Source organism: Azospirillum sp. (assembly GCF_035628975.1).
Taxonomy (GTDB): Bacteria; Pseudomonadota; Alphaproteobacteria; order Azospirillales; family Azospirillaceae; genus Azospirillum.
In genome coordinates this window covers 1-115,343 of the sequence record NZ_DASPIS010000138.1, presented here as the reverse complement: position 1 = coordinate 115,343, position 115,343 = coordinate 1, and the positions used below count along the sequence as shown (strand labels likewise).

95 protein-coding genes and 1 pseudogene (1 of these 96 running past the window's edge) are annotated in these 115,343 nt (G+C 68.6%); 33 read left to right on the top strand and 63 right to left on the bottom strand.

Going from position 1 to position 115,343, the window contains the following annotated elements; genetic code table 11:
- Nucleotides 1-502: the end of an iron ABC transporter permease gene (locus VD964_RS28660; protein WP_324871833.1), read on the top strand. The gene continues 1,172 nt to the left of window position 1, outside the view; only the last 502 of its 1,674 coding nucleotides appear in the window; its start codon lies off the left edge, out of view; its stop codon occupies nt 500-502.
- A gap of 6 nt (nt 503-508) precedes the next feature.
- Here the strand turns inward: VD964_RS28660 and VD964_RS28655 are convergent, their stop codons facing one another.
- A complete protein-coding gene (locus VD964_RS28655; protein WP_324871832.1) occupies nt 509-2,404 on the bottom strand; it encodes a potassium/proton antiporter in 1,896 nt (631 codons plus the stop codon).
- A gap of 119 nt (nt 2,405-2,523) precedes the next feature.
- Entirely contained in the window at nt 2,524-3,024 is a 501-nt protein-coding gene (locus VD964_RS28650; RefSeq protein ID WP_324871831.1) for an RT0821/Lpp0805 family surface protein, read from the bottom strand.
- Between the two features lie 163 nt (nt 3,025-3,187).
- On the opposite strand from VD964_RS28650, the gene VD964_RS28645 reads away from it, so the two are divergent.
- Nucleotides 3,188-3,370 (top strand): hypothetical protein, encoded by a 183-nt coding sequence (locus VD964_RS28645; RefSeq protein ID WP_063634311.1) that lies wholly within the window; start codon nt 3,188-3,190, stop codon nt 3,368-3,370.
- Between the two features lie 21 nt (nt 3,371-3,391).
- Here the strand turns inward: VD964_RS28645 and VD964_RS28640 are convergent, their stop codons facing one another.
- A complete protein-coding gene (locus VD964_RS28640; protein ID WP_324871830.1) occupies nt 3,392-4,435 on the bottom strand; it encodes a patatin-like phospholipase family protein in 1,044 nt (347 codons plus the stop codon).
- 173 nt (nt 4,436-4,608) lie between these two features.
- Between VD964_RS28640 and VD964_RS28635 the strand changes: the two genes are divergently transcribed.
- Nucleotides 4,609-6,396: an ABC transporter ATP-binding protein gene (locus VD964_RS28635; protein ID WP_324871829.1), complete on the top strand. Its 1,788-nt coding sequence runs from the start codon at nt 4,609-4,611 to the stop codon at nt 6,394-6,396.
- Nucleotides 6,397-6,574: 178 nt separating this feature from the next.
- Here the strand turns inward: VD964_RS28635 and VD964_RS28630 are convergent, their stop codons facing one another.
- The 3 genes from VD964_RS28630 to VD964_RS28620 all read right to left on the bottom strand — a co-directional run bounded on the left by VD964_RS28630 (nt 6,575) and on the right by VD964_RS28620 (nt 10,956).
- Entirely contained in the window at nt 6,575-7,663 is a 1,089-nt protein-coding gene (locus VD964_RS28630; RefSeq protein ID WP_324871827.1) for an ABC transporter ATP-binding protein, read from the bottom strand.
- Between the two features lies 1 nt (nt 7,664).
- Nucleotides 7,665-8,687: a Fe(3+) ABC transporter substrate-binding protein gene (locus VD964_RS28625; RefSeq protein WP_324871826.1), complete on the bottom strand. Its 1,023-nt coding sequence runs from the start codon at nt 8,685-8,687 to the stop codon at nt 7,665-7,667.
- 79 nt (nt 8,688-8,766) lie between these two features.
- Entirely contained in the window at nt 8,767-10,956 is a 2,190-nt protein-coding gene (locus VD964_RS28620) for a putative bifunctional diguanylate cyclase/phosphodiesterase (RefSeq protein ID WP_324871824.1), read from the bottom strand.
- 617 nt (nt 10,957-11,573) lie between these two features.
- Between VD964_RS28620 and VD964_RS28615 the strand changes: the two genes are divergently transcribed.
- Nucleotides 11,574-11,819: a hypothetical protein gene (locus tag VD964_RS28615; RefSeq protein WP_324871823.1), complete on the top strand. Its 246-nt coding sequence runs from the start codon at nt 11,574-11,576 to the stop codon at nt 11,817-11,819.
- Here the strand turns inward: VD964_RS28615 and VD964_RS28610 are convergent.
- Nucleotides 11,791-12,132 carry a YnfA family protein gene (locus VD964_RS28610; RefSeq protein ID WP_324871822.1) on the bottom strand — a complete coding sequence of 114 codons (342 nt, stop codon included), beginning with the start codon at nt 12,130-12,132 and terminating at the stop codon, nt 11,791-11,793. The genes VD964_RS28615 and VD964_RS28610 overlap by 29 nt on opposite strands.
- Before the next feature lie 228 nt (nt 12,133-12,360).
- On the opposite strand from VD964_RS28610, the gene VD964_RS28605 reads away from it, so the two are divergent.
- From VD964_RS28605 to trpE, 5 genes are all read left to right on the top strand, one after another.
- A complete protein-coding gene (locus tag VD964_RS28605) occupies nt 12,361-12,576 on the top strand; it encodes a hypothetical protein (RefSeq protein WP_324871821.1) in 216 nt (71 codons plus the stop codon).
- Nucleotides 12,577-12,598: 22 nt separating this feature from the next.
- The gene (locus VD964_RS28600) at nt 12,599-12,955 is read left to right on the top strand and encodes a hypothetical protein (protein ID WP_324871820.1); all 357 of its coding nucleotides are present in this window, start codon (nt 12,599-12,601) and stop codon (nt 12,953-12,955) included.
- 104 nt (nt 12,956-13,059) lie between these two features.
- Nucleotides 13,060-13,239: a CsbD family protein gene (locus tag VD964_RS28595; protein ID WP_149223359.1), complete on the top strand. Its 180-nt coding sequence runs from the start codon at nt 13,060-13,062 to the stop codon at nt 13,237-13,239.
- Nucleotides 13,240-13,437: 198 nt separating this feature from the next.
- On the top strand, nt 13,438-15,318 hold the full coding sequence (locus VD964_RS28590) for a peptidylprolyl isomerase (RefSeq protein ID WP_324871819.1): 1,881 nt from the start codon (nt 13,438-13,440) through the stop codon (nt 15,316-15,318).
- Between the two features lie 41 nt (nt 15,319-15,359).
- Nucleotides 15,360-16,871 carry an anthranilate synthase component I gene (gene trpE, locus VD964_RS28585; protein WP_324871818.1) on the top strand — a complete coding sequence of 504 codons (1,512 nt, stop codon included), beginning with the start codon at nt 15,360-15,362 and terminating at the stop codon, nt 16,869-16,871.
- Between the two features lie 405 nt (nt 16,872-17,276).
- Here the strand turns inward: trpE and VD964_RS28580 are convergent, their stop codons facing one another.
- The 22 genes from VD964_RS28580 to VD964_RS28475 form a co-directional block, all read right to left on the bottom strand.
- Nucleotides 17,277-20,402: an efflux RND transporter permease subunit gene (locus VD964_RS28580; protein WP_324871817.1), complete on the bottom strand. Its 3,126-nt coding sequence runs from the start codon at nt 20,400-20,402 to the stop codon at nt 17,277-17,279.
- A complete protein-coding gene (locus tag VD964_RS28575; protein ID WP_324871816.1) occupies nt 20,399-21,658 on the bottom strand; it encodes an efflux RND transporter periplasmic adaptor subunit in 1,260 nt (419 codons plus the stop codon). The genes VD964_RS28580 and VD964_RS28575 overlap by 4 nt, the downstream gene beginning before the upstream one ends.
- A 36-nt stretch (nt 21,659-21,694) precedes the next feature.
- Nucleotides 21,695-22,303, bottom strand: coding sequence for a TetR/AcrR family transcriptional regulator (locus VD964_RS28570; protein ID WP_310114146.1), 609 nt, complete (start codon nt 22,301-22,303; stop codon nt 21,695-21,697).
- Nucleotides 22,304-22,596: 293 nt separating this feature from the next.
- Nucleotides 22,597-24,219 (bottom strand): BON domain-containing protein, encoded by a 1,623-nt coding sequence (locus VD964_RS28565; protein ID WP_324871815.1) that lies wholly within the window; start codon nt 24,217-24,219, stop codon nt 22,597-22,599.
- Between the two features lie 280 nt (nt 24,220-24,499).
- Nucleotides 24,500-24,898, bottom strand: a complete 399-nt coding sequence (locus tag VD964_RS28560; protein WP_310114148.1) for a response regulator — start codon at nt 24,896-24,898, stop codon at nt 24,500-24,502.
- An 87-nt stretch (nt 24,899-24,985) separates the two neighbouring features.
- The gene (locus tag VD964_RS28555) at nt 24,986-25,324 is read right to left on the bottom strand and encodes an STAS domain-containing protein (protein WP_324871814.1); all 339 of its coding nucleotides are present in this window, start codon (nt 25,322-25,324) and stop codon (nt 24,986-24,988) included.
- Nucleotides 25,325-25,444: 120 nt separating this feature from the next.
- Nucleotides 25,445-27,598, bottom strand: coding sequence for a PP2C family protein-serine/threonine phosphatase (locus VD964_RS28550; RefSeq protein ID WP_324871813.1), 2,154 nt, complete (start codon nt 27,596-27,598; stop codon nt 25,445-25,447).
- A 9-nt stretch (nt 27,599-27,607) separates the two neighbouring features.
- Nucleotides 27,608-29,080 carry a hypothetical protein gene (locus VD964_RS28545; protein WP_324871811.1) on the bottom strand — a complete coding sequence of 491 codons (1,473 nt, stop codon included), beginning with the start codon at nt 29,078-29,080 and terminating at the stop codon, nt 27,608-27,610.
- Nucleotides 29,077-29,868: a hypothetical protein gene (locus VD964_RS28540; protein ID WP_324871810.1), complete on the bottom strand. Its 792-nt coding sequence runs from the start codon at nt 29,866-29,868 to the stop codon at nt 29,077-29,079. Before VD964_RS28540 ends, VD964_RS28545 begins: the two co-directional genes overlap by 4 nt.
- A 32-nt stretch (nt 29,869-29,900) precedes the next feature.
- Entirely contained in the window at nt 29,901-30,737 is an 837-nt protein-coding gene (locus tag VD964_RS28535; RefSeq protein WP_324871809.1) for a GNAT family N-acetyltransferase, read from the bottom strand.
- On the bottom strand, nt 30,734-31,807 hold the full coding sequence (locus tag VD964_RS28530) for an ABC transporter substrate-binding protein (RefSeq protein WP_324871808.1): 1,074 nt from the start codon (nt 31,805-31,807) through the stop codon (nt 30,734-30,736). Before VD964_RS28530 ends, VD964_RS28535 begins: the two co-directional genes overlap by 4 nt.
- 5 nt (nt 31,808-31,812) lie before the next feature.
- Nucleotides 31,813-33,978, bottom strand: a complete 2,166-nt coding sequence (locus VD964_RS28525; protein ID WP_324871807.1) for an MFS transporter — start codon at nt 33,976-33,978, stop codon at nt 31,813-31,815.
- Nucleotides 33,975-34,733 (bottom strand): hypothetical protein, encoded by a 759-nt coding sequence (locus tag VD964_RS28520; protein WP_324871806.1) that lies wholly within the window; start codon nt 34,731-34,733, stop codon nt 33,975-33,977. Before VD964_RS28520 ends, VD964_RS28525 begins: the two co-directional genes overlap by 4 nt.
- Nucleotides 34,734-34,763: 30 nt before the next feature.
- The gene (tssK, locus tag VD964_RS28515; RefSeq protein WP_324871805.1) at nt 34,764-36,098 is read right to left on the bottom strand and encodes a type VI secretion system baseplate subunit TssK; all 1,335 of its coding nucleotides are present in this window, start codon (nt 36,096-36,098) and stop codon (nt 34,764-34,766) included.
- Between the two features lie 55 nt (nt 36,099-36,153).
- Nucleotides 36,154-37,410, bottom strand: coding sequence for a type VI secretion system-associated FHA domain protein (locus tag VD964_RS28510; protein ID WP_324871804.1), 1,257 nt, complete (start codon nt 37,408-37,410; stop codon nt 36,154-36,156).
- Nucleotides 37,411-37,414: 4 nt separating this feature from the next.
- On the bottom strand, nt 37,415-38,002 hold the full coding sequence (locus VD964_RS28505; protein ID WP_324871803.1) for a DUF6931 family protein: 588 nt from the start codon (nt 38,000-38,002) through the stop codon (nt 37,415-37,417).
- A gap of 46 nt (nt 38,003-38,048) precedes the next feature.
- Nucleotides 38,049-40,169 carry a type VI secretion system Vgr family protein gene (locus VD964_RS28500; RefSeq protein ID WP_324871802.1) on the bottom strand — a complete coding sequence of 707 codons (2,121 nt, stop codon included), beginning with the start codon at nt 40,167-40,169 and terminating at the stop codon, nt 38,049-38,051.
- Between the two features lie 164 nt (nt 40,170-40,333).
- Complete coding sequence (locus tag VD964_RS28495) at nt 40,334-40,810, bottom strand: Hcp family type VI secretion system effector (protein ID WP_149223339.1); 477 nt, start codon at nt 40,808-40,810, stop codon at nt 40,334-40,336.
- Between the two features lie 151 nt (nt 40,811-40,961).
- Entirely contained in the window at nt 40,962-43,652 is a 2,691-nt protein-coding gene (tssH, locus tag VD964_RS28490) for a type VI secretion system ATPase TssH (protein ID WP_324871801.1), read from the bottom strand.
- A 189-nt stretch (nt 43,653-43,841) separates the two neighbouring features.
- On the bottom strand, nt 43,842-44,909 hold the full coding sequence (locus VD964_RS28485; protein WP_324871800.1) for a methyltransferase domain-containing protein: 1,068 nt from the start codon (nt 44,907-44,909) through the stop codon (nt 43,842-43,844).
- A 4-nt stretch (nt 44,910-44,913) separates the two neighbouring features.
- Nucleotides 44,914-45,297: a PAAR domain-containing protein gene (locus VD964_RS28480; protein ID WP_324871799.1), complete on the bottom strand. Its 384-nt coding sequence runs from the start codon at nt 45,295-45,297 to the stop codon at nt 44,914-44,916.
- 17 nt (nt 45,298-45,314) lie between these two features.
- Entirely contained in the window at nt 45,315-45,740 is a 426-nt protein-coding gene (locus VD964_RS28475) for a hypothetical protein (protein WP_324871798.1), read from the bottom strand.
- 152 nt (nt 45,741-45,892) lie between these two features.
- Here VD964_RS28475 and tssA point away from each other — a divergent pair, with 152 nt between their 5' ends.
- From tssA to VD964_RS28430, 9 genes are all read left to right on the top strand, one after another.
- Entirely contained in the window at nt 45,893-47,029 is a 1,137-nt protein-coding gene (tssA, locus tag VD964_RS28470; RefSeq protein ID WP_324871797.1) for a type VI secretion system protein TssA, read from the top strand.
- A 44-nt stretch (nt 47,030-47,073) separates the two neighbouring features.
- The gene (gene tssB / locus VD964_RS28465; protein WP_111065970.1) at nt 47,074-47,580 is read left to right on the top strand and encodes a type VI secretion system contractile sheath small subunit; all 507 of its coding nucleotides are present in this window, start codon (nt 47,074-47,076) and stop codon (nt 47,578-47,580) included.
- Nucleotides 47,581-47,584: 4 nt separating this feature from the next.
- Nucleotides 47,585-49,078, top strand: coding sequence for a type VI secretion system contractile sheath large subunit (gene tssC / locus VD964_RS28460; RefSeq protein ID WP_324871796.1), 1,494 nt, complete (start codon nt 47,585-47,587; stop codon nt 49,076-49,078).
- Between the two features lie 7 nt (nt 49,079-49,085).
- Entirely contained in the window at nt 49,086-50,636 is a 1,551-nt protein-coding gene (tssC, locus tag VD964_RS28455) for a type VI secretion system contractile sheath large subunit (RefSeq protein ID WP_324871795.1), read from the top strand.
- Nucleotides 50,637-50,686: 50 nt separating this feature from the next.
- Nucleotides 50,687-51,484, top strand: coding sequence for a type VI secretion system accessory protein TagJ (locus VD964_RS28450; protein ID WP_324871794.1), 798 nt, complete (start codon nt 50,687-50,689; stop codon nt 51,482-51,484).
- 153 nt (nt 51,485-51,637) lie between these two features.
- On the top strand, nt 51,638-52,114 hold the full coding sequence (tssE, locus tag VD964_RS28445; protein WP_324871793.1) for a type VI secretion system baseplate subunit TssE: 477 nt from the start codon (nt 51,638-51,640) through the stop codon (nt 52,112-52,114).
- Nucleotides 52,107-53,939 carry a type VI secretion system baseplate subunit TssF gene (gene tssF, locus VD964_RS28440; protein ID WP_149223329.1) on the top strand — a complete coding sequence of 611 codons (1,833 nt, stop codon included), beginning with the start codon at nt 52,107-52,109 and terminating at the stop codon, nt 53,937-53,939. The genes tssE and tssF overlap by 8 nt, the downstream gene beginning before the upstream one ends.
- Complete coding sequence (gene tssG / locus VD964_RS28435; protein WP_324871792.1) at nt 53,903-54,988, top strand: type VI secretion system baseplate subunit TssG; 1,086 nt, start codon at nt 53,903-53,905, stop codon at nt 54,986-54,988. The genes tssF and tssG overlap by 37 nt, the downstream gene beginning before the upstream one ends.
- Nucleotides 54,989-55,122: 134 nt before the next feature.
- Complete coding sequence (locus VD964_RS28430) at nt 55,123-56,661, top strand: class I SAM-dependent methyltransferase (RefSeq protein WP_324871790.1); 1,539 nt, start codon at nt 55,123-55,125, stop codon at nt 56,659-56,661.
- A 22-nt stretch (nt 56,662-56,683) separates the two neighbouring features.
- Here the strand turns inward: VD964_RS28430 and VD964_RS28425 are convergent, their stop codons facing one another.
- Complete coding sequence (locus VD964_RS28425) at nt 56,684-57,430, bottom strand: tetratricopeptide repeat protein (RefSeq protein ID WP_324871789.1); 747 nt, start codon at nt 57,428-57,430, stop codon at nt 56,684-56,686.
- Between the two features lie 243 nt (nt 57,431-57,673).
- Between VD964_RS28425 and tssJ the strand changes: the two genes are divergently transcribed.
- From tssJ to VD964_RS28395, 6 genes are all read left to right on the top strand, one after another.
- On the top strand, nt 57,674-58,378 hold the full coding sequence (tssJ, locus tag VD964_RS28420; protein WP_324871788.1) for a type VI secretion system lipoprotein TssJ: 705 nt from the start codon (nt 57,674-57,676) through the stop codon (nt 58,376-58,378).
- Nucleotides 58,375-59,901 (top strand): type IVB secretion system protein IcmH/DotU, encoded by a 1,527-nt coding sequence (icmH, locus tag VD964_RS28415; RefSeq protein ID WP_324871787.1) that lies wholly within the window; start codon nt 58,375-58,377, stop codon nt 59,899-59,901. The genes tssJ and icmH overlap by 4 nt, the downstream gene beginning before the upstream one ends.
- A 3-nt stretch (nt 59,902-59,904) precedes the next feature.
- Nucleotides 59,905-63,546, top strand: a complete 3,642-nt coding sequence (tssM, locus tag VD964_RS28410) for a type VI secretion system membrane subunit TssM (protein WP_324871785.1) — start codon at nt 59,905-59,907, stop codon at nt 63,544-63,546.
- Entirely contained in the window at nt 63,528-65,537 is a 2,010-nt protein-coding gene (locus VD964_RS28405; protein ID WP_324871784.1) for a serine/threonine-protein kinase, read from the top strand. The genes tssM and VD964_RS28405 overlap by 19 nt, the downstream gene beginning before the upstream one ends.
- 53 nt (nt 65,538-65,590) lie before the next feature.
- Complete coding sequence (locus VD964_RS28400) at nt 65,591-66,034, top strand: ATP-binding protein (RefSeq protein ID WP_324871783.1); 444 nt, start codon at nt 65,591-65,593, stop codon at nt 66,032-66,034.
- A gap of 369 nt (nt 66,035-66,403) precedes the next feature.
- Nucleotides 66,404-66,589 (top strand): hypothetical protein, encoded by a 186-nt coding sequence (locus tag VD964_RS28395; protein WP_143273396.1) that lies wholly within the window; start codon nt 66,404-66,406, stop codon nt 66,587-66,589.
- 24 nt (nt 66,590-66,613) lie between these two features.
- Here VD964_RS28395 and VD964_RS28390 read toward each other — a convergent pair whose 3' ends face one another.
- The 3 genes from VD964_RS28390 to VD964_RS28380 all read right to left on the bottom strand — a co-directional run bounded on the left by VD964_RS28390 (nt 66,614) and on the right by VD964_RS28380 (nt 71,375).
- Nucleotides 66,614-66,796: a hypothetical protein gene (locus VD964_RS28390; protein ID WP_324871782.1), complete on the bottom strand. Its 183-nt coding sequence runs from the start codon at nt 66,794-66,796 to the stop codon at nt 66,614-66,616.
- Nucleotides 66,797-66,867: 71 nt separating this feature from the next.
- Nucleotides 66,868-68,775, bottom strand: coding sequence for a response regulator (locus VD964_RS28385; protein WP_324871781.1), 1,908 nt, complete (start codon nt 68,773-68,775; stop codon nt 66,868-66,870).
- 8 nt (nt 68,776-68,783) lie between these two features.
- Nucleotides 68,784-71,375, bottom strand: a complete 2,592-nt coding sequence (locus VD964_RS28380) for a response regulator (RefSeq protein ID WP_324871780.1) — start codon at nt 71,373-71,375, stop codon at nt 68,784-68,786.
- A 319-nt stretch (nt 71,376-71,694) separates the two neighbouring features.
- On the opposite strand from VD964_RS28380, the gene VD964_RS28375 reads away from it, so the two are divergent.
- The gene (locus tag VD964_RS28375) at nt 71,695-72,012 is read left to right on the top strand and encodes a cupin domain-containing protein (protein WP_324871779.1); all 318 of its coding nucleotides are present in this window, start codon (nt 71,695-71,697) and stop codon (nt 72,010-72,012) included.
- A 37-nt stretch (nt 72,013-72,049) separates the two neighbouring features.
- Here VD964_RS28375 and VD964_RS28370 read toward each other — a convergent pair whose 3' ends face one another.
- Nucleotides 72,050-72,556 carry a hypothetical protein gene (locus tag VD964_RS28370; protein ID WP_324871778.1) on the bottom strand — a complete coding sequence of 169 codons (507 nt, stop codon included), beginning with the start codon at nt 72,554-72,556 and terminating at the stop codon, nt 72,050-72,052.
- Nucleotides 72,557-72,715: 159 nt separating this feature from the next.
- Entirely contained in the window at nt 72,716-73,138 is a 423-nt protein-coding gene (gene ndk / locus VD964_RS28365) for a nucleoside-diphosphate kinase (RefSeq protein ID WP_014197473.1), read from the bottom strand.
- 274 nt (nt 73,139-73,412) lie between these two features.
- Here ndk and VD964_RS28360 point away from each other — a divergent pair, with 274 nt between their 5' ends.
- On the top strand, nt 73,413-74,984 hold the full coding sequence (locus VD964_RS28360) for an MDR family MFS transporter (protein WP_324871777.1): 1,572 nt from the start codon (nt 73,413-73,415) through the stop codon (nt 74,982-74,984).
- A gap of 4 nt (nt 74,985-74,988) precedes the next feature.
- On the opposite strand, the gene VD964_RS28355 is transcribed toward VD964_RS28360, so the two are convergent.
- From VD964_RS28355 to VD964_RS28335, 5 genes are all read right to left on the bottom strand, one after another.
- A complete protein-coding gene (locus VD964_RS28355; RefSeq protein WP_324871776.1) occupies nt 74,989-76,101 on the bottom strand; it encodes an AI-2E family transporter in 1,113 nt (370 codons plus the stop codon).
- A gap of 257 nt (nt 76,102-76,358) precedes the next feature.
- Complete coding sequence (locus VD964_RS28350; RefSeq protein ID WP_324871775.1) at nt 76,359-77,789, bottom strand: sensor histidine kinase; 1,431 nt, start codon at nt 77,787-77,789, stop codon at nt 76,359-76,361.
- A gap of 169 nt (nt 77,790-77,958) precedes the next feature.
- A complete protein-coding gene (locus tag VD964_RS28345; protein WP_324871847.1) occupies nt 77,959-78,639 on the bottom strand; it encodes a response regulator transcription factor in 681 nt (226 codons plus the stop codon).
- Between the two features lie 89 nt (nt 78,640-78,728).
- Nucleotides 78,729-80,300 carry a DegQ family serine endoprotease gene (locus tag VD964_RS28340; protein WP_324871774.1) on the bottom strand — a complete coding sequence of 524 codons (1,572 nt, stop codon included), beginning with the start codon at nt 80,298-80,300 and terminating at the stop codon, nt 78,729-78,731.
- A gap of 115 nt (nt 80,301-80,415) precedes the next feature.
- Complete coding sequence (locus tag VD964_RS28335) at nt 80,416-80,835, bottom strand: secondary thiamine-phosphate synthase enzyme YjbQ (RefSeq protein ID WP_324871773.1); 420 nt, start codon at nt 80,833-80,835, stop codon at nt 80,416-80,418.
- A 123-nt stretch (nt 80,836-80,958) separates the two neighbouring features.
- On the opposite strand from VD964_RS28335, the gene VD964_RS28330 reads away from it, so the two are divergent.
- Complete coding sequence (locus VD964_RS28330; RefSeq protein ID WP_324871772.1) at nt 80,959-81,408, top strand: carbon monoxide dehydrogenase subunit G; 450 nt, start codon at nt 80,959-80,961, stop codon at nt 81,406-81,408.
- Between the two features lie 108 nt (nt 81,409-81,516).
- Entirely contained in the window at nt 81,517-82,128 is a 612-nt protein-coding gene (locus VD964_RS28325) for a nitrogen fixation protein NifQ (protein ID WP_324871771.1), read from the top strand.
- Nucleotides 82,129-82,134: 6 nt separating this feature from the next.
- Here the strand turns inward: VD964_RS28325 and VD964_RS28320 are convergent, their stop codons facing one another.
- The 13 genes from VD964_RS28320 to VD964_RS28260 form a co-directional block, all read right to left on the bottom strand.
- The gene (locus VD964_RS28320; RefSeq protein WP_324871770.1) at nt 82,135-82,404 is read right to left on the bottom strand and encodes a hypothetical protein; all 270 of its coding nucleotides are present in this window, start codon (nt 82,402-82,404) and stop codon (nt 82,135-82,137) included.
- Between the two features lie 71 nt (nt 82,405-82,475).
- Entirely contained in the window at nt 82,476-82,880 is a 405-nt protein-coding gene (locus tag VD964_RS28315; RefSeq protein WP_324871769.1) for a response regulator, read from the bottom strand.
- A gap of 136 nt (nt 82,881-83,016) precedes the next feature.
- Complete coding sequence (locus VD964_RS28310) at nt 83,017-84,417, bottom strand: response regulator (RefSeq protein ID WP_324871768.1); 1,401 nt, start codon at nt 84,415-84,417, stop codon at nt 83,017-83,019.
- Nucleotides 84,418-84,447: 30 nt separating this feature from the next.
- Nucleotides 84,448-85,866, bottom strand: coding sequence for a diguanylate cyclase (locus tag VD964_RS28305; RefSeq protein ID WP_324871767.1), 1,419 nt, complete (start codon nt 85,864-85,866; stop codon nt 84,448-84,450).
- A 12-nt stretch (nt 85,867-85,878) separates the two neighbouring features.
- Nucleotides 85,879-86,316: a response regulator gene (locus tag VD964_RS28300; RefSeq protein ID WP_014247336.1), complete on the bottom strand. Its 438-nt coding sequence runs from the start codon at nt 86,314-86,316 to the stop codon at nt 85,879-85,881.
- On the bottom strand, nt 86,316-87,962 hold the full coding sequence (locus VD964_RS28295; protein ID WP_324871766.1) for a sensor histidine kinase: 1,647 nt from the start codon (nt 87,960-87,962) through the stop codon (nt 86,316-86,318). Before VD964_RS28295 ends, VD964_RS28300 begins: the two co-directional genes overlap by 1 nt.
- Nucleotides 87,959-90,415 carry a PAS domain S-box protein gene (locus VD964_RS28290; protein WP_324871765.1) on the bottom strand — a complete coding sequence of 819 codons (2,457 nt, stop codon included), beginning with the start codon at nt 90,413-90,415 and terminating at the stop codon, nt 87,959-87,961. Before VD964_RS28290 ends, VD964_RS28295 begins: the two co-directional genes overlap by 4 nt.
- A gap of 200 nt (nt 90,416-90,615) precedes the next feature.
- Complete coding sequence (locus VD964_RS28285; protein ID WP_324871764.1) at nt 90,616-93,099, bottom strand: methyl-accepting chemotaxis protein; 2,484 nt, start codon at nt 93,097-93,099, stop codon at nt 90,616-90,618.
- A 478-nt stretch (nt 93,100-93,577) separates the two neighbouring features.
- Nucleotides 93,578-94,918 carry an acetyl-CoA carboxylase biotin carboxylase subunit gene (gene accC / locus VD964_RS28280; RefSeq protein WP_324871846.1) on the bottom strand — a complete coding sequence of 447 codons (1,341 nt, stop codon included), beginning with the start codon at nt 94,916-94,918 and terminating at the stop codon, nt 93,578-93,580.
- Between the two features lie 19 nt (nt 94,919-94,937).
- Nucleotides 94,938-95,390 (bottom strand): acetyl-CoA carboxylase biotin carboxyl carrier protein, encoded by a 453-nt coding sequence (accB, locus tag VD964_RS28275; protein WP_324871763.1) that lies wholly within the window; start codon nt 95,388-95,390, stop codon nt 94,938-94,940.
- A gap of 22 nt (nt 95,391-95,412) precedes the next feature.
- Nucleotides 95,413-95,862 carry a type II 3-dehydroquinate dehydratase gene (gene aroQ / locus VD964_RS28270; protein WP_014247329.1) on the bottom strand — a complete coding sequence of 150 codons (450 nt, stop codon included), beginning with the start codon at nt 95,860-95,862 and terminating at the stop codon, nt 95,413-95,415.
- Between the two features lie 154 nt (nt 95,863-96,016).
- Nucleotides 96,017-96,892: a substrate-binding periplasmic protein gene (locus VD964_RS28265; RefSeq protein WP_324871762.1), complete on the bottom strand. Its 876-nt coding sequence runs from the start codon at nt 96,890-96,892 to the stop codon at nt 96,017-96,019.
- Between the two features lie 105 nt (nt 96,893-96,997).
- On the bottom strand, nt 96,998-98,470 hold the full coding sequence (locus tag VD964_RS28260) for a dynamin family protein (RefSeq protein ID WP_324871760.1): 1,473 nt from the start codon (nt 98,468-98,470) through the stop codon (nt 96,998-97,000).
- A 225-nt stretch (nt 98,471-98,695) separates the two neighbouring features.
- Between VD964_RS28260 and VD964_RS28255 the strand changes: the two genes are divergently transcribed.
- Both VD964_RS28255 and VD964_RS28250 read left to right on the top strand, forming a co-directional pair.
- Nucleotides 98,696-99,364, top strand: coding sequence for a hypothetical protein (locus VD964_RS28255; protein ID WP_324871759.1), 669 nt, complete (start codon nt 98,696-98,698; stop codon nt 99,362-99,364).
- Between the two features lie 543 nt (nt 99,365-99,907).
- A pseudogene (locus tag VD964_RS28250) lies at nt 99,908-100,166 on the top strand (helix-turn-helix domain-containing protein); the annotation flags it as partial.
- Between the two features lie 609 nt (nt 100,167-100,775).
- Here VD964_RS28250 and VD964_RS28245 read toward each other — a convergent pair.
- Nucleotides 100,776-101,435, bottom strand: a complete 660-nt coding sequence (locus VD964_RS28245) for a DUF882 domain-containing protein (protein WP_324871758.1) — start codon at nt 101,433-101,435, stop codon at nt 100,776-100,778.
- A 380-nt stretch (nt 101,436-101,815) separates the two neighbouring features.
- Between VD964_RS28245 and VD964_RS28240 the strand changes: the two genes are divergently transcribed.
- A complete protein-coding gene (locus VD964_RS28240) occupies nt 101,816-103,141 on the top strand; it encodes a L,D-transpeptidase family protein (RefSeq protein WP_324871757.1) in 1,326 nt (441 codons plus the stop codon).
- A 30-nt stretch (nt 103,142-103,171) separates the two neighbouring features.
- Here the strand turns inward: VD964_RS28240 and VD964_RS28235 are convergent, their stop codons facing one another.
- Entirely contained in the window at nt 103,172-103,540 is a 369-nt protein-coding gene (locus VD964_RS28235) for a DUF2934 domain-containing protein (RefSeq protein WP_324871755.1), read from the bottom strand.
- Between the two features lie 267 nt (nt 103,541-103,807).
- Between VD964_RS28235 and VD964_RS28230 the strand changes: the two genes are divergently transcribed.
- Entirely contained in the window at nt 103,808-105,439 is a 1,632-nt protein-coding gene (locus tag VD964_RS28230) for a polysaccharide deacetylase family protein (protein WP_324871754.1), read from the top strand.
- Nucleotides 105,440-105,479: 40 nt separating this feature from the next.
- Here VD964_RS28230 and VD964_RS28225 read toward each other — a convergent pair whose 3' ends face one another.
- The 7 genes from VD964_RS28225 to VD964_RS28195 all read right to left on the bottom strand — a co-directional run bounded on the left by VD964_RS28225 (nt 105,480) and on the right by VD964_RS28195 (nt 113,564).
- Nucleotides 105,480-105,842 carry a hypothetical protein gene (locus tag VD964_RS28225; RefSeq protein ID WP_324871753.1) on the bottom strand — a complete coding sequence of 121 codons (363 nt, stop codon included), beginning with the start codon at nt 105,840-105,842 and terminating at the stop codon, nt 105,480-105,482.
- Between the two features lie 184 nt (nt 105,843-106,026).
- Nucleotides 106,027-106,263: a hypothetical protein gene (locus tag VD964_RS28220; RefSeq protein WP_324871752.1), complete on the bottom strand. Its 237-nt coding sequence runs from the start codon at nt 106,261-106,263 to the stop codon at nt 106,027-106,029.
- Between the two features lie 768 nt (nt 106,264-107,031).
- Nucleotides 107,032-109,068, bottom strand: coding sequence for an amylo-alpha-1,6-glucosidase (locus VD964_RS28215; protein WP_324871751.1), 2,037 nt, complete (start codon nt 109,066-109,068; stop codon nt 107,032-107,034).
- Nucleotides 109,061-111,082: a malto-oligosyltrehalose trehalohydrolase gene (gene treZ / locus VD964_RS28210; protein WP_324871750.1), complete on the bottom strand. Its 2,022-nt coding sequence runs from the start codon at nt 111,080-111,082 to the stop codon at nt 109,061-109,063. Before treZ ends, VD964_RS28215 begins: the two co-directional genes overlap by 8 nt.
- A 263-nt stretch (nt 111,083-111,345) precedes the next feature.
- Nucleotides 111,346-111,600, bottom strand: coding sequence for a hypothetical protein (locus tag VD964_RS28205; RefSeq protein ID WP_324871749.1), 255 nt, complete (start codon nt 111,598-111,600; stop codon nt 111,346-111,348).
- 18 nt (nt 111,601-111,618) lie between these two features.
- Entirely contained in the window at nt 111,619-112,800 is a 1,182-nt protein-coding gene (locus tag VD964_RS28200) for a zinc-dependent alcohol dehydrogenase (protein ID WP_324871748.1), read from the bottom strand.
- Nucleotides 112,797-113,564, bottom strand: coding sequence for an SRPBCC family protein (locus VD964_RS28195; RefSeq protein ID WP_324871747.1), 768 nt, complete (start codon nt 113,562-113,564; stop codon nt 112,797-112,799). Before VD964_RS28195 ends, VD964_RS28200 begins: the two co-directional genes overlap by 4 nt.
- A gap of 204 nt (nt 113,565-113,768) precedes the next feature.
- Between VD964_RS28195 and VD964_RS28190 the strand changes: the two genes are divergently transcribed.
- Complete coding sequence (locus tag VD964_RS28190; RefSeq protein WP_324871746.1) at nt 113,769-114,419, top strand: alpha/beta hydrolase; 651 nt, start codon at nt 113,769-113,771, stop codon at nt 114,417-114,419.
- A gap of 29 nt (nt 114,420-114,448) precedes the next feature.
- Here the strand turns inward: VD964_RS28190 and VD964_RS28185 are convergent, their stop codons facing one another.
- Nucleotides 114,449-115,342, bottom strand: a complete 894-nt coding sequence (locus VD964_RS28185; RefSeq protein WP_324871745.1) for an anti-sigma factor — start codon at nt 115,340-115,342, stop codon at nt 114,449-114,451.
- Nucleotide 115,343 lies beyond the last annotated feature (1 nt).

The following is a 115,343-nucleotide window of genomic DNA, read 5'->3' as shown; positions in this document are numbered from 1 at the left end:
CACGCCGGGGACGGTGATTGCGGTGGGCATCCTCATCACCGTCGGGCTGACCCGCGACTGGACCGGCTGGCCGGTCGGCGCCATCCTCGGCGCCACCATCGCCGGCATCCTCTACGGCTATCTGATCCGCTTCTTCGTGGTTGCCTATGGGCCGCTGGAATCCGGCTTCGCCAAGATCGGCCCCAATCTGGAGGGGGCGGCCCGCTCGCTCGGCCACACGCCGCTGCAGGTGCTGCGCCGGGTCCATCTGCCGCTGCTGCGCCCCAGCCTGCTGAGCGCCGCCATGCTGGTGTTCGTGGACATCACCAAGGAGCTGCCGGCGACGATGATCCTGCGGCCCTTCAACTTCGACACGCTGGCGATCGAGGCCTTCCGCATGGCCTCCACCGAGCGGCTGGACGATGCCGCCCTGCCCGCCCTGGTGATCGTTCTGGTCGGCCTCGCCCCCGTCATCTATCTGAGCCGCACCATCGCCTCGTCGCGCCCAGGCCATCGCGGGTAGCGCCGCTCACACCTCGTTGCGGCTCTCCACCCTGTCCTCGCGCGGCGGTTCCGCCACAGGCAGGGGGGCCGCCAGCCGCCGGGCCCGCAGCTTCTCGCGCTCCTTCCAGCGGCGGAAGGCGTGCTCATTCCACCAGCCGCGCAGCCGCCCATGGACGTCGGTGACGCGCTGGTAGAGCGGCCGGCGCCGGCTGGTGACGCGGACGGGCTCCAACGCCAGCCCGACCGAGGTGATGGTGTCCTCGTCCATGTCCCGCACGATCAGCTCGACACCGCCCATGCGCACCCGGTCGCCCAGCTCGCAGGAGCCGCCGAACTCGTTTCGCAGCAGGTCGCTCAGCGTCAGCCGGGCGTTGGGCAGCGACAGCGGCAGGCCGTACATCTCGGCGATCTGCTCCACCGTCGCATCGGGGCTCAGCACCAGATCGCCGTAGAACTCGCGGTCGGACTGGTCGAGCGCCCGGCTGCCGCCATAGAGCTTGTCGATCAGCGGCAGGCGGTGCTGCGGCGTGAAAAGATAGACATGGTCGCCGGTCTGCAGCGGCTTGGCCTTGTGCAGCGGAACCACCGCGCCCGAGCGGATGACCAGCGACGGCTTGGCCCAGCGCGGCATGCGCTGCCCGCGCGCTGCCGGGCTCTTGCCATGGACGGTGTAGGCGACAAGCTCCTGGTCGGCGTTGCCGGGAAGCTCCAGTTCCACGCGCTCCACCGGGCCGCGGCGCGGCGGGACGATCAGTTCCAGCGCGCGGGCCATGGTGCCGATGGTCCAGCCCTGCACCAGCAGCGAGACGACCACGACGACGAAGGCGGTGTTGAAGATCAGCTGCCCGTTCTCCAGCCCGCCCAGCACCGGAACCAGCGCCAGCAGGAGCGAGACGGCGCCGCGCAATCCGACCCAGGCGATGAAGCTGGTCTCCCGCACCGAGAAGCGGAAGGGCAGCAGGCAAATCCACACCGCCAGCGGCCGGGCGACGACGATCAGCACCAGCGCCACCCCCAGGGCCGGCAGCAGCATGCCCGCGAACTCCCGCGGGGTGGCGAGCAGGCCCAGCATGACGAACATGACGATCTGGCTGAGCCAGGTCAGGCCGGAATGGAAGCGCCGCAGTTCCAGCGCTCCCCGCAGCTTGACGTTCCCGGCATAAAGCCCGGCGGCATAGACGGCCAGATAGCCGCTGCCGCCCAGCACGTTGGTGGCGGCGAAGATGAACAGGGCGAAGGTCAGCGTCACCACCGGGTTCAGCCCGGTCTCGAAATTCGCCTTGTTGATGAAGGCCACCAGCAGCCAGCCGCCGGCCAGCCCCATCACCCCGCCCAGGGCGAAGGCCAGCACCAGTTCGCCGACGATGGCGGCGGGCGACGCCAGACCATGGGTCGCCGCCTCCACCAGCAGGATGGTCAGCATGATGGCGACCGGGTCGTTGCTGCCCGATTCGATCTCCAGCGTCGAACGCACGCGGTCGCGCAGAGTGATGCCGCCGACGCGCAGCAGGAAGAAGACCGCCGCCGCGTCGGTGGAACTGCAGGCCGCGCCGACCAGCAGCGCCTCCCACCAGCCAAGATTCATCAGGTAATGGGCGGCGACGCCGACGACGCCGGTGGTCACGGCGACGCCGACCGTCGCCAGGGTCATCGCCGGCCAAGCTGCGGCGCGGTAGCTGGCGAGCTTGGTGTCGAATCCGCTTTCGAACAGGATCACCGCCAGCGCCATCGACCCGATCAGGAAGGCGGAACCGGCATCGTTGAAGGCGATCCGGCCGATGCCGTCCTCCCCCGCCAGCAGGCCGATGCCGAGGAAGATCAAAAGCAGGGGGGCGCCGATGCGCAAGGCGAGGTAGCTGGTCAGCACGCTGACGATCAGCAGCGTGGACCCGATGAGAATGATGTAGCTGACCGCCTCCATATGCCTCACACGCCGTTGGCATCAGGCCGCCACTTGGCGGAACCCTTTGATTTTGACGGCAACCCTGCACATCCGCAAGGCGTAGAAGCCGGAGGCGGTCATTCGGAAAGGCTGTACGCTTACGATACCAGCTTCCAGCTTCCGTCAGCCTGACGGCAGGCGGTGCCGCGCGCGACCTCGGTCCGGCCTTCGATCACCACGGTATGGTTGTAGTCGCGGCAGGTCTGGCCGCTGTCGCCCTGATAGGTGCGGACCGGCTGGATGGTGCCGCTGTTGCCCGACTGCGGGTTGTTCCAGGTGATGGTCTGGTTGTTGGCGACCGCGCGCTCCTCCGCATCCGACGCCCGGTTCTGGTCGGCCGGCGTGAACTGGCGGGCCAGTTGCTGGCCGGCATAGGCGCCGAGCAGCGTACCAATGGCCGTGGTCGCCAGCTTGCCGGCTCCGCCGCCGAAGCGCGAGCCGAGCAGGCCGCCGGCAACGGCGCCACCCAGCGTTCCGACGGTCTCTGTGGTGTTCATCCCGCCGATGCCGCCGCTGTTGCCGGTCTGGCAGGCGGCCAGGGACAGCGCCGCGGTGGCGGCGATGGCGGTTGCGCGCAGGCGGTTGGTGATGCGCCGCATGGTTGTTCCCCCGTGTCAACGTTGCATGGTCAAAGTCCGGTCAACGCTTGTGGGGTTAAGAGGTTCCCCTCGAAAGAGTCAGAACCAAAAGATCAGGAGGCGATGGAAGCAAAATGCGGTTCCGCGTGTTTAGACATCGAACAGTCAACACGAGGAGGGTTGCATGATGTCCCGTTTGCGTCTGATCGGTGCGGTGTTCGCGCTTCTTTCCCTCACCGCCTGCTCGACTGGCGGCGTGGTCGGCGGTGCGGCCGGCGCGGCCGGCGGTTACGCGGTGGACGGCACCCGCGGCGCCGTGATCGGCGGCCTGGGCGGTGCGGCGCTTGGCACGGCCATCGATCATTAAAGCACCGCTCCCCATACGGAGCTATCCGCGCATCGGCTCGCGGGAGGATTCCCGCGGGCCGGTCGCGAAGACGGCGAGCGCGTCGTGCAGTTCCGGCAGGACGCGCTCCACCGCCGCCTCGCCCTCGCGGATGCAGTCGTCCGCACGGTCGAACTCGGTCAGGCCGATATGGCCCAGCCGGGGCACGATATGGACGTCCGGCGGGTCGCCGGCCAGCCGCGAGCGGGTGATGCGGTCGGTGACGATGCCCAGCGACGACACCATCACGCCGAACAGGCTCGGCCCTTCATAGTCCCGGCGGAAGATGCGGCGGGTCAGCGCCCCGATTCCGCTCGGCGGGCGGTGTTCCGGCGTCTCGCCCTCCACCAACCGCAGCAGGTCGAACCCGGCGGCCGTCGGCACGTTGGCACCGGGCTTGCGCGCCTTGCCCAGGATATCGCCGGCCAGATTGACGGCGATCACCATCTGCGCGCCCAGCGCCCGACAGGCCGACACCGGTACCGGATTGACCAGCGCGCCGTCGATCATCCAGCGCCCGTCGATCTGCACCGGCGGAAACACCCCCGGCAGCGAGAAGGACGCCCGCATGGCGTCGACCAGTTCGCCACGCTGCAGCCACACCTCGTGCCCCGTCACCAGATCGGTGGTGATGGCGGCATAGGGACAGGGCAACTCCTCGATCCGCTGGTCGCCCAGATGCAGGCGAAGCTCGGCCAGCAGCCGGTCGCCGCTGATCAGCCCACCGCCCTGGCGCAGCCGCAGGTCCAGATAGCCGACGATCTTGAGCCGGGTCAGCTCGCGCGCCCACTCTTCCAGCGCGTCGAGCTTTCCCGCCAGATGGAGCCCGCCGACCAGCGCACCCACCGAGGCGCCGCAGACGATGTCGGCCTCGATGCCATAGCGTTTCAACGCCCGCAGCACCCCGATATGCGCCCAGCCGCGCGCCACCCCGCCGCCAAGCGCAAGGCCGATGCGCGGACGCCGCGCGCCGCCGTCACGCCCGCCCTCACGCCCGCCCTCACGCCCATTGGCGCCGTTTCCATTCGAACCGTTTCCGTTCGCCATGGACCTCCCCCTTTTCCGGCGGCACGGACATCCGCCATGCCGATGATCAGCAACTTGGCACGAAAGCGGTAAAGGAAGCCTGTAACCGGAACCGGGCCGGTACGCCGACCGGTGGACAAAGCCGAAGCCCATGGGCTAAGCCATCCGCAACGGACAAGAGATCGGATGCGATCGTGACGAACAAGAGCGGCAAGCCCCTGCGCCTGGATGCGGCGACCGAACGGCTGGTGGCGCGGATGTGGCGCGAGTGGGTGCGGCCCTACCGCGGCAAGCTGATGCTGTCCTTCCTGCTGATGGCGGTGGTGGCGGCGACCACCGGCGCCTATCCGCTGCTGATCGACCAGTCCTATGCCATGTTCTCCGCCCAGGACCGCGGCATGCTGCTGGTGATTCCCTTGGCGATCGTCGCGGTGACGGTGATCAAGGGGACGTCGCTCTATTCCCAGACGGTGGTGACCAGCGACATCGTCCAGCGCATCATCGCCGACGTCCGCCTGTCGATGTTCACGCATCTGCAGACCGCCGACATGGCCCAGTTGCACGCCACGCCGACCGGGTCGCTGACCTCGCGCTTCATCAACGACGTCGACCTGATCCGGAACGCGCTGACCCGCACGCTGACCGGTCTGGTGCGCGACATCCTGACGGTGATCGCACTGGTCGGGTCGATGTTCTATCTCGACTGGTTCCTGTCGCTGATCGTCTTCATCATCTATCCGATCGCCGCGGTGCCGATCGTGCGCATCGGCAAGCGCCTGCGCCGCGTGTCGCGCGACACCCAGGCACAGATGGGCGACATGACCTCGCTGCTGACCGAAAGCCTGTCGGGCGCGCGCATGGTCAAGACCTACAATCTGGAAGACTATGAGCGCGCCCGCGCCGGCCGCGCCTTTCACGAGAATTACCAGTTGACCATGAAGGCGGTGCGCGCCCGCTCGCGCATCGACCCGATGATGGAGGTGCTGGGCGGCGTCGCGGTGGCGGGGGTGATCGCCTTTGCCGGCTACCGCATGACGATGGGCGAGGGTTCGGTCGGCGCCTTTTCCGGCTTCGTCGGCGCGCTGCTGATGGCGGCCCAGCCGGTGCGCGCCATCGGCACGCTGAACGCCGCCCTGCAGGAGGGACTGGCCGCCGCCCAGCGCATCTTCGAGCTGCTGGACCAGCAGCCGACCATCCTGGAGCGGCCGGACGCCAAGCCGCTCGCCGTGACCGAGGGTGCGGTCGCCCTGCGCGGCGCCCGTTTCTCCTATGAGGCGGGGGCCGACACGCTGAAGGGCATCGACCTCGACGTGCCGGCCGGCAGCACGGTGGCGCTGGTCGGGCGCAGCGGCGCCGGCAAATCGACCGTCTTCAACCTGATCCCGCGCCTGTACGACGTGACGGGAGGCGAGGTTCTGGTCGACGGCCAGGACGTGCGCGGCGCCACCCTGCGCAGCCTGCGCGGCGCGGTGTCGATCGTCAGCCAGGACACGGTGCTGTTCAACGACACGGTGCGGGCGAATATCGGCTTCGGCCGGCTGGATGCCGGGATGGAGGAGATCATTGCCGCCGCCAAGGCCGCCGCCGCCCATGATTTCGTATCGCGGTTGCCGGAGGGCTACGACACGGTGATCGGCGACCGCGGGGTGAAGCTGTCCGGCGGCGAACGCCAGCGTCTGGCGCTGGCCCGCGCCTTCCTGAAGGACGCACCGATCCTGCTGCTGGACGAGGCGACCAGCGCGCTGGACAGCGAATCGGAACGCCTGGTGCAGGCGGCGCTGGAGCGGCTGACGGAGGGGCGCACGACGATCGTGATCGCCCACCGGCTGGCGACCGTGCGCAATGCGGACCGCATCGTGGTGATGGAAGGCGGCCGCATCATCGAACAGGGCACTCACGAGGCCCTTCTGGCCGCCGACGGCGCCTATGCCCGGCTGTGCCGGCTGCAGTTCGGCGAGGATGAGGTTCGGGCGGGGGCTTGAGGGGTCTTGTCTGAGGCCCCCTCCCCATCCCTCCCCCGCTCTCGGCCGGCCGAAGGCCGGTCCGATCGCGGGAGAGGGGGTAGAACGCTTGGTAAGGTTCGGCAAAGGAGAAGCGGCAGTCCCCTCTCCCTCGAAGAGGGGGAGGGTTAGGGAGGGGGCATCCGCTCCGACAACTCCCTCACTCCGCCGGAAACACCATCACCCGTTCGGCCGCCATCGCAGCCGACAACTCCTCTCCCGCACGGACATCCACATGCCCCGGCAGGCGGGCGTGGATCTCCGACGCAACGCCCGGCAAATCCAGGCACACCCGCGTCGCCGGTCCGAGGAAGCTGGAGTGGCGGACGCGGACCGGCACCGCGTCAGGGCGGGCGCCCAGCGGCACCAGTTCCAGATCCTCGACGCGGCAGGCGACCTCCACCTTGGTTCCGCCGGGCAGGTGCGGCGCCTGGATGCGGCCGAGCGGCGTGACGATCTGGCCGTCGCGCACCGTCGATTCGAAGCGGTTGACCTCGCCGAACAGGCGGGCGACGAAGCTGTTGGCCGGGCGCTGGTAGAGATTCACCGGCGTGTCGGCCTGGACGATGCGCCCGGCCTCCATCACCACGACGCGGTTGCCCATCTCCATCGCCTCTTCCGGGTCGTGGGTGACGACGATGGTGGCGATGCCGCTGGCGCGGATGATCCGCACCACCTCCTCCCGGACCGAACGGCGAAGCTGCTCGTCCAACGCGGAGAAGGGTTCGTCCAGCAGAAGGACCTTGGGGTCGCGCGCCATGGCGCGGGCCAGCGCCACCCGCTGCTGCTGCCCGCCCGAAAGGGTGTGCGGATAGGCGTCGGCGTAGCGGGTCAACGCCATGGTCTCGAGCAGTTCGGCCACCCGGCGCTTGCGCTCGGCGCGCGGGCGGTCGGTCTGGCCGAAGGCGATGTTGCCCGCGACGGTCAGGTGCGGGAACAGCGCAAAATCCTGGAACATCATGCCGACCGGCCGCCTTTCAGGCGGCAGGGAACGGTCGGCGGTGGCGAGCGGCGCCCCGTCCACCGTGATCGTGCCGGCCTGGACCGTCTCCAACCCGCTGATCAGGCGCAGCAGGGTCGATTTGCCGCAGCCCGACGGGCCGACGATGCAGACCACCTCCCGCGGGGCGACCGACAGCGACACGTCGTCGACGGCGGTCAGCGGCCCGTAGCGGTGGGTGATGCCCGTCAGGACGACGGACGACGGAGAGGGGGCGGACGATGTCGCGGTGAACGGGGCGTCGGTCATCTTACTTCCAGCCGGCACGGTCCATGATGCGCAGCGCCTGCGGGGTGTAGGCTGCGAAGGCGGCGGCGTTGACGTCGGCGGCCTTGAAGGTGCCGAGCTTCACCAACTCCGGATGCGGCTGGACCGCCGGGTTCACCGGATACTCCATGTTGCCGTCGGCGAACAGCCGCTGCGCCTCGGGGCTCAGCAGATATTCCAGCAGCTTGCGGGCGTTATCCTGGTTCTTGGAGGTCTTCACCACGCCGGCGCCGCTGAGGTTCACATGGGTGCCGCGGTTGTCCTGGTTGGGGAAGATCACGCCGATCTTGGAGGCGACCTCGCGGTCCTCCTGCTTGGCCGAGGTGATCAGCTTGCCGACGTAATAGGTGTTGGCGATGGCGACGTCGCCCTCGCCCACCGCGACCGCACGGATCTGGTCGGTGTCGCCGCCCTGCGGCGGGCGGGCGAGGTTGGCGACCAGCCCCTTCACCCACTCCTCGGTCTTCTCCTCGCCCTGGGCTTCGATGATCGAGGCGGTCAGGGCCAGGCTGTAGGGATGGGTGCCGCTGCGGGTCAGGACGCGGCCCTTCCACTCCGGCTTGGCGAGATCTTCGTAGTTCTTGATCTGGTCCGGCTTCACCCGGTCGCGGGCGTAGACGACGATGCGGGCGCGGCTGGACAGTCCCCACCAGGCGCCGCTCGGATCGCGCAGGTTGGACGGAACCTTGATGGCGTCGAGCGTCGGCGAGGCGACCGGGGCCAACAGCCCTTCCTTCGCCGCGGCGGCCAGACGGCCGGCATCCACGGTGATGAACAGGTCGGCCGGGCTGCTGGCCCCCTCCGACTTCATCCGCTGGATCAGTTCGTCGTGGTTGCCTTCGATGATGTTGACCTTGATGCCGGTCGACTTCGTGAAGGTCTCATAGATGACGCGGTCGGTATTATAATGTCGCGAGTTGTAGACGTTTACTTCCTGAGCCTGCACGGAGAAGGCAGTCAAGGCACCAACGGCGAAAGCGATCCCGGCGAACTTATCGATGAACATTCTTCACTCCCGGACTGCGAATGACTCTCAAGGTCGTGAGAATGGATATCAGTTGCAGCTTATGCTGTCGAGACGGGATTTACCCAACGGAGGAGGCAGCCTGCATCGCCTGTGCCCGCAGCATGTCGGCGAGCGCGTCCGGCGCCATCGGCCGGCCGAAGTAATAGCCCTGCATCATGTCGCAGCCGACCGACACCAGGAAATCGCGCTGCTCCGCCGTCTCCACCCCCTCGGCAACGGTGGTCAGGCCCAGGCCGTGCGCCATGCCGACGGCGGCGCGGACCAGCGCGTTGTTCTTCGGGTTGTCCGGAACGTCGATGATGAAGGCGCGGTCGATCTTCAGCTTCGCCACCGGCAACTGCTGCACATAGCTGAGCGAGGAATAGCCGGAGCCGAAATCGTCGATTGCCGCCTGGATGCCGAGATCGGCAAGCTCCCCCAGCGTGCGCACCGCCACCTTCAGATCGCGCACCGCCGCCTGCTCGGTGATCTCCAGCCCCAGATGGCTGCGCAGGGACGGATGCCGGCCCAGCAACTCCTCCAGCCGCAGCGTCAGATTGCCGCGCAGGAACTGCTGGCCGGAGATGTTGAGGAACACGCGATCGGGCAGCACGCCCTCCTCCTCCCACCGCGACATCTGGGCGATGGCGGTGGACAGCACCCAGTCGGTGATGGGGACGATCAGCCCGCTTTCCTCCGCCACCGGGATGAACTCCCCCGGCGAGACCGGCCCCAGCGCATGGTGGGTCCAGCGCAGCAGCGCCTCCGCCGACCGAACGCGGCCGTGGCAGTCCACGATGGGCTGATAGACCAGATGCAGCTCGTTGCGTTCGATGGCGTGGGTCAGATGCATAGTCAGCATCATCCGCCGCGTCGCCGCCGCCGCCATTTCCGGCGTGTAGAAGCACACGGCGTTGCCGCCATTGTGCTGCACAGCCTGCAGGGCCAGCTTCGCCTTGGCGTTCAGATCCTCCAGCGTGCTGACCGAGTCGTCCTGTACCGCCGCCCCGACCGACAGGCGCAGCCGCACCCAATGACGGTCGGCATAGATGGAGGCGGTCAGCCGGTCGTGCAGAACCCCGGCCAGCGTGCGCGCATGCTCGCCGTCGGTCACCCGTGACAGCGCTGCGAACTCATCGGCGGCGATGCGGCAGACGATGGTGTTGGGCGGCAGAACCTCCATCACCCGGCTGACCATGGCCTTCAGCGCCGCATCGCCGACATGGAAGCCGAAGGCCTCGTTCACGTCGCTGAACTGATCGACGTCGAGGGAGAAGAGCGCGAACAGCCCCTCACCCGCCGCTTCGCCGTCCGCAGTGCCGTGGCTGGCGAACAGCGCCTCGCAATCCTCCAGAAAGGCGGTTCGGGTGAGGACGCCGGTCAGCGGGTCGTGCCGCGCCAGATATGTGGCGCGCTGTTCGGCGGCCAGACGTTCGGAGATGTCGCGGATGATGCCGACGAAGGTCGCCTCCTCCCCCAGCCGGGCTTGGCCGACGCTGAGATGGATGGGGAAGACGGTTCCGTCCTTGCGCTGGCCCAGCGTGTCGCGGCCGATGCCGATGATCTTGGCCCGGTCGGTCTTCATATAGGTGTCGATGTAGCGGTTGTGGTCGCGCGAGAAGGGCGGCGGCATCAGGATGGTCATGTTCCGCCCGAGCAGTTCGCCCTCCTCGTACCCGAACAGCTGGCAGCAGGCCCGATTGATGGAACGGATGATGCCGCTGCGGTCGGACACGATGATACCGTCCACCGCGGCGTCCAGCAGGGTCGCGATGAAGGTGTCGCGGCAGGTCACGAATTCCGCGATGCGGTCGGGGTCGCCGGTCTGATAAAAGGTGCCGAGATACCCCACCGTCTCGCCCGCGGCGTCGCGGTGGGCCAGCACGCTGCCGCTGAGAATCGAGCGGCGGCCGTCACAGCCGGCCGTCAGGCAATCGAGCGGCGCCGAAAACCGCGACGGCGATTGGCCGACCGTCCCGATGGCCGACCTCAGCGCTGCGATCGCCGGATGATCGAAGTCGGCAAGCGGGTGGCCGACGAGATCCTCGGGCTTGGCGTCCAGCACGGCTGCGAACCGCGGGTCGGCATGGCGAAGCACGCGGTCGCGGTCGACATAAACCAGCACCGCCCCGCCAGGGTCGAGGGGACTGGCGGCCAGCAGGCTCGATGCCAGCGAAGCCAGGAAGGCCGGATCGCGCGGCAGGGCGGCGGCACCGCCTTCCCGGGCGGAAGCATCGCCGCCGGGACCGCTGATTTCGGAGCCGTTCATCTGATCCGCCGGTTGTAGGTTCACGAAGCGATCCGTTTTCTCTGCAGGTCTCTGTCTGCCGGCCTGCCGAAACAGGAGTGGGCAACCCATATTATCATTCGCACATCCGACGGAGGTATTATGACCCCGATCGGCGACTTTTCCAACGTTCGGCCAAGCTGCGGCATACCGATGATTCGCATGGCCGCCGGACCGTGATGCATTTGCACTCTAACGGTTGAAGTCGGATGCGCGATTGACATGGTTCAATGCGCAGTACGGTTCCCGGGAATAATCGACCGCCGCGCGACGCACCACCACAGCTTTTGCGCGTGTGGTCTGCGACAATTCGGTGGCATCGCCCACTTGCACCTGGACCTGCGGCAGTGTTCCCCGCAGGATATTCGCGGATGGGAGCGTGTCGGCCGGAACGGCTGCAAGGCGCCCCTCTCCAGTGGCTTTCGACCCGCGTGCATTCGATGCCCACATGCATTCGATGCCGACGTGCATTCGATGGAGGAATAAACCGGACCTTCAAGGCGTTCGTCCGATATTGGCATCGGCAATGGCAGCCGCCGTTACGCATCGGGAAAGCCGGCGGTCCGCCGCTCAAGAACAAGGACAGGGAGCACCGTGACATGACCAACGCATTCAGCCAGATCCGCCATGCCGACGGCCGTGCATACTACCAGGGTACCCCGCTGTCCCTGGCCGAAGCGCAGATCATGCTCAACGACGACATCCTGCGCGGCAAGGTGCGCGTCGGGGCGTATCTGCACGTGGATGGGGTTCGTCTGGTCCTGGTGAACGGCCCTGCCCTGCGGCGGTCGGTCAACCGGCCCGTCCCGCCTGCCCTCAGCCCGCGCGGGGACCAGCGAGGATAATCGCCGCCCCGGCCAGACAGAGCAGAGCGCCGGCCGCATCCCCACGGTCCGGCCGCGCTCCCTCGACCAGCCAGAGCCACAGCAGCGACGCGGCGATGTAGACGCCGCCGTAGGCCGCATAGGCCCGGCCGGCGAAATCGGCGTCCGCCCGCGTCAGCAGCCAGGCGAATAGGCAAAGGCTGGCCACGCCCGGCAGCGTCCACCACAGGCTGCGATCCAGCCGCGCCCAGGCCCAGAATGCGAAACAGCCGGCTATTTCCGCCAGCGCCGCAGCTCCGTATAAGGCCAGCGTCGGCCACACCGCCCGCTCCATCCATCCCCCGCATCGCCGTCGTCAACCGATCGATCAATCAGTCGCGGCGATGCTGCGGCGCGCCCGGACCTGCGTCAATGGCCTGATGCCGATCCCGAAACGCCGATTCGTTGCGTCGCGGCGAAATGCGCCACAGCTCGTTTCAATTTGCACCGCTAATATTACAGGCTGTTCATGGACTTGTCCGTGGGCGCGGCATAGATTTTTGGGGAGTGGAGGCATAGCGAAATGTTCATAGACGCATCCAATCCCATGCAGGACGCTTTGGAGACCATCCGGGCCACCGACGTGATCTCGGACGCGAAGAAGCATGCGTTGCGCCAGGGATTGGAGGCGCTGCGCCGCCAGCACTGCCCGCAGCATCTCCAGGCGACCGGCTGCTGTGACGACTGCGTAACCCGTCGCCGTTGTTTGGCGGCGGTTCTCGACCTGCTCGGTTCCTGAACATCGCAACGGAGGCATGCCGATGGGCCTCCCACCCGAAAAGCGCCCCTTCGACGCCTGCGTGCTCGAAGACGAAGCCGCGCTCTGCTCGATCGAAATCCTCGCCGAAGCGGTGGAGATGGCCTTCGTGCCGGGCATCCTCGAACTGCGCACCCTGCGCGACGCACTGCAGGAGGCGCGACGGACCCGGTCCCCGGCCGCTGTGCAACTGGCCTACAGCGCCTTCAGCCGTGTGGACGGAGAGTTCCGCAACCGCATCAGCCATCACGCACTGACGCTGGCCACGCTGCGGCGCCGCAGCGCCGGTCCGATGCCTGTCGCAGCCCCGGCGTCGGAACGGTCGGCCGGCCGCGGTATCGACGGGCCGCGCCGGGCCTGACTGCCCGCTCTGCCCAGGTTTGACTTTCGTGTACTAATTTTAATGGAGCCATTCTCCTTCCGGTCTGTTGTCTCGGTATAACCAACACACAGGAGGTTGCCACCATGGACAAGGATCGCATCGAGGGCGCCGCCCGCTCCGCCAAGGGCTCGATCAAGGAAGCCGCCGGCAAGCTGACCGGCGACAAGAAGACCGAGACCGAGGGCCAGGCCGACAAGGCTGCCGGCAAGGTTCAGAACACGATCGGCGGCGCCAAGGATGCCGCCCGCGACGCTCTGAAGTAAGCGTCGGGCCTGAACGACCGAGAGCCCCGGCACCGCATCCGATGCGGTGCCGGGGCTCTGCCGTGCAAAAACGCCATCCGCAAATCCACTTCGCGGAAATCGACCGCGCGGAAAAGGGCTGTTGCCGCCCCACCCTGCCCTATCTATGATGCGCCGCCCCGGCCGGATGGCCGAACGACGCGCTTAGATTCGGGTCCCATGCTCCAGTTCATCCGCAATTTCGCCGGCTCCTGGGTCGTCAAGATCCTGTTCGTGCTGTTGATCCTCAGCTTCGGCGTTTGGGGCATCGGCGACGTGTTCCGTGCTTCCACGCCCACCACCGTCGCCGAAGTCGGCAAGGTGGAGATCGGGCAGCAGACGCTGGACCAGGAGTTCCGCCGGCAGATGGAACGGCTGCGCCCGATGCTGGGCGGCACCCTGACCACCGAGCAGGCCAAGCGCTTCGGCCTTCTGGACCAGTCGCTACAGTCGCTGATCCAGCGTACGCTGTTCGACCTCGCCGCGACCGACATGGGCATTTCCGTCGGTCCGGAGGTGGTCCGGCTGCGCATCGCCGACGAGCCGGCTTTCCGCAACCAGCAGGGCCAGTTCGATCCCAACATCTTCCGTTCGGCGCTGCGCAACGCCCAGCTGACCGAGGACGGCTATGTCGCGATGATCCAGCGCGAGACGGCGCGCCAGCTGGTCGCCGGCGCGGTCGCCGCCGGCCTGACGCCGCCGCAGCCGCTGGTGCAGGACCTCTACCGCTTCCGCGGCGAAAAGCGCGTGGCGGAGGTCGTGACCCTGCCGAACGCCGCCATCGGCGATGTCGGGGTGCCGGACGACGCCGCGATCAAGCAGGCCTACGACGACCATCAGGTCCGCTTCACCGCCCCGGAATACCGGTCGCTGACCGTCGCCCGCCTGTCGCCCGACGTGCTGGCCAAGGACATCAAGATCGACGACGCCCAACTGCGCAAGGCGTATGAGGAGCGGGCAAGCGAGTTCGGCGCGCCGGAGAAGCGCACCGTCCAGATGCTGGTCGTCGATGACGAGGCGAAAGCGAAGCAGATCGCCGAAGCCGCCAAGGCCAAGGGGCTGGCCGAAGCCGCCAAGGACGCCGGCCAGGAGCCGGTGACCCTCGACAACATCGCCAGCGCCGACCTGCCGGAAATCGGCGACGCCGCCTTCGCGCTGGAGCCGGGCAAGACCTCCGACGCGGTGAAGAGCTCGCTCGGCTGGCACGTCATGGCCGTCACCGGCGTGACCCCGGCGACCACCCGCAGCTTCGAGGATGTGCGCGACCAGCTGGCGAACGACCTGAAGAAGGAGCAGGCGCTCGATTCCGTCTTCTCCATCGCCAACCGCGTCGAGGACCAGCTTGCCAGCGGCGCATCGCTGGACGAGGTGGCGCAGGCTCAGGGGCTGGCCCTGACCAAGGTCGCCGCCATCGACAGCACAGGCAAGGCGCCGGACGGCAGGGACGCCGCCCCGGACCTGCCCAGCCTGAAGGCACTGCTGCCCAACGCCTTCCAACTGAAGACCGGTGCTACCTCCAACCTCACCGAGGGTGAGGGCAGCGTCTTCACCGCCGTCCGCGTCGACAGCGTGATCCCCGCCGCGGTCCGACCGCTGGCCGACGTGCGCGATCAGGTCATCGCCGACTGGCAGCAGGAGCAGCGCGCAGAGCGCGCCGCCAAGAAGGCGGAGGAGATCGCCGCCCGCCTGAAGCAGGGTGCGGAGGCAGCGGCCCAGGACGTCGCCACCCAGGCAGGCGCCAGCTTCGCCATGACGGCGCCCTTCACCCGCGATGCCCAGTCGGTCCAGGGCCTGCCGGGCGACATGGTTGCCAAGCTGTTCGCCGCCAAGCCGAACGAGGTGATCAGCGGCAACACCGCCGATGTCCAGGTCGTCGCCCGCCTCCGGGAAGTCATTCCCGCCGATCCCAAGGCTGCCGACGCCGATCTGGCGCCGGTCCGCGCCTCGGTCGAGCAGGGTCTGGAAAACGATCTGGTGGCCGAGTTCACCAACGCGCTACGCGACAAGTACCCGGTGCGGATCTACCGCCAGCGTATCGACCAGTTCTTCGCCAGCAACTGAGGCTCCGGCTTAGCCGACAGCCAAGCAAGAGGTCTCGTGCCGTGAAGGTCCAGCCCGATATCGCCAGCTTCGACGCCGCTTACGCCGCCGGTCGGCCGCAGGTGGTATGGACCACGCTGGTCAGCGACCTGGAGACTCCGGTCTCCGCCTATATGAAGCTGGCGGACGGGCGTCCCTTCGGCTTCCTGCTGGAATCGGCGGAACGCGGCGCCGGATCGCGGCGCGACCGCTATTCGGTGATCGGCTTCAAGCCGGACGTGGTGTGGCGGTCGCGGGGCAACAGGGCGGAGATCAACCGCGACGCCCTGCACGACCGCGACGCCTTCCAACCGCTCGAGGCCGCACCGCTCGAAGCGCTGCGCACTCTGATCAACGAAAGCCGGATTCCACTGCCGGAGGAACTGCCGCCGATGGCCGCCGGGCTGTTCGGCTACATGACCTACGACATGGTCCGGCTGATGGAACGCCTGCCGGACAACAATCCGGACGAGTTGAACATCCCGGATGCGATCCTGACCCGGCCCAGCATCGTCGCCATCTTCGACAGCCACACCGATTCGATCACGCTGGTGACGCCGGTCTGGCCGAAGGCGGGGAAGGATGCCGCCACGGCCTATGCCGACGCGCGGGAACGGCTGACCGATGCGCTGGCCGACCTGGAACGTCCCCTGCCCTACCGGCGTGAACCGCGCACCGAGAACGGCCTGCCGCTGGCCTGGACCTCCAACACGACGCGCGAGGAGTATCACGCGATCGTGGAGAAGGCGAAGGAGTACATCCGCGCCGGCGACATCTTCCAGGTCGTGCCGTCGCAACGCATCCGCTTCCCCTTCAAGCCGTCACCGCTGTCGCTGTACCGCACGCTGCGCCGCTTGAACCCGTCACCCTTCCTGTTCCATTGCGATTTCGGCGATCTGACCGTCGTCGGCTCCAGCCCGGAAATCCTGGTGCGCGTGCGCGACGGCAAGGTCACCGTCCGCCCGATCGCCGGTACCCGCAAGCGCGGCGCCACCACGGCGGAGGACGAGGCGCTGGCCGCCGACCTGCTCAGCGATCCGAAGGAGTTGGCCGAGCATCTGATGCTGCTCGACCTCGGCCGCAACGATGTCGGCCGGGTGGCGAAGGTCGGCACCGTCAAAGTGACGGCCAAGATGATCGTGGAGCTCTACAGCCACGTCATGCACATCGTCTCCAACGTAGAGGGCGAACTGGATCCGAAGTTCGACGCGCTCGACGCGCTGGTCGCCGGCTTCCCGGCCGGCACGGTGTCCGGCGCGCCCAAGGTCCGCGCCATGGAGATCATCGACGAGTTGGAGAAGGCCCGCCGCGGCGTCTATGCCGGCTGCGTCGGCTATTTCGGCGCGTCGGGTGCCATGGACACCTGCATCGCGCTGCGAACCGCCGTGCTGAAAGACGGTATGATGTATGTCCAGGCCGGCGGCGGTGTGGTCGCGGACAGCGATCCCGAGGCCGAGTACCAGGAGACCGTCAACAAGTCGATGGCACTGATCCGCGCCGCGGAAGAGACGTTGCGCACGACCGCGCGCGGATAGGCGACCCTCCACTGCCAAACAAAAAGGCCGCTGACGAAGCGGCCTTTTTCATGCGCGGGTTGCGGCGAGCGCCAAACCTCCATCCCGAAACGAGATTATCCACAGGAATCCACGCGCCGAAACCACATGCCGGCACACACATCCGCAACCATGAGGCTATAGTGGGCGGGTGCGGACGGGGTGGCGGATGGGCCGCCACCGCCGCACACCAAGGGAGAGAAGAGGATGGAGAAAATCCTCACACTCCTGATCCTGCTGTTGCAGATCATCAAGGCGTGCCTTGATCTTCTGAACCGCTGATCGGATGGGCGTATCGGGGTCTGGACACCTCGGTACGCCTGTCCCTAAAGATAAGCCATTTCCCGCGTCCCGCAAGATGCTTCTGCACGCGGCACGATCATGCGCTCAGTCGTCGCCGCCGGCCGGCATCGGGCCGTGCGGCAGATCGGCCTTGTCGCCGCGGTGGAACAGGTTGCCGACGAAGCGGCCGAAATCCTCCATGTAGAGGTAGAGCGACGGCGTGATGTAAAGCGTCAGCACCTGCGACACGCACAGGCCGCCGACGACGGCGAGGCCCAGCGGCTGGCGCAATTCGGCGGCCGCACCATGGGCGATGGCAATGGGCAGCGTACCCATGATGGCGGCCATGGTGGTCATCATGATCGGGCGGAAGCGCAGTATGCAGGCCTGCTCGATGGCGTCATGCGCCGACATGCCGTTGCGCCGCGCCTCCACCGCAAAGTCGATCATCATGATCGCGTTCTTCTTCACGATGCCGATCAGCATCAGGATGCCGATGATGGCGATCATGCTGAGTTCGATGTCGAACAGCATGAGCGTGCCCAGTGCACCGATCACCGCCGACGGCAAGCCGGACAGGATGGTCAGCGGGTGGACGAAGCTCTCGTACAGCACGCCCAGCACGATGTAGATCACCAGCACCGCCGCGGACAGCAACAGCGCCTGACCGGCCTGGGCATCCTGGAACACCTGGGCTGTGCCGGCAAAGCCGGTGGTGATGGTGGGCGGCAGGCCCATGTCGCGCTCCGACGCGCGGATCATGTCCACCGCCTGTCCCAGCGAGGCGCCGGGCGCCAGGTTGAAGGAGAGGGTCACCGCCGGCAGCTGGCCCTGGTGCGCCACCGCCAGAGGACCGGCCGTACGCTCCACCCTGGCGAAGGCGTCGAGCGGTACCAGCTTGCCCGACGTGGCCGACCGGACATAGATGCGCGACAGCGAACTGTCGTCGCCCTGGTATTTCGGCTCCAGCTCGATCAGCACCTGATAGTCGTTGCTGGGGGTGTAGATGGTCGAAACCTGCCGCTGGCCGAAGGCGCTGTAGAGGGTCGAGCGGACCTGATCGACGCCGATGCCCAGCGTCGCCGCCTTCTCACGGTCGATGTGGACATAGGCCTGCGGATTGTTCAGCTGAAGGTCGCTGGCGACATCCTGCAGGATTGGAATGCCGTGCAGGGTCTGCTCCAGCCGGCCCGACCACTGGTACAGCTCCTCCAGGTCAAGGCCCTGGATTGTGTACTGATACAGGCTCTTGGACGTCCGGCCGCCGATGCGCAGGTTCTGCACCGGCTGCATGTAGACGGCCATGCCGGGGATGCCGTTGACCTGACGGCGCAGCTGTTGGATCACGTCGGTAGCGGAAGGCCGCTCCTCGCGCGGCTTCAGCGTGAGGAACATGCGGCCCTGGTTGCCGGTGCTGCCGCCGACACCGACGGAGGAGATGACGTCCACCACCGCCGGGTTGGCCTTCATGATGGCGGCGACCTGCTGCTGGCGCTCCGCCATCGACGGGAAGGCGATGTCGGCCCGCGCTTCCGTCGTCACCTGGATCTGGCCGATATCCTCGGTCGGGAAGAAGCCCTTGGGGATCGCCTGATAGAGAACCGCCGTGCCGACCACGGTGGCGATCATCACCAGCCCCATCAGCGGCCGATGGCGCAGCGTCCAGCGCAGCGTGCGGGCATAGCCATTGAGAAGGGCCGAAAAGCCGCCCTCCAGCATACGGCCGAACCAGCCCTCCTTCTCGCCATGCGCATTGTGGACGAGAAAGCGGGAGCACATCATCGGCGTCAGCGTCAGCGACACGAAGGCCGACGCGGCGATCGCCATGGTCACGACCAGCGCGAATTCATGGAACAGCCGGCCGACCACGCCGCCCATCAGCAGGATGGGGATGAACACCGCGACCAGCGACAGGGTGATCGACAGGATGGTGAAGCCGATCTCGCGCGATCCCTTGATGGCGGCCTCGAACGGTTTCATCCCCTCTTCGACGTAGCGGACGATGTTCTCCATCATCACGATGGCGTCGTCCACGACGAGGCCGACGGCCAACGTCAGCGCCATCAGCGAGATGTTGTCGACGGAGAAGCCCATCAGGTGCATGCCGCCCGCCGTCGCGATCAGCGAAATCGGCACGGCCAGCGCCGGGATCAGCGTGGCGGACAACCGGCGCAGGAACAGGAAGATCACCAGCACGACCAGCACGATGGTCAGGGCCAGGGTGAATTGCACGTCCTCCACCGCCTGGCGGATCGATTCCGAGCGGTCGTTGACGATCTTGATGGCGGCGGAGGCCGGAAGCTGGGCCTGGAACACCGGCACCAGCTCGCGCACCCGGTCCACCACGTCGACCGTGTTGGCGTCGGGCTGGCGCTGGACCGCCAGCATGATGCTGCGCGTGCCGTTCAGCCAGCTGGCGGTGCGGTCGTTCTCCACGCTGTCCAGCACCTGCGCCACATCGCCCAGCCGCACCGGCGCGTTGTTGCGGTAGGCGACGATCAACTCGCGGAAGGCGGCGGCGTCGGGAAGCTGCGGGTTGGCCGCGATCACCAACTGCTGCTGCTGGCCGGTCAGGGTGCCGACGGGGGTGTTGGCGTTGGCAGCGGCCAGCGCCTTCTGCAGCTCGTCGATGCCGATGCCGCGCAGCGACAGCGCGTTGGGGTTCACCTGCACCCGCACGGCGTATTTCTGCGAGCCGTAGATCTGCACCTGCGCCACGCCCGGCAAGGTCGCGACCTTCGGCTGGATCAGCGTTTCAGCGATGTCGTTCAGCTTCGCCAGCGGCAGGGTCGGCGAGTTCAGCGACAGGAACAGGATCGGCTGGTCGGCCGGGTTCACCTTGCGGTAGCTGGGCGGCGTTGTCATCTCCGCCGGCAGACGGCGCTGGGTGCGGGCGATCGCCGCCTGCACGTCGGCCGCCGCCGCGTCGATGTCGCGCTCCAGCACGAACTGGATGGTGATGTTGGTGTTGCCGAGCGTGCTGTTGGAGGTCAGCGTGTCGATGCCGGCGATGGTGGAGAATTCCCGCTCCAGCGGGCTGGCGACGGAGGCCGCCATCGTCTCCGGGGAGGCGCCGGGCAGCGTGGCGGTGACGCTGACCACCGGGAAATCCACCCGCGGCAGCGCCGCGGTGGGCAACTGGCGATAGGCCGCCAGACCGCCCAGAACCAGGGCCGCCGTCAGGAGAATGGTCATCACCGGACGGCGGATGCAGAGTTCGGAGAGGTTCATGTCGCACCCCCGCCTGTCTTGCCCTGGGTCAGGACACTGCGGCCGGCAGCATCCTGAGCGGCGGAACCCTGCTGTCGGTCGCCCTCGGCGGTCTCGCCGGAAGTTGGGCCGGCGGGCTTTCCGCCGGGACGCTCGGTCACCTTGGCGCCGGGGGAGAGGCGCGACTGGCCATCGACCACCACCCGGTCACCGGCCTGTAGACCGGACGCGATGATGCTGAGCCCGCCATGGGTCCGCTCGACCGTGACCGGACGGACCTCCACCGTCTCGTCGGCCTTCACGACATAGACGTAGCGGCCCTTCTGGCCGGTCTGGACCGCAAGATCGGGGATGGTCAGGGCGTCCGGCTCCACCCGCAGGGTCAGCACGGTGTCGACGAACTGGCCCGGCCAAAGCCGGGTGTCGGCGTTCGGGAATTCGCCCTTCACCAGGATGGTGCCGGTCTGCTGGTCGACCTGGCTATCAACGAAGGACAGCTTGCCTTCCGCCGTCTCGCCGCGGCTGCCGGCAATGGAGGCGGTGACCGGCAGCCTTCCGGTCGCCATCGCGCTGCGGATCGCCGGCAGATGCTTTTCCGGGACATTGAAGGAGACGTTGATCGGCCGCAGCTGGGTCAGGGTGACCAGCGGGTTGGTGTCGGCGGCGCGGACCATGGTGCCGACCTTCGCGTTCACCGTACCGGTGCGTCCATCCATCGGCGCCGTGATGCGGGTGAAGCTGAGCGACACCTTCGCCGCCTCGATCGCCGCGAGATCGGCCTTCACCGTGCCCTCCAACGCATCGGCGGTGGCGACGGCGGCATCATAGGTGGTGCGGGAGATGGCGCTGGTGCGCACCAGCTCCGCATAGCGCTTCACGTCCCCCTTGGCCTTTTCCAGATTGGCGCGGTCGCGTTCCAGATTGGCCTGGGCCTGACGCAGCTGGGCCTCCAGCGCCCGGCTGTCGAGGGTGAACAGCGTGTCTCCCGTCTTCACCTCCTGCCCCTCGGAGAAGTTCACCGTCTCGACCACGCTGTCGACGCGGGCCTTGATGGCGATGGCGGCGATGGGCTGGACGCTGCCGATGGTGACGATCTGCTCCGGCACGGCCTGGACCGTCACCTTCCGGGTCACCACCGGAACCGCACGAGTTCCCGCCGGCGCCGCGTCGGCCCTGGCGGTCTGTGCCTGTCCCCCGGCATGGCGGGTCTCATACCAGTAGTACCCGCCGCCGCCGAGCAGTGCCGCGACCAGCAGGGCCAGGAAAAGCCGTCTCATCCGTTGGGACTCCAAACGCCGGTGGCCGGCTTGCGCTTATATGAAAGGAGGCAGATTGGTCAGGCCGGACATCAGGAAGTCGATGACGGAGCGCTCCAGCGCCTCGCGTGGGCGTTCATCCATCTGCATGATTCCGCCGCGCACCATGCCGATCACCAGAAGCGGGACGATTTCCAGATCGATCTTGCGGAACTCGCCCGACGCCATGCCGTCGGCCATGACCTGCTGCAGGGCGGTCGCGGTGCGCTCGCTTCGGCGGCCGATGATCCGGCGCGTGCGGTCGGCAAGGTCCGACTGGTCGCCGCCCAGCCGCTTCAGCGTCTGCAATTGTTCGCTCAACGTGCCGACCAGGGCGGAAACCATCGCCGACAGCCGGACGGAGGCCGGAACCTGCTGCGGGGCGATTTCGGCGTTCAGCTTCTGCTCCAGCCCGCCGAGCGCCCGTTCCAGCGACTCCAGATAAAGCTCCTCCTTGGAGGGGAAGTAGCGGTACAGCGTCGCCTTGCCGACGCCGGCCCGCTTCGCCACCTCCTCGACCTGGACGGAGGCATAATCGCGACCGGCGAACAGCTCCGCCGCAGCGTTGAGGATCACCTCGCGCCGCCGAGCCCGCCAGTCAGGTATCTCTTCCGCATCGAGAGGCATGAATGGAACCCACGGGTTTCGAAAAGTGACGATAGTGGAGTTCCTTAGAGTGTCAAGGAACCGCTCTCCAGTAAAAATGAAATCGGCGTCATCGTTGGAAGCCTATCCCGGCCAGGGGATTGACCTCTCCGCACGACGACCACCATGCATTGTGCCGCCGGCAAGGCGGGAGCAGTCAAGCGCGAAGGGCGCGGGCCCCGGGGTCCCGAGGCGGCGCTGCCTGGGAAGCCGGAACCCGCGCCCTTATAGAGGACTTGCCATTATCGGATACGCACCCTTGCGGGCGTGGCAGGTCAGCTCCGCGTGGTGGAGGATCGGCTGGTGCCGGTGGAACCGGTGACGCCGGTGGTGGAGCCGGTCATCGATCCGGTCCCGGCGGAAGCGCCGGCAGGACCGCCGCTGGCCCCGGCCCCGGTGCCGGTGGAGGACGGCGACGCGGAACCGGTGCCGCTGCCGGTGGAGGCGCCGATACCGGCATTGGTGCCGACCGTGGTGTCGGCCCCCTGCAGTCCGCCCGTCGTCCCGCTCATGGCGGAAGAGGTCGTGCCGGAACTGATGCCGGTGGAGGCACCGGAAGTCGAACCGCTTCCGGTGCCGCTCCCCGCATTCGCCATGGCGGACGCGCCGGCCCCGGTGGAGCTGCCCCAGCCGGAGCTTCCCTGATTGCCGGTCTGGCTGCGGACGCGCAGGTTGTTCTGCACATGGGTCACTCCGGACACCGCCTCGGCGACATCCTCGGCACGGCGCTTGGTGTGGCGGTCGGGGACCATGCCGGTCAGCGTCACCTCGCCGCCGCTGACCGCCACCTCGATGTCGGACGCGTCGACATAGGCGTCATCGGTCAGGCGATCGCTGACGTCCTCGCGCACCCGCTCGTCGGAGCGGCTGTAGCCGCGCGGACCACGGCCTCGATGCTGGGAAGCGCGGCGCTCATCCTCGTGCCGCCGGCGTTCGGCATCGTCGTCGCCGAACCAGGAGGCGATCTCGTCGCCGGCCTGCTCCCAGAAGCCGCGCTGCTGCGTGCGGCCACGGTCTTCGCCCCAGCGCTCGGTCCGGCCACCGCCATAGCCGCCCCGAGCCTCCTGCGCGCGGTACATCCCGCCGCGGTCCTCGCCCCAGGAGCGGTCGCGCCCCTCGTCGCGCTGATAGCCGCCGCCATGGCTGCCGCCGTAACTGGTGGATGAACTGCCGCCGAAGTCGCGCCGGCTCGAACCGCCGCGTTCCCACTCGCCGCGGTCGCCGCCGGATTCATAACCGCCGCCATAGCCGCTCCCGTAACCACCCTGCGACCCGTAATCGCGGTTGCGGTTGTCACGGCTGGCATAGGTGCGGTCGCCGGTCTCGCGCTCGCCATACTCCCGGCCGCCATAGCCGAGGGACCCGCGACCGCGGACGACCTGCTCGCCTTCGCCATAGGGGCGCACGCCGTAATCGCGGTCGCGATACTCGCTGCTGCCGACATCGCGGTTGGTGTAGCTGCCTTCGGTCCCGGCATTGCCGGCACCGGCATAACCGCCGTAGCCGCTCGACCCGGACCGCCCGCCATAGCCGGCGGCATAGCCGCCGCGGCTCATGTCGCGCCCGCCGCCGAAACTGCGGTCATAGACCCGCTCCATCTCGCGGGCATTGTCGCGGCGGTTGTCGCCACGGTCCATATTGGGATCGAGGCCGTAGCCGCCGGATTCGTTGCCGACCTGCCCTCTGTATCCAGGATCGCGGTAGAGATGTCCGCGCTCGTCCTGGTGAAGATGCGCCTGCGGGCGATACATGTTTTCACGGTCGTTGGACCGGTAATCGTCGGGATCGTAGACTCCGGCGTGCTTGGCCTCGCCCCAATCCCGGTGCCGGTTCGGCTCGCGATCGTCGTCGCGCCAGTCTCGGCCCTCACCGCGCCACCGATTCTCGTTCTGCGCCATCGTGGTCGGCTCCCTCTTGCTGGATTCTTGGAACCGCGGTCGGCACGGCGCGATTGCCATCGGCCACCGGCGCCCATGCGCCCGCGTTTCCCGAACAACAGGAGGGACCAAATGGCGTTCCGGATTTTTCCCGGCCGCCGACGGTCCAGTGGGTGAATTCTGGCACGGAGCTTGCGTAGCAGGAAGCGGTTGGTTCCACGCATCACTTGCGGCTTCGGCGCTTCATGCACCGAAGCCGCTTTCTTTTGCGCCCTAATATTGGGCAGAGTCTTCAAACTGCTTAATTTGCAAGCGGCTGATCGAGCAGACGGGCAACCGCAGCCCCCAACTCTTCGTTGAGGAAGGGTTTGTAGATGATCTCATCCGCATTGAACATGCGCGTCATCTTCAGCAGATAGCCCGCGGGCATGTTCGGAGCGCCGCCGGACATGGCGAGGATCTTCACGTCGGGCTGGGCAGTGCGCGCCGCCTTGATCAGTTCGATCCCGTCCACCTCCGGCATCAGCACGTCGGTGACGATCAGGTCGAAGCTGCGGCGGTCCAGCGCGCGAATGGCGGCACGGCCATTCTCCGCCTCGGTCACGTCGAAACCGCGACCCTCCAGATAGCCGGCCACGGACAGCCGTACGGCCGGCGAGTCTTCAACAACCAGGATGTTTGGCCGAATGGCACTTCCCATCACACTCCCGGCCCCTTTTCGGGAACCGCCTTATCGCAAGGCCGGCCGAAGCCGGCGGAATAAACCCCCGACGCCTTGCCCCCGCTGTCATCCGCCCAGCGCCGCGACGGCGGCAGCCGCATCGGCATGGATTTCGAACAGCGACGAGAAGCCGCTGACGTCGAACACCTCGCGGATGTGCGGCGCCATGGCCGACAGGGCGATGGCTCCGCGCTTCGCCCGGGCCGCCTTGGCGGCGACCAGCAGACAGCGAAGCCCGGCAGAACTGATGTAGGAAAGCCGCTCCATGTCGACAACGAGCCGCGTGCCCTCGGCCCCGATGACCGACAGCAGCGCCGCCTCGAACTGGGCGGCATTGCCGCTGTCGATGCGGCCGTCCGCGCGCAGCACGGTGACGCCGTTGACCGACTGTTCGGTAATATTCATCCCCTGCCCTCGCCTTGCCTTAGCTGGATCTTTCCTACCCCGTGCTTATAGCACGCCATCGCCGGTCCGACGATGCATTCGCAGTACGACGGGACGGCTACCGCCATCGATTTCTCGGTGTCAGGCGACGGGATCGGACAGCTGCGCCACGACGGCGACGGGCGCGTCCGCCGCCCCACGCCAGCGCAGGACCAGACAGGTGATGTCGTCGGACTGCGGCGCACCGGCGGTGAAACGGGCGACATCGGTCAGCACCCCGTCCAGCCCGTCGCGCGCCGAGGCGTTGGTCTGCCCGGCGACTGCGGCAACAAGCCGCGGGTCGCCATACATAACGTCTTCACCGTTGAAGGCCTCGGTCACGCCATCGGTGAACAAAACGACCATGTCGCCGGTGTCCAGCGTCACGGTCTTCTCGCCGAAGGGCATGTCGGGCATGGCGGCCAGCGCAATGCCGGGGGTGCGCTCCAGCTCCTTCACCGCGCCGGAGGCGGTCATGCGCAGCGGCGGGTTGTGGCCGCCGTTGGAGAAGGCCAGCACGCCGGTACGCAGGTCCAGCTCACCGTAGAAGACGGTGACGAACATCATCTGTTCGTTTTCCGCGGCAAGCAGGTTGTTGACCCGGCGCATGGTCTCCGCCGGACCGACGCCGGATTCGGCGATGGCGCGCAGCATGGTGCGGGTGATCAGCATGAAGAAGGCGGCCGGGATGCCCTTGCCCGACACGTCGGCGATGACCAGCGCCACCTTGTGCTCGGAAATCGGGAAGAAATCGTAGAAATCGCCGCCGACCTCCTTGGCCGGGATCATCCGCGCGGCGATGTCCAGTTCCGGCAGATCGGGGAAGACCTGCGGCAGGATCGTCAGCTGCATGGTGCGGGCGATCTCCAACTCCTGCTGCAGGCTGATCAGCCGCCGCTTGTCGTCCAGCGCCTCTCGCAGGTCGCGCACCATTTGGGTCAGCTGTACCTGCTGGGTGCTGACCCGCGTCGCCAAGCGCGAGAAGCCCAGCGCCAGCAGCCCCAACTCGTCGCCGACCCCCTTGGATTGGGCGGACTGGGCATCGTGGGTCTCCGCCTCGATCTGGCGCAGCTCCTCCAACAGGTTCTGGCGGGCATCCTCCTCAAGCGTGACGGCCAGCGCCTCCATCTGGCGGCGGATGAAACGCTGCTGGCGGCGCAGGCGCCGTTCACGCTGGCCGGCACTGCGCTCGATCTCGCGCATCACGCCACGGAAGACCTCCACGGCACCGGCGATGCGGCCGATCTCGTCGTTGCCGGCCGGCAGCTCGACATAGCCCATGGCGCGCCCGCGGGAGAGATCCTGCAAAGCCTTCACCGCCCCGTCCAGCGTGGAGAAGTTCCGCCGCAGGAAGCCGTAGAGCAGGCCCAGCGCGCCCAGCAGCACCAGCCCGACCGCCGCGACATAGGCGACCGACCACAGCGCCTGCTCCTCAACCGCCTGGGTGACGTCGCTGGCGATCAGCACGGTGGCGACGCGCCCGCCGGCAAGGTCGGCGACCGGCAGGCTGGCCAGCGCATAGCGGCGCCCGCCGCCGGCGATGGTGGTGATGCTGCGGTCCGCCGGACGGATCAGCGGCTTGACCGCCGGCCAAAGCGGGTCGCTTTCCCCGTCGAAGGCGGTGCCGTTGCGGGTCACGGCGAAGACGCGCCCGCCGGTGGTCCGCCGCAGCACGTCCAGCGCGGCGACGAAATCCAGCCCGGCCACGGCGGCACCGGTAACGCCGGCCCCGCTGCCCGCCCCGCCGCCGGCCCCGGTCCCGGCATAGATCGGCACGCCGGCCACCACGACCAGCCGTTCGCCGTCGACCAGACGGACGCCGCGCGCCAGCTTCTGGCCCGACAGGATGGCATCCAGCGCGCCGCGGTTCAGCAGCGGTTCCGGCTCCAGCGCCGGGTCGGTGCTGTAGAGCAGTTCCGCCGATTTCGACAGAAGGTTGACGTCGGTGATTCCGCCGGCGGCGGGCGCGGCGACGATGCCGAGCGCCGCAACACGCCGGTCCAGGGCGCCGCGGTCCTCCGCCTCCACCGCACGGGCGATCTCGGCATCGCCGGCCAGCCGGCCCAGCCCCTGGTCGATGCGCCCGACGGCGCCCGACACTGCCAATTGCCAGGAGGTTTCGAGACGGGCCAGTTCCAGCTCGCGCGCACGGCGGTCGAGGGCATCCTCGCGCAGCGCGGCAAAGCCGAGGAGAAGGCCGGCCACCACGGTGACGGTGGCGAGAACGAACAGAATGATGCGGGTCTGAAGCAGCATCCGGGCCTCTCAGCTCCGCAGAACGACGATGGGACGGGCCAGCAGCGCGGCCAAGGCGGCCAGCAACAGCGTGGATGCCGCGAGCATCCCGCCGTCCCAGCCGACCGCCGCCGCCCACAGCAGGGCCGCGACGATCCCGGAGGCCAATGCCCGCAGCAGCGAGAGCTGCCCGCCGTCCGCCGCCTGACGGCGCACATAGGACAGTGCCAGCCCGGCGGCGAAACCGCCCGCCAGCCCACCGGCCAATCCGGCCGGCAACGCGGTACCGCCGAGCAGCAGCACGGCCGCCGCCGACAACAGCGCCAGCGCGCTCAGCACCGCCGCGACACGGCGCCAGCCGGGCGGTACGGCATAGCCGGCAATGGCACCAACCAGTGCAGCGGCCAGCGCCGGACCGGCCAGGGAAAGGCTGCCGGCGAGAACCAGCATGGGCGCCGCGGCGGCGGACAGCAGGGCGAAGGCAAGGACATCGTCGGACCGGGAATCGATCTCGCGGCGCGGCGCGGCCTCCAGGCCCGGACCGAGAGCGGTCAGCGCCGACAGTCGGGTGTCTTCGACGGCGGAGGCCACCTCCGGATCGAAGACGGCGGCGCGCACTTCGTCGGCATGGGCGGCGAAGCGCTGGCGGCGGTCGTGCAGGCCGAAGACGACGGCGTTGAAGGCGAACAGCAGCCGGCCGACCTGATCGCGCGGACGGCGGCCCAGCAGCGTGGCGAAACGCCCGTCCACCGCCTCCGCCATCGCCAAGGCCAGGCGGCGCAACGGCGCGCGGAAGCTGGCGCGGGCCAGAACGCCGGCCAGTTCGGCCAGCAGCACCAGAACCGCCAGCCCCCCCAGCGCCACCGTCGCCAGTTCCTCGGCGATCTGGCCGCGCACCTGCTGCGGCTGGACGCCGACCAGAACATGGCCGGCCGGCGGCTGGCCCACTCCGCCGCCGCCGCCTTCCGACGACAGGCGGCCGAGCCGCACAGGCACTCTCAGGATCAGCAGGCCGTCGCGCTCGATCGGCTGAAGCGTCGCGGCACGGGTCTCCGGCGTCGGCAGGCCGCGCAGGCCGGCGGTCAGCGCCTGCAGCCCGGCGGCGTCGATGCCGCCGCCGGTATTCACCGCCCCCTGCAGCAGTCCCCCGTCCCCACCGGTCAGCGCCAGGAAGCCCAGGTCCGGGTTGCGTCCGGCAACACCCTGAAGGAAGGCCCCCACGCCTTCGATGCGCGGCAGGGGAATGCCGTAGGCGATGGCGCGTTCCAGGTCGTGCTGAACCGCCTCCGCCACCGCGGCGGCCTTGGCGGCGCGCGCCTCCCCCAGCTGGTCCTGCGCCAGCCATGTGCCGAGCAGCCCGACGCCGGCCATCGCCAGGGTAGCCGCCAGCAGGATGGCGGCCGGAATGCCGACCATGAACAGACGATGGCCGCCGGAGGGGCCGCCGGAGGGGCCGCCGGAGGGGCCGCGGTAAGGGCTGCGGGAGGCGCTGCGGGTCGTCATGCGAGTTCGTCCAGGCGTGCGACTTCGCGCTCCGCCTCGTCCAGGATGGTCAGGCGCCGCCGCACCGCATCGGTGAAGGCGGCGGCCGGCAGCCCGAGTGTCTGTTGCCGCGATTGCGTCGGCGGTTCGGCGCGGATGCGACCGCCCTCCCCCAGCCCTTCGAGCGTGGTGGCGAGGTCGGCCAACGAACGGCGCGGTCCGGCGGCAAGCCGCAGGCCGGCCAGCCAGCCCAGCAGAGCCAGCGGAAGCGCGATCAGCACCGCGCCGATGGAGAGGGTCAGGGCATAATGGCGCATCGGTTCGGCCATCGCGCCTGCCGGCATGCGGACCAGCAGGCTGCCGGCCACCGTGTCGAAGCTGGTGGCGAGACCGACGCCGTAGACCCGCTCGTCCCCGCGCTCCTCCGACCAGAAGCCGCTGACGCCGGAATTGGGTTCAGCCCCCGTGCGGACAGGCAGAAGCTCGCCCACCTCCACCGCGTTGGTGGAGAACAGGACGGTGCCGGTCTCGTCCAGAACGGTGACGGACTGGATGCCGGGAAGGGCGACGCGGGCGCGGGCGAGCAGCCCGTCGACTTGCGGCAGGTCACCCAGCGCGAGGCCGAGGTTCAACTGGGTCTCGAGCGACGCCTTGGCCTCGCTCAGCACGAAGCCGACCTGGGAGGTCACCGCCTCGTCCAGGCGGCGCGCCTGTTCGCGCGTCCACAGCACGACGGCGGATAGTGCGGAGACGAACACCGCCACCGCCACGAACGCCGCCAGCCGCGCCCCGAAACTCCCCGATCCCATCCCGGCCATCCCCCTTCAGCCGGCCGCGCGCCTCAGCGCCCGCCCGGCCCCGTCCCGTCATGCTCCAGCGGAGCCTTTTCCCGGCCGCACAGCGCGTACCAGCGGCGCGCGGCACCGTCGCCCGCAGCGACGCGGCCCCAGACATGGCCGCGCTCGAACACGTCCCAGCGCCCGGCCAGCTCCTCCACCGCCACCAGTTCGGCGCTGGCGGTGTCGAAGATCGGATCGGCGGTGAAGTCGCGGTGGACCAGCAGCCGGACCAGATCGCCGCCGACGCGGACCAGCCGCTTCGGATAGATGCCGTGGCCGGCCAGATGGCCCCAGCTGCGGTGGTTGCGGGTGCTGACGGTGGTGATCAGGTGCCGGCGGCCCAGCGCCTCCGCCACCTCGATCCGCCAGTCGATCAGCCGGTGATGCAGGCCGCGCCCGCGCTCGGACGGATCGACCATCGCCGACGACATGTGCGCCACCCAGGGCAGTTCCGCCTCCGGCAGGTCGAGGTCGCGGCCCCGGTTGGGATCGTCGCCGGACGGCAGGCCCAGCGCGCCATAGGCGACCAGACGGGTCCCGGAGCGCCCATCCCGCCGGAAGATGCCGGCGGTCAGCCCCCTGTCGCCCAGATGGTCGGCGACGAAGTTCCCGACCTCGCCCGCCATGCGGTAATGGTCGGGATCCTCCAGGGTCGCCACCACGCGGACGCGGAAGTCGGCCAGCAGGTTGGAATCGTCCGGGTCCATCATGCGGGCGGTCAGCCCGTCCGGCAAATCGGCGGCCAGCGCCCGCAGGCGGACGGCGGCCACCGCGCGGGCGGCCTCGCCACGCAGGGGAGCTCCGCCGAACGGCAGGGTCATGGGGATGCGGGCGCTCATGATTCGATGATTTCCGCGAAATTCAGGAGGCCGATGGGCGGGTAGTACTCCAGCGCCCGGACCGTGGCCATGTTGATGATGACGGAAAAGCGCTTCAGCGTTTCCACGGGAATCTCGGCCGGACTGACGCCGTCCACCAGGATCTGCGCCGCCTTGAATGCGGTGAAGCGGCCGATGCCGTAGGCGCTGCTCGCCAGCGCCAGCATCGCCTTGTCGGTGCGCACGATCAGCTCGGTCACCGAGAAGGTCGGCAGGCCCAGGCGCAATGCCTCCGCCGCCACGACCGTGCGGTTGTGGAAGGCGATGAAGGTGTCGGGGCCGATATAGAGGACCTCGCCCCCGCGCCTCGCCACCCGGGCCAGCGCGTCGGGCACCGCGGCGGAGATCGGTTCGCCGCGGTCGTTCAGGGGGACCGGCTCCTCGATCAGCTCCAGCCCGCGCAGCGCCGTCTCGGCCCGCAGCCCCTCGATGGTGAGGACGGAGTTGCGTTCCTGCGGGTTGTAGACCACGCCCAGCCGCTTGATCGGGCGGTAGGCCTGGATGGTGTTCAGCTGCACCGCGATGGGCGCGATGTGGATGGTGCCGGTGACGTTGCGCCCCGACCGGGCTAGGTCGGGCACGATCCTCGCGTCTACGGGTGCGGCGACGAAGGTGAAGACCACGGGGATGTCGGTGACGTGCTTGCGCGGGTCCGCCTCGTCATGGGGACCGACCAGGGCGCGGGTCTGCGGCGTGCCCCAGCTGTAGACGAGGTCGGGACGCGTGTCCTTGATCTCCTGGATGATGCCCGGGAGCTTGGCGGTGTCGCCGCCGGTGTTGCGGATGGTGTAGTCCACCTTCAGGCCGCGGCGGGCCAGATAGTCCTTGAAGCCGAACTCGTTGTCGCTCTCGCCGCGGCCCAGCACCATGGTGATGCGGAAGGTCTTGTCGGGCACCGTGGCGGCCAGCGCCGACCCTACCAGCAGGTTGCCGGCCAGCGGCAGTCCGGGCAGGGCCAGCCCGCCGGCGGCGGCAAGGCGCAACAGCGAGCGGCGGCGGATGCGGAGGAGATCGCTTTCGTCGATTCTCATCGCGGTCAAGCCTCCTGTGGCCGGGCGGCGGGGGATGCCGGGCGCCCGGTGCGGAAAAGGATCCAAAACAGAAGCGCGCTCGCTCCGCACAGCAGGCCGATGCCCAGCATCGCCTCGCGGTAGGAGGTGGCGACCGCAACCGCCATCGCGGTGACGGGGCCGAGCGCGCCGCCCAGACGTTCGATCAGCCGGTACCAGCCGATGGCCGCGGTCTCCGGCAGGCCGCCGTCGCGGGCGATCTGCGAGACCAGCGTCAGCTGCGGGGCACCGACCAGCGCCTGCGACAGGCCGAACAAGGCTATGGCCAGCGGCGGCCCCCACAGCGCCTGGGTGGCGATGATGGGCAGGCAGCTCGCCAGCGTGCCGATGCCGCCGGCGGCGATGAAGCCGCGCCGCGCCTGCCAGCGGTCGGACAGGCTGGCGGCCAGCGGCGACACCAGGATGAAGGCGACGAAGTACATCATCTGCACGCGCCCGATCTCCGCCTTCGACGCGCCGTCGGCGGTCAGCAGCAGCGGCACGAGGCAGAAGAGGAAGGCGGTCGAGGCGATCTTCGTCGGGATGGCGCTCAGCACCATCAGGGCGGAGAAGCGGACGTCGCGGAACAGCGGCAAGGCGCTGCCCATGGCCGGACGGGCCGCACCGGCGCCGGCAGGGGACTGCGCCGCACCGCGGCCGCGCAGCAGAAGCAGGCTGACCGACAGGCCGGAGCCCAGCGCCAGAAGCGCACCCAGCAGGAAGGTGGCGCGGAAGCCGATCTGGTCGGCAATGATGCCGCCGCTGACCGGACCGCAGACACCGGCGGCCAGCAGCGCGCCGATGAACATCGCCATGCCGGCGGCGCGGTTGCGCGGGGTGGTGTGGTCGATGACGATGCCCTGCGCGGTGATCAGCACCAGCCCATAGCCGAGCGCCGTCAGGCAGCGCCACAGCATCAGCTCCGCCAGCGACCCGGCGAAGGCGGTCAGCGCGAGGCTGACGGAACCCAGCAGAGCGCCGATGGTGAAGGCGCGCGACCGGCCCCAGCGTTCGGAGAAGCGGGCGCCGCCCGGCTGCGACAGCGCCCAGATCAGCATGAACAGCGTGATCGGCAGGCTGACCACCATGTCCGGCGTCAGCCACGGCACCTCGCCGGCGAAGGATTTGGCGTAGGCCGGCAGGAAGGGGCGCGACAGCTCCTCCGACAGGCAGAACAGGAAGACCGGCAGCCGCAGGAAGACGAGGTTCAGCGGCGTCGGCGGCAGACGCGCGGAGTCCGGGTCGCGGAAGCGGAAGCGGCGGGCGAGCGCCGACAGCCCGGCCTCCGCCCGGCCGATCCGCGGGTCGTCGCCGCCCAGACGGCGGCGCAGCTCCGCCACCCGCGCGGCGAGGCCGGCATATCGGGCGTTGACGCCGTCGAGCGCGGCGCGCACGCCGCTTTCCAGCGCCCGGTCCTCCGATGCCGCCAGGGGGCCGGGAATCTCGGGCAGGGTGGCGCGGAAATCCCCCTCCTCCGCCCGGTCGGCAAGCAGCCGCAGGGTCAGTACCCGCCGCATGGCGAGATTCACCACCAGTTGCAGAACCTCGAAGATCAGCAGGACGGAGACGATGACCACCGACAGCACGTCCAGCGCCAGATCGGTCGAGGCCTTGGCCAGGAAGGCGCTGTCGACGCCGACATGCAGCGCACCGGCCGGATTGGCGGTGTCGCCCAGCGGGCGCTGGACGTCGACGAAGCCGCGGGCCAGCCTGCCGTCGGCGGGGCCGGTCAGCCGGTCGGGCGACAGCGCCGTGATGCCGCCCAGCGGTCCGCCCGCCGCGGCGACGATGCGCCCGTCCGGGCCCGTCACCGCGATGTAGGCGATGTCGTCGTGGCGTTCGACCTCCGCCGCCAGCAGGGCGTCGAGGCCGGCCATGCGGTCCAGCGGAATGCGGACGCCAAGCCCGCGGTCGATCTGCGCCCCCATCAGGTCGCCGACCGTCTGCGCCTTGCGCGCCAGTTCCGGCTGGAACAGCGGGTCGAAGCTGCGCAGCGACAGCCAGGAGGCAGCACCGGCGGCCAGCAGCAGGACCGCCACCGTGACGATGGTCAGCCGCAGCACCAGCGCGCTGATCGGGTCGCGCCGCCTGGCCGGCTTGGCGGTCGAGTTGGCAGACGGCTTGGCGGAGGTGTCGCGGGCCGGATCGCTCATGTCACCGCGCCCTTCACTGGGAGTGGTCCTGGGGCATTCGGCGCCATGGCATCCAATTCACGCTCCAACTCTTCCATGGCGTGATCGGCGTCGGCGATGCCGTGATTCAGGCGATCGCGCACCATGCCCAGCGGCGCGGTGCCGTCCGCCAATCCACCACGTCCGCCGCGCTGCCGCACCACGACGAAGACGGCGGCCAGCGTCACCAGCGCTGCGACACCCACCAGTGCCAGGATGTTGCCGCGCAACCCCTCCTCGACCGTCGCAACCCGCGATTTCAGCCCGGCCAGGGAAGAGCGCAGGATCACCTGCCCCACCGTCTGCCCGAAGCTGTTGCGCACGTCGGAACCGAGGATCAGGACATCGCCGGCGATCTGTTGGCGCAGGGTTCCGGCCGAAGCGTCGTCGCCCCAGCGCACGGGAGTGGGCTGGCCGACGGCGTTGCGGTCGGCGGCGAACAGAATGACGCCACGGTCGTCCACCACCTCCACGCCGAGGATTTCCTCGCCGGAGGCCGCGCGTTCGGCCTGTGCCTGCAGATCGACCAGTTCGGACAGGTCGAGGCCCAGCGTCAGGCCGTATTCGACCCGGCGCCGCATCTCGTCCGCCACCACCGCGAGGCGGGAGCCGGTGACCTCGCGCAGCTTCTGTTCGAACTTCAGTCCGGACAGCGCGACCGACAACAGCACGGCGGTCGCGACCGTCGCCGCGATCACGGCGCCGGTGCGCAGGGCCAGCACCCCGCCCAGCCTCATGGTGTCCCTACAACAGGAAAAGGTGATGCATCAGCCACGGATCGCCCAAAGCTCCATCGCCACCTGGGGGAAATCACCCGCTAGATGAACCGCGATTCCGCCTGATGTTGCAAGCTGTTTCCAAATAGGGCTACCGCGTTCGAGTTCGAAATACACGGCACCGGCATGGTAGGGCAGCTGGCGCGGAGCGACGGGCAGCGGCCTTACTCGGATTCCGGGCAACTGTACATTGACCAGTTCGCGGATTTGCTCCACCGGGCCGATCTTGACCAGCGCGGGGAAGTTGCGGCGCAACGCCTCGCCCGGCATGTCCGCCCGCACCGCCAGCACGAAGGTCGCCGTGGTGATCAGCGAGCGGTCGGCGATGGTGCCGACGCGGATGCCGTATTTGCGTTCCTGCAGGTCGATCGGGATGGCGGTCTGTTCCAGCACCGCGCTCAGCGAGCGGCGGATCTCCGCCATCACCGGCTCCAGCGTGCCCTGCAGATCCTCGTGCCGATAGGGCGGGAAGCTGGGCGGACGCTTGTTGACGGCGGTGAAGGTCGCCAGTTCGCCGGCCAGCCCCAGCATCATGCCGTGCAGCCGTTCCGGATGGATGTCGGGCATGCGGGCGATGTTGGCGAACAGCGGTTCCGACCGGTTGGCGACCTGCAGCATCAGGAAGTCGGCCATCTCACCGGCGCCGCGCCCGTTGGAACCGCCGACGCGGGCGGCCAGCGCCTCCGACCGGCTGTTCAGCAGGCCCTGGATCTCGGTGACGAAGCCGGCCAGCGGGGCCAGCGTCTGGACGTTCAGGGCCGGCGGGATGTAGCGCTCGTCCAGCGAAGCATGGCGGTCGGACCGCACCTCCTGGATGCGGGCGAGGCCCAGGCAGTGGTAGCCGGCGCGCTCCTGCCGCTCCAGACGGTAGCGCAGTCGCAGACGCCCGGTGCGGATGCGCGACACGCTGGCCGACCCGGCGATGGCGTCGACCGTCTCCGTCTCCTCGCCGACATAGCGGGTGGCGGCGTCGGCGCTCTCGCCCACCTCGAACTCCACGCCGCCGCGCTGGCGGACAGGCAGGGCGAGGTAGACGACGCTGTTCGCCAGCGTTTCCGGCAGGTCCAGCGGCGGCGGCGGATCGTCGTCGTCGGGAATGTTGATCGGCGTCCCGTCCTCCAGGATGCCCTTGCAGCGCAGGACGGCGAACTTGCCGACGGCCAGAAGCTCGCGGTTGATGGTGAGTTCGCTGATGCCCCAGGCGAAGGGACGGATGCCGGCGACGCGGCCGCGCACCAGCCGCTCGACATAGCGATCCTGCTGCTGGAAATGCTGCGCCCGCAGGAACATGCCTTCGGACCAGATGACCTTGTCGTCCCAACTCATGGGCGCTTTCCCTCTTGCAGGCTGATGGTCGTTGCCATGGTTCGCCGTCCTCCCGTCAGCCGCCCAGCGCGTGGCGGTGGATCGGCAGGAGCCGGCGGTACAGCGCGGCCAGCCGGGTGCCGCCGTCGGCGGTCTCCCCGGTCAGCTCGCGCACCGCGGCCAGCAGGGCCGACTGGTGGGCCGCACCGTCGGACACCGCCGCCTGCAGCAATGCCTCCGCCTCGGCGGGTGGCAGGGCGCGCAGGCGGGCGAGCGCGTCGTCGGCATCCACGGCGCGGCGCAGGATCGACTCCCCCTGCGCCATCGTCTCGTCCGGGTCGAGGCCGAGCAGAGCCTCCAGCGCCGCCTGCCGCCGCACCAGCGACAGCACGACATCGACCAGTGCGCGGCTGAGGGCGTCAGAGGCCGGGTCGGCGGCAGCAGTGGCGAAGGGCGACGGACGCGCACCGAAGGCCGGCGGGACCAGCGGCTCCTCGGCCCAATCGTCGGGCGGGGTGGCCGGCTGCGCCGCGAAGGGCTGGGCAGGAGCCGGGTTGGACGGCTGGGCGGCAGGTGTCAGCTCGACAGGATCATCCAGCCAGTCGTCTGGGATCGACGTACCGCCATTGCCCTTGTCAAAGCCTGCATCGAAGCCGGCATTGGGGTTGGCATTGCCGAACCCCGCCTGCTCGGCCGACACCCGGATGGTGCCGAGGCTGTCCGGCGAGAAGTCGGTCTGTGTGGAGCCCGGCCAATCGGGATCGCCGCCGGGCGCGTTCCCCGCCGCCGTGGGCTGCCAGCCGCCGCCCGGCTTGCCTCCCCAGCGCTCGTCCGGCTGCTGCAGGTCGCCGAACAGATCGTCGTCCTCCGGAATCGGCATCACCGACACCGGTCCGCGGCCGAAGGCCGGCAGGGCGAAGGGATCGTCCCCGGGCGAGGCCGCCGGCGACGGCGCCGGTTCGTCGGAGCCGCGCAGCACGGCCAGGAAGGGGTCGTTGGCGGGCGGCGCCTCCTCCGCGGCGAAGCCGGCGCGCATGACGAAGCCGCCCATCCGCAGCCGGTCGCCCTCGCCCACCACGGCGGAGTTGCCGCGGCCGATCGGGGTCGGCGCGTCGTTCAGGAAGACGCCGTTGGTGGAACTGTCGATGACGATATAGACGCCGCCCTTGAACTCCACCATGCAGTGGATTTTGGACAGCATCCGCTCCGGATCGTTGAGCACCCAGTCGCAGTCGGGACCGCGGCCGATCACCAGCCGTCCGGTGCCGAGATCGCGGGCGATGTCGCCGCCCTGCGCGGGCGGGCATTGGATCAGGGTCAGGCGCAGCTTCATCGGATCACGCCGCCCCCACCTTGCCGCTGCCGCCGTTGGCGATGTCCAACGCCTGGACCAGCGACGCGCGATGGCGGGCCGTGATCTCCTTGGGCACCGCCGCGGCGGCGATCAGCACCGCGGCGGCGGCGGCCGTCCCGGTCAGCCCGTCGCCCGGCGGCACCACCACCGCCGCGTCGGGCGGGGCGAGGCTGCCACCCGACCAGAAGGCGGCCATGGCGGCATAGGCGCAGGCGGTCTCGAAATTCATCGCCTCGGCCGGCGCGAAGCAGGCGCGGCGGTTCTCCTCCGTCGGGCGGTAGACCCAGCCCTCCGCCGCCTCCAGTGCCGCGACATCGGCCGGCGCCGGCTCGGCATGCAGCGCGCCGCGGGCGGACAGGCAGCCCCACCACACGGCCTCGCGCCGCGGCAGGGCCATGCCCAGCAGCCGGATGGCGTCGGCATACAGTTCGGCGTCGATCAGCGCCTTCAGGAAGACCGCCGTCGGAGCGTTCGGCGCGTACAGCGCCTTCGCTTCCGGCGACAGGTCCAGCCCCGCGACCGCTTCGGCCGCGCGGGCAAAGCGCAACTTCGGCAATAGCCCGATGTCCACCGTCCCAACCCCGCTTGAAAATCCGTCCCAGTGTGGACGGCGTTCGTCAATTGATGGTTACCACGCCGCCCTGGATCTTAACCATCGCGTCGCCGTTCACCTGCGTCATCGCGCCCTTGATCTGCACCTGCATGTCGCCGGTGAGCTTGACCATGCTGCCCTTGATGGTGACGCCGGTCTGGTCGATCTTGATGCTGTTGCCGCCGACCTTCAATTCGATGCCGGTCGCGGCCTGCATGGTGATCTGCCCGGCGGACGCCTTCACCGAAACGTCGCCCATGCCGAGCTTCAGGGCGTAATCGCCCTGCTTGACGTCGACCGACATGTCGCCCTGCTTGACGGTCAGGCTGTCGTTGCCCTGCCCGACCTCGACCGTCCGGTTGCCCTCGCCGACCGTGTGGGTGTCGTTGCCCTTGCTGACGGTGACGGTCCGGTTGCCCTTCCCCACCGTCAGGGTCTGGTTGCCCTCGGTCACCTCGTGGGTGTCGTTGCCTTTCGACACGGTGACGCTGCGGTTGCCTTTGGCGATGGTGACGGCTTCGTTGCCTTCCGACACCGTTTCGGTGCGGTCGTTCTTGATGGTGATGGTCTGGTCGTGGTCGACGGTTAGCTTGTCGTCGTTCTCCACCATCCGGGTGAAGTCCTTCTGGGCGTGGAAATAGATTTCTTCCGCGTCCTTCTTGTCCTCGAAGCGCAGCTCGTTGAAGGTCGCCGCGTCGCCGCCCTTGCTGGAGCGGGTCTTGATGCCGCTCTGCGTCTTGTTGTCGGGCAGCGCGTAGGGCGGCATATTCTCGGCGTTGTAGACGCAGCCGACGATCAGCGGCCGGTCGGGATCGCCGCCGATGTAGTCGACCAGCACCTCCATGCCCACACGCGGGGTGAAGATGGTGCCCCAGTTCTTGCCGGCCATGGTCTGGGCGACGCGCAACCAGACGAAGCTCTTCTCGTCCTTGGCGCCCTTGCGGTCCCAATGGAACTGCACCCGGACGCGGCCATACTTGTCGCAGTAGATCTCCTCGCCGCTGGGACCGACGACGGTGGCGGTGTCGGGACCATGGGTGCGCGGGCGCGGCACCGGCGGCGGGCGGAAAACGGTGGCTTCGGGGATCGCGGCGAAGCGGCAGGAGAATTGCGGCGGCATGCCGCCATTGCCGAGATGGCTCTCGTCCTGCGCGCTCAGCGCCAGATCGGTGACGACATAGCCCTTGCCCACTTCCGCCGTGACCGCATGGCCGGCCATGGAGATCTTGCCGCCGGCCGACAGTCCGCGGTAGGTCGCCGTGCCCTCCACCCGCTCATAGCCCGTCTCCGTCTCCTCCATGCGCAGGCGGGACAGGTCGGTGCCGTCGGCCTTGACCATGTGGCCGCCGGGATAATCGAACATCTCGTGCGACTTGAAGGCGGAAACGCCGAGCACCGTGGTGGTGCTGGCGGTCAGGTCGGTGCTGGGCGTCTCGAAATTATAGTCCTTCAGCGTCCATTTTCCGGACACGTAGGACTGGGAATGCGCCCAGCCGTCGATGGCCAGCGTGTTGCCCTGCGACGCGGTGGAGTGGTTGACGTCCTTGTCCAGGCAGTCGGTGTAGCCCGACGCGCTGTCGCTCAGCACCAGCGTGTGCTTGCCGGCCTCGTGCTGGAAATAGAAATAGATGCCCTCGTCCTGCAGAAGGCGGGCGATGAAGTCGTAATGGGTCTCGCGGTACTGCACGCAGACCGGGCGGGGATTGTGGGTGCCTGACAGCCCCTGCTTCTTCACCTCGGTCACGCCGCAGTCGGACAGCATGGCGTCGACGATCTGGACGACGCTCTTGTCCTGGAACACCTGGCAGTCGGAGCGCAGGGTCGCCAGCCACAGGGACGGCACAATCTCCGCCGTGTAGCGGCGGTAGCCGCGCAGAGCCAGCGGCCCGGCGGAAAAGCTCTTCACGATGCCGTTGATGATGCGCGGACTGCCACCCTGGCGCGCGATGGACAGCGTCAGCGACTTTCCCAGGATGTCGGCCGGCGCGATGGTCATCCGCGGCGAGATCATCGTGACGGTGTAGCGGAACAGGCGCGACAGCCCTTCCTCTCCCTCGACGGCAACCGGGATCAGCACGTCCGCGCCGAGCGGCGAGGTCAGCGACAGAAGCCGGCCGGTCTGCGAGATGGTGGGCGCATCCGACATGCGGGCTTGGTCCTTGATGTAGAGAAGGTGTCAATGATGGCAGGTGCTTTGCCCCCTCCCCGACCCTCCCCCACCTACGGTGGGAGAGGGTGCCTATTGCCGAAGCGGCGGCAGTCCCCTCCACCGCCAAGGGCGGGGGAGGGATAGGGAGGGGGCACCGCTTATCAGGCGCTCTTGGTCGTCGACAGGTCGTAGGAGACCGAGATCGGCGTGCCGGCCTTGTTCTTGTCGTCGTACGGAATGAACTTGTACTCCATCTTGGTGAAGCTGATGGAGATCGATTCAGACGGACGGTCACCGCCCGACGACATCGAGTAGGCCGAGACCAGGGCGTTGGTCAGGGTGTATTCGGCATAGGTGTTGCCCGGGCTGCCGGTGGTGACGAGGTGGATCTGCACCTTCTTGCCGATGGCGCCGGTGCAGGATTCGACGAAGAACTTCGGCGAGGAGCTGTCCATCAGCTTGGTGATGGTCACTTCCGACACCGACGGCTCCGAGGCTTCGCGGTTGGCGGTCGAGCCCGACGGGGTGCTGATGGCGCGGCCGACGCCCCACTGCAGCGAACCGACGTCCAGCCACTTCTTGTGGGTCTCGTGCGTGGCCTCGCCGTCGATGCCGTCGTACTTGATATAGATCGCCATGGTTGTCTCCTCGCTCTCTTGAAGTCGGTCTTAACGGGTGAAGCTTGGTCTGTGCTGTATGGTTACGAAAGAATTGAGGCGGGTGCTGTGACGGTCGTCACCGCCCGTCATTTTTATGCGCGCCCGCCCCGGCCCTCCCGTTTCCTTGGACTCAGGCGATGTCGTAGACGAAGCGGTCTTCGCCATCGACCGAGACGTGGACGCGGGTGATCGGCTCGCCGTCGCCCATGCGGGCGAGGATGCGGGACGAGATCTCCGGCAGAAGCGTGCGGCTCAGGATCGTCTCGATGTTGCGGGCGCCGCTGGAGACCTCCTGGCAGCGGTTGACGATGCTCTGGACCAGATCGTCGGAGTAGGAGAATGCGGCCTTGTAGTTCTGCACCACGCGCTTGGCGATGCGGTTCAACTGCAGGACCACGATCTTCGCCAGATTCTCGTCCGAAAGCTGGAAGTACGGGATGACCGTGCAGCGGCCGAGGAAGGCCGGCTTGAAGCTCTTCTGCAGTTCGGGATGCAGGGCCTCCAGCAGCCCCTCGGCGTCCGGCGCGGTCTCCGGATCGGCGCACAGCTTGTGGATCAGGTCCGTGCCGGCGTTCGACGTCATGATGATGACGGTGTTCTTGAAGTCGATGTCGCGGCCTTCGCCGTCCTTGATCGTGCCCTTGTCGAACACCTGGAAGAAGATGTCCTGCACGCCGGGATGGGCCTTCTCCAGCTCGTCCAGCAGGACGACGCTGTAGGGCCGGCGGCGCACCGCCTCGGTCAGGACGCCGCCTTCGCCGAAGCCGACATAGCCGGGAGGCGATCCGAGCAGCAGGGAGACCTTATGCTCCTCCTTGTACTCGGTCATGTTGATGGTGGTGACGTTCTGCTCGCCGCCATAGATCAGGTCGGCCAGCGTCAGCGCCGTCTCGGTCTTGCCGACACCGGAGGTGCCGACCATCAGGAAGACGCCGATCGGCTTGCGCGGGTCGGTCAGCTTGGCACGGCTGGTCCACATCGCCTGGGCGATGGCGTCCAGCGCGTGGTCCTGGCCGATGATCCGCTCCTTCATACGGTCGGCGAGCGACAGGATGGTCTTGATCTCGTTGGAGACCATGCGGCCGACCGGAACGCCGGTCCAGTTGGCGACCACCTCGGCCACCGCCTGCCCGTCCACCGCGACCTTGACCAGCGGATCCTCGCCCTGCAGCGCGGTCAGCTCGGCGGTCAGCGCGCTCAGCTTGGCGTTCAGCGCCTCGGCATCGAGCGGCTCCGCGGGAGCGGCGCCCTCGGCAGCCGGGGCCTTGGACTGCTCATGCGCGGCGACCAGCTGGTCGCGCGTCTCGTTGATGGCCTTGACCAGTTCCAGTTCCTTGGTCCAGCGCGCCTCCAGCGCCTCCAGGTCGGCCTGGGTGGCGGCGATCTTGTCCTTCAGCGCGGCGAGCAGTTCGGCATGGTCGATGCCGATGGCCTCCTCGCGCTCCAGGATCGCAACCTCGGTCTCGGTCAGCTGGATGGTGCGGCGGCGGTCCTCGATGGCCGGCGGCGTCGCCGTCTGGCTCATCGCCACGCGGGCGCAGGCGGTATCCAGCAGGCTGACCGCCTTGTCGGGAAGCTGGCGCGCCGGGATGTAGCGGCTGGACAGGCGGACCGATTCGATCAGCCCCTCGGTCACGATGCGGACCTTGTGGTGCTTCTCCAGCGTGGCGGTCAGGCCGCGCATCATGTCGACGGCAACCGGCTCCGCCGGCTCCTCCACCTTCACCACCTGGAAGCGGCGGGTCAGCGCCGGGTCCTTCTCGAAGTACTTCTTGTACTCGGCCCAGGTCGTGGCGGCGACGGTGCGCATCTCGCCGCGCGCGAGCGCCGGCTTCAGCAGGTTGGCGGCGTCGTTCTGGCCGGCCTGCCCGCCGGCGCCGATCAGGGTGTGCGCCTCGTCGATGAACATGATGATGGGCTGGCTGGAGCCCTTCACCTCGTCGATCACGCCCTTCAGCCGGTTCTCGAACTCGCCCTTCATGCCGGCGCCGGCCTGGAGCAGGCCGAGGTCGAGCGACAGCAGGCGGACGTTGCGCAGGTCAGGCGGCACGTCGCCGGCGGCGATGCGCAGCGCGAAGCCTTCGACCACCGCCGTCTTGCCGACGCCGGCCTCGCCGGTCAGGATCGGGTTGTTCTGGCGGCGGCGGGTCAGCACGTCGATGATCTGGCGGATCTCGGCGTCGCGGCCCAGCACCGGATCGATCTTGCCGTTCTTGGCGCGGTCGGTCAGGTCGATGGTGTACTGGTCGAGGTTGGGGGTCGCCCCGCCGACCTTCGGCGCGCCGACCGCGGAGGTCCCGCCGGCAGCGCCGCCGGCCGCTGCGACCGGCGCGCTGGTGCGCGCCTCCGCCGTATCGGCGACGATCTTGGGCAGATCGCGGCGCAGCACATCCGCGGTGATCTTCGCGAACTGGCCGGACATGTCGCGCGCCTGGGCCGACAGCGATTCGTCGGACAGCAGGGCCGCCAGCAGATGGCCGGAGCGAACCGCCCCCTCGCCATACTGCAGCGAGGCCAGCACCCACGCCTCGCGCATCAGCTGCACCAGATTGGGCGACAGGGCCGGCGCCCGGCTGTTGCCGGTCTTCAGCTTATCCAGCACCCGCGTCAGGTCGGCGGACAGGCGGCCGGCGTCGATCTCGTAAACGCGCAGAATGGCGGAGATGTCGCCGTCGGCCGCGCCGATCAGCTGGAGAAGCCAGTGCTCGATCTCGCAATTGTAATGCGTGCGCGACAGCGTCTGTCCGGCCGCAGCCTCCAGCGCCCGCCGGCACAGAGGATTAAGCCGCGAAATCATGCTCTGCAGATCGACCGCCACCATGGCTCCACCCCCTTCGTGTGACTTGCGTGTCTTCAACCCATGCGGGCAGAGCGCCTGCGGCACCCGCACCAACTCAACCGACCGGCCGGTTCGTCCTGTGGCTGTGCCGCGGACTTTGACCAAGCCATTTCGAAAAATCCACTGCTATGCTTCGCAAGAAGACTGAAACTTCTTCGTTTCATTCTCGAATCATGCACGTAACATCATCAAATGCGTTCTATATTGCATGACGGCGCGGTCATGCATCCGAACCGTCCAGGGAATATCGACCGGTTCTCCCAAAAGCTGCAGGTGCTCGACCGACTGCGGATGGGCGCCCGGCGTCAGGAGCCGCGCCAGCACGGCCTCGCAACGGCCGGCATCGTCCCCCCGCTGCGAATGGCCGCCCAGCCAGGCCTCGACCGGCGTCGCCTGTGTCGACCAGTCGAAGGGCGTCGCCAGCACCGCGCCGCCGCCGTCCGCCACCACGCCGTCCATGGCGCGCAGCAGGGCCGGCGGCGAGGCGACGCAGTCCAGAACGTTCATCGCCGCAACCAGGGCGAAGCTGCGCGGGGCGAAGGGCGGGAACAGCGCGTCGCCGATCCAGAAATCCACCCGCTCCGTCCCGGCGAACCGCGCCTCGATCCGCTGCCGGTCATAGGCGATGCCGGAACGGCGCAGCGGGAAAACCGCTTCCCCCCGCTCCATCACCCGCCGCGCCAGCATCAGCAGCGGCCAGTGCAGGTCGAGGCCGAGCACCAGATCCTCCCCCCGCGCCGCCAGTTCGAAACTGGTCCGTCCGGCACCGCAGCCGAGGTCCAGCGCCGGCCCCGCCGGCAGCGGTCCAAGCCGGTCCAGCCCGGCGGCGAGGCAGCGGACGACCGACCCGGCCTGCCCGTCCGGGGTGGCGGGATCGAGGTCGCCGTAATGGTCCCAGCCATAACTGGACAGGTGCTGGCGGGTGGCGTTGAAGGCGCTGTCGGGGCCGAACCCGTCGCCCAGCACCCCTTCCATCGCCGCCGGAATGTCGGTGCGGGTGGTCAGCAGATGCCCGTTCGCCGCCATCCAACCGCGCAGGTCCGGCACCAGGATCGGAGCGCCGTCGACGATGGGATATTCCATCGCGCAAGCCTCGTCGCCGCAGACCAGCGTTCCCCAATGGACGGCACCGGCGTCCGCCTCCTCCACGATGCCGAGCGCCAACGGCACCGCCACGCCGCGGGTGGCGAGGCAGCGCGGGCAGACCGGGCGCAGGCGCTCGAAATGGGAAAGGCGCATGCGGTCAGCCGCCGATGATGACGGTCGGACAGCCGGGCGGCATCACCTTGCCCACCGGGGCGGGGATCGGCGCGACGCAGCTGACGTGGGCGGTCATGTCGTTGATGCGCGCCGCCGGCAGGTTGTTGATCAGCACCGTCGTCGACCCTTGGGAGATCATGCCCGGTCCGGCCGGAATGCAGCCCGGCAGCACGCAGGGGGCGGAAATGTCGGTCAGCCGCGCGGCCGGCATTTTTCCGATCAGCACCGTCGGGCTGCCCAGCACGATCGCCAGCGGCAGGCCCGGATGCGGCGCCGGCGCCGGCACGGGGGCCGGCGGGTGGATCGGTGCGTGGCAGTGCGGCGTGTCCTGCTTGATCAGGTCGCCGAGGCGGGCGGCGGGCGGCATCTGGTGTCTCCGGCCGTTCAGAACAGGGATTCGCCCGACGCCACCGGGGCGCCGAGCAGCGAGGACGCGGGATCATATCCGGGCGGCGGCAGAACAGGGCGGCCGGCACGGAACAGCGCCCGCGCAACCACCGTCTCTCCATCCTCGGCAAAGAAGAGGCAGGGCCCCTCCAGCATCCCGTCGGCTATGCCGACCCGCGCGACCAAGCGGCCGGCCGGATCGCGCCTCTCAATCAGAACGGGAGAAATGCCTCCTGAACTTTCCACCGGAACGGCAGCGATGCCCGATGTTGCAGATGGAATGGCGTCAGGAGTCATTGCAAAAGGGGTCCCAGGAAGGGTTCGTTCCGACGTCAGGCGAACAGCATTCATCCGCAATTGCGTTTCGTCAAGCTCATAGGGGTAGCCCTGCCGCTGATTTGTTACGCAACTGCAATATTCCATTCGGCTGGCTTCAAAATGACGAATAGCCTTGTCGAACCGTCGGAAGTAACGCTATCAATTTCCCGGCACGAACGCTTACCCCCAAATCGGCGGGCTCCGCTACCTGCGGCTCTGACCTTCTTCATATGAATGTGGAAAGGGTGCTTTCCTTCATGCCGACACCGCAGATTTTCGACATCGAAGAGCTTCTGCAGCCGATCGAGGGCGATTCCGAATGCGGGATCGACCTGCGCGAGAATGCCTCGGCCGACTACTACACCGTCAAGGATGCCCGCAGCGCCGCCCGCGCCGCCGAACGCTCCATGGATGTGGAGGACGACGCCGGCGGCCTTCTGCCGGAATGGCGCACCATCTTGGAGGTCAGCCCGCGCATCCTGCGCACCCAGGCGAAGGACCTCGAGGTCACCGCGTGGTTCATCGAGGCGCTGCTGCGGGCGGAGGGTTACGCCGGCCTGCGCGACGGCTTCGCGCTGGCCCGCGGACTGGTGGAGCGGTTCTGGGACAACCTGTACCCGGCCCCGGACGAGGACGGCATCGCCACCCGCGTCGGCCCGCTGACCGGCCTGAACGGCGAATCGGCCGACGGCACGCTGATCCAGCCGGTCCGCAAGGTGCCGCTGACCCTGGGCGACATTCCTTATTCGCTCTGGCAGTACGAACAGGCCATCGAGCTGGCGAAGATCACCGACGAGGCGCGCCGCCAGGCGCGCATCGACAACGGCGCCGTCACCTGGGAACAGTTCGAGCAGAGCGTCCGCGAGACGCCGGCCTCCGAATTCAAGACTCTGCTGGAGGACATCCAAGGCGCCATCGACGAGTTCGAGGCGCTGGGCAAGGTCCTCTACGACAAGGCCGGCTACGACGCGCCGCCGGCCGGCAACATCCGCAACGTCCTGACGGCGGCGCTCGACGCGGTGAACTACGCCGCGCGCGACCGTCTGGCGACGCTGGGCGGCGACGAGCCCGCCGCGGCGGAGGCCGCCTCCACGTCCACCGAACTGGTCGCGACCGGCGGCGCGATCGTGGCGGCCGGCGCCAAGGCGCAGGCGAGCGGGGCTGTGACAACGCGCGAGGAGGCCTTCAAGGTCCTCTTGCAGGTCGCCGATTTCTTCCGCAAGACGGAACCCCATTCCCCCATCTCCTACACGTTGGAGGAGGTGGTCCGCCGCGGCCGCATGTCGTTGCAGGAACTCCTGATGGAGCTCATCACCGACGAGGAAACACGGCGGCAGTTCTTCATCGCGTCCGGCGCCAAGGCGCCGCCGCCGGCAGAGCAATCAGGGTATTGACGATCACCGCCTATCCTACGGCGTGAGCAGGGAGGTCCGATAACATGGCGAGTATCCACCAGAAGCTGGATCGCGTGCGCAAGCCCCGCGTCCACATCACCTACGACGTCGAGACCGAGGGTGCGACCGTCGTCAAGGAGCTGCCCTTCGTCGTGGGCGTGCTCGGCGACTTCTCGGGCGATCCGACGGAGCCGTTGAAGCCCCTGAAGGACCGCAAGTTCATCCAGATCGACCGCGACAACTTCAACGACGTCATGGCCCGCATGACGCCCGGCCTGAAGATGAAGGTGGACAACACGCTGGCCGACGACGGCACCCAGCTGTCGGTCGATCTCGCCTTCAAGTCGATGGAGGATTTCGAGCCGGGCCGCGTCGTGCAGCAGGTCGAGCCGCTGCGCAAGCTGCTGGAGACCCGCAACCAGCTGCGCGATCTGCTGAGCAAGGCCGACCGCTCGGAAGAGCTGGAGGGCCTGCTGGAGCGCGTGCTGCAGAACACCGACGAGCTGGCCGCGCTGAGCGGCGAGCTCGGCACCGAGAAGAAGGAGGGTTGATCCGATGAGCGACGCTCAGACCCAGGGCGCGGCCGCCGCCGGCGCCGTTGCCGAAGGCACCGGCCTCTCGATTCTCGACCAGGCCATCGCCGCCACCAAGCAGACCGAGCCGGACCGTGCGCAGGAGCTGCTGCGCACCCTGACCCAGGAAGCGCTGGCCGGCACGGTCACCTTCAACAAGAACCTGGGCCAGACGATCAACAAGGCGATCGCCGCGATCGACGCCAAGATCAGCAAGCAGCTCAACGCGATCATGCACCACGAGAAGTTCCAGAAGCTGGAAGGCTCGTGGCGCGGCCTGAACTATCTGGTCATGAACTCGGAGACGGGCTCCACGCTCAAGATCCGCGTCATGAACTGCCCGAAGAAGGACCTGTACAAGGACATCTCGAAGGCGGTCGAGTTCGACCAGAGCAACCTGTTCAAGAAGATCTACGAGAACGAGTTCGGCATCGCCGGCGGCGAACCCTACGGCGCCCTGATCGGCGACTACGAGTTCACCAACCACCCCGACGACATGGAGCTGCTGACCGGCGTCTCCAACGTCGCGGCGGCCGCCTTCGCGCCCTTCATCTCGGCCGCCAGCCCGAAGCTGTTCGGCTTCGAGGACATGACCGAGCTGTCGAAGCCGCGCGACCTGGAGAAGATCTTCGACAGCGTCGAGTACACCAAGTGGCGCAGCTTCCGTGAGAGCGACGACAGCCGCTTCGTCACGCTGACCATGCCGCGCGTGCTCGCCCGCATGCCCTACGGCGCCAACACCAAGCCGATCGAGGAGTTCGAGTACGAGGAGGCTCCGTACGAAGGCGGTATCGCCCGGCCGATGGCCCACAACGATTACTGCTGGATGAACGCCTCCTACGCGATGGGCCAGCGCCTGACCAATGCCTTCTCGCAGTATGGCTGGTGCACGGCCATCCGCGGCGCCGAGGGCGGCGGCAAGGTGGAGAACCTGCCCTTCCACACCTTCACCTCGGACGACGGCGACAGCGACGCCAAGTGCCCGACCGAGATCGGCATCACCGACCGCCGCGAGGCCGAGCTGTCGAAGCTGGGCTTCCTGCCGCTCTGCCATTACAAGAACCAGGACTACGCCGTCTTCTTCGGCGCCCAGACCACGCAGAAGCCCAAGAAGTACGACCGGCCGGAGGCGACCGCGAACGCCGCGATCTCCGCCCGCCTGCCCTACATCATGGCGACCTCGCGTTTCGCCCATTACCTGAAGATCATGGCGCGCGACAAGATCGGCTCCTTCATGGAGGCGAGCGACTGCGAGGCGTGGCTGAACCGCTGGATCCTGAACTACGTCAACGGCAACGAAGCCGCGGGCCAGGAGATGAAGGCGAAGTACCCGCTGGCCGAGGCCAAGGTGCAGGTGAAGGAAATCCCGGGCAAGCCCGGCTCCTACAACGCCGTCGCCTGGATGCGCCCGTGGCTGCAGATGGAGGAACTGACCACCTCCATGCGCATGGTCGCCCGCATCCCGCAGGCCGGCTGATAACCGCATGACCGGGCACGCGGCCGAAATTCATGCCGACGATGCGGAGGCGACGGTCCTTGAACGGCCGTTGCGTCTGCGGGCGGTCGACATGGCGCTCGGCCGCGACGATGCCGGCTCGCTCGACGCCTTCCTGGCGGCCAATGACCCCGGGGAGGCGTTGCGGCTGTGGTTCGGCATCACGCTTCCCGTTCATGACAGCCTGGACAAGCTGCGCGCCGCGCTCGACCGCGACATCGCGGCGATCGACGCGCTGCTGTCCGAACAGGTCAACGCCATCCTGCACCACAAGCGCTTCCAGTCGCTGGAAGGCTCGTGGCGCGGGGTGCGCACGCTGGTGAAGCAGGCGCAGAACGCCGAGACGGTGGTGCTGCGCCTGCTCAACCTGACCTGGCCCGAACTGTGCCGCGACCAGGAACGCGCCATCGAGTTCGACCAGAGCCAGCTGTTCAACAAGGTCTACAGCGACGAATTCGGCATGCCCGGCGGCCGCCCCTTCGGCGTGCTGCTGTGCGACTATGCCGTCCAGCATCGCCCGACCAAGGAGCGGCCGACCGACGACGTGTCCGGCCTCAAGGGGCTGGCCCAGGTCGCCGCCGCCGCCTTCGCGCCGGCCATCGTCGGCGCGGCGCCCGAGCTGTTCGGTCTGGAGACCTTCCACGAGCTCGGCCTGCCGCTCGACCTGAAATCGGTGCTGCGGCAGACGGAATACCAGCGCTGGCAGCGCTTCCAGGAAACCGAGGATTCGCGGTTCGTCGGCGTGGCCCTGCCGCGCGTGCTGATGCGCGAGCCCTATGGCGACGATCCGCAGGCCCGCCACGGTTTCCGCTTCCGCGAGGAATCGGTCGGTGGCGAGGGCGGCATGCGGCTGGAGGATCATTGCTGGGGCAATGCCGTCTATGCCTTCGGCACCGTGCTGATCCGTTCCTACCTGCAGCATGGCTGGTTCGCCGACATCCGCGGCGCCCAGCGCGACGTGGTGGGCGGCGGGCTGGTGACCGAGCTGGTGGTGCCGGATTTCGCCACCGACAGCATCAAGGTCGCGCAGAAATTCTCGGTCGAAGTGTCGATCTCCGACCAGCTGGAGCGCGATCTCGACGATCTCGGCTTCATCCCGGTCAGCCGCTGCAAGGACACGCCCTATCTGGTCTTCTACGGCAACCAGTCGGTCCAACGGGTCGGCCAGTTCACCACCACCACGGCGACGGCCAACGCCCGGCTGTCGGCGATGCTGCGCTACATGTTCTGCATCGCGCGCTTCGCCCATTTCCTGAAGGTGATGGTGCGCGACCGCGTCGGCTCCTTCGTCACGCCGGAGGAATGCGAACGCGACCTGCAGAGCTGGCTGCACGGCTACTGCCTGGGCAACGACGACGCCAGCCTGGACCAGAAGGCCCGCTATCCCTTGCGCGAGGGCAGCATCCAGGTCCGCGCCATTCCGGGCAAGCCCGGCAACTACCAATGCGTCATCCATCTTCGGCCGCACTTCCAGCTGGATCAGGTCTTCTCGACCTTCAAGCTGGTGACCGAACTGGCCCAAACCGGCGGCGCGGCCTGACCCGACCGTCAACCGAAGTCAGGCGCTCCATCCAGGGAGAGATACAGACCATGAGCGAAACCGCAGCCCAACTGTTCCAGGCGGGCCGCCTCGACGAGGCGATCACCACGCTGAACGGCGAGATCAAGAAGAACCCGACCGATCTCGACCGCCGCGTCTTCCTGGCCGAGCTGCTGAGCTTCGCCGGCAATCTGGAGCGCACCGACCTGCAGCTCGACACCATCGGCACGCAGGAGCCGCAGGTGGCCGTCACCATGGCGCTGTTCCGCCAGCTGGTGCGGGCCGAACAGGCGCGGCGCCAGCTGTTCGCCGACGGCCGCGTGCCGGAATTCATCGACCAGCCGGCCGACCATCTGCGCCTGCATCTGGAGGCGCTGGTCGCGCTGCGCTCCGGCGACACCGCCGACGCGGTGGCGAAGCTGGCCCAGGCCGAGGAGATGCGCCCGCCGGTGTCCGGCAGCCATGACGGCACGCCCTTCGACGATTTCCGCGATCTGGACGACCTGTCCGGCGGTTTCTTCGAGGTCTACACCAGCACCGGCAAGTATTTCTGGATCGCCACCGAGACGGTGGAGCAGGTCGAGTTCCGGGCGCCCCAGCGTCCGCGCGACCTGCTGTGGCGCCCGGCACACATGGTGGTGCGCGGCGGCCCGGACGGCGAGGTCTATCTGCCCACGCTCTACGGCGGCACGCCGGCCGAGGCGGACGCCGCGGTAAAGCTGGGCCGGGTGACGGACTGGTCGGAAGACGCGCCGGTGCGCGGCCAGGGCCAGCGCTGCTTCCTCGTCGGCGAGGAGAGCGTGCCGATGCTGCAGCTGGGGACGCTGGAGTTCTCGGGGGCGGTGTAAAGTTCCTGATGCCGGTGCCCCCTCCCTAACCCTCCCCCGCTTTGCGGGAGAGGGAACTGCCGCCGCAACTCGCAAGGTTCCTACCCCCTCTCCCGCGAAGCGGGGGAGGGATGGGGAGGGGGCAAGCGAGAAAGCACCTCCGAAAGCCACTCCATGGATCGCAACCAGTCCATCACCCTGTCCGTCCTGGACCGTCTGCTCGACGACACGCCGGAGCACGTGGCGCCGCGGCCGCACACCGTGGCGGACCTGCGGGCGGCGATCCGGCGCGACCTGGAGAACCTGCTGAACACCCGGCGGCGGGTGCTGGGCTGGCCGGACGACCTGACGGAACTGGCGGATTCGATCCTCGGCTATGGCTGCCACGACCTGCTGGTCGAGAATGTCGCCACCGAATCCCGGCGGCGCGAGGTGGTGGCGCAGATCGAGGCGGCGATCCGGCGGTGGGAGCCGCGCTTCGCCCATCTGGCGGTGTCCATGATCGACAACAGCGACCCGGCCGACCGCACGCTGCGCTTCCGGATCGAGGCGTTGATCCATGCCGACCCGGCACCCGAGCCGATGGTCTTCGATTCGGTGGTCGATCCCACCTCCAACATGGTCACCGTGACGAGCAAGGCCCGTGGCTGACGAACTCCTCCCATACTACAACCGCGAGCTGACCTATCTGCGCCGCATGGCGGCGGAGTTCTCGGAGGCGCATCCGAAGATCGCCGGCCGGCTGCGGCTCAGCGCCGATGCGGTGGAGGACCCGCACGTCGCCCGCCTGCTGGAGGGCGTCGCCTTCCTCAACGCCCGCATCAGCCGCAAGCTGGACGACGAGTATCCGGAACTGGTGGACACGCTGCTCGACGTGCTCTACCCGCATTATCTGGCGCCGATCCCGTCGATGGCGGTGGTGCAGATGAAGAGCAGCGCGGACCTCACCGGCTCGCACACCGTGCCGAAGGGGACGGAGCTGGAGACGGAGGCGCTGCGCGGGGAAACCTGCCGCTTCCGCACCGTCTATCCCGCGACGCTGTGGCCGATCGAACTGGACCAGGCGGTGCTCGCCGGGCGGCCGCTGGTGGCGCCGCCCAACCCGCGGGCGGGCGACGCGGTGGCCTCGCTGCGCCTCACCCTGCGCTGCCGCGTGCCGGAGATGACCTTCACGGAACTGGCGCCGGACACCCTGCGCTTCTTCCTGCGCGGCCAGCCGCAGCAGGTCTATGCCCTGCACGAGCTGATCTTCAACAATGCCGTCTCGGTGGCGCTGGCCGACGACCCGCAGGATCCGAACGCGGTGATTCTCGGCCCCGACGCCATCCGCCCGGTGGGATTCCGCGACGAGGAGGGCATGCTGCCCTACCCCGCCCGCTCCCATGGCGGCTACCGGCTGCTGACCGAGTATTTCGCCTTCCCGGAGAAGTTCCTGTTCTTCGACCTGCATGTATCGCCGAAGGTGCTGCGCCGCGCCGGCAACACGCTGGAGATCTTCATCTACCTGAACAACACCGACGGCGACCTGGAGCGCGCGGTGTCGAAGGACAACTTCGCGCTGGGCTGCACCCCGGTGGTCAACCTGTTCCGCCAGCGGGCGGAGCCGGTGGCCCTGACCCAGACCCAGCACGAGCACCGCGTGGTTCCCGATGCCCGCCGCCCCGGCGCGCTGGAGGTCTATTCGGTCGACAGCGTGCTGGCCACCGATCCCGACGGCAAGCAGCGGCGCTTCCTGCCCTTCTACGGCCTGCGCCACGGCGGCGTCGAAGCGGTCAGCCGCACCTACTACACCGCCAGCCGCCGCCCGGCCGGCGGGCGCGATCCCGGCACGGAGGTGCATCTGGCGCTGGTCGATCTCGACTTCGACCCGTCGAGCCCGGCGGAATCCGTGCTGTCGGTGGAGACGACCTGCCTCAACCGCGATCTGCCGGGACAGCTGCCCTATGGCGGCGGTCACCCGCATCTGAAGCTGACGGAGGGGATGGCGGCGGTCGCCGGTCTGTCCTGCCTGACGCCGCCGACGCCGACCCTGCGCATCGCCGAACGCAAGGGCCATCGCTGGCGCCTCGTCTCACACCTGCTGCTGAACCACCTGTCGATCTCCGGCGGGGCGGAGGGGACGGAGGCGTTGCGCGAGATCCTGCGGCTCTACGATTTCCGCGATTCGGCCGAGACCCGCGGCATCGCCGACGGCATCGTCAAGGTGACGACCAAACGCGGCACCGCGCGGGCGCCGTCCCGGCCGGGCGATGTCGCCTGGGGCGACGCCATGTGCCGCGGCATCGACGTCGGCATCGAATTCGACCCGCAACGCTTCAGCGGCAGCGGCATGTTCCTGCTGGCGATGATCCTCGACCATTTCCTGGGGCTGTACTGCTCGATCAATTCCTTCACGCGGCTGACCGCTACGGTCAAGGGCCGCACCGGAGTGCTCCGCACATGGCCCGCCCGCGCCGGCAACCGCCCGCTTCTGTAATCGACCGGCTGTTCCGCGCCCCCCACCGCTTCGATTTCTTCCAGGCGGTGCGGGTGTTGGAATGGCAGGCCCGGCGCGATGCGCGCGATCCGCGCAACACGCGCCGCCATGCCGTGGGCCACGACCATGACCCGCGCGAGGAGGTGGTGCGCCTGCGCGCCGAGACCTCGCTGACCTTCCCCGGCAACCAGGTGGCCGGGGCGGAGCCGGGGGTGGATGGCCGGCCGCCGACGGTGGTGGGCGCCTTCCTCGGGCTGGTCGGTCCGCTGGGCGTTCTGCCGCAGCATTATACCGAACTGATGATCCGGTCTTTGCGCGAGCGGAACCGGGCGCTGCGCGACTTCTTCGACGTCTTCCACCACCGCAGCTTCTCGCTGTTCTACCGCGCCTGGGCCAAATACCGGCTGCCGGTGTCCTTCGAGCGCGGCCAGGGCCAGCGCAAACCGGACCCCGTCAGCACCACGCTGTCCAGCTTCGTCGGCATCGGCCAGCCCTCGCTCGCCAAGCGGCTGGTGGTGGAGGACGAGACGCTTCTGCACTATTCCGGCCTGATGTCGCGGGGCACGCGCTCGGCCAACGATCTGCAGGAGATGCTGTCCGATTTCCTCGGCCGGCCGGTGACGGTGGAGAGCTTCGTCGGCGGCTGGCTGCCGATCGCGCCGGACGGGCAGACGCGCCTGCCCAGCCTGTCGGACCCCGAGGGCCAGCATTGCCGGCTGGGGATCGACGCGCTGGCCGGCGACCGCGCCTGGGATGTCCAAGGCAAGTTCCGCCTGCGCATCGGCCCCCTGAACCACGACCAGTTCCGCGACTTCATGCCGGAAGGCCGCGAGTTCCGGAAGCTGCAGGATCTGGTCCGCATGTATGTCGGGCCGGAGCTGGATTTCGAGCTTCAGGTGAGCCTGCAGGCGGCCGAGGTGCCCGCCGCCCGGCTGGCCGCCGGCGACGACGATCCCAAGGCCTCGCGTCTGGGCTGGAACGGCTGGGTGCTGCACGCGCCGAGCCCGGTCGAGCGCAAGGACGCGGTTTTTCCGATGCAGGATTTGTGAGGCGTGCGGACGCGGGGCCCCCTCCCTCCCCCGCTTCGCGGGAGAGGGACTACTTGCCCCCTCTTCCGCGAAGCGGGGGAGGGAGGGGGAGGGGGCACCGCGCACTCAGCACCCCGTAGAACGACGAGGACCCAATGAGCGACTGGAGCGCCGGCTATGTGTCGGACATCGAATATCTGCCGGGCTTCTACCGCGAACAGGGGCCCGCGCATCTGACGCTGAGCTGCCTGATCAACGGCATCGCCCCGCCCTCGACGGCGAACGGCTTCGACTATTGCGAGCTCGGCTGCGGCCACGGCACGACGGTGGCGCTGTTCGCGGCGGCCAACCCGCAGGGGCGGTTCCATGCGGTGGACTTCCACCCCGCCCACATCGCCCGCGCCCGCGATGCCGCCGAGGCGGCCGGCCTGACCAACATCAGCTTCCATGAGGCGAGCTTCGCCGAGATGGCCGATGGCGAGGGGCCGGACCTGCCGGAGTTCGACTTCGTCACGCTGCACGGCGTCTACAGCTGGGTCAGCCCGATGAACCGCGGCGCCATCGCGCGCTTCCTGGCGAAGAAGCTGAAGCCGGGCGGGCTGGTCTATGTCAGCTACAACGCGATGCCGGGCTGGGCGCCGATGATGCCGCTGCAGCGCCTGCTGTACGAATATTCCGGACTGGTTCACCAGCGCAGCGACGTGCAGGTGAAGGCCGGCCTGGACTTCGCCGAGCAGCTCTACAAGGCCGGGGCCAAGATCCTCGGCGACGAGGCGATGTTCGGCAAGCTGCGCGGCGAGACCAAGGCCAAGAACAGCACCGAACAGTCTGTCTATCTGGCGCATGAGTATCTGAACGGCAGCTGGCAGCCGCTCTACCATGTCGATGTCGCGCGCGAACTGGGCGAGGCGAAGCTGACCTATGCCGGTTCCGCCACCCTGTTCGAGAACTACCCGGACCTGTCACTGACGCCCGACCAGCGCACGGCGCTGGACAGCATCGGCGTGCCCAGCCTGCGCGAGACCTTCAAGGACTACTGCGTCGGCCGCCCCTTCCGCCGCGACGTGTTCGTCCGCGGCGCCCGGCGGATCAGCGTGGCCAAGCGCGACGCGATGCTGATGGACATGGCGATGGCGATGATCATCCCGCGCGCCGATGCCCGCACCACCATCCAGGTGCCGCTGGGCGAGGCGACGCTGGAGGCCAAGCATTACGAGCCGATCTTCGACGCGCTGGCCGAGGGCCCCCGCCGCATCGGCGACCTGATGGAGTTGCCGGAAATCCGGCGGGCCGGCGGCAATCTTTCGGCGGTGGAGATCGCCGGCATGCTGACCGGCTCCAGCCAAGCCATTCCTGTTCCGAACCCGCCGGAAACGGTGACGCCGCTACCCGGCGTGCTGGCCCACAACCGCGCCGCCGCCAACGAACTCGCCACCAGCGAGGGCCGCAAGAGCACCGCGCTGGCCGCATCGATCGGCGGCGCCGGCCTGCATGTCAGCACGATGGAGGCGCTGCTCTATGACGGCCTCAGCGAAGGCGTGCCGGAGACGCTGGACGCGCTGGTCGCCCACGCCATGCGCCGTCTGGACGCACCGGAGAACGCCGACGATGCCAGCCGCAAGGCCATCGCCGACAGCATGGGCTGGTGCATGGCCAACAGCCTGTCGGTCTGGCGCAAGCTGGGCATGATCTGATGATGAGGAGGATCGACGGGTGTCAGCCCGGCGGCATCGCTCCGGCATGGGCGCCCTGCATCGGGCGCCGTTCCGCCTGATGCTGCCAGCCGATCGCCTCCTCTTCCCAGCCCTCGCCGTCCACGTCGTCAGGAACGGCGGGAGCCGCGTCCGCGCGCATGGCGGCGAGCGCGGCCAGCGCATCGCGGTCGCCGGCAGCCGCCGCGGCCTGCATCCACAGGGCGGCTTCGGCGGCGTCGCGCCCAGTGCCGACACCCTCGTGCAGGCACAGGGCAAGGCGGTATTGGGCGGCGGGATGGCCCTGCCCGGCGGCGGCGCGCAGCCAATGGACGGCCTCCGCCTCGTCCCGGTCCACGCCGCGGCCGTCGAGCAGAAGCAGGGCGAGATTGACCTGGGCGGCGGCCGACTGCTGCAGGGCGGCCAGCCGGTACCACAGCGCCGCCTTTGCCGGGTTGCACGGCACGCCGGCACCATGTTCATGCATGTAGCCAAGGTTGTTCTGCGCCCCGACATCGCCCTTCGCAGCGGCGCGGCGGTACCAGGACACCGCCCGGCCCGGATCGGGCGGCACGCCGATGCCGTTGGCGAGCAGGAAGGCCAGCATGGTCTGGGCCGCGACATGGCCCTGGCGAGCCGCACGCCGATACCAGGGAATCGCGGCGGCGACATCGCCCGACCGCAGCGTTTCGGCGAGCTGGTACTGCGCCTCGCTGTTGCCCAGTTCGGCTTTCATCCGGGTCCAGAGCGTGGGCATGGCAAGCTTGGACATGGCGCTGGCACCTTCGGCAATTGTCCCCCGAGCTCTCGCCCCACCAACAGCGCGCGAACGGGATTTATTCCATTCGCCGCACAGTTGCGGAACAGCCCCTGCGCCCGAGTTTGTCCCCCCGGCGCGCGGCGTTCAACCTCCCCAGCCGGCGGTCGAGGAATTGTCAAGCAGGCGCCTTTGGTTAAGGATGACCATCCATTCGCGCCCTGCTATACCCGTTCGTATAAGGGGAAAGGTGTGGTGATGCTGAGGATTGCCGGCTGGATGCGGATCCGGAAGACGATTTGGTCCGCTGCCGTCCTGGCCGCAGTGCCGGCGCTTGCCGCCTGCTCCTCCGCTCCGCCGCCTCCCCCGCCGCCGACCACGATCCAATTGACGGTCGTGGGGGCAAAGGCGCTGAATCCCGATCCCAACGGCCGGCCGTCTCCGGTGATGCTGCGGCTCTACCAGCTCGGCCCCAGCGACGCTTTCGCCAACGCCGATTTCTTCCAAGTCATCGACCAGGACAAGGCGACTCTCGGCCCCACCCTGCTCGACCGGCAGGAACTGGCAGTGCCGCCCGACAGCCGGCAGACCGTGACCGTCCAGCCCAAGCCGGACGTGAAGACGCTGGCCGTCGCCGCCGCCTTCCGCGCCTACGAGGAGGCGGGCTGGCGCGCCATGCAGCCGATCCAGCCGAACAAGGCCAACAGCTTCGTCCTGACCGCCACCGCCAGCACCATCACGCTCGTCCCCGGCGACGGCGCAAACGCCGGCACCGACGCCCCGGCTGACGCCAAGGCGGAGGATGCCAAGCCGGAAGCCGAAAAGCCGGAGGCCGAAAAGCCGGCCGGCGATAAGCCCAGCGCCGAGAAGCCAAACGCCGAAAAGCCGGACGCCACGCCGAAGCCCGCCGCCGACCAGCCGCCCGCGGCAACGCACAACCTGATCCTGAAGGGGGCGTCATGAGCGTCCGGCCGCCGCCCGACAAGAACCCGTTCGAGGAGCCGGACGACATCGACGCCACGGTGATGCAGCCGATGGCGTTCCAGCGCCCGGTCGCGCCCACTGCCGCCCCTGCCTCTCCGCCGCCCTTCTCCGGCGGGTCGGCCGGGCTGGTGCCGCCGGCCTTCGGCCAGAGCGCGCAGCCCTTCTCCGCCCCCTCCGCCTTCTCGCCCGCCGCCTTCACCACGCCGAAGCCGGCTGCCCCGCAAGCCCCGGCACCCGCGCCCGCGATGTCGGCGCCGCTTTCCCCCGGTTTCCGGCCGCTCGACGATGCGGCGCTGACGGCTCTGACGGCGGTCAGCGACAACCCGCTGGTCACCGCCGCGGCTCCTATCCTGGCGATGGTGGTGCGGGTGCGCGACTTGGCGCAGCACCGCGACGTGGATTCCTTACGCGAGCGCGTCATCGCCGAGATGCAGCGGTTCGAGGCGGCGACCGTCCGCGCCGGCCTGTCCGCCACCCAGATCCGCAATGCCGGCTACGCGCTGTGCGCGACGGTGGACGACGTGGTGCTGGCGACCTCCTGGGGCAACCAGAGCCTGTGGGCGCACAAAAGCCTCGTCTCCACCATCCAGAAGGAGACCTGGGGCGGCGAGCGCTTCTTCGACCTGCTCGACCAGATGGCCGAAGTGCCGGACCGCCACCTGATGGAGTTGGAACTGTTCTACCTCTGCCTGTCGCTGGGCTTCGAGGGCAAGTTCCGTGTCTCCCAGCGCGGCTACAGCGAGTTGGCGAAGCTGCGCGACCGGCTCTACCGCGTCATCCGCAAACAGCGTGGCGAGGCGGAGCGCGACCTGTCTCCCCACTGGCGCGGTCAGGCCGACGGCTTCCGCCCGCTGGCGGCGACGGTGCCGCTGTGGCTGCCGGCCGTGCTGATCGCGGCGCTGTTGGCCGCGCTCTATGCCTGGTTCGTCTTCGCGCTGGCCGACCAGTCCGACGCCGCCTATCGCCGTCTGGCCACGGTGATCCCGGACCAACCGGTGCAGATCGCCCGCATCGCGCCGCCGGTCACCCTCCCCACCCCACCGCCCCGCCAGACCGTGGCCGACCGCGTCGCCCTGGCGCTTGCCGCCGACATCAAGGCCGGTCTGGTGGAGGTCAGCGGCGGCACCGACAGCCGCGTGCTGGTCCGCACCCGCCTGAACGTCTTCGCGTCGGGCAGCGACCGCATCGAGCCGCGCTATGTCGAGGTGTTCAGGCATGTCGCCGAGGCGCTGCGCAAGGAGCCGGGCCGCATCTCCGTGATCGGCAACACCGACAACGTCGCCATCCGTTCGCTGCGCTATCCCTCCAACCAGGAATTGTCGGAGGCGCGCGCCTTCCGGGTGCAACAGCTGATGACGGAAATCCTGGGCGCCGATGCCGGAAAAGAGAATGGAAGCCGCTTGAGCGCCGAAGGGCGCGGCGACACCGACCCGATCGCCCCCAACACGACGGCGGAGGGCCGGCAGGCCAACCGGCGCGTCGACATCCTTCTGGCGCCCTGACCGATGCTGAAGTCGATCCTGTCCGCCCTGACCTCCCGCTGGTTCCTGACGCTGGTCGCGGCGCTGTGCCTGGGCGCCATCGTCTGGTTCCTGGGACCGCTCGTCGCCGTGTCGGGCGCCTTCCCGCTGGAGGACGCCACCGTCCGACTGGCCGTGGTCTTCGGCATCCTGCTGGCCTGGGCGCTGGCGATGCAATGGTCGCTCTACCGCCACCGCAGCGCCAACGACCGCATGGTGCAGGCGCTCGCCAAGGCAACGCCGGCCGCAAAGGGCGATCCGGATTCGGACGCCGTCGGCCAGGAGACCGACCTGCTGCGCGGCCGCTTGCGCGAGGCGCTGGACCAACTGCGCAAGGCGCGCTTCGGCGGCACCTGGGGGCAGCGCTATCTCTACCAGCTGCCCTGGTATCTGCTGATCGGCGCGCCGGGGGCCGGCAAGACAACGGCGCTGGCGAACTCGGGCCTGCGCTTCCCGCTCGCCGCGGAGATGGGGCGGTCGGCGCTGCGTGATGTCGGCGGCACCCGCAATTGCGACTGGTGGTTCACCGACGAGGCGGTGCTGATCGACACCGCCGGCCGCTACATCACCCAGGACAGCCAGCCGACCATCGACGGCAAGGTCTGGAAGAACTTCATCGCCCTGCTGAAGCGCCACCGCCCGCGCCAGCCGGTCAACGGCATCCTGCTGGCCGTCAGCCTCGCCGACCTCGCGGTCTGGAGCGAGCCGGAGCGCAAGGGCCACGCCGAACAGCTGAAGCTGCGGCTGAAGGAGCTGCGCGGACAGATCGGGTCGCGGGTCCCGGTCTATGTGCTGCTGACCAAGGCCGACCTGATCGCCGGTTTCGCCGAGTTTTTCGACGATCTCAGCCGCGAGGAGCGCGAGCAGGTCTGGGGCGTCACCTTCCCGCTGGACGACGGCAAGACCGGCGACGACGCACCGGTCTACCGGTTCGGTGCGGAGTTCGACGCGATGACCGGGCGCATCGCCCGCCGCGTGCTCGACCGCGTCCATGGCGAGTCCGATATCCAGCGCCGCTCGCTCGACACCCTGTTCCCGGCGCAGATCGCGGCGCTCAAGCCGGCCATCGCCGACCTGCTGATGGTCATCTTCGAGCCCAACCGCTACGAGGAGCGCGCGCTGCTGCGCGGCGTCTACCTGACCAGCGGCACCCAGGACGGCGCGCCGGTCGACCGTTTGTCGGAAATGGTGGCGGGCTCCTTCGGGCTCGACCGTCCGGTCCTGCCGGCGGCCAGCGGCGGGCGCAGCTTCTTCCTGACTCGCACCCTGCGCGAGGTGGTCTTCGCCGAGGCCGGGCTGGTCGGCACCAATTCCGGGCTGGAGCGGCGGCGGCGCCTGCTGCGCGGCGGGGCGATGATCGCCATGCTGCTGGCCGGGCTGGGGGTCGCCGCCTTCTGGGCCAACAGCTTCACCGGCAATGCCGCGCTGGTCGCCGGGGTCGATGCCGCCGCCGCCAAGGCACAGGCCGAGCTGGCGCCGCTCGCCACCGCGCCGCGGTCGCTGGCCAAGGTCGACGACACCGATTTCATCACCATCGTGCCGCCGCTGAACACGCTGCGCGCCATCCCCACCGGCTGGACCGATCCGGCGCCGCTGGAGATGACCGGCGGCCTCTATCAGGGCGGCCGGCTCGGCCGGCAGAGCGAGACCGTCTACGACCGCGCGCTGCGGACAATCCTGCTGCCGCGCGTCTTCCTGCGGGTGGAGGAGCAGCTGCGCCGCGAGCGCGGCCGGCCCGAATACCTGTTCCAGGCGCTGAAGGTCTATCTGATGCTGGCCGGCAAGGGGCCGCTGGACAAGGGGCTGGTGTCGGAATGGATGGCGCTGGACTGGATGGCATCGCTGCCCGGCCCGGCCTATGACGGCGTGCGGCGCGACCTGCGCATCCATCTCGACGCCATGCTGGCCGCCCCTCTCTCATCCATGGAGCCGGACGAGGCGTTGGTGGAGGAAGCGCGGCAGAGCCTGACGCGCTATCCGCTGGCCGAACGCGGTTTCGCCATCCTGCGCGACCGGCCGGAGATCCAGGCGCTGGCCGACTGGCGGCTGGTCGATCATGCCGGACCGCTGGCCGGCCGCGTGCTGATCCGCCCGTCGGGCAAGCCGTTGTCGGACGGGGTGCCCGGCCTCTACAGCTATGACGGCTTCCACAAGGCGGTGCTGCCGGCGCTGCCCAAGGTCGCCAAGGCGCTGGTGGACGAGAACTGGGTGCTGGGCCAGCCGAGCAGCGGCCCGCAGGCGGTCGCCAGCGCGCAGCGGCTGGAACAGGGCATCCTCGCCGTCTATCTCGACCGCTACGCCCGCCAGTGGGACGAGCTGCTGGGCGACGTGGTGGTCGTGCCGCTGCGCAGCCTGAACCAGGCCGCCGACGTGCTGAACACGCTGTCCGGTCCGCAATCGCCGCTGAAGCTGTGGCTGACCGCCATGGTGCGCGAGACGACGCTGGCGCCGGGACCGAATGACAAGCCCGCGGATGGCAAGGGTCCGGTTGCCGGCGGCCCGCTGGCCGGGGTGGCGCAGCAGGCGCAGGCCGCCGAAAAGGCGGTGGACTCCACCGGCACCAACGCCGCCTATCTGGCGCGGCTGGCCGGTGTCTCGCTGCAGCCGGCAGGTCCGCCGCCGGGTCAGCCGATCAACGACCACTTCAAGGCTGTGCGCGACCTTGTGCAGGGCGAAGGCGGGGCTCCGCCCAAGCTGGACGACTCGCTGAAGCTGCTGGGCGAGCTGTACCAGCAGATCGCCCGCGCGGCGAACGCGCCCGACCAGAACGGCGCGCTGCTGGCCGGGCTTGCCGGCGGCGGCGACAAGGGAGCGGTGGCGGCGCAGTTGCGCAATCTCGCCCGTGACCTGCCCGACCCCATCGGCGGCATGGTCGCCACCGTGGCGCAGAGTGCCGCGACCGTCAGCGCCGGGGGCGCGCGGACGCAGATCAACAAGGCGTGGCAATCCACCGTCCTGCCCTTCTGCCGGGCGGCGCTGGACAACCGCTTCCCCATGGTGCCGAACAGCCAAGTGGATGTGACGGCGGCCGATTTCGCCAAGCTGTTCGCGCCGGGCGGCATGATCGACCAGTTCTTCAACACCAACCTGCGCCCCTTCGTCGACATGACGGTCAGCCCCTGGGCCTGGCAGAAGGTGGATCAGGTCGATCTCGGCATTCCGCCCGCGGTGCTGGACCAGTTCGAACGGGCGGCGCGCATCCGCGACAGCCTGTTCCCCGCCGGTGCCGCCACCGCCAAGGTGGTGTTCGAGATCACGCCGGTGGAGCTGGACGCCAAGGCGACCCAGGTGGCGCTGGACGTCGACGGCCAGACGCTGATCTACCAGCACGGCCCGCCCCGCCCGCAGGTGATGAAGTGGCCGGGGGCGGAGGGCACCAGCAGCGTGCGCCTTGGCTTCGGCCCGCCGCTGCCGGGTGAGCCGGCCGGCATCTCGCGCCAGGGTCCCTGGGCCCTGTTCCATTTCCTCGCCGACGGCAAGCTGGAGTCCACGCCGCAGCCCGACCGCTTCACCTTCGCGGTGACGGTGGGCACCCGCAAGGCGGTGTTCGCCCTGCGGGCCGACAGCGTGAACAACCCCTTCGGCAAGAACCTGCTGGAGAGTTTCCGATGCCCGACGGCTCTGTAGGCGGCGCGCTTCCCGGTCCCATCGGCCCCTACCGGGTCGAAGGGGTGCTGGGCCAGGGCGCCATGAGCGTGGTCTACCGCGCGACCGATGGGCGGACCGGGCAGCCGGTGGCGCTGAAGCTGCTGCGCGGCGAACTTCTGGCCGCGGCGGAGCGCAACGCCGTGCTCGCCCGCTTCGGGCGCGAGGCGGAGATCGGGCTGAAACTGGACCACCGCAACATCGTGCGGGTGCACGACTACGGCACCCTCGACGCCTCCCACGGCGGCGCGCCCTACCTCGCCATGGAGCTGATCCAGGGCAAGGAACTGAAGCACTACCTGGAGGCCGACACCCCGCTGTCGACCCTGCAGGGCGGCGCGCTGATGGCGGCGGTGCTGGACGCGCTGGCTTTCGCGCATGCCCGCAACATCATCCACCGCGACATCAAGCCGGCCAACATCGTGGTGGAAGCCGACCTGACGCCGAAGCTGGCGGATTTCGGCATCGCGCAAATCTCTTCCTCCGACCTGACCCAGGCCGGCGACCTGCTGGGCACGCCCGCCTACATGGCGCCGGAGGTTCTGCGTGGCGAGAAGGCCGACGCACGCAGCGACCTGTTCTCCGCCGGGGTGGTGCTCTATTACCTGCTGGCGCAGCGGCGGCCCTTCTCCGGCTCCGTCGCCACGGTGATGCAGCAGATCCTGTTCGTCGAGCCGCCGCCGCCCTCCCACGGCAATCCGGAGCTGCCGCCGCCCTTCGACACCGTGATCCTCAAGGCGCTGGCGAAGGCGCCGGCCGACCGCTATGCCAGCGCCGCGGAGTTCGCCGAGTCGCTGCGCCACGCGCTGACCGTCGCCGGCACCATGCGGGCGGCGATTCCGGCCGCCGAACTGACCCTGTTCAATGCCGACATCCCGGCGGCCACCGCCCCGGCGCGCGACCGGGACGCCATCGCCGCGGCGCTGGAAACCGCCCTGCGCGCCATCCCCGGCCAGCCGATTGACGCCCGCAAGCTGACCGAACTGCTCGACCTGCTGGCTGGGTGGCAGGCGGGGGCCGGCGGCGACGCCCAGCGCTGGCAGTCGGTGTTGCTCGGCGCCGGGATCGAGCCGCTGACCGAACTGATCGTCTCGGCCGCCCCCGCCCCACGCGCCGCCCCGGCAAGCCAGCGGCGGGATTGGATGCCGCTGGTCCGGCTGTTCGCCGCAATGAACCGTGCGCTCGCCGGAACGCCGGCCGCCGACCGCGCCCGGATGTCGGCGGCGCGCATCGCCTTCGATCTGTCCGGCCGCTTCTTCCTCTATTCCGGCGAATTGAACCGGGTGCTGATGGACGGCGACAACCCGGACATCCAGATGCTGTCGCTCGACTTCCTGCGGCTGGAAATCCTGCAGCACGCCCTGGAGGAGTTGGGGGCGGAGGCCGAACTGGCACAGAGCCGCAGCGCCATGCTGATGTTCGCCGTGCAGGTCATCCGCAAGGTGACGCAGATCCTGCGCGCCTGCACCGACGGCAACGACGGGCTGGCGCGCTTCGGCGTCGCCATCATCCTCGCCAACATCGAGGAGCTGATCGTCATGGCCCAGCGCCTGTTCGAGACGGGTGGTCAGGCCACCGGCGGCCTGCCCCAGGATGCGGTGGCGGAGTTCATCGCCGCCGCCGGCCGCTTCGCCACCCTGTCGGTGGAGGAACTGCGCGGCGAGGTCGCGACCGGCGCCGGCACGGCCGAGAGCTTCAGCGCCCGCCTGCGCGGCGTCGGCCAGCTCTACCTGTTCGCCACCCGCCTGACCGCTCCGGACTGCGCACCGCTGATGCACAGCCTGTCGACCATGCTCTACGGCCTCGTCGCTGGGCTGACCGCCGACCTCGGCAATGCGCCGGTCGGCGACACCGGCGCCCGCACCCGGCTGGTGGCGCTGGCCGAAATGGCGAGCGGGCTGGGCTGGAGCGAGGTCGAGCGGATCGCCGTGACGGCGCTGCGCCGCTGGGCGGTCGCCGGAGCGGCGGCCTGACACGCTCCCCGCGATGCGGGAAACACCGACAACGGTCAAAGGGAGATCGGCGCATGGATGAGCGGATTGACGGTGCCGTGGCGAACCGCCTGGACATGCTCCTGCGCAACGACCTGTCCGAACTGGGACGCTTGGCCGAAGCGGTGGACGAGTTCATCGAACGCAACCAGCTGCCGCCAGACCTCGCCTTCAAGTTCAATCTCTGCTTCGACGAGCTGATCACCAACACCGTCTCCTACGGCTACGACGATGCCGGCCCGCACGAAATCCGGGTGCGGATGGAGGCGGACACCGCGGAACTGCGGGCGGAGGTGGAGGACGATGCCGCCGCCTTCGATCCCTTCGCCGACGCCCCGCCGCCCGACCTCACCAGCGACGTCGATGACCGCCGCGTCGGCGGCCTTGGCGTGTTCCTGGTCAAGAAGACAATGGACCGCGCCAGCTACCGGCGCGAGGGCGACCGCAATCTGGTCCAGCTCGTCAAAAGCTTCGGCTGACCACTTCGGCTGCCCGCAACCTTCGGCGGCGGATAACGCTCCGGCAATCCCCTGAAAAGTTAGGGGATATGGCCTTCGGACTATCGGGAGCACAGCGGCTCCGCTCCGCCACGCCGGAAAAGTCCCCAACAGTCGCAAGGTCAAATCGATTACCCCGCGAACTTTATGCACCTCTTGCCGGTCGTCTGCCGCTTGTCTTCCATGACAATCCGGCAAAGCAGGGCGTTCCGCTTTGCAACAAACCGACACATGACAAGCTTGGCTTTTTACAGCATTATTATCGCCGACCATCGGTACAGAGCGGGCTACCACTGTCCGACGGGGACCGGGACATGGAAGGCGAACGCTAACGTGTGGAGTCGACGCATCATGACCGGGACGCAGTGCCAAGAGGCACGCCTGCGCCTTGGCTGGTCGACACGGATGCTGGCGAACAAGGCCGGTGTGCCGTGGTACGCTGTCATGAATCTCGATTACGGAACGGGCGAGGTCGACCCGGCCATCGTCGATGCCCTCGCCCGCGCCTTCAAGCAGGCGGGCCTGGAACTGCGCTGAGCATTCCGCAAGCGTCCGTGCCTTTCACTTCTTCTTCCCGGCCTTGCCCTTCTCCGCCGGACGGTCGATGTGCTTCGCCGACTCGGTGTCGATGGTGATCGGCTTGCCGGTGTCCGATACGGCCTTTGCCGCTTCGAGCGGGTCGGCGATGTCGCGGTCCGGCTCGTTGGACAGGGCGTGGCCCTCGTTCGCTGTCTCGTCTGCCATGGGACGGCTCCTTCCAAAGGGTCTCCGCACCACAACAGCCCGGCGCCCCCTTTCGTCCCCGAATCGGCCCCCTACTCCCCGATCCCCTTCTGCGCCAGGACCAGGAAAACCTTCTCCTCCAGCTGGTCGGGCGTGAAGGGCTTGGCGATATAGCCGCTGACCTGATGGGCCAGCGCCTTCTTCACCGCCTCCAGCGTGGCGAGTGCGGTGACCATCAGGAACGGCAGGTCGCTACGCGTCTCGCGCACATGCTTCAGCAGGTCCAACCCGCTCAGCCGCGGCATCATCCAATCGCAGACGATCAGGTCGTAGGCGGCCCCGTCCGCCTGGAAGCGCTGCAGCGCGTCATGACCGTCGACCGCGGTGTCGACCTGCCCGATGCCCAGTTCACGAAGGACCGAGGTGACGAAGGCACGCGGCCCGTCTTCGTCATCCACCACCAGCACCCGCTGGGCGGCGAGGTCGATGAAGGGCACGCCGACCATCGCCAGCGACTGGCGCAGCCAGCCGGCCCGCGCCGCCCGTTCCTTCGGGCCCGGCGCATTCAGCAGCACATGGCGGACGAAGCGCGGCCGGTGGCAGTGGCGGTAGAGGACGCGGGCAACCGCCAGCCGGCTCTTGCCGTTGCAGAAGGCCCCCTCCCCCGCCAGACGGACGATGTCCAGCACGGCGTCGGCCGGCGGGTCGTCCTTCGCCTGGATCAGCGGCGCCAGCACGCGCTGGGTGCGCAGGAAGGCGTTCTGGATGTCGTCCATCTGGCCGGCCAGATACTCGCGCTCCTCCTCCGGGAAGGCGCTGGACTGCACCATGCGCTGGACCTCCGCCAGCCCCTTCAGCTTCTCGTTGCGGTCCTTCCAGCAATCCAGCAGTCGGCCGGCGAAGTCGCGGCTGTCGAAGAAGCTCTTCAGGTAATCGGTGACCGCCTTGGCCGCGGTGGGCGACAGCGGCATCTTCTGCAGAACGAACAGGATGCGCAGCTTCTGCATGAAGTTGCGGCCGCGCGTGATCTCCGGGACCGTGTCCTCGTTGACCAGCAGGGCGGTGCGCCGCTGCAGCGCCGCTTCAGTCCGGGCGCCGCCGGCGTAATTGCCCTCGCGGTCGCGCAGGCGGGCGGACAGGTCGCTCAGCGCCAGGATTTCGCGCTGCACAGCCTCAATGCCGAACATGTCGCCGGCGCTGGCGATGGTGAAGCAGGCGGGCTTGGCCATCTCGCGGCGGAAGGCGGCGGTCAGCGCCTCGCGCAGGACCGGCATCGGCACCCGCCGCATCAGCGCGTCCAGCCGGCGGAAGACCGGCGGCGCGTCGTCCGGCATCGGCCGGTCGGCGGCGATCAGCGTCACGATCAGGTCGATCAACGTGACGAAGGGCGCGTCTCGCGCGCAGGACGCGGTGCCGGCATCGCTCAGAACGATTTCGCCCAACAGCCGTTCCAGCGGGACCAGTGCGTCGGGATGCTCGGTGGTCGCAGCGAGTTCCAGCAGGGATTCAGCCTTTTCAGCAAAGTTGCGGCCGGTGGCGATGTGCTGCGTGATGGCGGCGTCGAGCAGGAAGCGGCCGAGGAAGCCGCCGTTGGACAGAAGCTCCGCCGCCGTGCCGGGATAGGCGTCGGGAAGGAAATCGGGTGGCGGATTTTCCTTCAGCCTTTCCCGCGTCAACCGGGCGATCTCGTTGACCAGCGGAGTCAATGCGCCCTTCTGACCGCCGGGCCTCTCCATCGCCCGTTCCGCCTGGGTCAGGATGGCGACGAAGGTGGCGGTGTTGGACAACGAGATTTGGTGGCGCGGATGGTGCAGCAGTTCCGTCGCCGTCAGCGCATTCTCGTCGAGGAAGCGGCGGCAGAAGCGGCCGACGCTGTCCCGGCCGGCCGCCGCGTAGAAATCCGCAGGCTCCCGGCAGACGTCGGGAGCGGACCCGTCGGCATCGTCCGGCGCGGAGGGAGTGGCCGGGTCGGCGCGGTCGTCGTGGCGGGAGGGCTCCATCACGGTCCTCACAAGGCCAGAAGGTCGCGCAGGGCGTGGAGCAGCCGCTCCGGCGCCACCGGCTTCATCACGATCTGCCGCCCTTCCTGGGCCGTCAGCCCTGCCGCCGTCTCGCGCGAGGCATAGCCGGTCAGGAACAGGATGGGCAGAAGCTGGTTGCGCGTCTCCAGGGCGCGGGCAAGCTCAAGCCCATTCATCCGCGGCATCGACACGTCGCTGACCACCGCGTCGAACAGGCCGCCGGCCTGGTCATAGCGCTCCAGCGCCTCCTGCCCGTCCGACGCCTCGACCACCGTGCAGCCGGCCTCCTCCAGCACGAGGCGGAGGTAGCGGCGCACCGAGTCCTCGTCGTCCACCAGCAGGATGACCGCCCCCTCCCCCTCCGCGACATGCAGCGGGTCGAGCCCGGCGGGGGCGGCCGGTGGATCGACTGCCGGCAGGAACAGGGCGAAGGTGGCGCCGCGGCCCTCCTCCCCTTCCAGTTCCACGGCGCCGCCGGCCTGCTGGGCCGTGCCGTAGACCATCCACAGGCCGAGCCCGGTGCCCTTGCCCGGCTCCTTCGTGGTGAAGAAGGGCTCCCAGATGCGGTCGCGAATCGCCGACGGAACGCCGGCGCCCTGGTCGGTCACGCGGATCGCGACATGGCGGCCGGGCTTCAGCCCGCGGTGGCGGGCGAAGAAGGCGTCATCGGGCGTCTCCACCGTCAGGGCGATGGTCAGGGTGCCGCCGTCCGGCATGGCGTCCCGCCCGTTCAGTGCCAGATTCAGCAGCGCCTGGTTCAGCGTGACCGGGTTGACCAGCGCATAGGCCTCCGGAGGGGCGCTCTCGTCGCCGGCCTGGATCGCCACGTCGATGCCGGCGCTCAGCAGCGGCTTCAGGAAGACCCGCATGTCGCGCACCAGTGGAGCGATCGCCACCACCTCCCGCTCGTCCGTCACCCGGCGGTGGGAGAAATCCAGCAATTGCCCCGTCAGCGCCGCCGCCCGTTCGGACGCCTTGGCGATTTCCTGCACGCAGGTCAGGACGCGGTCCGGATCGGCGGGATTGCGTTCCGCCAGCCGGGCGAAGCCGCCGATGGCGGTCAGCATGTTGTTGAACTCGTGGGCGATGCCGCCGGCCATTCGGCCGACCGCCTCCATCTTCTGGGCGCGCTGCAGCTCGCCCTCCACCCGGCGGCGGTCGGTGATGTCGTTCAGCACCAGCAGGACCGCCGGGCCGCCGCCATGGATCGCGGGGCTGGCCCCGACCTCAAGCCGGCGGCGTTCGCCGTCCGGGCGCAGGGCGTCGCATTCCAGCCGCTGCTGCTCCCCCTCCGCCGCGGCGGCGAAAGTCGCCTCCAGCGCGTCGCCATCCTCCAGGAAGCTTGCCAGGGACAGGCCTTCCAGCGCATCGGCGGTGAGGCCCAGGATCGCGGCGGCGGCGCCGTTGGCGAAACGGATGGCGCTGCGGCTCCAGATGACGATGCCGTAGGGCGCCAGTTCCACCAGTTGGCGGTAGCGCAGTTCGCTTTCCCTGAGCGCGGTCACGCTCTGCTTCAGCCGGGCGGTCTGGCCGGCCAGCTCCTCCTCCCGCGTCTTCAGCTCGGTGATGTCCATCAGGATCTTCACCACGCCGCCGGTGCCGGTCGCATGCTCGCTGATGCGGTACCAGCGCCCGTCGGACAGCCGGCCGTCCACCGGGGCGGAGTGCTGGAGGTGGCGGGTCAGCCGCTGTTCCACCCAGGCGCCGATGTCGCCCTCGCCCTCATAGCCGCCGCGTTCCGCCGCCGCCCGCAGGATCTCGGCAAAGCTGCGGCCGGGGGTCAGCAGGTCGGCGATGGTGGGATAGGCGCGGCGGTACTGCTCGTTGCAGATCAGCAGCCGCCCGTCGGCGCTGAACAGCACGAAGCCCTCCGACACGCTGTCGATGGCGTCATGCACCACCGCCTGCATGAAGCGCGCTTCGACCAGCGCCAGCGTTTCGGCGGTGGCATCGATGCCGCAGCCGCGATAGCCGCGGAAGCGCCCGTCGGCGTCGCGCACCGGCACGGCGCTGAGCCGCAGCACGAGGTCGCGGCCGTCCACCCCTTCGAAGCTCACCTCCAGGTCGCGGAAGGGCCGGCCCGCCTCGATGTCGGCGCGGTACTCGGCCCAGGTCGCCTCGTCATCGACCAGAGCCCCCAGGTCAAGCAGCGATTCGCCGAACACGCTGCCGGGATCGCAGCGCAACAGCGTCCCCAGCCGGTCGGACAGGGTGAGATAGCGGTGGTCGGGCCCCGTCTCCCAGAACCAGCCGGGAGAGGCCGCGGTGAAATCACGGGCGCGGGCCTGCATCGCCGCCAATTCACCGCGCGCCAGCCGCAGAGCCGCTTCCGACCGCGCCAGCGCCGCAGCGTTGCCGCCGGCCCGCCCGGCGCTCCACAGCGCCAGCCCGCCGGCAAGGGCCAGGGCGCCGGCCACCGGCCATGCGGCCTGCCCGGTCGCGACGAGACCCGCCAGGGTGCCGAAGCCGGCCAGTCCGGCGAGAAGTCCGGGAAATGAAGCGGAAAGTCGGGCGCGACCGGCGACCGGTTCGACGGCACCCGCAGTGCGGAGCGGGTGGTCGGTGTCTGCAACGTCCACGGTGCCTCCGCCGGTCCGAAGGGTGATTGTCCGACGCTGTCGCGTCTAACCCTATCGTCTTAGAAGGTCAGGCGTTAACAGCTGGTTTCGAGGCTAAGCTTTCCTTCAGAAACCGGCATATCGAATCATTTCAGCCCATCTGCGGACTACGGCACCGCATCAGAAGACCTGACGAGGTTTCGTTCACCGGACCCTGCTTTTCAGATGGATGTTCTTACGGTCAGTCATGACCCTATCCGAAATCTCCCGGCTTGGATGGAGATCCGGATGGTGCCGACGCGCGTATAAACCGGTTGCCACCGCAGGAAGGGGACCCGGCATGCCCAAGGCAGACGTCGTCACATGGAAGGATCTCCCGTCCCAGACGGACGGAGGAGCGGAACGGCGCAAGTTCCTTGGCGCAGGCGCATCGCTGAACCATGTGGTCTTCAAGGCGGGAACCGCCGCCCCGCGCCACAGCCACGCCCATGAACAATTCGTCATGGTCGTAGAGGGGCGCGCCTTGCTGACCTGCGAGGCCGGGCCGGTGGACCTGCGTCCGGGCATGGTCATCCGATTCGACCCGGACGCTTGGCACAGCGCGGATTTCGTCGAGGACACGGTGCTGATCGAGGTGAACCTGCCCCCCGCCGGCTGATGCCGCTGGACAGCAGGGCGTACCAGCCCCCGCCGTCTCAGACGTCGATGTCGATGTCGACCTCGTCTTCCGGCTCACGGCCGAGCAGCAGGTCGGCGGCGTCCAGGGTCAGCGCCTCCACCTCTTCGTGGCGGTCCTCGTCCGGCAAGCGCAGCGCATGCATCACCTGGGTCGCCAGATGGATCAGCATGGCGCGGACGCAATCATCCTCCGGATATTCCAGGGCCACCATCTCCTTCAGGAAGGCGCCGAGTTGCTCCGGCGTGTTCCAGGGATGGGTGATGACGGTCTCGAATCCGCTGGTGCCGAGGAAGACGGCGTTCAGCGCGGTCGCCTGCCGGTTGATGCCGTCCACCGCCTCGTCCTGGTCGAGCTTGCCCTGCAGGACCTGATTGAAGGCGTCGAGGCTGAGGTCGATGAACTGGCGGACCAGCAGCCGCACCACCGTCTCGTCCGCCAGATCGTTCCGGGCCTGCGGCTGGGTCAGAATCGGCAGCGGTTGCAGCAGCGCCGCGATGATCGGCTTTGCGGATTGGGATTCCATCGCGGGCACTCCTGTCGGATTCGGCCCCGGCGCTCGCGGGGCAAAAGGTCTATGGCCCCCGATACTGCCAGAGCCTGATGCAAAACGCAAAAAAGGCCGCCTCCTTGCGGAAGCGGCCCTTTTCTCAGCCGGCCGGGCTCGATGCCCGACCCTGCGGGATCAGCCCACCAGCTCGATGCCGGCGAAGAAGAAGGCGATCTCCTGGGCGGCCGTCTCCGGGGCGTCCGAACCGTGGACCGAGTTGGCCTCGATCGATTCGGCGAACTCCTTGCGGATGGTGCCCTCGGCGGCGTTGGCCGGGTTGGTGGCGCCCATGATCTCGCGGTTGCGGGCGATGGCGTTCTCGCCTTCCAGGACCTGCAGGACCACCGGGCCGGAGATCATGAAGGACACCAGGTCGTTGAAGAACGGACGCTCGCGATGCACGCCGTAGAACTGCTCGGCCTGGGCCTTCGACAGCTGGACGCGCTTCTGGGCGACGATGCGCAGGCCACCGTCCTCGAACTTGGCGTTGATCTTGCCGGTCAGGTTGCGGCGGGTGGCATCGGGCTTGATGATCGAGAGGGTCCGTTCGACGGCCATGGTGGTGACTCCTGCAGGTTGGGCTTTTCGCCGATTAAAAAGCATGCAGGCGCCACCGGTTGAACCGGGGCGCCGATGGGCCGCTTTATAGAGGCGCTTTCGCGGCGCGGCAAGGCGTTCGTTGGAGAATGCGGTAGAACCGCCAACGGACCTGCGCCATCGGACTTGCGCCAACAGACTTGCGCCATCGGACTTGCATGGAACGCTTCCAAGTCTATGGTGGGACCGCCTCCGGTGCCCCGTGCAACGACCTCAACGGCCGAGACGCCCGACCATGACCGAGACCGCCGCCCGCTCCGCAACGCCTGCTGCAGCCTCCCCCGACGATGTCCCGCCGGTCTTCACCCACCAGGAGATCCTGCGCGTGTTCAGCGGGGTCGCGCTGGCGATGCTGATGGCGGCGATGGACCAGACCATCGTCGCCACGGCGTTGCCGACGATGGCGAGCCAGTTCGGCGGGCTGGAGATGCTGCCCTGGGTGGTCACCGCCTATCTGCTGACCTCCACCACCACGACGCCGATCTACGGCAAGCTGTCGGACCTCTACGGCCGCAAGCGCGTGCTGCAGACGGCGATCCTGCTGTTCCTGGCGGGATCCGTCCTGTGCGCGGCGGCGCAGAGCATGACCCAGCTGATCCTGTTCCGCGGCCTGCAGGGGTTGGGCGGCGGCGGGCTGATGTCGCTGGCCTTCACCATCATCGGCGACGTGGTCGCCCCGCGCGAGCGCGGACGCTACCAGGGCATGATCGGCGGCGTCTTCGCGCTGGCCAGCGTCGCCGGGCCGCTCTTGGGCGGCATCTTCACCGAGACGATCGGCTGGCACTGGATTTTCCTGATCAACCTGCCGCTGGGGGTGGCGGCCTTCGCCATGACCCGCAGCACCCTGTCGCGCCTGCCCGCTGGCCGGGCCAAGCCGCGCATCGACGTGGCCGGCGCGGCGCTGCTGACCGGGGCGGTCACCTGCCTGCTTGTCTACGCCACCCGCGGCGAGTCGATGGGCTGGGGCAGCCCGGCGGCGCTCGGCCTGCTGGCGGCGGGTCTCGCCATGCTGGCCGTCTTCCTGTGGCACGAGCGCCGTATCGAGGAGCCGATCCTGCCGCTGCACCTGTTCCGCCGCCCGGTGGTCGCGGTGGCGACGCCGGTGGTCGCGGTTTCGGCGATGGTGCTGTTCGCCGGCATCGTCTATCTGCCGCTGCACCTGCAGCTGGTGCAGGGCGCCAGCGCCACCGTGTCCGGCCTGCTGCTTCTGCCGCTGGTGCTGGGCATGACCTTCGGGTCGGTCGGCGGGGGCCGGCTGATCGCGAGGACCGGGCGCTACAAGGCCTTTCCGCTGGTCGGCTTGGCGTTGTCGGGAGTGATGTACGCGCTGCTCGGCACCCTGCCGGAACTGGCCGCCAGCGGTCTGTGGTCGACGCTGATCCTGGTGCCGCTCGGCATGGGGCTGGGGCTGGTGATGCCGGTGATGACGGTCGCCGTGCAGAATGCGGTGGAGCAGCGCGACCTGGGGGCGGCCACCGCCTCGGTCGGTTTCTTCCGCTCGCTCGGCGGTTCGGTCGGCGTGGCGGTGTTCGGCGCCGTGTTCAACGCCGTCGTGTCCGAACGGTTGGAAGGGGCCGGCCTGTCCGGCCGCGCGGTGCTGGACCATGGCGCCGCAGCGCTGGCCGACCTGCCCCCGGCCGTCCGCAGCGGGGTGGTGGCGACGCTGGAGCACGGATTCGCCACCCTTTTCCTGCTGGCGGCGGCCCTGGCGGTCGTTTCCTTCGCCATGACCCTGTTCCTGAAGGAACTGCCGCTGCGCTCCTCCCGCACGGACCAGTCCGCCGCCGCCCCGGCTGCCGAAGGCTGAAGCGTCAGGACTCGTTGTTGGGGAAATGCCGGGGCTGGCCCAGCTTGTCCTCGATGTAGAGCAGGTTGACCAGCACCAGCACGACCACGGCGATCGGCGTCGCCAGGAACATGCCGATGAGGCCGAACAGCACGCCGCCGGCGGCGATGGCGCCTATGGTGATCACCGGCGGCAGATCGACCACCCGCTTCTGCAGCAGCGGGGTGACGAGGTTCCCCTCCACCTGCTGGATGACCAGATAGAGCCCGGCGACCCACAACGCGTCCTGCGGCGATTGGGCAAACGCGATCAGCAGCGCCGGGATCGCCGCAAGGAAGGGGCCGACCAGCGGAATGAACTCCAGCAGCCCGGCCACCATGCCCAGGGCCAGCGCCGACGGAATCCCCAGCAGCCAGAGCCCGACCGCGGTCAGCGTACCTACCGCGGCCATCGCCACCATCTGTCCGATCAGCCATTTCCACAGGCTGTCGCCGGCCACGTTCATCACCTCCCAGGCCCGCTCCTGCCCCTGCGGCGGCACCAGCAGCACCACGCCGCGCCGGTAGACGCCGGGCGAGGCCGCCAGATAGAGCGCGGCGAACATCACCACCACAGCGTCGCCGATCACATAGACGAGGCTGGAGGCGAAGCTGCTCAGCTGGTTCATCCAGGGCCAGTCCTTGCTCTCGTCCATGATGCGCTGGCGCCACTCGTCGGGCAGCATGGCCATGGCCTTGGTCACCTGCTCCTGCAGCTGGCCGAGCTGCGCCGCCATCGAGGTACCCATCAGCCAGCCGCCGCCGCCGACCACCAGCACCAGCGCCACCAGCACGATGGCCAGCGCCCAGCCATGGCCCAGCCCCGTCGCCTGCCGCACATAGCCGGTCAGCCGCTGCAGCAGGATGGCGAACAGCACGCCGGTGAAGATCAGCAGCAGCGTGCCCGACACCTTCCACAGGAACAGCGTCAGCGCGGCCACCCCGGCGACGATCAGCACCTTCCAGGTGAAGACGGCCAGTTCGCCGCGCTTGGCCCGCGCCGGCGGCTCGTCCTGCGTCGTCCCGCTGCCGGACCGGCCGGGCGGGACGGCGCCCGGGGAAGCGGTCTGGTGGGCGGTTGGGCGGCTGGGTATCGCCATCTCTCGGAACTCCCGCACTTGCGCGGCCGCCGGACGGACGGCCCTGGGGGAGAACGCTCAAGCCCATCCAACGTTGCGGAAAGTCAGCAGGCTAGGCCGTCGGCGGTAGTCCAAAGATGAGTCTGGAAGCCGGCCGGCACCGCCCCATATCAGAAGGGACGCCAAGGAGTCATTCTCGCTGATGTCACTTTGAAAGCCCGCCGCATGGCGGGCTTTTTTTTGGCGATGAAAGCGTCCTTGCAGGTCCAAGGGGGCCCCTAGCGCCGTGCCTCCGGCGGGAACACCAGGCTGACCCGCAAGCCCGGCGCGTTGTCGTCCAGCTCCAGACGTGCGCCGTGCAGCGTCGCCACCGCATCGACAAGGCTCAGCCCCAGCCCGTTGCCGGGCGACGCGCGGGCGGTATCCAGCCGGACGAAGCGTTGCAGCACCTTGTCGCGCATCTCCGCCGGGATGCCGGGACCGCTGTCGGCCACCGAGATGCAGGCGGCGCGGCCGGGCGCCGCTCCTTCCAGCACCAGCGAGATGGTGCCGCCTTCCGGCGTGTATTTGATGGCGTTGTCCAGAAGGTTCGACACCGCCTGGGCCAGAAGCTGGCCGTTGCCGCGCACGGTCGGCTTGCCCCGCACCTCCACGCTCAGCCGCTGGCCGCGCTCGTCCGCCACCGGCTCGTAGAGGTCGGCGGCCATCTCGACAACCTCGGCCAGGTCGACCGGCATGAAATCCTGCCGCTTGGCGCCCGATTCGGCCTCCGCGATCGACAGCAGGGCGCTGAAGGTGGCGAGCAGCCGGTCGGCTTCGGCGATCGTGTCCTGCAGGACGGTCCGGTAGACCTCCGGGTCCTCGGTCTCGTGCAGCAGAGCAAGCTCGATGCGGGAGCGCAGGCGGGTCAGCGGTGTGCGCAGGTCGTGGGCGACACTGTCGGTCACCTGCCGCATGCCGGTCATCAGCCGCTCGATGCGGTCCAGCATGGCGTTGAGGTTGCCGGCCAGCCGGTCCATCTCGTCGCCGCCGCCGAAGCGCGGCACCCGGTCGCTCAGGTCGCCGCTCATGATCTGGCGGGTGGTGCGGTTGATCGCCTCGATCCGCCGCATGGCGCCGCGGCTCATCAGCAGCCCGCCCCCCAGCCCCAGCAGGGCGGTGGAACCCAGGATCCAGCCGAGCGAGCGGAACATGCGGGTGCGCAGCTGGTCGATCTCGCTCATGTCGCGGCCGACCAGCAGGCGGAACTGCCCCGGCAGGGTGAAGGTCACGGCCTGCGCGGTCGAAGGCCGGTCGGTGACCCCGCCATAGTCGGCGACCTTGAAATGGGTCCAGCCGCTGGCATTGGGCACCGCCGCCGGCCAGCCCGACAGGTTGCCGGCCAGGATCACCCCGGCGGCGGTGGTCAGCAGATAGATGGAGTTGTTGTTGGGAACCGCGCTGCGCGCCCGCACCACGTCCACCAGGCCGGGCAGGCCGTGGATGCGGTAATGGTCCTGCAGCCCGGCGACCTCCAGCGCAATGGTCTCGCCGATCTCCTGCTCCAGGAAGCCGGCGGTGGTGCGATAGACCACGCCCAGGATCAGACCGACCGACAGCACGAACATCGCCAGATAGAGCAGCGCCAGCCGGAACGCCGTGGTCCGCACCAGCCGCAGGCCCGCGGCAAGGAAGCCGTGCAGGCCGCCGGCCGCGCCTTCGGCTTTCAACAAAGGTACTCTCCCGCCGCCAAAAGACCCTCTCCCCCCCGGGGAGAGGGTTGGGTGAGGGGGATGCGTTGCGAGGAGCGTCCGGCAAACGGTTCCCCCTCACCCTGCCCTCTCCCCGGGGGGGAGAGGGGAATCACCGCCATCAAAAGCCAAACTCCATAAAGCCCCGTTATCCCTCCGCCGCGCGCAGGCTGTATCCGGCGCCGCGAACGGTGTGGATCAGGGGGGTGGGGAAATCCTTGTCGATCTTCTGGCGCAGACGGGCGATGTGCACGTCGATGACGTTGGTCTGCGGATCGAAGTGATAGTCCCAGACATTCTCCAGCATCATGGTGCGGGTCACCACGCTGCCGGCGTTGCGCATCAGGTACTCCAGCAGCGAGAACTCGCGCGGCAGCAGGTCGATGGCCTTGCCGGCGCGCTTCACGCTGCGCGACAGCAGGTCCAACTCCAGGTCGCCCACCACCAGCCGGGTCTGCGGCTGCGCCGCGCCGCGCCGGCGCACCAGAACCTCGATGCGGGCGAGAAGCTCGGAGAAGGCGAAGGGCTTGGTCAGGTAATCGTCGCCGCCGGCCTTCAGCCCCTTCACCCGGTCGTCGACGCTGCCCAGCGCCGACAGGAACAGGACCGGCGTGTCGTTGCCGGCCGCCCGCAGCACCTGGACCAGCGAAAGCCCGTCGCGGCCGGGCAGCATGCGGTCGACGATCATCACGTCGTAATGCTCGGCACCGGCCAGGAACAGGCCTTCCTTCCCGTCGTTGGCGACGTCCACCACATGGCCCGCCTCCTTCAACCCCTTGGCGAGGTAGCTGGCGGCCTGGCGATCATCTTCAATGACGAGAATCTTCATGAGCACGAGTGTAGCCTCCCAAAACAGCCCGGCCAAGCGCGAGCGTGCCGCGCCCGGCCGGACTTCCGTCACTCAGGCGGCGGACCGCCTCAAGCCTTCAGCTTCAGCGCGACGAAGGATTCGTTGCCCTGACGGTTGATCAGCATCAGCAGCGCCTTCTGGCCGGCCTTCTCGGCTTCGGTCACATGGCGGGCGACGTCGGCCGGGCTCTTCACCTCGGCATCGCCGATCCGCTCGATCACGTCGCCGGGACGGATCGGCACGTCGACGCTGCCCGACAGGCCGACCACCACCACGCCCTGGACATCATCGGCGATGCCCAGACGCTTACGCGCCGCCGAGTCCAGCGGGGCGAGCTTCAGCCCCTTCACCGGCGCGACCTCGGCCTGTGCGCCGGGGCCGTTGCCGCCGTCGGTCTCGGCCGACGCGACCTGCGGCTGCTCGCTCAGCCGGTCGATGCGGACCTGCACCGCCGTTTCACGGCCGCCGCGCAGGACCTTCAGTTCGACCGTGTCGCCGGGCTTTGTGTCGGCGACGTTGCGGGTCAGGTCGCGCAGGCTGTTGACCGGCTTGCCGGAATAGCTCAGCACCACGTCGCCCTGGCGCAGGCCGGCACGCTGGGCCGGGCTGTCGGCGGTGACGTCGGCCACCAGGGCACCCTTGGCGGCGGGCAGGCCGACGCTGTCGGCGATGTCCGGCGTCACCTCCTGGATCCTCACGCCGAGCCAGCCGCGCTCGACCTTGCCGGACTCCTTCAGTTGGGCCACCACGTCCTTGGCGAGGTTGGACGGAATGGCGAAGCCGATGCCGACCGAACCGCCGTTGGGGGAGTAGATGGCGGTGTTGATGCCGATCACCCGGCCGGCGAGGTCGAAGGTCGGGCCGCCCGAATTGCCGCGGTTGATGGCGGCGTCGAGCTGGAAATAGTCGTCATACGGACCGCTGTGGATGTCGCGCCCGCGGGCAGACACGATGCCCTTGGTGACGGTGCCGCCCAGACCGAACGGATTGCCGACGGCCATCACCCAGTCGCCGACGCGGGTCTTGTCGCTGTCGGCCCAGTCGACCGACGGCAGCGGCTTCTTCGGCTCCACCTTCAGCAGGGCGATGTCGGTCTTGGCGTCGCGGCCGATCACCTTGGCCGGCATGGCGGTGCCGTCCTGCAGGGTGACGGTGATCTCGCTGGCGCCGTCGATCACGTGGTTGTTGGTCACGACGAAGCCGGCCGGATCGATGATGAAGCCGGAACCGAGCGCCCCGCTCTTGCCCCGCGGCCCCGGGCCCTGCCCATCCTGATCGCCGTCCGGACCGCCGTTCCGGCCCATCTGGTCCTGGAACTGGCGGAAGAACTCCTCAAAGGGCGAGCCGGGCGGGAAGCCGGGAATTCCGGGACCGCGCTGCGCCCGCGGGTCGGCCTTGGCCTCCTGCGTCGCGGCGATGTTGACGACGGCGGGGCTGACCTTGGCGGCGAGATCGGCGAAGGTGGACGGCGTGTCCTGCACCATCGTCACGGCCGGCGGCGTGGCCGTCTGCTGCGCGTGCGATGCCGCCCATCCGGCCAGCGCCGGCCCCGTCAGCACCGTGGAGCCCAGCAGAAGGGCGGCGACGGTGCGGCGCAGGCGGTTCGGACGGTTCGGCGTGGTGGAGGGAATGGTGGTCATGGCGACAACGCTCCAGTGATGCGGTTCCGGCTGTCCGGTGTTGTCCGCAATCTAGAGTGCCGCCGTTGACCGGCGCCTTGCGAAGGGATGAAAGATATTTCAGACGGACTGCAGCCTATTCTCCCAACAGATGCAACGCGATCTCCCGCCGGTGCGGCCGGGCACGGTGTTCGAACAGGTAGATGCCCTGCCAGGTGCCCAGCACCGGCTCCCCTTCCATCACCGGGATCGACAGGCTGACGCCGGTCAGCGCGGAGCGGATATGCGCGGGCATGTCGTCCGGTCCCTCGGTGGTGTGGTCGTAGAGCGACGGATCCTCCGCCACCAGCCGGCGGAAGAATCGCAGCAGGTCGGCCTGCACGTCGGGATCGGCATTCTCCTGGATGGTCAGCGAGGCAGAGGTGTGGCGGCAGAAGACCGTCAGCAGGCCGGTGGCCATCCCCTGCTCCGCCACCCAGTGCCGCACCGGGGCCGTCACCTCGACCAGTCCGGTGCCGCGGGTGGCGATCGTCAGCGTCGTGGCGGCTTGTCGCATGGGATCCATCCTCGTGTTGGCGTTCAGCGGCTTGGTTCCGGCCGCAATCAATACCAGATGTGTCTGCCCGGCCGTTGGGCCGGGGTTGCGACCCTGCGGGAATGCGAAAGAGGAAGATGGCGCATGGACATCACCGGCACCCACAGCGTCCCCGGCCCGCGCGACCGCGTGTTCGCGGCGCTCTGCGACCCGGCGGTGCTGATGCGCTGCATCCCCGTGCTGGAAGAGATGGAGCGGCTCTCCCCCACCGACTATGCCGCGCGGGTGCGGACCACGCTGGGGCCGATGAAGGCACGCTTCTCCGGCCGGCTGAAACTGGAGCCGGAGGATGGCCTCCACCGCTACCGGCTGCTCGCCCAGGGCAACGGCGGGCTGGCCGGCGCGGTGAAGGGCGAGGCTCTGGTGGTCCTGGAGGAGGAGGAGGGACGCACCCTGCTGACCTACCGCCTGACGGTGGCGCTGGGCGGGGCCGTCGGCCGGCTGGCGGTGAAACTGGTGCAGGCCAAGACCGACCGGGTGCTGGCCGCCTTCTTCGAGCGCTTCGCCGCGGAGATCGACGCCCGTTCTGAATGATGCGGCACAATGCCGCAGGCCAGCGGCCGGGAGAGCGTCTTTCGCACATGCAGCATCCTGGGTCAGGATAGCGGGCGTCGCGGGTGCTTCCAGCCGGTGGAGATGGACATGTCCAAGCTCTCAGCCCATTCGCCTGCCTGCGCTCCGGATTGCACGGACCCGGACGATCCCGCCGCCGACCGCATGATCTTCGGCCGCATCCTGGCGCTTGCCGCCGCGGACGGGGCGCGGACGATGCCCCGGGCGCTCGCCCTGGCCAAGGCCGACCTTGCGGAGATGGCGGCCCGCCACGCCCCGCAATTCGCCGCTGCCGTCGCATCCCTCCCCGACGGGGGGGAAGCCGGCGAGGATGCCATCGAGGAGGCCGACCTGCGTGCATTCCTGGCCGACCATGGCGCGCGCGGCACGGATGAGGAGCGCTGGCTGTCCGCCATCCTGGCCCGCCGGTCGTTGGAGCCGAACCATCTGTGGCAGGATATGGGGTTCCACGACCGGGGCGAACTGAACACGATGTTCCGCCGCCATTTCCCGGCGTTGGTGGCGCTGAATGCCGGCGACATGAAGTGGAAGAAGTTCTTGTACCGGCAGCTTTGCGAGCGCGAGGGGCTGATGCTGTGCAAATCGCCCAATTGCGAGGTGTGCGACGATGTGGATGTCTGTTTCGGCGAGGAGACCGGCGATCCGCTGGCGACCCTGTCGCGCCTTGCCCGCAGTGGCTGAAGGGCTTCAGCGCGGCTGGGCGCCCAGATCCTCGAAGGCCATTCCCTTGTCGGTGCGGCGGAAGCGCCCCTTGCCGTTGACGGTCAGCGGCTGCTGCCCCGGCTGCGGCACGAAGGTGGCGGAGTAGTAGCAGTCGTACTGCCCGCTGCCGTCCTGCCCGTTCTTCAGCTTCGCCTCGACGCAGCCCTGCTTGCGGAAATTGTCGAAGGCGCGGAAGCCGGCATTCCCCTGCCGCTCCAGCGTGCGGCGGGTGTGCGTCTCGACCAGCTTGCGCATGTCACCCTCCGATGGCTCGCCGGAGCAGGCCGTCAGGATAAGCGCAAGCGTCAGAGTGGCGGGCCGGAGCCTCACCGTCCCCCCAACAGCCTGTCCACCCGCTCCTTCAGCGCGGCGAAGGACGGGGGTTTGACCACGAAGCCGTTGACACCCAGCGCCATCGCCTGTTTCACGATCTCGGATTCGGTATGGTTGGTCAGGAAGACCACCGGGGCCCGCGGATTGGCGGCCTCGGTGCTGGCGCGCAGATGGGCCAGGAATTGCAGGCCGGAGACCGGCTTCATGTCGATGTCGCAGACGATCAGGTCGGGGTTGACGCGGATGCACTCGTACATCGCGGACTCGCCATTGTCGGCCTCGGCGACGTCACGGAAGCCGATCTGGCCCAGGATCTGGACGATGGTGCGGCGAACGAAGGGCTGGTCCTCGACGACCAGGATGCGATGCCGGGAATAGTCGATCGTCTGCATATCCATCCCCGATCCTCCAGCCAATTCGCCGCTTTCCACTGATACCGTCCGAGCCGTCGGCGGGCAACCGAAGGCCGGTTACCGTCAGGTGGAATATGGTTTTAGGTCTGTAAATTTTTCGACAATTTGTATCGGACCGGCATCAGCCACCCGGCGGAATGCGGCCGGGGAACAGGCGCTCCAGCACGGCGCCCAACCGGTCCATGGTCAGCGGCTTGTGCAGGCAGTCGTCCATGCCGGCGGCGCGGCAGTGGGCGTCGTCCTCGGCATCGGTGCCGGCGGTCAGAGCCACGATCGGCACGCGGCCCGCCTCGCCCGGCAGCGCGCGGATGGCGCGCGATGCCTCATGGCCGTCCATCACCGGCATCTGCACGTCCATCACGATCAGGTCGAACCGCCGTTCGGTCGCCGCGGCCACGCCCTGGGCCCCGTCCTCCGCCGTCGTCACCGCATGGCCCAGCGCCTTGAAGAAACCGGCGGCGACCAGCCGGCCGATCGGGTTGTCCTCCACCAGCAGGACCGAAAGCGTGGCCGGCGGGGCAACGGGACGGTTCGGCAGCTGCACAGGGATTCGGGCGGTCAGCCATTCCCCGGCGTCGCCATCCGCACCCGCGCCGGCCGCGCCGTCCGCAAGCAGGCGCCCCCCCAGCCGCCGGACTTGCGGTCCGGCCACCGCCAGCGCCAGCGGGCGCAGCCGCGGCACGCCCCGGCGGCGGAGGATCAGCTCGGCCGCCTCCCCCGCCGGCTGAAGAGACAGCGACAGCTCCGCCCCCGTCTCCGCCGTCAGGAGGACCAGCAGGGAGCGCAACCCGCCCGCATCGCCGATGAACCGTTGGTCGGCGTCCCCCTCCACCGCGACCGCCTTCGCGCCGGCCGCCAAGTCGCCAAGGGTCAGCGTCTCCACCACCCGGGAGTCCGGCTTCGCCGCACGCAGGGCCGGCAGCGTCGCGCGCAGCGTGTTGGCCGCCGTCCGGACGCCGGTCAGCCGGTCCAGCTGGCTCGGCAGCAGAGGCGATTCCAGCGCCGCGGCGGTCAGCGCCAGCATGGGATCGAGCGCCGCCTCCACCGCGGCGGCGGCGGCGTCGAACAGCGCCCCCGCCTCGCCCCCTGCCCTCTCCGCCCCGGCGAGAGCCGCACGCAGGCGGTTTTCCCGTGCCTGGCGCCGAGGGGCGGCGGCGACGGCGCGGCGCAGGGCTGCGGCATCCCCGGCCGGCAGCGCATCCTGCGCGCCGGCCGCGATGTAGGATGCCGCGGCCTCCTCCTGCCCATCCGGCAACAGGACCAGCACGGCGGGGACCGGGTCAAGCCGGACCAGCGCCTCGACCGCGGCATGACCAGGGGCGACATCGGCGGCACTGCCGGCGGCGTCGATCACGACCACGCCGTCGCCTGCCGCTGCACCGCGGCGCAAACGGTCCAGCGCCGCATCGACCGTATCCACCCGCGGGGGAATGCCGCCCAGCGCGATGGCGAGCTGCCTTGCGCGCAACGCATCGCCGGAGACCAGCAGAACCCTGTCCCGGCCGGAGGTGTCGGTCATCATTCCTTCGGCCATCTTTCCTCGGACATGCCGTCAGCTCGCGATGGAGGTGGGGATGGATGCGGTGGCGAAGGCCGGGCCGGGATAGCCGTCGCTGACGACGACGCGGTTGCGGCCCAGCGACTTCGCCTCGTACAGCGCGCGGTCGGCGCGGCCCAGTGCGCGCTCGATGCTGGCGTCCTCGTCGCCGCACATGGCGACGCCGATGCTGACCGTCATGCGCAGGGTGCCGCCGCCAGACTGGCCACCGGATTGGCCGCCGGGCTGCAGCGCCACGTCCGCAATCGCCAGACGCTGGCGCAGCCGTTCCGCCACCTCGGTCGCCGACTCCAGCGGGGTTTCGGGCAGGATGATCGCGAACTCCTCCCCTCCCAGCCGGCCGACATGGTCGGTGTCGCGCAACTCGCTGCTGCAGACCTCCGCCAGCCGGATCAGCGCCCGGTCTCCCACGGCATGGCCGTGGGTGTCGTTGATCGCCTTGAAGCGGTCGATGTCCAGCATCAGCACCGACACCGGCCGGCCATAGCGGCGCAGCCGCGCCATCTCGACCTCCGCCATTTCCATGAAGCGGCGGCGGTTGTTCAGCCCGGTCAGCGGATCGGTGGTCGCCATGCGGCGAAGCTCGCTCTCCACCCGCTTGCGCTCCGACACGTCGCGGATGACGGCGGTGAACAGCAGGCCGCGGGCATGGTGCAGCTTGGCGATCGACACCTCGGCCGGGAACTCCCGCCCGTCGGCGGTCAGCCCCTGCACCTCGCGCCGGTTGGTCATCACCTGCGCCTGCATCTCCGACGCGGCGAAGCCGGCGATGTGCGCCTCGTGGTCGGGGCGGAAGCGCTCGGGGATCAGCAGAGACAGCGGTCGGCCCAGGATGTCGTCGGCATCGTAGCCGAACAGGCTTTCCGCCGCCCGGTTGAACAGGGTGATGTTCAGGTTCTCGTCGGTGGTCAGGATGGCGTCCTGCGCCAGCCCGATGATGCCCTGCAGCCGCTCCTCCGACAGGCGCAGCTCCTCCTCCAGCCGCTTGCGCGCCATGGCGTGCTGGACGGCGCGCCACATCAGCGGCCCGTCGGTCTGGCCTTTCACCAGATAGTCCTGGGCGCCGTGAGCCAGGATATCCAGCGCGAAATCCTCGTCGTCATAGCCGGTCAGCACCACCAGCGGCAGCGACGGCGCATCGGCATGCAGGCGGGTCACCGTCTCCAGCCCGAAGCTGTCGGGGAGCGACAGGTCGAGCAGCACGACGTCGCAGGCGTTGCGGTGCAGCCAGGCCCGCGCCTCCTTCAGCGAGGTGGCGCGTGCCACGGTGGAGCGGCGCGCATAGGGCGTCAGGGACCGGATGACCAGACGCGCGTCGGCGTCGTCATCCTCGACCAGCAGGATGGCGGTGCGTCCCTCCTCCTGCTCGGGGCTGTGCGAAAGGGCGGGCTTGGCCGGTAAGGCGATGGACATGTCTGGCCTCCTTCACCGTGGCAGCCGGACGACGCGGAACCAGTATTCCTCGATGCTCTTCACCGCGTCGAAGAAGGCGTCCATGTCCATCGGTTTGGTGATGAAGCTGTTGGCACCCAGCAGATAGCTGGCGTTCACGTCGCGGTCGACGTCGGAGGTGGTGAGGATCACCACCGGAATGGTCTTCAACTCCTCGTCCGCCTTCAGTTCCTGCAGGACCTCGCGGCCGTCCATGCGCGGCATGTTCAGGTCGAGCAGGATCAGATCGGGCCGGGTGGCGCCGGCGAACGGGCCTTGGCGGCGCAGATACTCCATCGCCTCCACGCCGTCGCGGACATGGCCCACGTTGCACAGGATGCGGCCGTCGCGCAGCGCACGCTTGGCGAGGCCGGCGTCGGCCGGGTCGTCCTCGACCAGCAGGATCTCGAAGGGAGTCGTCAGGTCCTGCATCAGGGGAATCCTCGGAAGGCGGGATGGGGCAGATGGATGGAAAAAGTGCTGCCGACGCCGGGGCTGGAGACGACGGTGATCCTGCCGCCCAGCCGCTCCACCATCTTGCGGGCGATGGCGAGGCCCATGCCGGTGCCGGGATGCTCGTCGCGCGAATGCAGGCGGCGGAACACCTCGAAGATCTGGTCGCGGTAGCGCGGCTCGATGCCGATGCCGTTGTCGCGCACGTCGATCACGTCATAGCCGTCGATCCGCCGGCCGGAGACATGCACCTCCGCCGCACGGTAAGGGTGGCGGTATTCGACCGCATTGGCGACCAGCACGATGAAGATCTCGCGCAGGCGCCGCTCGTCCGCCTGCACCGCCGGCAGTTCGCCCACGGTGACGGTGGCGCCGGCATCGGCGATGCGCCGCTTCAGCGCGGTCAGCGCCGCCTGCAGCGCGTCCCCGGCCTCGACCGTGCCGCAGCCGAGCGGCACCCGGTCCTCCGCCAGGAACAGCTGCACGTCGCGCAGCAGCATCTTCAGCCGCCCGGCTCCGTCGACGATCTCGCGGATGAAGCCCGCGCTTTCCTCGTCCAGCTTGCCCCTCTGCTGCTTCTCCAGAAGCTGGGCATAGCTGGCGATGGCGCGCAGCGGCTCCTGCAGGTCGTGGGCGGTGGCGTATGCGAACTGCTCCAGCTCGTTCTTGGCGCGGCCCAGTTCGGCGGTGCGCAGGTCGACCTGCCGTTCCAGCGTGTAGCGGCGGCTGACCGCCATGAAGGTCAGCGCCTCGATCAGCAGGGCCAGCAGCAGGAAGGCGGCCTGGAATCCGCGGAAGGTCGCGTCGGCATAGGCGAGCCCCTCCCAGCTGGTGCGGGGGGCCATCGCCAATTCCCAATGGCCGTCCGGCAGATTGATCCGCTCCAGCAGCGGGTCGCCCTTCAGCGCCAGCACATCGCCCGCCACCTGCTGGCCGCTGTCGGTCACGACGGCGAAGCCCAGATGCGGCGGCACCCGGTCGAAGCGCACCTCGCCCAGGATGGCGCCGACATCGAACACCAGACCGACCGCCCCCCAGGGCTTGCCCGGCCCGTAGACGATCTGTCGGGCGATCAGCCCCTGCCCGCCCTGGAGCAGGGTGACGGGGCCGTGGATGGTCACGTCGCGGCTGATGATGGCGCGCTGCACCGTTTCGGCGAAGCCGGGCCGCGCATCCTTCAGCAGATCGTTGCCCAGCACCTTCTCGTTGCCCTCGACCGGATAGACGATGCGGACGACGAAGTCGGGGGCGGCGGAGATGTTGCGCACCCCCACCACCGAGCGCCGCAGCCCCTCCGCATAGCGCGGAAACTGATCGGTGAGGCTGCCGGCCGCGGCCGCCACCTCGACGAAGGCGGTCAGGCCGCGGACCAGCGCCAGACGCTCGTTCAGCGCGCTGGACAGGGTGCTGGCCATCGACGAGGCGGTGAGCGCCGCATTCGCCCGGTGTTCGGCCACCAGGACACGGATATAGACGTCGCCCATCCACAGGTAGGCCAGCGCAAGCACCAGCGTCACCGCGGCCTGGACGGCGGCGGCTTTCCAAATCCGCTGGCCGCCCGCGATCAGGCGGCGCAGGACGGCCGGCACCGGCGGGCGCGGCGCGGTCAGGGGCTCCGCCGTCATCGCCGGTCCCGTGCCTCCCCATTCGCATCCGCCGGGTCCGCCGGAGACGTCAGGGCCGGCAGGACCATGCGGAACAGGCTGCCGCAGGGGCGCCCGTCCGCATCGCGCAGGTCGTCGTCCGGCGGGCCTTCCACCCACAGGCGGCCGCCGTGATGCTCGACCACTTTCTTGCAGACGGCCAGCCCGACGCCGGTGCCCTCATACTCGTCGCGGCGGTGCAGCCGCTGGAAGATGCCGAAGACGCGGTCGCGGTCCTCCGCGGCGATGCCGATGCCGTTGTCGCGAATGTCGATGCGCAGCACCGGCGCGCCGCCCTGCCGGCCCGAAGCCCGGTCCAAAGCCACGGTAACGCGCACCACCGGCGGGCGGCCGGGCTCGCGGTACTTCACCGCATTTCCGATCAGGTTCTGGAACAGCCGCATCAACTCGTTGTCGTCACCGGCCACCACCGGAAGCGAGGCGCCGTCCTGCCCGCCCACCGTGACCGTGGCTCCCGCGTCCTGGACCGCGACCTCCAGGTTCAGCAGCGCCAGCCGCAACGGCTCGTCCAGCGGCACCGGCCTGAATGGCTTGGCCTTGCGCCCGACCCGCGAGTACTCCAGCAGGTCGACGATCAGCCGGTCCATGCGTTGGGCGCCATCGCGGGCGAAGTCGATGCATTCCCGGCCCTCCTCGTCCAGCGACCTGCCCAAGCCCCGCTCCAGCAGGGTCAGGTAGCTGGTGATGACGCGAAGCGGCTGGCGCAGGTCGTGGGAGGCGACATAGGCGAAGGCCTCCAGTTCGGCGTTGGAGCGCTCCAGCTCGCGGGTCTTGCCGCGCAGGGCCTCCTCCGCGATGCAGCGTTCGGTGATGTCGTGGATCAGCGACATCAGAAGCGTGCGGCCATGGACGATGATGTTGCTGATATAGACCTCGACGTCGCGGACGTCGCCGGAGGCCAGCCGATGGCGGAACTGGAAATGCTTGCGTTCGGCGGTGTGGGCCTGACGCAGTTCCTGCTCCACCTCCGCCCGCGGCGCCACATTGATGTCCTGGATGTGCATGCTGCGCAGCCGGTCGAGCGGATGGCCGTAGAACTCCGCCGCCGCCGGGTTGGCATCGACGATCCTCCCGTCGGCCGGGTCGATCAGCAGCTTCACCGCGCAGCTGGCGACGAAGATCTGCTCGAACAGCTGCTGGCGCTCCAGCAGGGCCTGCTCGGCATGCTTGCGCTCGCTGATGTCCATCACCGCGCCGACGATGCCGGCCGGCTTGCCGCCGGTGCGGCAATAGACGGCCTTGGAGAACAGCACGTCGCGCAACGTTCCGTCGGCACAGCGCAGCTGGGTTTCGTAGCTCTGCGGCTTCTGGTCGGCCAGCAGCGCCTTGTCGACCGCCTCGTCGGCCTCGGCGACGTGCGGCGGGGCGAGGTCGAAGACGGTGCGGCCGAACAGGGCCTGCCGGTCGATGCCCATCCAGCGCTCGAAAGCGTCGTTGGCGTCCACGTAATGGCCCATGACGTCCTGGACGAAGATCGGCACCGGCACCGTGTCCAGCAGCACGCGCTGGAATCCGGCGCGGTCGTTCAAGGCCTGTTCGGCGCGCCAGCGCACCGTGACGTCCTCCACCACCCAGACGAAGCCGCGTGCCGGGTCGCCCGTCTTCACCGGCCGGCCGATCAGGCGGCAGCGGATGTCGGTGCCGTCGGCCCGGCGCATCGCCACCTCCTCGTCGAACTGGCTGCCCGACTGCATCCGCGGATAGGCGCGCCGGCCCACATCCTCGAACACCCGGTCATCGCCATAGATGATGCGGGAGCTGCAGCCGACGATGTCCTCCATCCGGTACCGGAAGGTGGCGGCCGCCGCCTTGTTGACCCGGCGGATGACCCGGTCGCCGTCGACCAGCAGCACGCCGACCGGGGCATTGTCGAGGATCGCGTCCAACTGCAGCCGGCTTTCGGCAAGCTCCTCCTCCATCCGCTTGCGGGCGGTGACGTCGACATGGGTCCCGATCATGCGGCGCGGCAGGCCTTCCGCATCCCAGGCCACCACCCGGCCGCGGTCGAGGATCCACAGCCAGTCCCCCGATTTGGCGCGGACGCGGTGCTCGCACTCGTAGAAGGGCCGTTCGCCGGAAAGATGCGCCTGCAGCGCCGCCCGGGCCAGCGGCAGGTCTTGCGGATGGACGCGGGAACACCAGAAATCGAGATGCGGCGTCACCTCGCCGGGCGAGAAGCCCAGCATCGTCTGCCAACCCGGGCTGTACCAGACCGCATCGGTCGCGAGATCCCAGTCCCAGATCCCGTCCCCCGCAGCGTCGGTCGCCAGATGCAGGCGCGGCACCGCCGTGGCCAGCCTGCCGCGACGCCATTTCAGGCGGGTGCGGAGCTTCGGCGCGGCGGTGCCGGCCGTCGCGCCGGCGTCCGGGAGGGGGCGCAGCGTGGTTGCTTCGAGTGTGGTTGCTTCGACCATGGTTGCGGTCGGACCTCGTTTCCATTCACCCGGAAGGAGTTGCGGAAAAACGCGCATCCACCGGCAGTACGGCAAGCATACTCCTTCAACCTCGAAGCAATCCCTTGCGAAATTGTCACAGGGCTGCAGTCTTCACCGGGCGGGAAGAAGAAGATGCTTAACCATTACCAACGCTGAATGATGGGATGTCGCTGAATAGTTCAGGCGGCCACATCGACGGGTGCGCGATCCTTGGTGGCGATTTCCACCGCACGGCTGAAGTCCCGCGACATGCTATCCGTCTCGAAGGCCAGATGGATGCGGTTGTGTTCCACCGCCTTGACCACGACCGCCGCCTCCGCCCCGTAGCGGTCGAGGCGCAGATGGCCGATGGTGCCGGCGAGCGAACGGCCGTCGGTCGCGGTCACCGGATCGATCATGGCGCCGCCGATGGACAGGTTGCGGACGGTCACCGCCAGACGGTCGCCGCCGATCAGAAGCGTTCCCGTCTCCTCCACCTGATAGCGCGGCTTGCGCCGACGGTCGGCGTCGCCGGTGGAGGTGCGGACGATGCGCACCAGGACCTGCCGCAGGGACTCGATGGAGCGGGCGACGTCGCCGGAACCGTTCTTGACGTGGGTGGCCTGTTCGCCGGTGCGGTCGGCTTCCTCGGACACCGCAGCGATGCGGAACGACACCTCCTGCGCGGCGGTCGAGGTCTCCACCACGTTGCGGCTGATTTCCTGGGTGGCGGCCGACTGCTCCTCCATCGCGGCGGCGATGGACCCGGAGATGTGGTCGATCTCGGCGATGGTGTGGCCGATCTCCTCCACCGCCTTCACGGCCTCGTCGGTCACGGCCTGGATCGCGGTGATCTGACGGGTGATCTCCTCGGTCGAGGACGCGGTCTGGTTGGCGAGGTTCTTCACCTCCTGCGCCACGACGGCGAAGCCCTTTCCGGCCTCCCCCGCCCGCGCCGCCTCGATGGTGGCGTTCAGCGCCAGCAGGTTGGTCTGGCCGGCGATCGACTGGATCAGGTTCACCACCTCGCCCACCTTCGCCACCGTCTCCGACAGGGAGCGGATGGTGGCCTGCGTGTGGTGGCCGCTCTCGACCGCGCGGCGGGTCACCGCGCTGGAATGGGCGACCTGGGACGAGATTTCGCGGATCGATGCGGCCAACTGCTCGCTGGCCGCGGCCACGGTCTGGGCGTTGGCCAGCGCTTGGCCCGCCGCCGACGCCACCGTCTGCGCATTGATGCTGACCCGCTCGGCAGAGCCGGACATGCCTTCGGCATCGTCGGCCATGGAGCCGGTGCGCTGGGCCACCTCCTCCACCGCACGGCCGGCCTCGCGCTCCACGGTCGACGCCATCGCCTCCAGGGCGCGGCGCCGCTCCTCGTCCGCCTGCCGGGCGCGCTCGACACGCTCCTGCACGGCGTAGCAGAGCCGGGCCTTCAGCCCGCGCAGCTGGCCGGCGACGGGATGGAACTCGGTCGCCGCCGGCAGGTCGATGATGTGGGCCTGATCGTTGCGGGCGATGGCGTCGAAATCACCGGAGAAGTCGGCCAAGGGCCGGCGCACCGTGCGCAGCAGCAGAAGCCCGCACAGCACCGCCGCCGCCAGCACGCCCATCCCGGCGGCCAAGGCGAACACCAGATGCCACCGGAAATCCTCCAGCGCCCCCTCGTACTCGGCCTTGGCGACGGTCAGCTGCAGTTGCAGCAGGTTCTTGTTGGTCTGGAAGGCCTCCTGGAACAGCGGCTCGACGCGGTCGCGAACCAGAACCTCCAGCCGCAGCGAATCGCCCTGGCGTGCCAGTTCCACCGCCGGCCTCAGGCCTTCGTTCAGGAAGGCGGCGCGCTGCTTGGCGAAACGCTCCGTCAGCGCCTTCTCCTCCGGCGTCAGATAGGTGGTGAGATAGTCCGCCCACAGCCGGTCGATGGTGGCGATGTTGCCGGTGATCCGCGCCTCGCGCCCCGCCATCACCTTGGCGTCGGTGCCGTCGCGGGTGTCGATGATCAGGCGCTGCAGCGTCTGCACATTGTCGCGCATGTGGTCCAGAATCTCGCCGATCTGCACCGCCGGCACCGTCCGGTCCTCGTACACCGTCTTCAGCGAGGCGTTGCTGTCGGCCATGCCGCGCAGGGTGACGCCGCCCACGACCAGCATCGCCAGGATCATGAAGGCGAAGATCAGGGTCAGCCGGCCGGTCACGCTCGCCGTCCAGCGCCTGAACGCCGCACCGGCGCCACGGCCCACCGCCTGCCCGTCGCGCACCATCAGATGGCGCGCCCGGCCCTCGCGGATATCGGCATAGAGCCTCTCCGTCGCCGCCACCTGCTCGCGCGAGGGCTTGGTGCGGATGGAGATGAAGCCGGTCACCTTGCCGTCCTCGATCACCGGCGTGACGTTGGCGCGCACCCAGTAGAAGTCGCCGGACTTGGTGCGGTTCTTCACCAGCCCTTCCCACGGCCGCCCGTCCTTGATCGTCGCCCACAGATCGGCGAAGGCCTCCTTCGGCATGTGGGGGTGGCGGATCAGGTTGTGCGGCGCGCCGATCAGCTCGGCCTCAGTATAGCCGCTGATGTCGACGAAGGCCTTGTTGACGAAGGTGATGCGCCCGCCTGTGTCGGTACGCGACACCAGCAGGACGCCGTCCTCCATCACGATTTCGCGGTCGGTGATCGGTTCGTTCACGCGCATGGACGGGGCCTCGTCAAACAAAGGGCTTGAGACAGGGGGGCACGAACAGGACGGCGCGACACCGCCGGACCGGGCGATTGCTGGGTACGGAGAGCGGGGAGCCTGTTCATCTACCCTGGGTGGATGCAGGTCCGCACTGACCCAGATCAAAAGAGCAAGAGGCGTGCCATGCACAACAGCCGGGCCCGAGAATGGCCTTTGGGGGAAACCCCTATGAACTCCAAGGGTCGTGCAGCGACGGGCATGCACCGGCAATCGTCGGGACATGCAGCCGGCCTCGCAGTTTGCGAATAGAAACGCGAGAAAGCGGCCAAATTCCTAAAATGCAAAGTATCAAACACACCCCAAGGGCGGCGAATCTCTTTCAAAAGAGAGATCTTATAAAGAAAAAGCCCCTCTCTCGACTTGAGGGAGGGGCTTCACGACTGCGGCGTATTGTCGCAGCGCCTATCGCTATACAGTCGAAGCCAACAGCCGGTCAGGACTTCGCCATCAGCTGTTCCAGCCAATGGATGTCGTAATTGCCGTCGATGAAGGCCTGCTGGGCGATGATGCGGTCATGCAGCGGCAGCGTGGTCTGGATGCCGCCGATCACATACTCCTCGATGGAGCGGCGCAGGCGCATCAGGCACTCGTTGCGGGTGGTGCCGTGAACGACCAGCTTGGCGATCAGGCTGTCGTAATGCGACGGCACGCGGTAGCCGTCATACAGCGCCGAATCCACCCGGACGCCCAGGCCGCCCGGCGCGTGGTAGCCGTCGATCTTGCCCGGCGACGGCATGAAGGTCTCCGGATTCTCGGCGTTCACGCGGCATTCGATCGCGTGGCCTTCGAAGCGGATGTCCGACTGCCCGTAGCCCAGCGGCGCGCCGGCGGCGACGCGGATCTGCTCGCGGACCAGATCGATGCCGGTGATCATCTCGGTAATGGTGTGTTCCACCTGCAGGCGGGTGTTCATTTCGATGAAATAGAACTGCCCGTCTTCGAACAGGAACTCCATCGTGCCGACGCCGCGATAGCCGATGGCCGCCGCGGTCTTGGCCGCCAGGGCGCCGATATACTCGCGCTGCTCGGCGTTCAGGGCCGGGCTCGGCGCCTCCTCGATCACCTTCTGGTGCCGGCGCTGGACGGAGCAGTCGCGCTCGCCGAAATGCACGCAGGTGCCGTGGGTGTCGCCCAGGAGCTGGATCTCGATGTGCCGCGGATGGCCGAGATACTTCTCCAGATAGACCTCGTCGTTGCCGAAGGCGGCGCGCGCCTCGCCACGGGCCAGCTGATAGGCTTCCTTCAACTGGTCGGGGTTGCGGGCGACCTTCATGCCCTTGCCGCCGCCGCCCGCCGCCGCCTTGATCAGCACCGGATAGCCGGTCTCGTGGGCGATCTTCTCCGCGTCTTCCAGCGTCGTCACCGGGCCGTCGGAGCCGGGAACCACCGGCAGCCCCTGCTCCATCACCGTCTTCTTGGCGGTGACCTTGTCGCCCATGATCCGGATATGCTCCGGCGTCGGGCCGATGAAGGTGAAGCCGTGCTCCTCCACCATCTCGGCGAACTGGGCGTTTTCGGACAGGAAGCCGATGCCGGGATGGATGGCGTCGACATTGGTGATCGACGCCGCCGACAGGATGGCCGGAATGTTGAGGTAGCTCTCGCGCGCAGACGCCGGTCCGATGCACACGCTCTCGTCGGCGAGGCGGACGTGCATGGCGTCGGCGTCGGCGGTGGAATGCACCGCCACGGTCTGGATCCCCATTTCGCGGCAGGCGCGGTGGATGCGCAGAGCGATCTCACCACGGTTCGCGATCAGGACCTTTTCGAACATCGCCAAGGGAATGCCCCGCTTACTCGATGATGAGGAGAACTTCGCCGAATTCGACCGGCTGGGCGTCGGACACCAGCACCTCGGCGACCGTGCCGCCGCGCGGGGCCTTGATCGGGTTCATGACCTTCATCGCCTCGATGATCATGATGGTCTGGCCGGCCTTGACCACGTCGCCCGGACGGACGAAGGGCGTGCCGCCCGGCTCGGCCGCCAGATAGGCGGTGCCGACCATCGGCGAGGTCACCGCGCCCGGATGGCTCGCCGGCTTGGCCGAGGCCGGAGCGGCCACGGCGGCGACCGGGGCGGCCGCCAGGACCGGGGCAGCCTGGACGGCGACCGTCTGGGCGGCGGTCGGGCGGGTGACGCGGATGCGCTTTTCGCCCTCGGCGAACTCGATCTCGCTCAAGCCCGTCTCACGCAGGAGGTCCGCCAGCTTGCGGACCAGATCGCCGTCGATGTCGAAGCTCGCCATGATGTCAGTCGTTCCCGTTTCCTTAATCGCGGTCGATGATGTTCGCGATGGCGTCCAGCGCCAGAAGATACCCGTGCGGCCCGAACCCGCAGATCATCCCCCTCGCCACCGGCGAGATGTAGGAGTGATGGCGGACCGGCTCGCGCTTGAAGATGTTCGACAGATGGACCTCGATCACCGGCAGTTCCGACAGGATCAGACTGTCCATGATCGCGACCGAGGTGTGGGTGTAGGCGCCGGCGTTGATGACGATGCCGTCATTCTCCGTGCGGGCCTGCTGAATCCACGAGACCAGTTCGCCTTCGTGGTTGGATTGCCGGAAATCCACGGTCAGACCCAGCTGGTCGGCACGCTCGTGGCAGGCGGCCTCCAGATCGTCCAGGGTCATCGACCCGTAGATTTGCGGCTCCCGCACGCCCAGCATGTTGAGGTTCGGCCCATTGAGGACCAGAATCGACGCGTCGATGGCCACGGCCCGCGCCCCTTTTCCATGATCGAAACCGCGCGTTTATAGCACGAAGCACCGTCCTGTCCATGGCGACGCGGGCCTCCGGCGCGGAAAAGCGTGGCCTGGGCCCCCGCCCCGCTTCGCGCCGGTCCCATCCGCGCCGGCAAGCCGCCGGGGCTCAGGGGAGTGGCGGGACGGTGTGGCCGGACAGCAGTTCGCGGTAGACGCCCTGCGCCTTCAACGCCTTGAGCCCGTCGTTGAAGGCGGCGAGCGTCGTCTCGGCTCCCGGCGTGGCGCGCCCGATCACCAGATGGAAGGCGACGACGGCATAAGGGTGTTCCGAAACCCGGATGTCGTCCGCCAGTCCGGACCGGACGATGGCGGCGGCGGCGCTGTACTCGTCGATGACGAGGGCATCGGCCCGCCCGGTCGCCACCATGCGCACGCAGGCCCCCAGGTCGGACGGGGTCTGCCGAGTCAACTGCCCCTGTCCGACCAGCGCCTCCAACTCCGGCGGCAGGGCATAGCCCACCGGCTGGCAGACGGTCCGGCCGTGGAACCCCTCCAGGCCGCGGGGGTCGCGCACCGATCTCCCGTCGGCCAAGCGCCCATCGAAGGTCATCGCCGTGCGGTTCGACAGGTAGACGAACTGCCGCACTTCGATCACCGGGTCGGAGAACAGCACCTCCTGCTCCCGTTCCGGTGTGCGGACATAGGGAAAGGTGGCCAGGAAGCGGCCGGCGACCACCCCGTCGTATCCACGCTTCCACGGCATGAACCGGACATCGTAATGGCGGCCGGACACCGCGAAGGCCCGGCGGGCCAGATCGGTCACCAGCCCGCCGCCCGGCAGCTCCTCCCCCGTATAGGGCGCGTAGTCGCCGCCGGTCACCAGGTCGAGGCCGGTGTAGGGAGCACGGACCGGCTCGGCACCGGATTCGAGCGCCTGCCCGCCAGTCGGCGCAGCGAGCAGCAACGCGGCAGCCGGAACGACGGCCCGCATGGCAGCGCCGGCCTTCTCCACGACCTTTCCGCCCGCCGATCGAACGCCCATTCCTGCCCTCTCCCGCCCCTTCGCGGACCGTTGTCCATCGTCCGCAAGGTCCAGGGATCTAACGGCCTTTCCGTGATCCTGTAAAGAGCGGCCGGCGATCCCGGATCACTCGGCGGCGGTGGCGGGGGTGGAGGCGGCCTCCCGCGCGCGGCGGCCGGCCGGGTCGGTGTAGAGGTCATTGATGCGTTGGACATGCACCGCCGTCGCTTCGCGGATGGCGAAGATCGCCTTGCGCGCCCTGCCGCCCCAGCCGGCCGGCTGCTTGGCGAAGATCGACCGGAAGAAGCGGGTGTTGGCGAGGAAGGCCTGCCGCAGGTTCAGGTCGACGTCGCCGAAGCGGTCGCTCAAGCTCGCGGCGACGCGGTTGGCGAAGAATTGCCGGATCTTGAAATGGCCGGCCAGGAACAGCCCGCCCAGCAGCAGGACGGTGCCGACCAGGCGTAGCGGCACACCGCCGTCGGGATTGTCGAACATCCAGCCGAGCAAGGCGCCGAACCCGCCGCCCATCGTCTGCACGACGGTTCCCAGCAGCGCCAGAAGGAGGACGCCCCAAACCGCATCGCCGATCAGCACCCGCCGGCGCCATGCCCCCATCGCCTCGCGCAGCTTGGGGATCACCTCGCCCTCCAGCTCCTTGGTCAGGCTGTCGATGGAGCCGATGATGCGATAGGCCCGCGCGACCTCCACCTCGTTGATGCGGGTGTGGAGTTCGGCAAGGTCGTGGTCGCGCCGCGCCTCGTAGCGGGCACGGCGGCCGTCGTCCTCGATGGCGACGGAGGAGCGCTGGTCGTAGATGGCGTAGAAGCGGCCCGACACCAGCCCGGCCTGGGCGATCGCCCGCTGCCAGGCGCCGAACACCGCCTCCAGATTGTCTTCCTTGGCCGTGGTGTCGACCTGGTTCAGGATGTAGCAGACCTTGCGGGCGTCGGCGCGGTTCACCGTCTTGGCGACCAGATGGCGCAGCGTGTCCTGCATGGCGCCCGGTTCGGGATGGCGGGCGTCGAAGAAGACCAGCACGAGGTCCGACAGCTCCACGATATGGTCCACCAGCCGCAGGACGGAGCGGCGCTGGTCGTCGGCGTCGAAGCCGGGCGAATCGATGAAGATCTTGCCCTTGGTTCGCGGTCCGGCCAGCGTCTTCAGCTGCAGGTAATTGTCGATCCGCTTGCCTTCGCCGGCCGCCACCTTCTCGATCTCGTCGGCGATGCGGTAGAAGGGAAAGCGCGGGTCCGCGTTCAGCGCGGTGCCCGGCAGCGCCTCCTTCCGTGTCTCCGGCCCGTGGCAGATGACGGTGAACTTGTCGTCGACCGCCTGGTTGCCGGTGTTCTGCAGGACCTCGCCGAGATAGCCGTTCAGGAAGGTCGACTTGCCGGCCGAGAAGGTGCCGAGCACCGCGACCATCGGCCACCAGGGAATGCGGGTGGTCAGCGATTCATGACGGTCGATCAGACCCAGCCCGGCCAGGATCCGGTCGAAGGCACGGAAGGTCGGGAGGACCGGCAGCAGGTTGGGGTTTTCCGCGCGCAGATGGGCATCCAGGGCCGCAAGGCGCTGCTGAAGGGCTTGCCGGGGGGTCATGGTCGGTCTGATTCCACAATGGCACGGGGCACAGGGCACGAGGCGCGAGACTTGGGCCGGATGCGGCGGGGCGCCGGCCCGGTTCAGTCCGGCCCTTCTAGCACGGGCGGGGCGGCGCCCGGACATGAAATCTCCCTCATACTCCATGCGGGGGACCATCCGTGGGGCCGCATGGAAGGCGCGGCATCGGTGGAACAGGAAGCGGAAGCGGAACGTTGTCCTTGAATGGACAACGACGGCGGCATCGACGATCCCCCTTCCGCACCTCCCCTCCCCGCATCGGAGGAGGAGCACCGGCTGACCGCGGAAGAACTCGCCTTCCTATTGCGCGATCCGGCGGCGAGAGCGCGCGAGGCCGAGCGCGCCGCACGCTCCAACCGCAACCGCACCGAACGCCGCGGGGCTGATCCCGCCTATGCCGAGCGGCTGCGCGCCGGCGACCGCGAGCGCCAGCGCCGACGCCGTCTGCGCGAGTCCATAGGCCGTCCGGAGCCGTCCGGCTCCCCTGCGGTTCCCCTGCCCGACCTGACCGAGGCCGAAGCCGCCCGGCGCCTGACGCTTCATCTGGAACGAAGCACCGATGCGCAGGCCGTGCAGTTGCGCCGCCGGCCGGAACGCATCCGGCTCTATGCCGAGGCCTTCGTCGTCTACCGCACCCTCTCGGCCGGAGGCGACCGGCCCACACGCGGCGCGCTCGCGTCCCTGCTGAAGTCGCGCTTCGGCCGCAACGTCACGCCCTCCCAGGTCCAGAAGCTGCGCGACCATGTGGAGGCGTTCGCCGCCCCCGGCGGGCCTTGGGCAACCCGCACCGCCGCTGCGCCGACACCTGTCCGAACGAAGGGCACCGCCAAGGCCGATACGGATAGTCACGCATCACGGCCGGAACGCCGGTGATTCCGGAGCCGGAACCCTCTCCGCAGGGCCGGTTAATATGGTTAATTATCTATTAACGCTTCCCTGGCCAACGATTCCGCCCTTTGCCCTGAGCACGGCGGCGCGTGACGCCTTGTATCGGCCTGACTCATATGAAAGATTGCTTTGCTTGCGCATGATTATTTGCCGCAACCAGAAGGTTTGCCATCACCATTTGTAGCAGTTCTAATCCAGTCTGGTTTCGAACGGTTGACGGCTGAATTTCGTAAGCTATCGATCCAACCATTGGGTGAGTCGAAAGACACGGAGATTTCCGCCAAGGGATGGGTGTAGGGTGTGGACAAAGCGCTTGCGGAATTGACTCTGGCAACGCCGGGAATAATTCAAACCTGTAACAAAGCAACTCCTACGAATGTTTCTACACCACCGATGCCTATCGGAATATGGCGCCCATATACCAATATTCAAAAGTTTTCTCTTGAAAATGGGAAAAGAACGTGCAAACAATCTTTTCATTCTCGCAAAGAGAGGCGATGGAAGACTGGCTATCGGAGACCAATGGACATGAGTGAACCGACGGCGCGCAAAAGAGGACGACGCGGATCGCCGGAGTCCTGGTCTGTGGATGCCCATGTCGGGCAGCGCGTGCGGATGCGCCGGACCTTGCTGGGGATGAGCCAGGAAAAGCTGGGCGAGGCCATCGGCCTGACCTTTCAGCAGGTCCAGAAATACGAACGCGGATCCAACCGCATTTCCGCCGGAACCCTTTATCGCCTGGGCCAAGTCCTGGACGTTCCGGTCAGCTTCTTCTTCGACACCTACAACGATCCCGACGGGTCACGCCGCCGCCGCGGCTTCGAGGAATCCGACGACAACGACACGCAGATCAGCCGGCGCGAGGCGCGGCTGCTGCGCCTGTGGCGCGCCGCTCCCTCTCATGTGTCGGACGAGATGCTGTCGCTGCTCTCTGCCCTTTCCCCGGAAATCAGGGAACCACCGGAGGGATCCGGCGAGGATGGCGACGATGATGGCGAACCGCCGTCCTTCGATGGCGCTCCGCCGTCCGGCGACACCGGCCAGAGTGATGGCCGGAGCAGCGCGGTCACAGGCCCGATGATCGAGGCGGATGGAACCCGCGCCTCCAGCCGGGTGGTCCGCAGCGACACGCCGCGGGTCAAAGCGGCCGGATCGGCCGATACATCGGGCAAAGGCAAGGGGGAGCGCCGCCGCCATGGTGCGGTGTGGGACCCGACCGACATCCTCCGCGCGTCCAAACCGTCGCCCCGCAGTTGACGAAAGAAGGCCGTTGCCGGTTTCGCCAATGCGGTGAGTCTTCGCAGTCGCCCTATACGAAAAGCCCCGCATCGCCTGATGCGGGGCTTTTCAGTTCGAATGCCTAAAATCGGCAGGTCGCAAGCGCCGGCGCGCGGCCTTACCAGCTGCGCACGGGGCCGACGTCGAGGTGGACGAAACCACTGCGCGGGTAGAAACCGACGCCGCCGCCCTGCATGGCCTTCGCCGTCTCGGAAATGGCGCGCAGTTGCGTGTCGGGAAGGCGGATGTCGATGGCCATGCCGCGGGTATGGTAGCTTTCCTTCGCCACCCCACGCGACCGGCGGCGCGCCATCGCATTGGTACGGCGGGAGCGGAAGCCGCAGATCACTTCGAAGGGATCGTCGGACCCGACGCTCTGGTGCACGCGGGCGAGCAAATCGAACAAGCGTGGGTCGTAGTGGCAGACCTGCTTGGCGCGGTGGTCGCGCAGGAGCACATCCAGCTTGCGCAGGGCATCGGGCTTGTAATGGCCATCGGCCCAATAGACGCCGTCGAAGCGCTCGTTGGTGTTGATGTTGTGAAGGCTGAGGCGCCGGACACCGCCGGCCAGAGGCGCCGCTTCGGCCGAACCCGATCCCAGAAGGACCGGAGCCGCCGTTACGCCGGTCACCACGCCACCCGTCACGACCCTGGCCGCGACGCTCGTCACCATCCCCGATGCGACCGGAACGGCCGCAGACACCGCCGCGGCGGCAAAACCCAGGAACCCGCGCCGCCCCATGGCCGGAGCGGCACGCTCGTCATCCCCCAAAAGCATCCCCGAACCTCGTCGTTTTGCGTTTTGGCCGTTCTACGATGTGGCCGTTTGGCGTCTGGCGGGTCGCTTGGCGCCCACGTTAGGTGTAAACCTTGTAACCAACGCTGTTTCGGAGCGCTCCGTCTGGCGGGAAACGTCTCCGAACGGCTATTCGTATAGGGAAGGTCATCTGCCTAGGCAATCAAAAAATTTCGCACTGTGACCTTATTGCATAGGCGAGGTCATAGGACGGCGACGGGAAAGCCACACTGGACGAGTGTTCGCTGAGATTTCGCTCCGTACGCCTCGCCTTCCATTATTGCGTTGCATAAATTGATCATAAGGGCCGCGCCGCACCCCTTCCGATGTGCAACAGGCCCGCCGCGACAGAGGGTTCCGACATGACCGTATCCGCCGACTTCCGCAAGCCCCGCAAGCTGGCCGTCCTGTACATGGCTGCCGCATCGGCGCTGGCGCTGCTCGGACCGGCGTCGGCGGACGCCCTGCCCTACCGCGATACGCTGACCCAATGGGCCGACCGGCTGGACGGCGCCGCGACGGAATTGGACCGCGCTCCAACACAGGTCTCCACCCGCATCGGCGAAGGCGGGACGATCAAGCTGGGAAGCCGGGGGGAGCGGGTCGCCCGCCTGTCCCAGCGGCTGTTGGAACTCGGCTTGCTGCCGGCCGACAAGCTGTCCGACACCTTCACGACGGACGTCGACCACGCGGTGAAGGCTTTCCAGCTTTCGCAGCGGATGAAGCCGGACGGGCTGGTCGGCGCCGGCACCCGTGCCGCGCTGGACCGCACGCCGGCCGAGGCGGCAAGCCTGATGCGGCAGAGCGCGGCGGCCATGCGCAGCTTCCGCGACACCGCTCCGGACGATGTGCTGGTAGTGAACCTGACCGACCAGACCACCACGCTGGTCCGCGGCGGGGAGGAGGAGATGACGATGCGCGCCATCGTCGGCCGGCCGTCGCGCGAGACGCCGCTGCTGACCGATCGCATCACACACATTATCGTCAACCCGACCTGGACCGTGCCGCCTACCATCCTGAAAGAAGACAAGCTGCCGATGCTGCGGGCCAAGGGGGTTCCCGGCATCCAGAACGCCATCGTCTATCTCGACGGGCAGGAAGTGGCCCCGGAGACGGTCGACTGGTACGGCGTCACCCCCGGACGGGTCCGCATCGTCCAGCAGCCCGGCGACCACAATGCGCTGGGCCGCTTCCGCTTCAACCTGACCAACCCCTACGACATCTATCTGCACGGCACCAACGAGCCGCGCCTGTTCTCGCGGGAACTTCGCTCGATCAGCTCCGGCTGCGTCCGGCTGGAGGACCCGCGACGTCTCGCCGAACTGCTGCTGCAGGGCACCACGGTGACGCCCGCGCGGATCGACCGCATGCTGGATAGAATGCAGCCGCAATGGGTGAAGCTGGCGACGCCGATGCCGGTCCAGTTCGTCTATTGGATCGCGACCGTCGAAGCCGACGGCGCCGTCCGCCTGCATCCGGACATCTACGACCGGTTGGACGAGGCGCCGGCCACCGCGTCGGCTCCCTCGTCCGCGCCCGATCCGGCAGCGCCGGCCATCGCGCCCGCGGTCGCTCCGGCGCCGGCACCGGCAACCCAGCCGGCCGACACCGGCCGCGCAGCCGCGCCGGTAGACAAGTCCGGCACCGCCGAGGGCGGGCCGGCTGCAACGGAGAAGTCCCCGGCCTGACGGCCGGGGCATCCAATCCGACGGTGAGGGCTACGCCCGGCGGCGGGTCTTCTTGCTGCGGTTGGGCGGCACCGCGGTAGAGGCCGCCTCCTCCGGCGTGGGCCAGGCATCGCGGTCACCGCGCATGGGTATACCGAACTCGTCGCCCTGATCGGCCAGCCCGGGCTGTTCGCCTTGGTTGGCGATGGCCAGCACCGGCTCCACCGGCTCGGTCCGCATCGCGGTCGCTTCCGGTCCGCCGGCCGGATTGGGCTTCAGCGTATCCAGATAATTGTCCTGGATCGCGATCTCTTCGCTGGCCAGTTCCCAATTGGCTTCGGCGCGGCCCTCAGGCCGGCCTTCGCGTTCCCAAATCTCATGCGCGCGCCGACGGATGCGGCTTTCCAAATCCTCGGCCATACGGGTCCTCTCCTTCACGGCTGGGGTTTCCCCTAATGAACCCCGCCACGGCCCTGCCGGTTCCGGTCCCGTCTTCGCACAGAGGTTTCGACCCGTGGCCGGCCACGCGGCATCCCACCGTTTCCGAATGGCAACGCCTGCCCGAAAACCGCCGGAATTGCCCCAATTCTGCCGCTTGTCGTTTGAATTAATACCTTTGGGATGATATTGCACCGCGATCAACCGGCGGTCCCGCAGATTGTGGCTGGGCCAAGCGACGGGACCGATATGTTGCGCATCTTCCGGCCGAACGCCGTTTCCACCGCCTCCCCCGTTCGGGCAGCCGGCGCCGTCCGCGACCTTGGCGCCGCTTCGGCCGCCGGGTTCCGGACCGGCCGTTCCGGCGGCGGCCTGATGAGCGCCGCGCTGCTGGCCTGCGTTCTCGGCCTGCCTGCCCTGCCCGCCGCCGCCGCGCCCGACACCCGTCCCCAGCGCCCGCCCGCCGCCAAGGCGGAGCCGGAGAAATCCAGTGCCGCGCCCGCGAAGGCGGAAGACAAGCCGGCCACTGGACCGGTTCTGCAACTCGGCATCTATTCCCGCGACGGCGACGCGTGGTGGAGTTGGAAGAGTCTACAGCAGCGTCAGCCCGAGCTGGCCGCCGGCCTGACCGCGACCGTCACGCTGCTGGACGGCAAGAGCGAGGCCGGGGGCGTGGCGCTCTACGCCCAGGTGGCCAACGGGACCGATCCGAAGGTGCTGTGCCGCCGCATCGTCGGTGCCGGGTTCGGCTGCCTCGTCGTCGACCGTCCGCCGGCCTCGGCAACGCCTGCTAAGGCAGAGCCCCTACCGGCCGCCATCGCCAACGTCGCTTCCGCCAACGTCGCTTCCGGCGCCAAGGCTCCAGCCGCCGCCATGGTCACCGCACCGGCACCTGCTGCGACCGAACCGCCCAAGCCGCCGGCCGTGACCGTGGCCGTGGCGCCGCCCGCCGCGGCAACCGCCGAGGCGAAGCCGCAGCCTGCGGCCAAGCCCGAAGCACCGTCCGGGACGACGACCTCCGTCCTGGCGCCGATCGGTTCAGCCGCCGCCGCACCGCTGGCGCCCCCGCCCCCGGCGGTCGCCGCCGCCATCCCGCCGGCCGAAGGGCTGATCATCTACAACGAGGAAGACGCCCGCACAATGGCGGACATCGAGCAGCACAGCCGCCGCAAGGGCCGGCTCCGCTCGGTGATGCCCGATTCGCGCTATGACGTGATGCCGGCGACGCTGAAGAAGGAAAACTGGAACCTCTGCGCCCTGACCTTCGATGATGGGCCGCACCGCACGGTGACCAGGCAGGTTCTGGACATCCTGAACCGGGAGGGCGTGCGTGCCACCTATTTCCCGGTCGGCCGCATCGCCGAACGGCAGGGCGAGCTGATCCAGGATTTCGTCGCCGGTGGGCACGAGATCGGCAATCACAGCCTGACCCACTCCGACCTGCGCAAGATGGACACGGTCGCCGCGCGGTACGAGATTGCCGAGACCAACCGCATCCTCCGGGAATTCGGCGCCAACCCGGTGCTGTTCCGCCCGCCCTACGGTCGCTATTCGGAGGAGCTTCTGGCCGTCGCGCGCGAGGAACGCATGGGGTCGGTCCTGTGGTCCGTCGATACGCGCGACTGGCAGGTGCGCAACGCCGACAAGATCGTCAGCCAGATCAAGCTGGGCGGCATGCCGGGCAACGTCTTCCTGATGCACTCGACCTATCCCAGCACCGCGCAGGCTCTGCCGCGCGTGATCGCGGAGTTGCGGGCCAAGGGCTGCGAGTTCGTCACATTGTCGGAGTGGTTGGATCGCGCCCGCAATCTGGCTCTGCCGAAGATCATCAATGCCGGCATGCCGACACCCGCCGGCGGCGCCCCGGCCGACCCCCAGTAAGGAGCGGGATCGCGCTGCCGGGTGTTCCTATCGGGCGCCCCTAACGGGCGCTCTTGGCATCCTGCTGCTTACGGTTCTGGGCATATTGCCGGATCGCCCCCTCCACCTCCGGCGGCAGGATCGTCCAGGTGGCGCCGAAGGTGGGTCCCTTCACCTCCACCACCGCGACGGTCGCGGCAAAGGCGAATTTGCCAGCCGGATCGTCGACGCGCACCGACACGCGGGCATTCTGTCCGACGATCAGCGATCCGTCGAAGCCGCGGGCGACGAAGCCCTTGGGCGTCAGCGACACGATGGGGAAGCTTTTGCCGTCGCACTCCACGACGCTGACCGCCATGCGGGCGGCTGGCTTGGCCAGCTTCTGATCCTTCACCGTGACCTTCAGGAAGTCGAAAAGCCCCATCCCGCGCCCCCAGAAAACCGCCCCGCACAGCCAGGGAACGGGCGAGTGCCGCCCATTTGCCATCCACCTGCCGTCCATGTCCCGCGATTAAACGCGGGCACGATGCCGGGGGCAATCGATTCCTGCCTTTGGGGTAGTCCGTTCAGGCAAAACCCTGAGTGGGCGGAAGCTCAGCGGCGCAACGTCAGCGGCGCAACGCACCTTGCATGTCCGCCCAGGCGCGATGCGCCCGCCTGACCGACAGCAGGGCGAAGGGCAGCAGGGTGACGAGGACCATCGCCATTCCGGCCATGATCGACAGCGCCCCCAACGCGTCGGAGGCGGGAAGCCGTGCAGCCAGACCGGCCAGCAGATGGAGGATCAGCGCACCCAGGACCGACGTCGCCAGCAACGGGCCGATAAGGGCGGTCAGCAGGGCCATGGCGCCCACCTGCCGGGGCTGTCCGGCATCCTCGCCACCGCTCTTCGGCCAATCGGACCGGACCGCCGAAGATCGGATTGCCGAAGATCGGATAGCGGCAGACCGGATAGCGGCAGACCGCACTGCCGGGTACGGCATGCCGGCGACGCCTCGCACAACGCTCCGCATGGGCACCTCCGTTCTGGCTGTTCTTCCGCATGCCCGTTCTACCGAACCCGACCGGCCACCCGACCATATTGCCAACTGGATTGGTCGGGGTACCGAAGGAACCGGTGCGGGAACTATAGGATGCTTTTTCCGGCTTGGCTAAAATCCAAACCGATTACCCCCTTGCGCATGCCCCACGCTGCCTGTCTGCCTAAAGTACAGGCATCGAAGGTACAGGTTCGGAATGCGGGCACGCCATTGGCCATGGCCGCCGGCAGAACCCGCGGTCTCCACAGAGGCTGTGGATAACTGTGTGGGCAAGCCGTGGGCAGCCCCGATTCGCACTAGGCGATTCAAGGCCCCCGTGATGTTTGCCCAAAAATCAGGCATTTCCGTTAAGCGCTTGATCCGTAAGAAGAAACTTCCATTCAGAGCCCCAGGGGCTTGGCCGGCGTGTCAACCGAAATCTGTCACATTCCGCCATGCCCCTGGATTTCACACCCGGTTGTGCCCTGTTGACAACTGCCTCCAAGGGCATTGCACCATCGTTACGGGTGGAGCGACCTTGGTCCGCCGCCCTATGACTTTGGTAAAGAAGCGGTTCCGCAACCTTTGTCCCGCCTAGCCGTCGGTCTTCACCCAACAGCGCAGCACCTCCGCCACGCTCCAGGCCTGGGATATGCAGCCCCGCGGGGTGAAGGGGGGTTCCGCATCGAAGATCTCGCTGATGGTTCCGATACCGCCCTCGTCCAGATGCGGCAGGAAGCCTTCCAGCAGCCGGCGCGCTCCCTCCTTGTCCTGCGGGTGCAGCTTCAGCCACGCATCGACGTAGGGGCCGATCAGCCAGCCCCAGACGGTGCCCTGGTGATAGGCGGCGTCGCGCGCCCGCAGGTCGCCGAAGTATTTCGCCTTGTAGTCGCGGCAGCCGGGCGCCAGCGACCGCAACCCGACCGGGGTCAGCAGGTGCTTGCGCACCGTCTCCACCACCGGCTCCCACCGCTCCCGTTCCAGCACCGGATGGTCGAGCGAGACGGCGAAGATCTGGTTGGGACGGCAGGCGATGTCGTCGCCGTGCTCGCCATCCACCACGTCGAACAGGTGCCCCGCCGACGGACACCAGAACCGCGCGTTGAAGGAGGCGCGCGCCTGGTCGGCCAACTCCTCCAGCGGCCGGGCGGCAGCCTCGCCGTCCTCCTCGCGCAGCCAGTCCGTCATCAGGCGCAGGGCGTTGTGCCACAGCGCGTTGATCTCCACCGCCTTGCCCCGCCGCGGCGTAACCACCCAGTCGTCCACCTTGGCATCCATCCAGGTCAGCTGGTATCCCTCCTGCCCCTGGCGCAGCAGCCCGTCCTTGGGATCGACGCCGATGCCGAAACGGGTGCCGCGGCGGTGGAAATCGATCACCTCGCGCAGCTTGGGCAGCAGCAGGCGCAGCGTGTCGCGGTCTCCGGTGACGCCCAGATAGCGGTGCAGCGCGTGGAAGAACCACAGCGTCGCGTCGGCGGTGTGGTACAGCCCGCGATCCTTGCCGTCGGGGAACATGTTGGGGATCAGGCCGTCGCGGATGTAATGGCCGAAGGTGTGCAGGATCCATCCCGCCTCCATGTGGCGGCCGGTGGCCAGCGTCAGCCCTTCCAGCGCGATCATGGTGTCGCGGCCCCAGTCGGTGAACCAGTGGTAGCCGGCGATCACCGTCCGCACCTCGTCCCCCTCGGCCCGTGCCCGCATCTGGTCGGCGACGCGGCCGGCCGGCACGAACAGGAAGCTGTCGGCGGACAGCACCAGCTCCGCCATCGCACCGTGCCGCAGGCTGGGATGGGCGTTCTGGATGATGCGGCGGCGGCGTTCGGTCTCGAATCCCAGCACGTCGGTCGGCGGCAGCGCCTCCAGCCGCCACCACTCCTCGGTCGCGGCGGCGAAGGTGATGCTCTGCCCGGCCCCGACCTCGCCACTGAAATAGCCGGGCGTCCACAGCGAGCCGCGGGCCTGATAGCCGCGCTCGTCCTCGACCTGGTAATAGACCTCGCGGCGAATGCCTCCGTCGAGCGTCATCGGGAAGTCGCCGCCCTCGATCGCCATGCGCAGAACCGGCAGGTCGGGACCGGCCGACACCTCGTAGCGCTGACCCGCCGCGGTGATGCGGTAGGCTCCGGCCAAGGGCTGGTCCACCGCCGATTCAAGCGTGCGGAATGCCAGCACCGGCCGCAGCCGCAGCTGCACGGGCTCCTTGGCTTCCAGCACGCGGTAGGTGACATGGACGATGTTCTGCCCGTGCGGCAAGACGACCTGCTTCTCGATCACCGCACCACCGGCCCGGAAACGCCAGACGGGAAGTCCCGCCTCCATGCGGAATTCCTGCAGGGCGGCGGTCTGCGCATCCTCCCGCGGGTTGCCGTTCGCCTCGCGGCTGCTCAGCCAGTATTCATGGCCGTCGGCGTCGACGACGACGTCGCTCAGCTGGCTCAACATCAGGACCCGGCCCAGCGGAGCCGGCAGCGCCGCGATCAGAAGCCCGTGGTAGCGCCGGGTCACCGCCCCCGACACGGCGCCTGAGGCATAGCCGCCGAGGCCGTTTGCGACGAGCCATTCCCGGGTTCCCGTGCTGTCGGGACCGGTGGCCAGCACGTCGTGCGACAGGGTGCGAACGAAATCAGCCATGGTAAGCCTGCGATCTGCTTTCGATTTCCGACCCTTTGGAAACCACGATGACGGGGGTTGTGTTGCCCCCGGCCCCGTCGCTTTTCGTCGGAAAATCGCGCGCCGGCCCCAAAACCAGGGCGGCTTGCCCCGGCAACCGCCACGCACCGCCCGGCTGTTCCACCGGTCCCGTGCCGCAGCCGCCATAGAGCGGCTCATCGCTCGACCACAGAACCGTCCAGGCACCGTCCCTTGGCGGCGCGAGCAGCGGCTCCGCCAGAACCCTCAGGGTCAGGTCGCGCCCCAGATTGACCAGCAGCAGCCGGTCGTCGCCCTCCTCATCACCAAAGATGCGCAGGACAAAGGCCTCCTCCCCCAGAACGGCCCCGTCCAGCCCGCCGACGCGCTGGGCGGCAAAGACCGCATCCTCGCGGCGCAGGCGCAGCAGGTCGCGGTGCAGCGCCCAGACATGGGCGTTCGTCTCCCGCTCCCCATGGTCCAGCTTGCAGCGGGTGAAGCTCTCCTCCGCGTGCGGCTCGGGCAGTCGTTCGCGCATCGGCGGGGAAGCGATGCTGGGAAACTGGGCCAGGAACTCCGCCCGTCCTTTCTCCACCAGGCCGGCAAGTTCCGGCTTGTGGTCGGCGAAATAGAGGAAAGGCGTGCCGGCCGCGAACTCCTGCCCCTGGAACAGCATCGGCGTGCCGGGGCCCAGCAGGGTGAGCGCCGTCATCGCGCGCAGCCGGCCCGGCGAGGTCAGCGCATGCACGCGCAGCCCACGGGCGGAGTTGGCGATCTGGTCGTGGTTCTGCAGGAAGGTGATGAAGGCCGGGCGCGGCACCGTGAAGGCCGGCATGCCGCGCCGCTTGCCCTGCCAGCGATACCATTGCCCCTGATAGAGGAAGCCGTGCTTCATCGCCGACACGAATTCCTGCGGCGTGCCGCGATAGTCGGTGTAATAGGCCTCCGTCCGGCCGGTCAGCGCCACCATGGCCGAATGATGGAAATCGTCGTTCCATATGGCGCAGAGCCCGCAGCCGCCTTCCTCGGCCGGCTTCACCATGCTGGCGTGCTGAGGCTCGTTCTCCCCCACCAGGATGGCGGCGCGGTTGCCGGCGGCCTTGCGCACGGTGCGGGAGATCTCGGTCAGGATGTGCGGGCTGCCCCAGGATTCGCTGCCGTCGTGGATCGACTGGGTCGCGTCCAGCCGCAGCCCGTCCAGATGGTATTCCTGGATCCAGAAGGCGGCGTTCGACAGGAAGAACTCGCGCACCGGTGCGGAGTTGGGACCGTCGAAGTTGATCGCCTCGCCCCACTCGTTCTTGTAGCGGTCGGTGAAATACTCGTCGGCGAAGCACTTCAGGTAATTGCCGTCTGGTCCCAGATGATTGTAGACGACGTCGAGAATGACGGCGAGCCCCAGCCGGTGCGCCCCGTCCACGAAGCGACGCATGGCGTCGGGGTCGCCATAGAGCCGGGTCGGCGCAAACAGGTTCACCCCGTCATAGCCCCAGCCGAAGCGGCCGGGAAACTCCGACACCGGCATCAGCTCCAGCACCGTGACGCCGAGATCGGCCAGCGCCGGCAGTTCCCGCAGCGCCGCGTCCCAACTGCCTTCCGGCGTGAAGGTGCCGATGTGCATCTCGTAGATCACCTGGCCCTTGATGGACCGGCCGCACCAGTCCCCATCGGTCCAGGCGAAGCGGTGCGGATCGACAAGTTGCGAGGGACCGTGCGGCCCGTTGGGCTGGAAGCGCGACATCGGGTCGGGATAGAGCGTCTCGCCGCCATCGAGCCGGAACCGGTAGAGCCCGCCGGCCGCCAGCCCCGTCACGGCACCGGAGAAATAGCCGTTCCCTTCGTCATCCAGCGCCGTCGCCGGCCCGTCCGGCTCGACCACCAGTTCGACCCGCTTGGCGTTGGGCGCCCAAACGCGCGCGTGCGCCCCGCCCGGCTGTAACTCCACCCCGATCGGCCAGCGACGCGTGACGGTGGTGCGGGGCTGCTCGACAGACGAAACTGCGGTGGAGATGTTCACGACGGCTGGCCCCCAAAGGCGTGAGGCGGACTTGCCTTACGGTCATGGTCAACAGGAGCGGGGCGGCGTGGTCACGCGGGGAATGGGGAAATTGTTTCGGGGGCTAAGGGGTTTGGGGGAGTGTCGGCTGACGAATGCCCCCACCCCGACCCTCCCCCGTTGAGCGGGGGAGGGAGTTTAGTGCAAGGGCGGCGGAGTTCCCTCCCCCACCCAGTGGGGGAGGATAGGTGGGGGTCTAACCTCGCAAGGAACCAACCGCCCGCTCAAACCCGCTCGCCGAAGCTCCCCGCGGCGGCGTCGATCACCAGAGGGTGGGCGCGGAGCGTGGTCAGCGCCGCTTCCACCTTGTCGTCGGCGACCTCCAGCGTCACCAGCACGTCCGAGCGGTCGCCGCGTTCGGCATCGCGCTCCTCCCGCCCCGTCTGCACCACGTTGCCGAAGCGGTCACGCAGGCTGCCGACGATCTCGGCCTCCACACCCCGGCCGCGTTCGGCGGGATAGGCGTAGACCAGTTCCATGACGCTCTCCCTTCTCTGCTAACCTTGGGGGGCGAAGACGACGCGCATGCAATCGTCGGCCTTCTCCTTGAACATGCGGTAGCCCTGCGGTCCTTCGTCCAGCGGCATCCGGTGGGTCAGCAGGTATGACGGGTCCAGCTCGCCCTTGCGGATGTGCTCGAACAGCCGCTCGGCATAGCGCTGGCCGTTCTGCTGGCCCATGCGGAAGGTCAGGCCCTTGTTCATCGCCGCCCCCATCGGGAACTTGTCGATCAGCCCGCCATAGACGCCGACGATCGACAGGGTGCCGCCCTTGCGGCAGCTCTCGATCATCTGGCGCAGCACCGCCGGCCGGTCGGTCTGCAGCCCAACCGCCTGCTTGGCCCGGTCGTAGAGGTCCTCAACCGGATTGGATGCGCTGTCGGCCTCCATGCCGACGGCGTCGATGCACACGTCGGGACCGCGCCCGCCGGTCATCGCCTGCAGCGCATCGAAGATGTCGACGCGGCTATAGTCCAGCGTCTCCGCCCCCGCCTTCATCTGGGCGGCGCGCAGCCGGTCGGGGAAGCGGTCGATGCCGATCACCCGCTCCGCCCCCAGCAGATAGGCGCTGCGGATCGCCATCTGGCCGACGCCGCCGCAGCCCCACACCGCCACCACGTCGCCCGGCTTGATGCCGGCCATGTCGGCGGCCATGTAGCCGGTCGGCACCGCGTCGGACACGAACAGGGCCTTCTCGTCGCTCACCCCGTCGGGCACGCGGACGGCGTTGAAATCGGCGTAGGGCACCCGGATATACTCGGCATGGCTGCCGGCATAGCCGCCGAAGGCGTGGCTGTAGCCGAAGATGCCGGCGCCGCAATGGCCGTAGGCGGTGCGGGCATAGTCCGGGTTGGGGTTGGAGTTGTCGCACAGCGAGCTTTCGCCATGCCGGCAATGGCCGCAATGGCCGCAGCCGATCACCGAGATGGTGATGACCCGGTCGCCGCGGTTCAGGTAGCGGACCTCCGGCCCCTTCTCGACGATCTCGCCCAGGAATTCGTGGCCGATGATGTCGCCGGGCCGCATGGTGGGGACATAGCCGTCGATCAGATGCAGGTCGGACCCGCAGACCGACGACAGTGCCACCTTAATGATCACGTCATGCGGATTGACCAGCACCGGGTCGGGCACGCGCTCTACCCGCAGGTCGTTGGTTCCGTTCCAGCAGAGCGCCTTCATTCCATCGCCTCCCGGAACGACCCGTGGCCCGCTCCATTTCCACTCCCGTTCCCGCGGGGCTGGCGGTCGATGGTGGACAGCTCTCCCGTCTCCACCCGCTGCTTCAGCCTGCGCAGCGCTTCCTCGGCCTGCGCTTCCGGGGTGACGCCCAGACGCGCCGCGACCTCCGTGGCCGGGACGCGGTAGACCAGCGTCAGCCGCACCTCCGTGCCGCGGTCGCCCGGCGCCGGGGTCAGCATCAGCGAGGCGCGGTGCGGCAGCGCCGTCTCACCCACAGTATGCCAGGTCAGCAAGCGGTCCTCGTCGACACGGTCGAGCACGCAGCGCCAGCTCAGCGCCTCCCCGCCCGGCGCGCCCCCGGACATGGCGATCCATCGGCTTTCGGTGGCCGACAGCACGTCGACCCGCTCCAACTGCGGCATCAGCTTCGGCAGGTTGGCGAAGTTGCGCCAGAAGCGGAACACGGTTCCCGGTTCCGATGCGATGGTAACGACAGCCTGCGTGCGTTCCGGCGTCAGCGATCGGCGGCGCGATGCCGGGACATGGCTGCGCCAGGCGCCGGCATCGGGTACCGCCTTCAAGGCACGGTCGCCGAAGGGCCGCAGACCCAAGGCACCTGCGGCGAACAGGCCGGCGCCGCCCAGCGCCAGCATCGCTCCGCTCCAACCAGTCCGCCGGAGTCCAAGCACACCCAGCGCGGTGCCGCCCACCATGGCGAGCCAGCGGCCGCCGGTCGCGGCATCGCCCGATCCGATCAGGCTCATGCCCGACCGTAGGGAGTCCGACTGTGGCCAACGGCCCCGCCCGGTCAAACTGTTCGACGCCATCGCCGCTCCTTTCCCGTCTGTGCAATACCTGTGGACAGAGAACAGCCGGGTTGCGGCTTCGTTGCCTTACGCATGAGCTGATGCGCAGCAACCCTGCGGCGTTCCGCCTGTTACCATCGGCAGCAAAGATCGGAAGGGAGGATGGCCGTGCCACTTCTGGACGCCACCGTGGGTATCGCCGACGCCGAAGGGTTCCGGCCGGCATCCCTGGAAACCGACCGCGGCCCGCTGGAGGCCCGCTACTATCCGGTTCCGGACGGGGAGTTGGCGGTGCTGTGGGTCGGCGGGGTGGGCGGCGGTTTCGACACGCCGGCACGCGGACTCTATCCACGGCTGGCCGCCGACCTGACCGCGGACGGCATCGCGTCGCTGCGGCTGCGCTTCCGCGATCCGCGCGACCTGGAGCAGGCGGTGTACGACGTGCTGTGCGGGCTGAGCTTCCTCGGCCGCCAGGGCATCCACCATGTGGCGCTGGTCGGCCATTCCTTCGGCGGCGCCGTGGTCATCCAGGCTGCGGCCTCCAACCGCGGCGCCGTCTGCACCGTGGTAACGCTGGCGACCCAGGGTTACGGCACCGACCCGGTGACCGACCTGGCCTGCCCCATCCTGCTGGTCCACGGCGAAGCGGACGAAATTCTGTCGCCAAGCTGCTCCATGCACGTCCACCGCAAGGCGCGGGAACCGAAGAAGCTGGTCCTGGTCCCCGGCACCGGCCACCCGATGGAGGAGGCCTCCGAAGCGGTCTGCCGCGAGGTGCGCGACTGGTTGAAAGCGTATCTGCTGCGGCGGTAAGGGGCAAAGTTCAACCCCCCCACCTATCCTCAGCTTTCCTTCGGCTTGTGCGTGTCGCTGATCGGCTGCACGCCCGCCGGCTGCTCCTGCTGCTGCGGCTGGGGTTGCTGCTGTTGCTGTTGCTCCGGCGGCGGTTCTCGCCGCGGCGGGCCGGCCTTGACGTCTTGGTAGACGGCCTTGGCGATCTCCAGCAGCTCCTCCTTCGACAGGCGGCCGGCCAGCGCATAGGCCAGCTGCCCTTCCACCCAATAGAAGGTGGCGACGTCGCCGTTCTGGGTGAAGCTGAAGCTGGACTGGTTGCCGCTCTGGGGAGCGCCGACGAACAGGGTGATCCGCTTGTTGGCGTCGTTGGCGTACATGTACTGCGCGCCGGCGCCCATGTCGGTCGGCAGCGACCGGCCGCCGATCAGCCGGTAGCCGACGCGGCCCAGATCGGGGCCGAACACGTCGCGGCCGACCCGCTTGGACAGCCAGCCGTTCAGTTCGTCCTGGTTGTCGGCGCCGAGCTCCACCTGGAAGCGTTCGTCCGACGTGTAGAAACGGTGTGCCTGGGTGGCTTCCTGGGCGAAGGTGGCGAGCGTCTGGCGCTGCTGGGCGACGGGGGCGACGGCCTGCTGTTCGGCGCCGCGGCCCATCCAGCCGCCGGCCGCACCGGCAACGACCAGCATTACCGCAGCGGCGAACCGGACCAGCGGGCGGGCGTGCCAGGCCGGGCGGTTGTCGTTGAAGGCGATACGCCCCTTCAGCTTGTCGGACAGTTCCTGAACCGTATCGCTCGGCGGTTCGCGCAGGACGGTGTCGAACATCTCGTGCAGAAGCATCGCCTGGGCGCGGTAATCATCCGCCCGGCGCGCCGCGTCGGGATCCTCGGCCAGCCATCGTTCCACCGCCAGACGGCGGCTGCCGTCCAGCTGTCCGTCCACG

Coding starts and splice junctions, on each gene's coding strand:
- VD964_RS28575 (WP_324871816.1), bottom strand. CDS start 21,658: ATGAGACGGCTTTTCCTGGCCCTGCTGGTCGCGGCACTGCTCGGCGGC.
- VD964_RS28335 (WP_324871773.1), bottom strand. CDS start 80,835: ATGCGACAAGCCGCCACGACGCTGACGATCGCCACCCGCGGCACCGGA.
- VD964_RS28485 (WP_324871800.1), bottom strand. CDS start 44,909: ATGCGCCTTTCCCATTTCGAGCGCCTGCGCCCGGTCTGCCCGCGCTGC.
- VD964_RS28300 (WP_014247336.1), bottom strand. CDS start 86,316: ATGCAGGACCTGACGACTCCCTTCGAGATCCTGCTGGTCGAGGACGAC.
- VD964_RS28560 (WP_310114148.1), bottom strand. CDS start 24,898: ATGGGAAGTGCCATTCGGCCAAACATCCTGGTTGTTGAAGACTCGCCG.
- VD964_RS28240 (WP_324871757.1), top strand. CDS start 101,816: ATGACCGTATCCGCCGACTTCCGCAAGCCCCGCAAGCTGGCCGTCCTG.
- VD964_RS28605 (WP_324871821.1), top strand. CDS start 12,361: ATGTTCATAGACGCATCCAATCCCATGCAGGACGCTTTGGAGACCATC.
- tssC (WP_324871796.1), top strand. CDS start 47,585: ATGAGCGACGCTCAGACCCAGGGCGCGGCCGCCGCCGGCGCCGTTGCC.
- VD964_RS28510 (WP_324871804.1), bottom strand. CDS start 37,410: ATGAAGCTGCGCCTGACCCTGATCCAATGCCCGCCCGCGCAGGGCGGC.
- VD964_RS28200 (WP_324871748.1), bottom strand. CDS start 112,800: ATGAAGGCGCTCTGCTGGAACGGAACCAACGACCTGCGGGTAGAGCGC.
- VD964_RS28545 (WP_324871811.1), bottom strand. CDS start 29,080: ATGACGACCCGCAGCGCCTCCCGCAGCCCTTACCGCGGCCCCTCCGGC.
- VD964_RS28190 (WP_324871746.1), top strand. CDS start 113,769: ATGGCCGTGCCACTTCTGGACGCCACCGTGGGTATCGCCGACGCCGAA.
- VD964_RS28550 (WP_324871813.1), bottom strand. CDS start 27,598: ATGCTGCTTCAGACCCGCATCATTCTGTTCGTTCTCGCCACCGTCACC.
- VD964_RS28520 (WP_324871806.1), bottom strand. CDS start 34,733: ATGAGGCTGGGCGGGGTGCTGGCCCTGCGCACCGGCGCCGTGATCGCG.
- VD964_RS28230 (WP_324871754.1), top strand. CDS start 103,808: ATGTTGCGCATCTTCCGGCCGAACGCCGTTTCCACCGCCTCCCCCGTT.
- ndk (WP_014197473.1), bottom strand. CDS start 73,138: ATGGCCGTCGAACGGACCCTCTCGATCATCAAGCCCGATGCCACCCGC.
- VD964_RS28255 (WP_324871759.1), top strand. CDS start 98,696: ATGGACAACGACGGCGGCATCGACGATCCCCCTTCCGCACCTCCCCTC.
- tssG (WP_324871792.1), top strand. CDS start 53,903: ATGGCCCGCCCGCGCCGGCAACCGCCCGCTTCTGTAATCGACCGGCTG.
- VD964_RS28640 (WP_324871830.1), bottom strand. CDS start 4,435: ATGGCGAACGGAAACGGTTCGAATGGAAACGGCGCCAATGGGCGTGAG.
- VD964_RS28475 (WP_324871798.1), bottom strand. CDS start 45,740: ATGGAATATTGCAGTTGCGTAACAAATCAGCGGCAGGGCTACCCCTAT.
- VD964_RS28360 (WP_324871777.1), top strand. CDS start 73,413: ATGACCGAGACCGCCGCCCGCTCCGCAACGCCTGCTGCAGCCTCCCCC.
- VD964_RS28325 (WP_324871771.1), top strand. CDS start 81,517: ATGTCCAAGCTCTCAGCCCATTCGCCTGCCTGCGCTCCGGATTGCACG.
- VD964_RS28600 (WP_324871820.1), top strand. CDS start 12,599: ATGGGCCTCCCACCCGAAAAGCGCCCCTTCGACGCCTGCGTGCTCGAA.
- tssA (WP_324871797.1), top strand. CDS start 45,893: ATGCCGACACCGCAGATTTTCGACATCGAAGAGCTTCTGCAGCCGATC.
- VD964_RS28555 (WP_324871814.1), bottom strand. CDS start 25,324: ATGAATATTACCGAACAGTCGGTCAACGGCGTCACCGTGCTGCGCGCG.
- VD964_RS28570 (WP_310114146.1), bottom strand. CDS start 22,303: ATGCCTCTCGATGCGGAAGAGATACCTGACTGGCGGGCTCGGCGGCGC.
- VD964_RS28310 (WP_324871768.1), bottom strand. CDS start 84,417: ATGATGACCGACACCTCCGGCCGGGACAGGGTTCTGCTGGTCTCCGGC.
- VD964_RS28355 (WP_324871776.1), bottom strand. CDS start 76,101: ATGGCGATACCCAGCCGCCCAACCGCCCACCAGACCGCTTCCCCGGGC.
- VD964_RS28285 (WP_324871764.1), bottom strand. CDS start 93,099: ATGCGCGTGAACGAACCGATCACCGACCGCGAAATCGTGATGGAGGAC.
- VD964_RS28205 (WP_324871749.1), bottom strand. CDS start 111,600: ATGGAACTGGTCTACGCCTATCCCGCCGAACGCGGCCGGGGTGTGGAG.
- tssJ (WP_324871788.1), top strand. CDS start 57,674: ATGCTGAGGATTGCCGGCTGGATGCGGATCCGGAAGACGATTTGGTCC.
- VD964_RS28610 (WP_324871822.1), bottom strand. CDS start 12,132: ATGGAGCGGGCGGTGTGGCCGACGCTGGCCTTATACGGAGCTGCGGCG.
- tssB (WP_111065970.1), top strand. CDS start 47,074: ATGGCGAGTATCCACCAGAAGCTGGATCGCGTGCGCAAGCCCCGCGTC.
- VD964_RS28540 (WP_324871810.1), bottom strand. CDS start 29,868: ATGGGATCGGGGAGTTTCGGGGCGCGGCTGGCGGCGTTCGTGGCGGTG.
- VD964_RS28495 (WP_149223339.1), bottom strand. CDS start 40,810: ATGGCGATCTATATCAAGTACGACGGCATCGACGGCGAGGCCACGCAC.
- VD964_RS28375 (WP_324871779.1), top strand. CDS start 71,695: ATGCCCAAGGCAGACGTCGTCACATGGAAGGATCTCCCGTCCCAGACG.
- VD964_RS28235 (WP_324871755.1), bottom strand. CDS start 103,540: ATGGCCGAGGATTTGGAAAGCCGCATCCGTCGGCGCGCGCATGAGATT.
- VD964_RS28345 (WP_324871847.1), bottom strand. CDS start 78,639: ATGAAGATTCTCGTCATTGAAGATGATCGCCAGGCCGCCAGCTACCTC.
- VD964_RS28630 (WP_324871827.1), bottom strand. CDS start 7,663: ATGACCGACGCCCCGTTCACCGCGACATCGTCCGCCCCCTCTCCGTCG.
- VD964_RS28340 (WP_324871774.1), bottom strand. CDS start 80,300: ATGACCACCATTCCCTCCACCACGCCGAACCGTCCGAACCGCCTGCGC.
- VD964_RS28400 (WP_324871783.1), top strand. CDS start 65,591: ATGGATGAGCGGATTGACGGTGCCGTGGCGAACCGCCTGGACATGCTC.
- VD964_RS28330 (WP_324871772.1), top strand. CDS start 80,959: ATGGACATCACCGGCACCCACAGCGTCCCCGGCCCGCGCGACCGCGTG.
- VD964_RS28265 (WP_324871762.1), bottom strand. CDS start 96,892: ATGGGCGTTCGATCGGCGGGCGGAAAGGTCGTGGAGAAGGCCGGCGCT.
- VD964_RS28595 (WP_149223359.1), top strand. CDS start 13,060: ATGGACAAGGATCGCATCGAGGGCGCCGCCCGCTCCGCCAAGGGCTCG.
- tssE (WP_324871793.1), top strand. CDS start 51,638: ATGGATCGCAACCAGTCCATCACCCTGTCCGTCCTGGACCGTCTGCTC.
- VD964_RS28480 (WP_324871799.1), bottom strand. CDS start 45,297: ATGCCGCCCGCCGCCCGCCTCGGCGACCTGATCAAGCAGGACACGCCG.
- VD964_RS28295 (WP_324871766.1), bottom strand. CDS start 87,962: ATGACGGCGGAGCCCCTGACCGCGCCGCGCCCGCCGGTGCCGGCCGTC.
- accB (WP_324871763.1), bottom strand. CDS start 95,390: ATGGCGAGCTTCGACATCGACGGCGATCTGGTCCGCAAGCTGGCGGAC.
- VD964_RS28385 (WP_324871781.1), bottom strand. CDS start 68,775: ATGGAGCCCTCCCGCCACGACGACCGCGCCGACCCGGCCACTCCCTCC.
- tssM (WP_324871785.1), top strand. CDS start 59,905: ATGCTGAAGTCGATCCTGTCCGCCCTGACCTCCCGCTGGTTCCTGACG.
- VD964_RS28220 (WP_324871752.1), bottom strand. CDS start 106,263: ATGGCCCTGCTGACCGCCCTTATCGGCCCGTTGCTGGCGACGTCGGTC.
- VD964_RS28645 (WP_063634311.1), top strand. CDS start 3,188: ATGATGTCCCGTTTGCGTCTGATCGGTGCGGTGTTCGCGCTTCTTTCC.
- VD964_RS28290 (WP_324871765.1), bottom strand. CDS start 90,415: ATGGTCGAAGCAACCACACTCGAAGCAACCACGCTGCGCCCCCTCCCG.
- VD964_RS28395 (WP_143273396.1), top strand. CDS start 66,404: ATGACCGGGACGCAGTGCCAAGAGGCACGCCTGCGCCTTGGCTGGTCG.
- VD964_RS28305 (WP_324871767.1), bottom strand. CDS start 85,866: ATGTCCATCGCCTTACCGGCCAAGCCCGCCCTTTCGCACAGCCCCGAG.
- VD964_RS28315 (WP_324871769.1), bottom strand. CDS start 82,880: ATGGATATGCAGACGATCGACTATTCCCGGCATCGCATCCTGGTCGTC.
- VD964_RS28425 (WP_324871789.1), bottom strand. CDS start 57,430: ATGTCCAAGCTTGCCATGCCCACGCTCTGGACCCGGATGAAAGCCGAA.
- VD964_RS28565 (WP_324871815.1), bottom strand. CDS start 24,219: ATGGCGCAGAACGAGAATCGGTGGCGCGGTGAGGGCCGAGACTGGCGC.
- VD964_RS28530 (WP_324871808.1), bottom strand. CDS start 31,807: ATGAGAATCGACGAAAGCGATCTCCTCCGCATCCGCCGCCGCTCGCTG.
- VD964_RS28225 (WP_324871753.1), bottom strand. CDS start 105,842: ATGGGGCTTTTCGACTTCCTGAAGGTCACGGTGAAGGATCAGAAGCTG.
- VD964_RS28195 (WP_324871747.1), bottom strand. CDS start 113,564: ATGAGCCTGATCGGATCGGGCGATGCCGCGACCGGCGGCCGCTGGCTC.
- VD964_RS28650 (WP_324871831.1), bottom strand. CDS start 3,024: ATGCGGCGCATCACCAACCGCCTGCGCGCAACCGCCATCGCCGCCACC.
- VD964_RS28620 (WP_324871824.1), bottom strand. CDS start 10,956: ATGAACGGCTCCGAAATCAGCGGTCCCGGCGGCGATGCTTCCGCCCGG.
- icmH (WP_324871787.1), top strand. CDS start 58,375: ATGAGCGTCCGGCCGCCGCCCGACAAGAACCCGTTCGAGGAGCCGGAC.
- VD964_RS28430 (WP_324871790.1), top strand. CDS start 55,123: ATGAGCGACTGGAGCGCCGGCTATGTGTCGGACATCGAATATCTGCCG.
- VD964_RS28245 (WP_324871758.1), bottom strand. CDS start 101,435: ATGCTTTTGGGGGATGACGAGCGTGCCGCTCCGGCCATGGGGCGGCGC.
- VD964_RS28215 (WP_324871751.1), bottom strand. CDS start 109,068: ATGGCTGATTTCGTTCGCACCCTGTCGCACGACGTGCTGGCCACCGGT.
- VD964_RS28370 (WP_324871778.1), bottom strand. CDS start 72,556: ATGGAATCCCAATCCGCAAAGCCGATCATCGCGGCGCTGCTGCAACCG.
- tssC (WP_324871795.1), top strand. CDS start 49,086: ATGACCGGGCACGCGGCCGAAATTCATGCCGACGATGCGGAGGCGACG.
- VD964_RS28580 (WP_324871817.1), bottom strand. CDS start 20,402: ATGAACCTCTCCGAACTCTGCATCCGCCGTCCGGTGATGACCATTCTC.
- VD964_RS28450 (WP_324871794.1), top strand. CDS start 50,687: ATGAGCGAAACCGCAGCCCAACTGTTCCAGGCGGGCCGCCTCGACGAG.
- VD964_RS28390 (WP_324871782.1), bottom strand. CDS start 66,796: ATGGCAGACGAGACAGCGAACGAGGGCCACGCCCTGTCCAACGAGCCG.
- accC (WP_324871846.1), bottom strand. CDS start 94,918: ATGTTCGAAAAGGTCCTGATCGCGAACCGTGGTGAGATCGCTCTGCGC.
- VD964_RS28500 (WP_324871802.1), bottom strand. CDS start 40,169: ATGTCGGATGCGCCCACCATCTCGCAGACCGGCCGGCTTCTGTCGCTG.
- VD964_RS28535 (WP_324871809.1), bottom strand. CDS start 30,737: ATGAGCGCCCGCATCCCCATGACCCTGCCGTTCGGCGGAGCTCCCCTG.
- VD964_RS28320 (WP_324871770.1), bottom strand. CDS start 82,404: ATGCGCAAGCTGGTCGAGACGCACACCCGCCGCACGCTGGAGCGGCAG.
- tssK (WP_324871805.1), bottom strand. CDS start 36,098: ATGAGTTGGGACGACAAGGTCATCTGGTCCGAAGGCATGTTCCTGCGG.
- VD964_RS28590 (WP_324871819.1), top strand. CDS start 13,438: ATGCTCCAGTTCATCCGCAATTTCGCCGGCTCCTGGGTCGTCAAGATC.
- VD964_RS28655 (WP_324871832.1), bottom strand. CDS start 2,404: ATGGAGGCGGTCAGCTACATCATTCTCATCGGGTCCACGCTGCTGATC.
- VD964_RS28615 (WP_324871823.1), top strand. CDS start 11,574: ATGACCAACGCATTCAGCCAGATCCGCCATGCCGACGGCCGTGCATAC.
- VD964_RS28625 (WP_324871826.1), bottom strand. CDS start 8,687: ATGTTCATCGATAAGTTCGCCGGGATCGCTTTCGCCGTTGGTGCCTTG.
- VD964_RS28405 (WP_324871784.1), top strand. CDS start 63,528: ATGCCCGACGGCTCTGTAGGCGGCGCGCTTCCCGGTCCCATCGGCCCC.
- VD964_RS28260 (WP_324871760.1), bottom strand. CDS start 98,470: ATGACCCCCCGGCAAGCCCTTCAGCAGCGCCTTGCGGCCCTGGATGCC.
- tssH (WP_324871801.1), bottom strand. CDS start 43,652: ATGGTGGCGGTCGATCTGCAGAGCATGATTTCGCGGCTTAATCCTCTG.
- VD964_RS28525 (WP_324871807.1), bottom strand. CDS start 33,978: ATGAGCGATCCGGCCCGCGACACCTCCGCCAAGCCGTCTGCCAACTCG.